110 protein-coding genes and 2 pseudogenes are annotated in these 110,284 nt (G+C 69.7%); 39 read left to right on the forward strand and 73 right to left on the reverse strand.

Annotation, left to right across the window (positions count from 1 at the left end):
• The 11 genes and pseudogenes from MKK63_RS23025 to MKK63_RS23075 form a co-directional block, all read right to left on the reverse strand.
• Positions 1-181, reverse strand: a 181-nt coding sequence (locus MKK63_RS23025; RefSeq protein ID WP_244005957.1) for a 1-deoxy-D-xylulose-5-phosphate synthase N-terminal domain-containing protein, incomplete at its 3' end; no start/stop codon positions are given.
• Positions 182-224: 43 nt separating this feature from the next.
• The gene (locus MKK63_RS23030) at positions 225-485 is read right to left on the reverse strand and encodes an exodeoxyribonuclease VII small subunit (RefSeq protein ID WP_160534058.1); all 261 of its coding nucleotides are present in this window, start codon (positions 483-485) and stop codon (positions 225-227) included.
• 132 nt (positions 486-617) lie between these two features.
• Positions 618-1,130 carry a tyrosine phosphatase family protein gene (locus MKK63_RS23035; RefSeq protein WP_244005959.1) on the reverse strand — a complete coding sequence of 171 codons (513 nt, stop codon included), beginning with the start codon at positions 1,128-1,130 and terminating at the stop codon, positions 618-620.
• A 52-nt stretch (positions 1,131-1,182) separates the two neighbouring features.
• A complete protein-coding gene (locus MKK63_RS23040; RefSeq protein ID WP_244006121.1) occupies positions 1,183-1,743 on the reverse strand; it encodes a hydrolase in 561 nt (186 codons plus the stop codon).
• Between the two features lie 36 nt (positions 1,744-1,779).
• A pseudogene (locus tag MKK63_RS23045) lies at positions 1,780-2,388 on the reverse strand (DNA-3-methyladenine glycosylase I); the annotation flags it as partial.
• A 59-nt stretch (positions 2,389-2,447) separates the two neighbouring features.
• Positions 2,448-3,299 (reverse strand): YgfZ/GcvT domain-containing protein, encoded by an 852-nt coding sequence (locus MKK63_RS23050; protein ID WP_244005962.1) that lies wholly within the window; start codon positions 3,297-3,299, stop codon positions 2,448-2,450.
• Positions 3,300-3,531: 232 nt separating this feature from the next.
• The gene (locus MKK63_RS23055) at positions 3,532-3,786 is read right to left on the reverse strand and encodes a hypothetical protein (protein WP_160534062.1); all 255 of its coding nucleotides are present in this window, start codon (positions 3,784-3,786) and stop codon (positions 3,532-3,534) included.
• Between the two features lie 171 nt (positions 3,787-3,957).
• The gene (locus MKK63_RS23060; protein WP_244005964.1) at positions 3,958-4,416 is read right to left on the reverse strand and encodes a TIGR02301 family protein; all 459 of its coding nucleotides are present in this window, start codon (positions 4,414-4,416) and stop codon (positions 3,958-3,960) included.
• A complete protein-coding gene (locus MKK63_RS23065; protein WP_244005966.1) occupies positions 4,413-4,880 on the reverse strand; it encodes an NUDIX hydrolase in 468 nt (155 codons plus the stop codon). The genes MKK63_RS23060 and MKK63_RS23065 overlap by 4 nt, the downstream gene beginning before the upstream one ends.
• The gene (locus MKK63_RS23070; protein WP_244005967.1) at positions 4,877-6,004 is read right to left on the reverse strand and encodes a hypothetical protein; all 1,128 of its coding nucleotides are present in this window, start codon (positions 6,002-6,004) and stop codon (positions 4,877-4,879) included. Before MKK63_RS23070 ends, MKK63_RS23065 begins: the two co-directional genes overlap by 4 nt.
• 23 nt (positions 6,005-6,027) lie before the next feature.
• Positions 6,028-6,750 (reverse strand): SDR family NAD(P)-dependent oxidoreductase, encoded by a 723-nt coding sequence (locus tag MKK63_RS23075; RefSeq protein WP_244006123.1) that lies wholly within the window; start codon positions 6,748-6,750, stop codon positions 6,028-6,030.
• 230 nt (positions 6,751-6,980) lie between these two features.
• On the opposite strand from MKK63_RS23075, the gene MKK63_RS23080 reads away from it, so the two are divergent.
• Positions 6,981-7,559, forward strand: a complete 579-nt coding sequence (locus tag MKK63_RS23080; RefSeq protein ID WP_409564549.1) for a carboxymuconolactone decarboxylase family protein — start codon at positions 6,981-6,983, stop codon at positions 7,557-7,559.
• A 248-nt stretch (positions 7,560-7,807) separates the two neighbouring features.
• On the opposite strand, the gene MKK63_RS23085 is transcribed toward MKK63_RS23080, so the two are convergent.
• The 5 genes from MKK63_RS23085 to MKK63_RS23105 form a co-directional block, all read right to left on the reverse strand.
• Positions 7,808-8,140: an integration host factor subunit alpha gene (locus tag MKK63_RS23085; protein WP_244005969.1), complete on the reverse strand. Its 333-nt coding sequence runs from the start codon at positions 8,138-8,140 to the stop codon at positions 7,808-7,810.
• 166 nt (positions 8,141-8,306) lie between these two features.
• Positions 8,307-9,314: a beta-ketoacyl-ACP synthase III gene (locus tag MKK63_RS23090; protein ID WP_244005970.1), complete on the reverse strand. Its 1,008-nt coding sequence runs from the start codon at positions 9,312-9,314 to the stop codon at positions 8,307-8,309.
• 80 nt (positions 9,315-9,394) lie between these two features.
• Entirely contained in the window at positions 9,395-10,429 is a 1,035-nt protein-coding gene (gene plsX / locus MKK63_RS23095) for a phosphate acyltransferase PlsX (protein ID WP_244005971.1), read from the reverse strand.
• A 385-nt stretch (positions 10,430-10,814) separates the two neighbouring features.
• The gene (locus MKK63_RS23100; RefSeq protein ID WP_244005973.1) at positions 10,815-11,342 is read right to left on the reverse strand and encodes a YceD family protein; all 528 of its coding nucleotides are present in this window, start codon (positions 11,340-11,342) and stop codon (positions 10,815-10,817) included.
• Positions 11,339-11,902 (reverse strand): ubiquinol-cytochrome C chaperone family protein, encoded by a 564-nt coding sequence (locus MKK63_RS23105; RefSeq protein ID WP_244006125.1) that lies wholly within the window; start codon positions 11,900-11,902, stop codon positions 11,339-11,341. Before MKK63_RS23105 ends, MKK63_RS23100 begins: the two co-directional genes overlap by 4 nt.
• A gap of 155 nt (positions 11,903-12,057) precedes the next feature.
• Here MKK63_RS23105 and MKK63_RS23110 point away from each other — a divergent pair, with 155 nt between their 5' ends.
• Positions 12,058-12,555 (forward strand): outer membrane protein assembly factor BamE, encoded by a 498-nt coding sequence (locus tag MKK63_RS23110; RefSeq protein ID WP_243919256.1) that lies wholly within the window; start codon positions 12,058-12,060, stop codon positions 12,553-12,555.
• On the opposite strand, the gene MKK63_RS23115 is transcribed toward MKK63_RS23110, so the two are convergent.
• From MKK63_RS23115 to ribH, 9 genes are all read right to left on the reverse strand, one after another.
• Positions 12,492-13,184, reverse strand: coding sequence for an HAD hydrolase-like protein (locus tag MKK63_RS23115; protein WP_244006127.1), 693 nt, complete (start codon positions 13,182-13,184; stop codon positions 12,492-12,494). The two genes, MKK63_RS23110 and MKK63_RS23115, sit on opposite strands and share 64 nt — an antisense overlap.
• Positions 13,185-13,544: 360 nt before the next feature.
• Positions 13,545-15,458 (reverse strand): PAS domain S-box protein, encoded by a 1,914-nt coding sequence (locus MKK63_RS23120; RefSeq protein WP_244005976.1) that lies wholly within the window; start codon positions 15,456-15,458, stop codon positions 13,545-13,547.
• A 104-nt stretch (positions 15,459-15,562) separates the two neighbouring features.
• On the reverse strand, positions 15,563-16,654 hold the full coding sequence (locus tag MKK63_RS23125) for an alkene reductase (protein WP_244005978.1): 1,092 nt from the start codon (positions 16,652-16,654) through the stop codon (positions 15,563-15,565).
• Between the two features lie 147 nt (positions 16,655-16,801).
• A complete protein-coding gene (locus MKK63_RS23130) occupies positions 16,802-17,368 on the reverse strand; it encodes a DUF6036 family nucleotidyltransferase (protein ID WP_244005980.1) in 567 nt (188 codons plus the stop codon).
• On the reverse strand, positions 17,365-17,730 hold the full coding sequence (locus MKK63_RS23135; RefSeq protein WP_244005982.1) for a hypothetical protein: 366 nt from the start codon (positions 17,728-17,730) through the stop codon (positions 17,365-17,367). Before MKK63_RS23135 ends, MKK63_RS23130 begins: the two co-directional genes overlap by 4 nt.
• A gap of 128 nt (positions 17,731-17,858) precedes the next feature.
• Positions 17,859-20,003 carry a sodium-translocating pyrophosphatase gene (locus MKK63_RS23140; RefSeq protein WP_244005984.1) on the reverse strand — a complete coding sequence of 715 codons (2,145 nt, stop codon included), beginning with the start codon at positions 20,001-20,003 and terminating at the stop codon, positions 17,859-17,861.
• A 550-nt stretch (positions 20,004-20,553) separates the two neighbouring features.
• Positions 20,554-21,549 (reverse strand): thiamine-phosphate kinase, encoded by a 996-nt coding sequence (gene thiL, locus MKK63_RS23145; protein WP_244005985.1) that lies wholly within the window; start codon positions 21,547-21,549, stop codon positions 20,554-20,556.
• Positions 21,550-21,552: 3 nt separating this feature from the next.
• Positions 21,553-22,119 (reverse strand): transcription antitermination factor NusB, encoded by a 567-nt coding sequence (gene nusB, locus MKK63_RS23150; RefSeq protein ID WP_409564547.1) that lies wholly within the window; start codon positions 22,117-22,119, stop codon positions 21,553-21,555.
• Positions 22,116-22,610 (reverse strand): 6,7-dimethyl-8-ribityllumazine synthase, encoded by a 495-nt coding sequence (ribH, locus tag MKK63_RS23155; protein ID WP_244005987.1) that lies wholly within the window; start codon positions 22,608-22,610, stop codon positions 22,116-22,118. The genes nusB and ribH overlap by 4 nt, the downstream gene beginning before the upstream one ends.
• A gap of 188 nt (positions 22,611-22,798) precedes the next feature.
• Here ribH and MKK63_RS23160 point away from each other — a divergent pair, with 188 nt between their 5' ends.
• The 7 genes from MKK63_RS23160 to MKK63_RS23190 all read left to right on the forward strand — a co-directional run bounded on the left by MKK63_RS23160 (position 22,799) and on the right by MKK63_RS23190 (position 30,164).
• Positions 22,799-23,260 carry a MerR family transcriptional regulator gene (locus MKK63_RS23160; protein WP_244006129.1) on the forward strand — a complete coding sequence of 154 codons (462 nt, stop codon included), beginning with the start codon at positions 22,799-22,801 and terminating at the stop codon, positions 23,258-23,260.
• 114 nt (positions 23,261-23,374) lie between these two features.
• The gene (locus MKK63_RS23165) at positions 23,375-23,794 is read left to right on the forward strand and encodes a hypothetical protein (protein ID WP_243919239.1); all 420 of its coding nucleotides are present in this window, start codon (positions 23,375-23,377) and stop codon (positions 23,792-23,794) included.
• 136 nt (positions 23,795-23,930) lie between these two features.
• On the forward strand, positions 23,931-24,374 hold the full coding sequence (locus tag MKK63_RS23170; protein ID WP_244005988.1) for a cadherin-like domain-containing protein: 444 nt from the start codon (positions 23,931-23,933) through the stop codon (positions 24,372-24,374).
• A 219-nt stretch (positions 24,375-24,593) separates the two neighbouring features.
• Positions 24,594-26,546 carry a PrkA family serine protein kinase gene (locus MKK63_RS23175; RefSeq protein WP_244005990.1) on the forward strand — a complete coding sequence of 651 codons (1,953 nt, stop codon included), beginning with the start codon at positions 24,594-24,596 and terminating at the stop codon, positions 26,544-26,546.
• A 180-nt stretch (positions 26,547-26,726) separates the two neighbouring features.
• Positions 26,727-28,028 carry a YeaH/YhbH family protein gene (locus tag MKK63_RS23180; RefSeq protein ID WP_244005991.1) on the forward strand — a complete coding sequence of 434 codons (1,302 nt, stop codon included), beginning with the start codon at positions 26,727-26,729 and terminating at the stop codon, positions 28,026-28,028.
• 34 nt (positions 28,029-28,062) lie between these two features.
• Complete coding sequence (locus tag MKK63_RS23185) at positions 28,063-29,634, forward strand: SpoVR family protein (RefSeq protein WP_244005992.1); 1,572 nt, start codon at positions 28,063-28,065, stop codon at positions 29,632-29,634.
• A 101-nt stretch (positions 29,635-29,735) separates the two neighbouring features.
• Positions 29,736-30,164 carry a PaaI family thioesterase gene (locus MKK63_RS23190; protein ID WP_244005993.1) on the forward strand — a complete coding sequence of 143 codons (429 nt, stop codon included), beginning with the start codon at positions 29,736-29,738 and terminating at the stop codon, positions 30,162-30,164.
• A gap of 102 nt (positions 30,165-30,266) precedes the next feature.
• On the opposite strand, the gene MKK63_RS23195 is transcribed toward MKK63_RS23190, so the two are convergent.
• From MKK63_RS23195 to MKK63_RS23235, 9 genes are all read right to left on the reverse strand, one after another.
• Positions 30,267-30,887: a riboflavin synthase gene (locus MKK63_RS23195; protein ID WP_244005994.1), complete on the reverse strand. Its 621-nt coding sequence runs from the start codon at positions 30,885-30,887 to the stop codon at positions 30,267-30,269.
• 3 nt (positions 30,888-30,890) lie between these two features.
• Positions 30,891-32,000: a bifunctional diaminohydroxyphosphoribosylaminopyrimidine deaminase/5-amino-6-(5-phosphoribosylamino)uracil reductase RibD gene (gene ribD, locus MKK63_RS23200; RefSeq protein ID WP_244005996.1), complete on the reverse strand. Its 1,110-nt coding sequence runs from the start codon at positions 31,998-32,000 to the stop codon at positions 30,891-30,893.
• Positions 31,997-32,530, reverse strand: coding sequence for a transcriptional regulator NrdR (gene nrdR / locus MKK63_RS23205; RefSeq protein WP_244005997.1), 534 nt, complete (start codon positions 32,528-32,530; stop codon positions 31,997-31,999). The genes ribD and nrdR overlap by 4 nt, the downstream gene beginning before the upstream one ends.
• 103 nt (positions 32,531-32,633) lie before the next feature.
• On the reverse strand, positions 32,634-33,938 hold the full coding sequence (glyA, locus tag MKK63_RS23210; RefSeq protein WP_244005998.1) for a serine hydroxymethyltransferase: 1,305 nt from the start codon (positions 33,936-33,938) through the stop codon (positions 32,634-32,636).
• 151 nt (positions 33,939-34,089) lie between these two features.
• Entirely contained in the window at positions 34,090-34,404 is a 315-nt protein-coding gene (locus MKK63_RS23215) for a cupin domain-containing protein (RefSeq protein WP_244005999.1), read from the reverse strand.
• A gap of 97 nt (positions 34,405-34,501) precedes the next feature.
• A complete protein-coding gene (locus tag MKK63_RS23220; RefSeq protein ID WP_244006000.1) occupies positions 34,502-35,254 on the reverse strand; it encodes a DUF937 domain-containing protein in 753 nt (250 codons plus the stop codon).
• Between the two features lie 117 nt (positions 35,255-35,371).
• Positions 35,372-36,808 carry an MATE family efflux transporter gene (locus MKK63_RS23225; RefSeq protein WP_244006002.1) on the reverse strand — a complete coding sequence of 479 codons (1,437 nt, stop codon included), beginning with the start codon at positions 36,806-36,808 and terminating at the stop codon, positions 35,372-35,374.
• 242 nt (positions 36,809-37,050) lie between these two features.
• On the reverse strand, positions 37,051-39,021 hold the full coding sequence (locus MKK63_RS23230) for a monovalent cation:proton antiporter-2 (CPA2) family protein (RefSeq protein WP_244006004.1): 1,971 nt from the start codon (positions 39,019-39,021) through the stop codon (positions 37,051-37,053).
• 122 nt (positions 39,022-39,143) lie between these two features.
• Entirely contained in the window at positions 39,144-40,763 is a 1,620-nt protein-coding gene (locus MKK63_RS23235) for a formyl transferase (protein ID WP_244006006.1), read from the reverse strand.
• Positions 40,764-41,102: 339 nt separating this feature from the next.
• Here MKK63_RS23235 and MKK63_RS23240 point away from each other — a divergent pair, with 339 nt between their 5' ends.
• Positions 41,103-41,390, forward strand: a complete 288-nt coding sequence (locus tag MKK63_RS23240) for a hypothetical protein (protein ID WP_243919205.1) — start codon at positions 41,103-41,105, stop codon at positions 41,388-41,390.
• Here the strand turns inward: MKK63_RS23240 and MKK63_RS23245 are convergent.
• A complete protein-coding gene (locus tag MKK63_RS23245; protein WP_244006007.1) occupies positions 41,384-41,920 on the reverse strand; it encodes an RT0821/Lpp0805 family surface protein in 537 nt (178 codons plus the stop codon). The two genes, MKK63_RS23240 and MKK63_RS23245, sit on opposite strands and share 7 nt — an antisense overlap.
• A 93-nt stretch (positions 41,921-42,013) precedes the next feature.
• Between MKK63_RS23245 and pdxH the strand changes: the two genes are divergently transcribed.
• Positions 42,014-42,637, forward strand: coding sequence for a pyridoxamine 5'-phosphate oxidase (pdxH, locus tag MKK63_RS23250; protein WP_313901791.1), 624 nt, complete (start codon positions 42,014-42,016; stop codon positions 42,635-42,637).
• A 69-nt stretch (positions 42,638-42,706) separates the two neighbouring features.
• Here the strand turns inward: pdxH and MKK63_RS23255 are convergent, their stop codons facing one another.
• Positions 42,707-43,402 carry a 50S ribosomal protein L25/general stress protein Ctc gene (locus MKK63_RS23255; RefSeq protein WP_244006008.1) on the reverse strand — a complete coding sequence of 232 codons (696 nt, stop codon included), beginning with the start codon at positions 43,400-43,402 and terminating at the stop codon, positions 42,707-42,709.
• 266 nt (positions 43,403-43,668) lie between these two features.
• Between MKK63_RS23255 and MKK63_RS23260 the strand changes: the two genes are divergently transcribed.
• Positions 43,669-43,944 (forward strand): type II toxin-antitoxin system ParD family antitoxin, encoded by a 276-nt coding sequence (locus MKK63_RS23260; RefSeq protein ID WP_244006009.1) that lies wholly within the window; start codon positions 43,669-43,671, stop codon positions 43,942-43,944.
• Positions 43,934-44,239: a type II toxin-antitoxin system RelE/ParE family toxin gene (locus MKK63_RS23265; protein WP_244006010.1), complete on the forward strand. Its 306-nt coding sequence runs from the start codon at positions 43,934-43,936 to the stop codon at positions 44,237-44,239. Before MKK63_RS23260 ends, MKK63_RS23265 begins: the two co-directional genes overlap by 11 nt.
• 21 nt (positions 44,240-44,260) lie before the next feature.
• On the opposite strand, the gene MKK63_RS23270 is transcribed toward MKK63_RS23265, so the two are convergent.
• The 7 genes from MKK63_RS23270 to MKK63_RS23300 form a co-directional block, all read right to left on the reverse strand.
• On the reverse strand, positions 44,261-45,154 hold the full coding sequence (locus tag MKK63_RS23270) for an ABC transporter permease (RefSeq protein WP_244006012.1): 894 nt from the start codon (positions 45,152-45,154) through the stop codon (positions 44,261-44,263).
• Between the two features lie 2 nt (positions 45,155-45,156).
• Complete coding sequence (locus MKK63_RS23275; RefSeq protein WP_244006014.1) at positions 45,157-46,092, reverse strand: ABC transporter permease; 936 nt, start codon at positions 46,090-46,092, stop codon at positions 45,157-45,159.
• Between the two features lie 466 nt (positions 46,093-46,558).
• On the reverse strand, positions 46,559-47,821 hold the full coding sequence (locus MKK63_RS23280) for a PotD/PotF family extracellular solute-binding protein (protein ID WP_244006016.1): 1,263 nt from the start codon (positions 47,819-47,821) through the stop codon (positions 46,559-46,561).
• Positions 47,822-47,838: 17 nt separating this feature from the next.
• A complete protein-coding gene (locus MKK63_RS23285) occupies positions 47,839-48,834 on the reverse strand; it encodes an ABC transporter ATP-binding protein (RefSeq protein WP_244006017.1) in 996 nt (331 codons plus the stop codon).
• Positions 48,835-48,881: 47 nt separating this feature from the next.
• Entirely contained in the window at positions 48,882-50,309 is a 1,428-nt protein-coding gene (gene hydA / locus MKK63_RS23290; protein ID WP_244006018.1) for a dihydropyrimidinase, read from the reverse strand.
• 78 nt (positions 50,310-50,387) lie between these two features.
• Positions 50,388-51,548, reverse strand: coding sequence for a GlxA family transcriptional regulator (locus tag MKK63_RS23295; RefSeq protein WP_244006019.1), 1,161 nt, complete (start codon positions 51,546-51,548; stop codon positions 50,388-50,390).
• Entirely contained in the window at positions 51,545-52,105 is a 561-nt protein-coding gene (locus tag MKK63_RS23300) for an isochorismatase family protein (RefSeq protein ID WP_244006020.1), read from the reverse strand. The genes MKK63_RS23295 and MKK63_RS23300 overlap by 4 nt, the downstream gene beginning before the upstream one ends.
• A 123-nt stretch (positions 52,106-52,228) precedes the next feature.
• Between MKK63_RS23300 and MKK63_RS23305 the strand changes: the two genes are divergently transcribed.
• A complete protein-coding gene (locus MKK63_RS23305; protein WP_244006022.1) occupies positions 52,229-52,942 on the forward strand; it encodes an SIR2 family NAD-dependent protein deacylase in 714 nt (237 codons plus the stop codon).
• Positions 52,943-53,160: 218 nt separating this feature from the next.
• Positions 53,161-53,385, forward strand: coding sequence for a hypothetical protein (locus tag MKK63_RS23310; RefSeq protein WP_244006023.1), 225 nt, complete (start codon positions 53,161-53,163; stop codon positions 53,383-53,385).
• Positions 53,386-53,731: 346 nt separating this feature from the next.
• Here MKK63_RS23310 and MKK63_RS23315 read toward each other — a convergent pair whose 3' ends face one another.
• From MKK63_RS23315 to ispG, 8 genes are all read right to left on the reverse strand, one after another.
• Positions 53,732-54,115, reverse strand: coding sequence for a hypothetical protein (locus MKK63_RS23315; protein WP_244006024.1), 384 nt, complete (start codon positions 54,113-54,115; stop codon positions 53,732-53,734).
• Between the two features lie 75 nt (positions 54,116-54,190).
• Complete coding sequence (locus MKK63_RS23320; protein ID WP_244006025.1) at positions 54,191-56,521, reverse strand: xanthine dehydrogenase family protein molybdopterin-binding subunit; 2,331 nt, start codon at positions 56,519-56,521, stop codon at positions 54,191-54,193.
• Positions 56,518-56,997 (reverse strand): (2Fe-2S)-binding protein, encoded by a 480-nt coding sequence (locus tag MKK63_RS23325; RefSeq protein WP_244006026.1) that lies wholly within the window; start codon positions 56,995-56,997, stop codon positions 56,518-56,520. The genes MKK63_RS23320 and MKK63_RS23325 overlap by 4 nt, the downstream gene beginning before the upstream one ends.
• A 336-nt stretch (positions 56,998-57,333) precedes the next feature.
• A complete protein-coding gene (locus tag MKK63_RS23330; protein ID WP_244006027.1) occupies positions 57,334-57,738 on the reverse strand; it encodes a type II toxin-antitoxin system VapC family toxin in 405 nt (134 codons plus the stop codon).
• On the reverse strand, positions 57,738-57,983 hold the full coding sequence (locus MKK63_RS23335) for a type II toxin-antitoxin system VapB family antitoxin (RefSeq protein ID WP_244006028.1): 246 nt from the start codon (positions 57,981-57,983) through the stop codon (positions 57,738-57,740). Before MKK63_RS23335 ends, MKK63_RS23330 begins: the two co-directional genes overlap by 1 nt.
• A 79-nt stretch (positions 57,984-58,062) precedes the next feature.
• Positions 58,063-58,398: a DUF6968 family protein gene (locus tag MKK63_RS23340; RefSeq protein WP_244006029.1), complete on the reverse strand. Its 336-nt coding sequence runs from the start codon at positions 58,396-58,398 to the stop codon at positions 58,063-58,065.
• Between the two features lie 13 nt (positions 58,399-58,411).
• A complete protein-coding gene (locus MKK63_RS23345) occupies positions 58,412-60,400 on the reverse strand; it encodes a potassium transporter Kup (protein ID WP_244006030.1) in 1,989 nt (662 codons plus the stop codon).
• A 284-nt stretch (positions 60,401-60,684) separates the two neighbouring features.
• Positions 60,685-62,028 (reverse strand): flavodoxin-dependent (E)-4-hydroxy-3-methylbut-2-enyl-diphosphate synthase, encoded by a 1,344-nt coding sequence (gene ispG, locus MKK63_RS23350; protein ID WP_244006031.1) that lies wholly within the window; start codon positions 62,026-62,028, stop codon positions 60,685-60,687.
• A gap of 375 nt (positions 62,029-62,403) precedes the next feature.
• Between ispG and MKK63_RS23355 the strand changes: the two genes are divergently transcribed.
• The 5 genes from MKK63_RS23355 (at position 62,404) to MKK63_RS23375 (ending at position 67,826) form a co-directional block, all read left to right on the forward strand.
• Positions 62,404-63,531, forward strand: coding sequence for a patatin-like phospholipase family protein (locus MKK63_RS23355; RefSeq protein ID WP_244006033.1), 1,128 nt, complete (start codon positions 62,404-62,406; stop codon positions 63,529-63,531).
• Between the two features lie 239 nt (positions 63,532-63,770).
• Positions 63,771-65,462: a methyl-accepting chemotaxis protein gene (locus MKK63_RS23360; RefSeq protein WP_409564548.1), complete on the forward strand. Its 1,692-nt coding sequence runs from the start codon at positions 63,771-63,773 to the stop codon at positions 65,460-65,462.
• 148 nt (positions 65,463-65,610) lie between these two features.
• Positions 65,611-66,159 (forward strand): glutathione peroxidase, encoded by a 549-nt coding sequence (locus tag MKK63_RS23365; protein ID WP_244006037.1) that lies wholly within the window; start codon positions 65,611-65,613, stop codon positions 66,157-66,159.
• 61 nt (positions 66,160-66,220) lie between these two features.
• Positions 66,221-66,868, forward strand: coding sequence for a sigma-70 family RNA polymerase sigma factor (locus MKK63_RS23370; RefSeq protein ID WP_244006040.1), 648 nt, complete (start codon positions 66,221-66,223; stop codon positions 66,866-66,868).
• 193 nt (positions 66,869-67,061) lie between these two features.
• On the forward strand, positions 67,062-67,826 hold the full coding sequence (locus MKK63_RS23375) for an anti-sigma factor family protein (RefSeq protein ID WP_244006043.1): 765 nt from the start codon (positions 67,062-67,064) through the stop codon (positions 67,824-67,826).
• Positions 67,827-67,836: 10 nt separating this feature from the next.
• Here the strand turns inward: MKK63_RS23375 and MKK63_RS32280 are convergent, their stop codons facing one another.
• Both MKK63_RS32280 and MKK63_RS23385 read right to left on the reverse strand, forming a co-directional pair.
• A complete protein-coding gene (locus tag MKK63_RS32280; protein WP_409564550.1) occupies positions 67,837-68,151 on the reverse strand; it encodes a type II toxin-antitoxin system YoeB family toxin in 315 nt (104 codons plus the stop codon).
• A complete protein-coding gene (locus MKK63_RS23385) occupies positions 68,111-68,593 on the reverse strand; it encodes a type II toxin-antitoxin system Phd/YefM family antitoxin (RefSeq protein WP_244006045.1) in 483 nt (160 codons plus the stop codon). Before MKK63_RS23385 ends, MKK63_RS32280 begins: the two co-directional genes overlap by 41 nt.
• Between MKK63_RS23385 and MKK63_RS23390 the strand changes: the two genes are divergently transcribed.
• From MKK63_RS23390 to MKK63_RS23415, 6 genes are all read left to right on the forward strand, one after another.
• On the forward strand, positions 68,510-68,938 hold the full coding sequence (locus MKK63_RS23390) for a cytidine deaminase (protein WP_244006046.1): 429 nt from the start codon (positions 68,510-68,512) through the stop codon (positions 68,936-68,938). The two genes, MKK63_RS23385 and MKK63_RS23390, sit on opposite strands and share 84 nt — an antisense overlap.
• Positions 68,931-69,749: a purine-nucleoside phosphorylase gene (locus MKK63_RS23395; RefSeq protein ID WP_244006047.1), complete on the forward strand. Its 819-nt coding sequence runs from the start codon at positions 68,931-68,933 to the stop codon at positions 69,747-69,749. The genes MKK63_RS23390 and MKK63_RS23395 overlap by 8 nt, the downstream gene beginning before the upstream one ends.
• Positions 69,746-70,477: a deoxyribose-phosphate aldolase gene (gene deoC / locus MKK63_RS23400; RefSeq protein WP_244006048.1), complete on the forward strand. Its 732-nt coding sequence runs from the start codon at positions 69,746-69,748 to the stop codon at positions 70,475-70,477. The genes MKK63_RS23395 and deoC overlap by 4 nt, the downstream gene beginning before the upstream one ends.
• Position 70,478: 1 nt before the next feature.
• Complete coding sequence (deoA, locus tag MKK63_RS23405; protein WP_244006050.1) at positions 70,479-71,792, forward strand: thymidine phosphorylase; 1,314 nt, start codon at positions 70,479-70,481, stop codon at positions 71,790-71,792.
• A 244-nt stretch (positions 71,793-72,036) separates the two neighbouring features.
• Positions 72,037-72,312, forward strand: coding sequence for a hypothetical protein (locus tag MKK63_RS23410; protein WP_244006053.1), 276 nt, complete (start codon positions 72,037-72,039; stop codon positions 72,310-72,312).
• Positions 72,309-72,998, forward strand: a complete 690-nt coding sequence (locus tag MKK63_RS23415; protein ID WP_244006055.1) for a phytanoyl-CoA dioxygenase family protein — start codon at positions 72,309-72,311, stop codon at positions 72,996-72,998. The genes MKK63_RS23410 and MKK63_RS23415 overlap by 4 nt, the downstream gene beginning before the upstream one ends.
• A gap of 145 nt (positions 72,999-73,143) precedes the next feature.
• On the opposite strand, the gene MKK63_RS23420 is transcribed toward MKK63_RS23415, so the two are convergent.
• From MKK63_RS23420 to dnaK, 4 genes are all read right to left on the reverse strand, one after another.
• Positions 73,144-73,464 (reverse strand): hypothetical protein, encoded by a 321-nt coding sequence (locus MKK63_RS23420; protein WP_244006057.1) that lies wholly within the window; start codon positions 73,462-73,464, stop codon positions 73,144-73,146.
• Between the two features lie 109 nt (positions 73,465-73,573).
• On the reverse strand, positions 73,574-74,212 hold the full coding sequence (locus tag MKK63_RS23425; RefSeq protein ID WP_244006058.1) for a class I SAM-dependent methyltransferase: 639 nt from the start codon (positions 74,210-74,212) through the stop codon (positions 73,574-73,576).
• Between the two features lie 139 nt (positions 74,213-74,351).
• Positions 74,352-75,506 (reverse strand): molecular chaperone DnaJ, encoded by a 1,155-nt coding sequence (dnaJ, locus tag MKK63_RS23430; protein WP_244006059.1) that lies wholly within the window; start codon positions 75,504-75,506, stop codon positions 74,352-74,354.
• A 250-nt stretch (positions 75,507-75,756) separates the two neighbouring features.
• Positions 75,757-77,676, reverse strand: a complete 1,920-nt coding sequence (gene dnaK, locus MKK63_RS23435; protein ID WP_244006060.1) for a molecular chaperone DnaK — start codon at positions 77,674-77,676, stop codon at positions 75,757-75,759.
• Between the two features lie 393 nt (positions 77,677-78,069).
• Here dnaK and MKK63_RS23440 point away from each other — a divergent pair, with 393 nt between their 5' ends.
• Positions 78,070-79,062: a hypothetical protein gene (locus tag MKK63_RS23440; protein WP_244006061.1), complete on the forward strand. Its 993-nt coding sequence runs from the start codon at positions 78,070-78,072 to the stop codon at positions 79,060-79,062.
• 17 nt (positions 79,063-79,079) lie between these two features.
• Here the strand turns inward: MKK63_RS23440 and MKK63_RS23445 are convergent, their stop codons facing one another.
• On the reverse strand, positions 79,080-79,775 hold the full coding sequence (locus MKK63_RS23445; RefSeq protein WP_279574816.1) for a YqgE/AlgH family protein: 696 nt from the start codon (positions 79,773-79,775) through the stop codon (positions 79,080-79,082).
• Between the two features lie 272 nt (positions 79,776-80,047).
• Between MKK63_RS23445 and MKK63_RS23450 the strand changes: the two genes are divergently transcribed.
• The gene (locus MKK63_RS23450; protein WP_244006063.1) at positions 80,048-80,527 is read left to right on the forward strand and encodes a peroxiredoxin; all 480 of its coding nucleotides are present in this window, start codon (positions 80,048-80,050) and stop codon (positions 80,525-80,527) included.
• Between the two features lie 95 nt (positions 80,528-80,622).
• Here MKK63_RS23450 and MKK63_RS23455 read toward each other — a convergent pair whose 3' ends face one another.
• Together MKK63_RS23455 and MKK63_RS23460 are read right to left on the reverse strand one after the other, a co-directional pair.
• Positions 80,623-81,372 carry a restriction endonuclease gene (locus MKK63_RS23455; protein ID WP_244006065.1) on the reverse strand — a complete coding sequence of 250 codons (750 nt, stop codon included), beginning with the start codon at positions 81,370-81,372 and terminating at the stop codon, positions 80,623-80,625.
• A 97-nt stretch (positions 81,373-81,469) separates the two neighbouring features.
• Positions 81,470-81,883 carry a MucR family transcriptional regulator gene (locus MKK63_RS23460; protein ID WP_244006067.1) on the reverse strand — a complete coding sequence of 138 codons (414 nt, stop codon included), beginning with the start codon at positions 81,881-81,883 and terminating at the stop codon, positions 81,470-81,472.
• A 409-nt stretch (positions 81,884-82,292) separates the two neighbouring features.
• On the opposite strand from MKK63_RS23460, the gene MKK63_RS23465 reads away from it, so the two are divergent.
• Positions 82,293-84,983, forward strand: coding sequence for a bifunctional acetate--CoA ligase family protein/GNAT family N-acetyltransferase (locus tag MKK63_RS23465; protein ID WP_244006069.1), 2,691 nt, complete (start codon positions 82,293-82,295; stop codon positions 84,981-84,983).
• On the opposite strand, the gene MKK63_RS23470 is transcribed toward MKK63_RS23465, so the two are convergent.
• Positions 84,966-85,439: a hypothetical protein gene (locus MKK63_RS23470; protein WP_244006071.1), complete on the reverse strand. Its 474-nt coding sequence runs from the start codon at positions 85,437-85,439 to the stop codon at positions 84,966-84,968. The genes MKK63_RS23465 and MKK63_RS23470 overlap by 18 nt on opposite strands.
• Before the next feature lies 1 nt (position 85,440).
• Positions 85,441-86,283 carry an SDR family NAD(P)-dependent oxidoreductase gene (locus tag MKK63_RS23475; protein ID WP_244006073.1) on the reverse strand — a complete coding sequence of 281 codons (843 nt, stop codon included), beginning with the start codon at positions 86,281-86,283 and terminating at the stop codon, positions 85,441-85,443.
• A 163-nt stretch (positions 86,284-86,446) separates the two neighbouring features.
• Here MKK63_RS23475 and MKK63_RS23480 point away from each other — a divergent pair, with 163 nt between their 5' ends.
• Positions 86,447-87,625, forward strand: coding sequence for an endo-1,4-beta-xylanase (locus tag MKK63_RS23480; RefSeq protein ID WP_244006075.1), 1,179 nt, complete (start codon positions 86,447-86,449; stop codon positions 87,623-87,625).
• Here the strand turns inward: MKK63_RS23480 and MKK63_RS23485 are convergent.
• A complete protein-coding gene (locus MKK63_RS23485; protein ID WP_244006076.1) occupies positions 87,612-88,730 on the reverse strand; it encodes an acyltransferase family protein in 1,119 nt (372 codons plus the stop codon). The two genes, MKK63_RS23480 and MKK63_RS23485, sit on opposite strands and share 14 nt — an antisense overlap.
• A gap of 223 nt (positions 88,731-88,953) precedes the next feature.
• Between MKK63_RS23485 and MKK63_RS23490 the strand changes: the two genes are divergently transcribed.
• Positions 88,954-90,639 carry a L,D-transpeptidase family protein gene (locus MKK63_RS23490; protein ID WP_244006077.1) on the forward strand — a complete coding sequence of 562 codons (1,686 nt, stop codon included), beginning with the start codon at positions 88,954-88,956 and terminating at the stop codon, positions 90,637-90,639.
• A 104-nt stretch (positions 90,640-90,743) separates the two neighbouring features.
• Positions 90,744-91,070 carry a cupin domain-containing protein gene (locus MKK63_RS23495; protein ID WP_244006078.1) on the forward strand — a complete coding sequence of 109 codons (327 nt, stop codon included), beginning with the start codon at positions 90,744-90,746 and terminating at the stop codon, positions 91,068-91,070.
• 52 nt (positions 91,071-91,122) lie between these two features.
• Here the strand turns inward: MKK63_RS23495 and MKK63_RS23500 are convergent, their stop codons facing one another.
• Both MKK63_RS23500 and mdoH read right to left on the reverse strand, forming a co-directional pair.
• Complete coding sequence (locus MKK63_RS23500) at positions 91,123-91,788, reverse strand: L,D-transpeptidase (protein ID WP_243919124.1); 666 nt, start codon at positions 91,786-91,788, stop codon at positions 91,123-91,125.
• A 212-nt stretch (positions 91,789-92,000) separates the two neighbouring features.
• Entirely contained in the window at positions 92,001-94,001 is a 2,001-nt protein-coding gene (gene mdoH, locus MKK63_RS23505) for a glucans biosynthesis glucosyltransferase MdoH (protein ID WP_244006079.1), read from the reverse strand.
• A gap of 295 nt (positions 94,002-94,296) precedes the next feature.
• Here mdoH and MKK63_RS23510 point away from each other — a divergent pair, with 295 nt between their 5' ends.
• Positions 94,297-95,796, forward strand: coding sequence for a glucan biosynthesis protein (locus MKK63_RS23510; RefSeq protein ID WP_244006132.1), 1,500 nt, complete (start codon positions 94,297-94,299; stop codon positions 95,794-95,796).
• A 153-nt stretch (positions 95,797-95,949) separates the two neighbouring features.
• Here the strand turns inward: MKK63_RS23510 and MKK63_RS23515 are convergent, their stop codons facing one another.
• The 3 genes from MKK63_RS23515 to moaA form a co-directional block, all read right to left on the reverse strand.
• On the reverse strand, positions 95,950-96,150 hold the full coding sequence (locus MKK63_RS23515; protein WP_243919120.1) for a hypothetical protein: 201 nt from the start codon (positions 96,148-96,150) through the stop codon (positions 95,950-95,952).
• A gap of 123 nt (positions 96,151-96,273) precedes the next feature.
• Positions 96,274-97,746, reverse strand: a complete 1,473-nt coding sequence (zwf, locus tag MKK63_RS23520) for a glucose-6-phosphate dehydrogenase (RefSeq protein ID WP_244006081.1) — start codon at positions 97,744-97,746, stop codon at positions 96,274-96,276.
• Between the two features lie 130 nt (positions 97,747-97,876).
• The gene (gene moaA, locus MKK63_RS23525; protein WP_243919115.1) at positions 97,877-98,929 is read right to left on the reverse strand and encodes a GTP 3',8-cyclase MoaA; all 1,053 of its coding nucleotides are present in this window, start codon (positions 98,927-98,929) and stop codon (positions 97,877-97,879) included.
• 81 nt (positions 98,930-99,010) lie between these two features.
• On the opposite strand from moaA, the gene MKK63_RS23530 reads away from it, so the two are divergent.
• The gene (locus MKK63_RS23530) at positions 99,011-99,433 is read left to right on the forward strand and encodes a gamma-butyrobetaine hydroxylase-like domain-containing protein (RefSeq protein WP_244006083.1); all 423 of its coding nucleotides are present in this window, start codon (positions 99,011-99,013) and stop codon (positions 99,431-99,433) included.
• Positions 99,434-99,460: 27 nt separating this feature from the next.
• Here the strand turns inward: MKK63_RS23530 and radA are convergent, their stop codons facing one another.
• On the reverse strand, positions 99,461-100,897 hold the full coding sequence (radA, locus tag MKK63_RS23535) for a DNA repair protein RadA (protein WP_244006085.1): 1,437 nt from the start codon (positions 100,895-100,897) through the stop codon (positions 99,461-99,463).
• A 46-nt stretch (positions 100,898-100,943) separates the two neighbouring features.
• Positions 100,944-102,038 carry an alanine racemase gene (alr, locus tag MKK63_RS23540; RefSeq protein ID WP_244006087.1) on the reverse strand — a complete coding sequence of 365 codons (1,095 nt, stop codon included), beginning with the start codon at positions 102,036-102,038 and terminating at the stop codon, positions 100,944-100,946.
• A 278-nt stretch (positions 102,039-102,316) separates the two neighbouring features.
• On the opposite strand from alr, the gene MKK63_RS23545 reads away from it, so the two are divergent.
• The 5 genes and pseudogenes from MKK63_RS23545 (at position 102,317) to MKK63_RS23565 (ending at position 107,084) form a co-directional block, all read left to right on the forward strand.
• The gene (locus MKK63_RS23545) at positions 102,317-102,925 is read left to right on the forward strand and encodes a CvpA family protein (RefSeq protein WP_243919107.1); all 609 of its coding nucleotides are present in this window, start codon (positions 102,317-102,319) and stop codon (positions 102,923-102,925) included.
• 131 nt (positions 102,926-103,056) lie between these two features.
• On the forward strand, positions 103,057-104,541 hold the full coding sequence (gene purF / locus MKK63_RS23550) for an amidophosphoribosyltransferase (protein WP_244006090.1): 1,485 nt from the start codon (positions 103,057-103,059) through the stop codon (positions 104,539-104,541).
• A gap of 143 nt (positions 104,542-104,684) precedes the next feature.
• Positions 104,685-105,434, forward strand: a complete 750-nt coding sequence (locus MKK63_RS23555; protein ID WP_244006092.1) for an SDR family NAD(P)-dependent oxidoreductase — start codon at positions 104,685-104,687, stop codon at positions 105,432-105,434.
• 63 nt (positions 105,435-105,497) lie between these two features.
• Positions 105,498-105,899 (forward strand): annotated as a pseudogene (locus MKK63_RS23560) (dihydrofolate reductase); the annotation flags it as partial.
• A 66-nt stretch (positions 105,900-105,965) separates the two neighbouring features.
• Complete coding sequence (locus tag MKK63_RS23565; RefSeq protein WP_244006134.1) at positions 105,966-107,084, forward strand: carboxylate-amine ligase; 1,119 nt, start codon at positions 105,966-105,968, stop codon at positions 107,082-107,084.
• A 36-nt stretch (positions 107,085-107,120) separates the two neighbouring features.
• On the opposite strand, the gene der is transcribed toward MKK63_RS23565, so the two are convergent.
• The 3 genes from der to MKK63_RS23580 form a co-directional block, all read right to left on the reverse strand.
• Positions 107,121-108,467, reverse strand: a complete 1,347-nt coding sequence (der, locus tag MKK63_RS23570) for a ribosome biogenesis GTPase Der (RefSeq protein WP_244006093.1) — start codon at positions 108,465-108,467, stop codon at positions 107,121-107,123.
• Between the two features lie 26 nt (positions 108,468-108,493).
• On the reverse strand, positions 108,494-109,204 hold the full coding sequence (locus tag MKK63_RS23575; protein ID WP_244006094.1) for a tetratricopeptide repeat protein: 711 nt from the start codon (positions 109,202-109,204) through the stop codon (positions 108,494-108,496).
• 248 nt (positions 109,205-109,452) lie between these two features.
• Complete coding sequence (locus MKK63_RS23580; protein WP_244006095.1) at positions 109,453-110,061, reverse strand: NnrU family protein; 609 nt, start codon at positions 110,059-110,061, stop codon at positions 109,453-109,455.
• Positions 110,062-110,284: the final 223 nt, after the last annotated feature.

Raw genomic sequence — 110,284 nt, forward strand, 5'->3', positions numbered from 1 at the left:
CGGTCAGCTCGACCACGCCCAGCCCCGAGCCGAGATGGCCGCCGGTGATCGAGACGGCGTCGATCATCTCGGCGCGCACCGCATCCGCCACCGTCTGCAGCTCCGATTCCGGAAGACGCCGCAACGCTGCCGGGTTCGGGATACGGTCGAGAAGCGCGCTCAGCTCGGGGGTAATCGCCACGGCATCAACCTCTATCGGACGGGATCGGTTCTACGCCCGAGCCTCAGGACATATCGAGTGGGGCCACGCCCTCGGGCCGCCCATCGGAGCCGAGGGTGATCCGCTGGATCCGGGCCTCGGCGCGCTTGAGAAGCGCTTCGCAGTGCTTCTTCAGCACCTCGCCGCGCTCGTAGATCGCCACCGACTCGTCGAGCGGCACGTCACCCCGTTCGAGCCGCCGCACGATTTCCTCGAGCTGCTCCAAGGCCTTCTCGAAGGGCAGGTCGCCGGCGGCCTGGGCCACCTCGGGTCTGCTCGCACTCATCCCAGATACTTCCTCTGAACCGAATTCTACGGCGCCAGCCCCCAGGGCCACAACCCAGGGGACCAGTACACCGGGCTGCCCCGGACCGTTTTGGAGCGGGGCGGCGGCCTTTACGCCACACCCGGACGTCATTCATGTCAGCGCCAGGCAGAACGGCACACCCTCGAAGGCGTCGGCACCGCGGCCGATCCGCGCGACGGCCGCCACCATGCGGCCGTTCCTGCCCAGCATCCGGTCGGCGATGGCCACGAACAGGGGATTGGGCGTCGCGGACGGAGAGGCCGCCCGCAGGGCATCGGCGATCGCGCCCTCGTCGCGCTCCGGCGCCAGGGCGCACGTCGCGATATAGGCCGCCGCCGTCGAGCGGCTGATTCCGGCATAGCAATGGATCACCAGCGGCTTCTCCCGGGGCCAGGCCCGGGCGAAGGCCAGAATGCCGGCGACATGCTCCTCAGCCGGCAAAACGTGTCCGTCCCGCGGCTCCGCAATGTCGCTGACCCCGATGACGGCGTGGTTGTCGGCGGCGATCAAAGCGGGCCGCTCGAGCGGCGTCCCGACATTGATCAGCGTGAGCACATGGCTCGCGCCGGTGGCGGCGACGGTCTCGGACAGGCGCGAGAGCGGACAGACGTAGATCTTCGGCATCGGGGACGCGCAGTGCTTCGCGATCGTGACGGATCGAAGGCGGGCTCGTCCGTCACTGCGGGCGCAGCGCCAGGAACCGCGCCAGGAACCGCGTCTCGGCGTCGGCGGTGGGCCAGGGCACGGCAAGGGCGACCACGCCTCCGGGCAGATCCGCCGGTCCGCCGAAATAAAGCTCGGCTTCCTCCGGCGCGAATCCGGCCAGCCGCACGGCCTCCAGATGGGCGGCGGCCCGGTCGGCCCGCTTCACGAGGCGGGTGAGGGCAGGGGAAGGGGCGGGCAGGTCGAAGCGGCGGCGCATGGCGTCGAGCAGGCGCAGCTCGACGCCGCGATAGGCATCGCCGATCACGGCCTTCAGGGGCGAGATGATGTCGCCGACGACGTATTCCGGCGCATCGTGGAGCAGCAGCTCCAGACACTCGGTCTCGGTGCAGCCAGGGGCGAGGTGGCGGCCGGCGGCCTCAACCAGCAGGCTGTGCTGGGCCACCGAGAAGACGTGCGGTCCCCGGGTCTGGCCGTTCCAGCGGGCGACCCGGGCGAGCCCATGGGCGATGTCGGCGATCTCGATGTCCCGGGGTGCCGGATCGAGGAGGTCGAGGCGGCGGCCGGAGAGCATCCGCTGCCACGCGCGAGGGGCCGGAGCGGTCAAGGCGCCCCCCCCCGGTTCGGCGCAGGGCCCGTGCCGGTGGCAGCCGACGAGGTGGTCGTTGACCATGCCCACCGCCTGCATGAAGGCATGCACGATGGTCGGCCCGCAGAACGAGAAACCCTCTGCCTTGAGGGCTTTTCCGATCGCCCGGGAGACCGGCGTCTCGGTCTGGATCTCTGCGCGGCTCCGGGCGCTGCCCTGGATCGGTTGCCCGTCCACGAAGTCCCAGAGGAAGCGCGAGAAGCCCGGACCGCATTCCTCGATCCGAAGCCAGGCCCGGGCGCCCGCGATGGTCCCGACGATCTTGGCACGGTTGCGGATGATGCGCGTGTCCTGCATCAGCCGCGCCACGTCGTCCTCCGTGAAGCGGGCGATCCGCTCCGGGTCGAAACCCGCGAAGGCGTCGCGAAACCCGTCGCGGCGGCGCAGGATCGTGATCCACGAGAGCCCGGCCTGGAAGCCGTCGAGGATCAGCTTCTCGTAGAGCGCCCGGCCGTCATGCTCGGGCACGCCCCATTCGGTGTCGTGATAGGCGACGTAGAGCGGGTCGAGGCCCGCCCACCAGCAGCGGGCGCAGCCATCGGGATGGTCGATCAGGCCGGTCTCGGACATCGGACCGGTTTAACGAGAACAGGAGCAGAACGCCACCGGCTGAATCGGGCCGCCTCAGCTTATCCGGCCTGGCTCGCCGCCGCCTCGGGCATCGCGAAGGTCGCGTAACCCGGCCGTTCCAGCCGCACCGGCTGCGCGTCGGCCCGCGGCGTCTCCCCGGCGGCCAGCGCATCGCCGAGACGGTCGAGCCGCACCAGGGCGAGGCCGCGCTGATCCGCGACGCTGCCCGTGGTGCCCAGTACCTTGCCGGCTGCCGTGATCGCGGTGCCCGGCGCGGGAGCGCCGTCCGGGTAGGTGGCCGCCAGGATACGGGTCCGGGCCGTGCCCCGGTGCTGCATCCGCGACACCACCTCCTGGCCGACGTAGCAGCCCTTCCGGAAGTCGACGCCGCCGAGCTGGTCCATCAGCGCCTCGTGCGGGAAGGCGTCGCCGAATGCATAGTCGCGCCCGCCCTCGGGGATGCCCAGCGCGATCCGGTGCGCATGGTAATCGGCTTCCGCGGCGTCGGCCGAAAAGGCGCCCTCGGCGGCGTACAGCCGGGCGCCGAGATCGGCGTGGCGGGAATCGGCCACCGCCTCGGCGGCGGCCGGGACGGCGCCATCCCAGACGGCCGCGACCGCCACGGTCGGGTCGGCGGCGATCGTCGCCTGCGCGCGCAGGCGATACAGCGTCAGGCGCTTGGCCAGATCCGCGGCACGGTCCACCTGCACGTCGAACCGGAAGCCGTCCGGCACGCGTGACACCAGAAAGTCGAACAGGATCTTGCCCTGCGGCGCCAGCAGGGCCCCGAGGCGCGCTTCTGAATCCTGGAGCGTCTCGACATTGCAGGTCAGCACGCCCTGGAGCAGCGCGGCGGCGTCCGGCCCGGTGACGGTGACGAGGGCGCGGTCCGGTAGCAGGGCGACGGGCATGGCAGGCAATTCCTTCCGCGACGGCGCGGCTCCGGCGAGTTCTGGACCGCGCAGCCGGGAGGTAGTCGCTGCCTGTCCGCGCCTCAACCGTCCGGGAACGCGGCCCGGGATCCAGTCCAGGGATCATCGCCCGGAGCCGCGCCCGATCGCGTTGCAATCGTTCACGGCTTCAGGCCTCTGACCGTAGGCGCTCTCCTGCGCCGAACCGACGTTCCGTCCGCGGGTTGACGCTCTAGTGCTGCAGGGTCGTGGTGAAGGCACCGCCGCGGATGCGCTCGGGGAAGCCCTCCGCGTAGCGGGCCGTGGCTTCCTCGCCGTAGGTCATCACCAGTTCCTGAAAGGCCGCGAACAGGGCGGCCTGGGCCATGCAGTCTCCGTCGAGCCCGTCCAGACAGCCTTCCGCGAAGGCCTCCGAGACATAACTCAGCGCGACGCGCTTCTCCTCGACATCGACCTCGAGAGGAGCGGTGTGAGAGATGTGCTGCATGACCCGATACTTCCGTTGCGCCGGGTGCGGGACCCGGTAGACCAACGGATGATAGGCGGGTCCCGGCGGCTCGGCCAGCCGGGAATTTCGGATCGGTTAACGCGAGGACTCAAATCCGATGCTTCGCCGGCATCACGGTGGGGTGTGTCGCGCATACATCACCCCTCTGTGTCAGCCCCCGAAACGCCCGGCCAGGGCATGCGACAGCCTGTCGCCCTCGGCGACGTAGCGGGCGGCTGCTTCGTGGGCGGCCGGGGTGCAGACCCGGTAGGTCAGCGCATAGCCGCGGTAGCCCCGATTGTAGGCGCCGGCCAGCCGGTCGCGGCGGGCGGGCGTCACACCCTCGGACTCGATCAGCGCCTTCATGCGGGCCGGCCAGTCCGCGGCGTCCGGCGCCGCGCACAGGCCGCGCAGGAAGGCGAGCGCCCCGATGATCTCGGACATGCGCATCAGGTCGCGGTCGTAAGGGGCGGGACTGTCGGCGGGGGCGTTTGAGTCCTTGGGCGCCTCCTTCGCGGCTTCCTTTGCCGGCGCCGTCGTCCGCCCGGAGCGCTGCTGAGCCCGCACCGGTGTGATGGCCGTCCCCGCGAGCAGTGCGAGCAGGCACAGGAGCGTGACCGGTCGCCTCACGCCGTCGCCTCCCCGTTCCGGGCCGCGACGCGCGCGAAGGCCTCGCGCAGGGTGTCGATCAGGCCCGGCGTGGTCTCCAGGGTGGCGACCTCCCCGAGCGTCGCCCAGCGGGTGCCGAGCGCCTCGGGGCCCGCCACGGGTTCGCCGCCGTGCCAGAGGGCGGCGTGCGGATGGACGACGTAATGATGCCGGGCACGACCGGCCTCGTCCCGCACGATGATCTCGGTGGGCGAGAGCACGCCGACCACCTCCGCACCCAAGCCGACCTCCTCGGACAGCTCGCGCAACGCCGCCTCGGCCAGGGATTCGCCGGCCTCCACAAGGCCGCCCGGCAGCGTCCAGACGCCCCGCATCGGCTCGTTGGCCCGCGCTGCCAGCAGGACCCGGTCGTCCCGGATCACCGCGATCGAGGCGCCCACGAAGGGTCGCGCGGGAAACAAGCGGCTCTCGGGGTCTGCGCTCACGGTGTCCCCCCGTCGGGTGCGATGACCGCCACCCGCCCATCGGCGAGGCCGACCAGCAGCCGCGCCGCCGGGCCTTCGCCGAGGATCACGATCCCGTTCGTGGCGGGCGCGGGCAGCGTCACGCGCAGGCGCTCGTGCAGGGCGCCCTTCGCGGATACGAGGGCGATCTCGGGACGCCCCGCCACCGGCAGCACCAGCTCGGGTGAGGCGCCTCCGGCCGGTGCGGTGACCGCGAGATCGGAATCGCCGTCACCGGCCGCGTAGCCCGTGGCCTCGGCGCCGGCCTCGATCCGGTCGGGTTGCAGCGTCCAGAGCTGAAGCCGGCCGCTCGCGCTGACCGTCGCGGCCTGAAGCATCCCGGATCCGGCGAACTCGGCGATGCCGGCGATCTTCAGCGGCGGCCCCGGCTGCGGCGGCGTGCGCGCAGCGACGGTCCAGCTCGCCTCCGCAGTCGGATGCGTGATCAGCGCGAGGCCGCTGGAACCGGCACCCGATAGGGTCGCGGCCAGGAATGCCGGGCGGCCGGCGAGGCGCAGCAGGCGCGGACGGAGCGGTGCGAACACCGCATCGCCCCCCGCCGGTACCGTGCTGGTGGCGACCGGGACGGGCTTCGGATCGGTGCTCACCGCCATCGGCTGGCGTTCGCGGATCGTCAGGACGGCGGCGGCCTCGCTGCCGTCGGGGGCGCGGGTACGCCCGGTGAGATAGGCGCTCAAGGGCCCTGAGAGGGCCCGCCGCGTCCCCGGCCGGGCGCCGCGCGGCGTCTCGGCGGCGCTCAAGCCATCCACGGCCTCGCGCCCGATCGGCTTGACCGTGACTGTGCCGTTCGCGAGCGTGAGCACGGCGCCGCCCTCGTCGCCCCAGACCACGGCGACCGGTGCGCTCTCCTCGTCGCCCGCGTCATGGCCGACCTTCGCGCCGGCGATCGGCAGCAGCCCCGAGGTCGCGACCGAAACCGCAATCTCGCTGCGGGGCCCGCGCAGCACCCGCACCGTAAAGGGCAGGTCGAGGACCCGAATGACCGGCTCCGCCCGCGCCTCGGCGATGGAGCCCGCGCACAGGATCAGGGCCAGGAGGAGCGACCGGCTCTGCCGTCCCGGTCGCGCGGCGTGACCCGCGGCCACGCTCCAGGGGACACAGGCTCCGGTCAAACGTGCTGGCCGCCGTTGATGTGGAGTTCGGCCCCGTTCACGTAGGAGGAGGCCTCGGTGCACAGGAAGTAGATCGCCTTGGCGACCTCGTCGGGCGTGCCGAGCCGACGCTGCGGGATCTGCTCGACCAGCTTCTCGGTCCCGGGCGACAGGATCGAGGTGTCGATCTCGCCCGGCGAAATGGCGTTCACCCGCACCCCCAGCGGCCCGAAATCGGCGGCCATCTCGCGGGTGAGGCCGGCGAGCGCGGCCTTGGAGGTGCCGTAGGCCGCCCCCGCGAAGGGATGGACCCGCGAGCCGGCGATCGACGTCACGTTGACGACCGAGCCCCTGGCCCGGGCGAGCTCGTCGCGCAGGCCACGGGCCAGCAGGATCGTGGCGAACAGGTTGACCTGAAAGACCCGCTGCCACGTGTCGAAATCGCTGGCCAGCGCGCCGAGGCGCGCGCCGTCGGGACCCTTCGGCGAGATGCCGGCATTGTTGACGAGCGCGTGCAGCACACCGCCCTCGGCGCCGAGCCGGCCCCGGACCTCCTCGACGGCACGCATCGTGTCCTGCGCGCTCGCGAGGTCCACCTGGAGATGATCCTCGGGGCCCATCTCCCAGGGGCAGTTCTCCGGGAAGGGGTGGCGCGAGCAGGTGATCACCCGCCAGCCCGCGGCAGAGAAGCGCTTGACGGTGGCGTGACCGATGCCCCGGCTTGCGCCCGTGAGCAGCATGATGCGCCGGCGATCGTTGACGGGGAGGGCCAAAGCCGTAAGCCTCGCTGGCTATGAGTCTTTGTGTTTGACGCGCTCACTTGCGCCGAACCGGCATCCACTTCGGCAGAGAGCGCTCTGGGGAGCGCAATCCGGTCCGGGCGCAGGTCGTGCCGGCGAGCCTGAATGGTCTAGGCGCAGTGGGGCCGGAAATCCAGAGCATGCTGCGGCGCGGGACGTGGGGGACGGTCATGGCCGGGGAGCAGGACAGCGCGGATCGCATGCCGGCGATCCCGACCGACGGGCTGACGCCGGCGCAGGCCGAGGCCGCGGCAGCCTTCGAGGCCGAGCGCGGCGTACCGGTCTTCGGTCCGTTCGTGCCGCTCCTGCGCAGCCCCGAACTGATGCTGTGCGCGAGCCGGATGGGGCTGTACCTGCGCTACGGCAGCGCCCTGCCGCTGCGCATCAGCGAGTTCACGATCCTGATCGTCGCCCGGGCCTGGAGCCAGCCGGTCGAGTGGGCGATCCATCGGCCGATCGCCCTGAAGGCCGGGGTCGCCCCCGAGACCACGCAGGCGCTCGCCGAAGGACGCCGTCCCGACACGATGAGCGCCGACGAGGCGCTGGCCTATGATTTCTCGACCGAGCTCACGCACAACCGTGCGGTGAGCGATGCCAGCTACGCGGGTGCGCTGGCGCGCTTCGGCGAGCAGGGCGTGATCGATCTCACCGGCATCAACGGCTACTACGCGCTGCTGGCCATGACGATGAACGTCGCCCGCACCGCGGTGCCGGACGGGGCATCCGCGCTGCCGCCGCTGGTCGGGTAGTCCTCGACGGCGTTGCGCTTGTCCGCGCTCACCGGACCTCTCCTCCGACGGCTTGAATGGTCAAATATTTCAGGCCTGAGCGAAGGTTCCCCCTCACCCCCGGCTGCCGCCTCGCCGCGCTCCCCGACAAGGGGAAGGCGCGGCCCTCTCCCCGCAAGCGGGGCGAGGGGTTCACAGTCCCCGCGCCGGCGCTTGAGCTGCCCGGCGTTGTGTGGATCTGCAAGCCTCCAACGGAGCGTGCAAAAAACTCAATCGTCGTCGTCGTCGTCGTCGTGACCGTTCGCGCCGTTCAGGCCGTTGATCTTGGCCTTGAGCACGTTCGAGGGCTTGAACACCATCACCTGACGCGGCTCGATCGCCACTTCGACCCCGGTCTTGGGGTTGCGGCCGACGCGCTTGCCCTTGCTGCGCACCACGAAGGAGCCGAACGAGGACAGCTTCACCGTCTCGCCGCCAGCCAGGCAGCTGCAGATCTCCGAGAGGACGGTCTCGACGAGGGCGGCCGACTCGGTCCGCGACAGGCCCACCTGATGGTAGACGGCCTCGCTCAAGTCGGCGCGCGTCACCGTCTTGCCTGCCATGCCGTGTCCCCTCGCCCGCGTCTTTCGTCCCACGGCGTCGGGCGCAGCAAACTGAGCCGCACTCGACGCTGAAGACGTATCCCTATGATCCGGCACGCTAATCGGCGCTCCGCCCCCGGTCAACCGCGCGGGCGCATCGAATTGTTTCGGGCTGACACCGAAAGCGTCACCAGCGGATCAGCCCCGCCCCCCAGCTGAAGCCGCCGCCGATCGCCTCGATCATCACCAGATCGCCCGTCTGGATGCGCCCGTCGCGCCGGGCCACGTCGAGGGCGAGTGGGATCGAGGCCGCCGAGGTGTTGCCGTGCCGATCCACCGTCAGCACGATCTTCTCACGGGCGATCCCGAGCTTGTCGGCCGAGGCCTCGATAATCCGCCGGTTGGCCTGATGGGGCACGAACCACGTGAGGTCGTCGGCCGTGAGGCCGGCCTGCGCGAACGCCGCGACGATCACGTCGGTGACTTGGCCCACGGCGAAGCGGAACACGTCGCGCCCCTCCATGCGCAAGTGGCCGACGGTGCCGGTGGAGCCCGGTCCGCCGTTGACGTAGAGCTTTTCGCGGTGCCGCCCGTCCGAGCGCAGACTCGTGCTGAGCACGCCGCGGCCCTCCGCGTCCGCGCGGGCCTCCAGCACGATCGCGCCGGCCCCGTCGCCGAACAGCACACAGGTGGTGCGGTCCTCCCAATCGAGGATCCGCGAGAACGTCTCCGCGCCGATCACCAGCGCCCGGCGGGCCGCCCCGGTGGTCAGGAACTTGTCGGCGGTGGAGACCCCGAACACGAAGCCGGCGCAGACCGCCTGGAGATCGAAGGCCGCGCCCTGGTGGATGCCCAGCGCCGCCTGGATCTGCGTGGCGGTCGCGGGGAACGTATGGTCCGGCGTCGAGGTCGCGCAGATCACGAGGTCGATGTCGTCGCCCGTCAGCCCGGCATCGTCGAGCGCGGCCTGGGCGGCCCGGGTCCCGAGCACCGAGGTGGTCTCGCCGGGCCCGGCGATGTGGCGCTGGCGGATCCCGGTGCGCTGGACGATCCATTCGTCGGAGGTGTCGACCCGCTCGGCGAGGGCGGCGTTCGTCACCACCGTCTCGGGCAGACACGAGCCGGTCCCGACCACCACCGAGCGCAGCGGGGGCGTGCGCCGGCTCTGTTCGGGGTCAGTGCGGAGGGTTGCCATCTCTGTCCTTCCCGGACGGCTCCGACATCACGACCGTTGCGTGTGATGCCGGAGCAATCCGTTTTCCATCCTGCACGGCGTTACGCCGGCGCCAGGGCCGCCGTCTGGTCGAGCATCTCGCGGATCGTGCGGATCATGTCGTGGCGGGCCATGTCGTGCGCCAGATCGACGGCGGCGGCGAACCCTTGCGCATTTTCCGAACCGTGGCTCTTGATGACGATGCCTTCGAGTCCGAGGAACACGCCGCCATTGGCCCGGCTCGGGTTCATCTTGTCCTTCAGCGCCCGGAACGCCTGCCGGGCGAACAGCGCACCGATCTTGGCGGCGAGCGTCCGGGTCATGGCGGCGCGGAGATACGTGCCGATCTGCTTGGCGGTGCCCTCGGCGGTCTTGAGGGCGATGTTTCCCGTGAAACCTTCGGTCACCACCACGTCGACCGTGCCGCGGCCGAGATCCGTGCCTTCCACGAAGCCGTGGTAGGTCAGCCCCGGATTCTCTAACTCGCGCAGGATCCGTGCGGCCTCCTTGACCGCCTCGTTGCCCTTCATCTCCTCGGTGCCGACGTTGAGCAGGCCGACGGTGGGCCGTTCGAGGTCGAACACGATCCGCGCCATGGCCGAGCCCATCACGGCCATCTCGACGAGGTGCTCGGCATCCGTCCCGATGGTGGCGCCGACATCGAGCACGACGCTCTCGCCGCGCACGGTCGGCCACAGGCAGGCGATGGCCGGACGCTCGATGCCCGACATGGTCTTCAGGCAGATCTTCGACATCGCCATCAGGGCGCCGGTGTTGCCGGCCGACACGCAAGCCTGGGCCTGACCGTCGCGCACCGCCTGGATCGCCTGCCACATGGAGGACTTGCCCCGGCCCTGGCGCACCGCCTGGCTTGGCTTGTCGTCCATCGCGACCGCCACGCTGGTGTGGCGGATCTCGACGCAGTCCCTGAGCCGGGGTTCCTTGGCGACGAGCGGGGCGATCACCGCCTCGTCGCCGAACATCAGGAAGGTGGTCTCGGGATGGCGCTCACGGGCCAGCGCCGCACCGGGCACGACCGTGGAGGGCCCGTGGTCGCCGCCCATGGCGTCGAGCGAGATGCACACGCGTTGGGACATGTCGGTAGCGGGTCGCAGGTCTCGGCGGGGGATCCGGCGGGAGGGGTCCCACCGGGCGCGGCGGACCATAGCGATACCGGCCCGGCGGGCAAATGAAATCGGGCGCCGGACGGTTCCGTTCTTCGCCGGAGGGGGCGAAGGCAGCGTTTTCGGGGTGTTCGCCTGCGGGCGTCACGCCCGCTCGCCGCCCGAGTCCCTCAAGCACACCTTTTTTCCCGGACGGGTGGAGCGTCAGCGGAACCTGATCCGGCACACGGAGCGTCGCGCAAGCGGCACAGCGTGTTGCATAAGAGCGCTTCGCGTCCTTGCGCGCGGGGGATCCCGGGCCGCTTCCGCTGGCGCTGCATGCGCCCGGGGGAGGGCCGGCGCGGCGCGGCGCGAAAAGTCAGCCCTCGCCGTCCCGCAGCTTGCCCAGGGCGGCGAGCGGCCCCGCATCGTCGCCGGCCACCACCGGCTCGAAGGCGGTGCCGGGCTTGCGCGGATAGGGGTCGAGCCCCAGCGCCAGGAACTCGGCGGTGAGCGCACCGAAATCGAGGCGTCCGCCCACCAGGGGATCGGGGATGTCGACATCCTCGGCATCGGTGCCGGCGAGTTGGTCGGTGTCGGTGAACACGACCTCCACCAGCTCGTGGACCGGCCCCTCGAACGGTTCGAGGCTGACGGTGCAGACCTGCGTTACCAGAGCGTCCACGGTGCCGGTCACGATGAGGCGGCTGGTGGCGCCCGAAATCGCGAACCGCCCGACCAGATCGCGGAGTCCCGGAATCTTGAAGTCCGCTGCGAGCGCCGCGCACTCGGCCGGGCTCGCCTCGACCGTGACGGCGCCCCGTCCCTGGGGCAGGCGCTCGACATTGACCCAGCGCACGAGCGGGCCGCTCTCGTGCGGATTCTCCCGGCGGCTGTCCCGGCTCATGCGATGGCTCCTCTTGCTTCGTCAGCCTGCGCGAAGCCCTCCGGTTCCGGGAAGGGCGGCCCGGACCCGAGCAGGGTGTCGAGATCGGCGCCGGCGAGGGCTTCGTCGGCCGCCTGCACATAGGTGGCAAGCCCAGCCCCGTCGCCCTCGCCGCCCAGTACGTTGCGGATGAGGACCGCGCGCAGGGCCGCCGTGTCGCCCGCGTCCAGGGCGGTGTCGTAGCCGGTGGCCCGGCCGTAGAAGGCCGCGCCGAGCTTCTTCATCCGCTTGCCCACGCCCATGTCGCCGACACCCAGCTCGCGCAAGGAGGCGTCGAGCTGGGTGAAGACGGAATTCACGAGATCCTGCGCCACCTCGGCAGACGGGGCCGGCAGCCGGTTCAGCTGGCGCAGGACCAGGATGGCGTGCAGGCACAGGGCCTCGAACCGGCCCTCCACGGTGTCGGGCACGCCGAGGCGGAGGTAGAGACCCGGGTGGCGGGCCGCCATGCTGAGCGCCACGTGCAGGCCTTCGACGGCCTGCCGCCGCGCATTCGCCCGTCGGAACAGCCGCGCGATCATCGATGCCACACCCCGGTGTTCTGTGGCCAAGCTTGCCTTGTCAAAGCCATAACCCCGCGGTACGGCAACCCACGCCCAGGGCGCAAGCGTCGTCGGAATTCCGTGTCCGCGGCATCGTTTGCATCCTGTCCGTCCACACGTTTTCTGGGGGCCCGATGCGGCGCCGTCTCGTCCAGTCCTTCGCGCGTCTCGCCCTGGTCGGGCTCGCGGGAGCCGGCCTGTCCGGCTGCATCGGCGAGGAGCTGCGCCACGGCTATCAGGTCGACCAGGCGGCGCTCGCCACGGTCAAGCCCGGCATGAGCCCCGAGCAGGTGCTGCAGATCCTCGGAACGCCCTCGACCGTGTCCACGGTGGGCAACAAGTCCTGGTACTACATCTCCCAGAACACCCGCCGCACGATCATGTTCATGGGCGAGCAGGTCGAGGATCAGAAGGTCACGGCCGTCTATTTCAGCCCCGCCTTCAAGGTCGAGCGCGTGGCGCTCTACGGCCTGCAGGACGGGCGGGTGTTCGACTTCATCGAGCGCACCACGCCGACGAGCGGCGCCGACCGGGCCTTCATCAGCCAGCTGTTCCGCGGCCTGACCCGCTACGAGCCGTTCGGCAGCGGCAACGGCGCCAGCGTCGTTCCGGGCGCCAACCGCGGCCAGTGAGCCGGAGCGCCCGCCAGCAGGCGGGCGATCTCCCCGGGATTCGAGAACAGGTATTCGGGCCCCTGCGCCGCCAGCGCCTGGGGGTCCGTGTAACCCCACGCCACAGCACCGAACGGGCAGCCAAGGGCGCGCGCCGCCTCCAGGTCGCGGATCTCGTCGCCGATGCACAGCGCCTGCGCCGGCACCACGCCCCGGCGCGCGAGGAGCCGCCGCAGGCGCCGCGCCTTTCCGAACAGTGAAGCCCCGCAGGCATAGGCGTCGATCTGCGCGGCGTTGTCCGGTCCGAGCACCCGCCGCACCGTGTCGGCCCGGTTCGACGACAGGATCGCCATCGGCACGCCGGCCTGCGCGAGTCCCGCCAGCATCTCCGGCACGCCCGGGAACAACGCGATCTGCGCCGCGTCCCGGGCCGCGAGCGCGTGCATGTGGCGGGCGATGAGCGGCAGCTTCCAGCGCGGGATGCCGAGATGCGCCACGATCGCGCGGGCCCCCTGAAGGCGCAGGCCCTCGACCTCGTGCGCCTCGACCTGGCGGAAGCGGTAGCGCTCGGCGACGCCGTTCATGACCGAGCAGAACCAGTCGAAGCTGTCGGCCAGGGTCCCGTCGAAGTCGAGCACGACGAGGCGCAGCGAAGCGGCGAAGGTTCTGGCGAGCGCGCCAGGCTCCCTCTCCCGTGCGGGAGAGGGTTGGGGTGAGGGACGAGACGTCTCAGGATCGAGCACGCCAGTGCCGCCCGTGCCGGTTGCGCCCCTTTCGGAAGCCGCAAATCCCTCACCCGGCTTTCTGCGAAAGCAGACCTCTCCCGCACGGGAGAGGGGACCCGCGCCTCGCTCGGCGAAGACGGCATCGCTGTCGTGTCCGGTGCGCGTTGCCATCGGGAAAAAGCTTAACTCCTACGCCTTGTGATGACGCACTCTCGCGGGCCGAGAAGGCGGCCCCGACCGACCAGGGCGCCCACTGCGATGCACCGATAGGACGGAATCACAGTCTCAGGCCCGGAGGTTCTCGATCGGCACGCTGAGCCGCATCAACAGGCCCCCGGGCGCCCAATCGTGTTCCAGCACGCCGTCGAGCTGGCCGACGACGCTGCGCTCGGCCAGCACCGTGCCGAATCCCTTCCGGGACGGGGTTCCGGTGACCGGCGGGCCGCCGGCCTCCTGCCATGTCAGGGTATAGCGCCCCGCCTCCCGCAGCCCGCTCAAGGAGACGCCGCCCTCCTTGGTGGAGAGGCCGCCATACTTCATGGCGTTGGTGGCCTGCTCGTGCATGATCAGCGCCAGCGCGGTCGCGGTGCGCTCGCCGATCTCCACATCGTCCCCCGCGATGGCGACGCGCGCCTGCCCGCCCTCCTCGTAGGCGGCCATGATCAGGCGCATCAGGCCCAGCACCGTCTGCCCCGCCACCGCGGGCGCGCTGTCGGGGGAGTGCGGCCGGACATATTCGTGCGCCCGCGCCAGGGCACCGAGGCGCTCGCGGAACGCCTTGGCGAAGGGCTGGGCCGCGGGATCGCTGCGGGCGGTGAGCGCGGCCAAACCGCCGACCACCGCGAAGATGTTCTTGATCCGGTGCGACAGCTCGCGGATCAGCAGGTCGCGGGCCTCCTCGGCGCGCTTGGCCTCGCGCAGGTCTCGGGTCACGGTGGCGTAGCCGATCTCGGCCCCGGTCGGGTCCTGCACCGGGAAGATGTTGTAGAGCACCGCCACCGGCTCGCCCGTGACGAAGTGCCGGAACGCCAGTTCGCCCTCCCAGAACCCGTTCCGGCGCACCGCCGGCATCGCGGTCTCCTCCAGGATGCGGCGGCTGTCCGCGGTGAAGAAATCGGGGATCCGGTGCTGGCGGGCGGTGGCGAGATCGGGCAGGCCGATCAGCGCCAGGGCGGCCTCGTTGAGATGGGTGACCGCGCCGTCCAGGGTGCAGAGACCGATGAAGTCCTTGGAGGTCTCGACGATGGCGGCGAGCTTGCGCGCCTCGGCCTCGGCCCGCTTGAGGTCGTCGATGTCGGTGCAGGTGCCGAACCAGCGCTCGATCCGCCCGTCGGCATCGCGGATCGGCATGGCGCGGCCCAGCGTCCAGCGATAGGCGCCGTCGCGATGGCGCAGGCGGTACTCGATCTCGTAGGGATCGCCGGTGGCCAGCGAGTGGCGCCAGCGCGCCCAGGCCCGCTCCTGGTCGGCGGGGTGGAACACATCGTTCCAGCCCTCGCCATCGGTGGAGCCGGAGGGCACGCCGGTGAACTCGTACCAGCGGTCGTTGTAGTAATCGTGGAACCCGTCGGGCCGGGTGGTCCAGACCATCTGGGGCATCGCCGCGGTCATCACCCGGAAGCGGCGCTCGCTCGCGGCGATCTCGGCCTCGCGGCTCGCCACCTGCGCCAGGGTCCGCCGGTGCTCGAGCAGGCTGGAGATCTGACGGGCGAGCGCGGTGAGCGTGGCCGTCTGTTCCGTGTCGAGCCCATCCGGCCGCGGCGCCCGGTCGAGCACGCAGAGCGCGCCGAGCGGGATGCCCTGGGCACCCCGGATCGTGGCGCCGGCATAGAAGCGGAACCCCTCCGGGCCAGTTACCAGAGGATTCTCGATGGTCCTCGGATCGGCTGTCAGATCGGGGATGACGAGCAGGCCGTCGGACTCGATCGTGTAGGCGCAGACCGAGCAATTGATCGGCAGCTCCCGTTCACCGAGCCCGACCTCCGACTTGAACCATTGCCTCTCGGCATCGACCAGACTGACCAGGGCGACCGGCGCGCGACAGACATAGGCGGCGACCCGCACGAGATCGTCGTAAAGCGGCTCGGGCTCCGTATCGAGGATCGCGAGGTCGCGTAGCTCCGCGAGCCGTTCCGCGGTGCGCCAGGCGCCGCCGGCCGGTGGGGAAGCTGGGAGCGCGTGAGGTGCCGGCACATCCATGGTTCGGCCGTCACATAGGCCTGTTGAGCTTCCCTGCCTAGGTGGCTGCGTAGACGATCGCCGCGCCCGCAACGGGCGCGGCGGCCGATCGGGCCCGTGATGCCTTAGGCGGCGCGGGCCGCACCCAGGGTTGGGTAGTCGATGTACCCTTGCGGACCCTGGCTGTACCACGTGGCAGCCTCGTCCTTGTTGAGCGGCGCACCCTTGGCGATCCGCTCGACGAGATCGGGATTGGCGATGAAGGTCCGCCCGAACGCGATCGCGTCCGCCTCTCCGGCATCCAGCACCTTCTGGCCGCTGACGCCGTCATAATCGGCGTTGAGGATCATCGGGTTGCGGAACACCCGGCGCATCGCAGGGGCGATCGGCGGATGGTCGGCCTTGCCGAAGGTCCCATCCGGGCCGGGCTCGCGCATCTCCAGGAAGGCGACATCGAGATCGGCGAGCGCCTGGGCGGCGGCCACGAACAGCGGCTCGGGGTTCGAATCGTTGCAGCCCTGGATCGCGCCGTTCGGCGAGAGGCGCACGCCGGTACGCTCGGGTCCCGCGACCTTGGCCACCGCCGCGGTGACCTCGCGCAGCAGCCGCACGCGGTTCTCGATCGCGCCGCCGTACTGGTCGGTGCGGTGATTGGTGCCGTCGCGCAGGAACTCGTCGATCAGGTAGCCATTCGCCGCGTGGATCTGCACGCCGTCGAACCCGGCCGCCAGCGCGTTGGCGGTGGCGCGCTCGTAGTCACCGAGCAGGCGCGGGATTTCGGCGATCTCCAGGGGGCGGGCCTCGGCGTAGGGCTTCTTGCCCTCATAGGTGTGGGCCTGATCCGGCGCCGTCGTGGCCGAGGCCGCGACCGGCTGGGCGCCGCCGAGGAAGTCCGGGTGGACCAGCTGGCCCATATGCCAGATCTGGCAGACGATCTTGCCACCCTTGTCGTGGACCGCCTTCACGATCGGCCGCCACGCATCGACCTGGGCGTCGGACCAGATACCCGGCGCGAACGGCCAGCCCAGCCCCTCCTGAGAGATGCCGGTGGCCTCGCTGATGATGAGGCCGGCGCCGGCGCGCTGGGCGTAGTATTCGGCCATGATCGGGGTCGGCACGTGCGCGCGGGTGCCGCGGCCGCGGGTGAGCGGGGCCATGAAGATCCGGTTCTTCGCTTCGATGGCGCCAATGCGGATCGGGTCGAGCAGGGACGGCATGGGGTACCTCGTGCTGCTGCGGTCGCGCCGCAGCCGGTTTAAAGCCGTGGTCGAGGTGGCGCTGCGGCGCGGCGATGCCAAGGTGCAGCGCAGCGGGGCGTGCGGCGGCGTGCGGGGGCGCACATGGCGCGGCGGGTGCGCCTTCGGTCACGGAGGGGGAACGAAGACCAGCTCGCATTCGGATGCCAGCCAGACGAGGTGGCGTTTCATCTCTCCACCGGACGGTGCCGCAGCCGGCATGCCGGGAAGCCGTCCGGCCATCGCGTCGATCGAGAGGAGCCGGGATCGCAGGCCCGACGTGAGCCAATCCTTGTCCTTCTCCCGCCACGCGACGGCTTTGGCCAAAGCCACATCGTCGGGGTCCGGAACGATGACCGTGATGCCGGGACAGCCGGCACTCGCATACAGCGTGGTGCGCGCCGACCAGTCGCTCGGCATCAATGACGTTTCAGGCGATACGCCGTCGCAATAATAGCCGTACTGCAGATGGAAGCTCGACCCCTGGCCGATATTGGCATCGATCGCGTCGGACAGATCGTCGGAATTCGGCATGTCCGGAACGTAGAGGTCCGCCTCCGGAGTCAGCAGCATGTCGCCGGGAATGTTGCGGCACCGGATCAGGACGACGGCGGAGCCGACCAGGACGAAGCGCCGATGTCCCGTCACCTCCCCGGCTGCCCCGAAGAGATGATCGAGCTTGTCCTTCCGCATCATCCGGTGAGGTCCGGAACTCGCCGGCCCAGGCTCTCGGCGGAGCGTTCCCGGGACGGGATCACGACGAAGACGGGCTGCGTGTCGCGCAGAAGTTCGCCCTGCGGGCTGTCCTCCAGCAACTGCCGGACGATCTGCCGGACATTCTGGCCCAGAAGATCCGCCCACAGCGCGTAATATCGGGCCTGCGCGAAATCCGGGCGCACGCACCGTTCCAGGTAGGCCTGGCCGTTGGCGAGGAGACCTGGATCGTCGATGAGATGCACGGCGACACGCCGCGTCAGGTCATACGAGCGCCGCTTGCTGCGATCGTGAAAATCGGTCTTCACGGGCAGACTGCCGACGAAGCGTTCCCCCTCAGTCATCAGACGCATCCAGACGCATCGGCTCGGCGGTGCCGGAGCATACCGCGATTCCGCACGCACTCGAAGTCCGCAGGACAAATCGCGTCGCCCCGGGAATCCGCTCCGGGGCGACGCGGGGACGGGATCCCTCAGCTATGCGCCAGCACCGCCAGCAGCAGCAGGGCGATGATGTTGGTGATCTTGATCGCCGGGTTCACGGCGGGGCCGGCGGTGTCCTTGTAGGGGTCGCCCACCGTGTCGCCGGTCACCGCCGCCTTGTGGGCGTCCGAGCCCTTGCCGCCGTGGTGGCCGTCCTCGATGTACTTCTTCGCGTTGTCCCAGGCGCCGCCGCCCGAGGTCATCGAGATCGCCACGTAGAGGCCGGTCAGGATCACGCCGAGCAGGCTCGCGCCCACCGTGGCGAAGGCCTGGCTCTTGCCGGCGATCAGCTGGATCACGAAGAACAGCACGATCGGCGACAGCACCGGCAGCAGCGAGGGGACGATCATCTCCTTGATCGCCGCCCGGGTCAGCATGTCGACCGCTCGGCCGTAATCCGGCCGGTCGGTGCCCTGCATGATTCCGGGCTTCTCCCGGAATTGGCGCCGAACCTCCTCGACCACCGCGCTGGCGGCCCGCCCCACCGCCGTCATGGCGATGCCGGCGAACAGGAACGGGATCAGGCCGCCGAGCAGCAGCCCGACCACCACGTAGGGGTTCGACAGAGAGAAATCGACGCTGACGCCCTGGAAGAAGCGGTACTGGGTCGGGCTGGCATTGGCGATGAAGTAGTTCAGGTCCGACGTGTAGGCGGCAAACAGAACCAGCGCGCCGAGGCCGGCCGAGCCGATCGCGTAGCCCTTGGTCACCGCCTTGGTGGTGTTGCCGACCGCGTCGAGGGCATCGGTCGACTTGCGCACGTCCGGGGGCAGGCCCGCCATCTCGGCGATGCCGCCGGCATTGTCGGTGACCGGCCCGAAGGCGTCGAGCGCCACGATGAAGCCCGCCAGCGCCAGCATGGCGGTGACCGCGATGGCGATGCCGAACAGGCCGGCCAGCGCGTAGGTGCTGATGATGCCGGCCACGATCACGATGGCGGGCAGAGCGGTCGATTCCAGCGAGATCGCCAGCCCCTGGATCACGTTGGTGCCGTGGCCGGTCACCGAGGCGTCCGCGATCGACTTCACCGGGCGGAAGTTGGTGCCGGTGTAGTACTCGGTGATCACCACGATCAGCGCCGTGATGGCGAGCCCGATCACCGCGCAGCCGAACAGGCCGGCCGACGTGAAGGTGACGCCGGTCGACGTGGTGAAGGTGGTCGAGAAGCCGCCGAGCAGGGTCATGTTGACGGCCGCGATCGCCACCACCGAGAGCACCCCCGCGGTGATCAGGCCCTTATAGAGGGCGCCCATGATCGACTGGTTGGCCCCGAGCCGCACCGCGTAGGTGCCGGCGATCGAGGTGAGGATGCAGGCCGAGCCGATGGCCAGCGGGTAGAGCATCATCGGCTCCAGCACGTCGCGGCCGCTGCCGGTGGGGCCGGAGAAGAAGATCGCGGCCAGCACCATCGTGGCCACCACGGTGACCGCGTAGGTCTCGAACAGGTCGGCCGCCATGCCGGCGCAATCGCCGACATTGTCGCCGACGTTGTCGGCGATGGTCGCGGGATTGCGTGGATCGTCCTCCGGGATCCCGGCCTCGACCTTGCCGACGAGGTCGCCGCCGACATCGGCGCCCTTGGTGAAGATGCCGCCGCCGAGGCGCGCGAAGATCGAGATCAGCGAGGCGCCGAAGCCGAGCGCCACCAGCGCGTCGATCACCTCGCGGCTCGACGGATCGAGATGGGCTCCGCGGGTCAGGAACAGGTAGTAGAAGGCGACCCCGAGGAGGGCGAGGCCCGCCACCAGCATGCCGGTCACCGCCCCGGACTTGAAAGCGACATCGAGGCCGCCGCCCAGCGAGGTCGAGGCGGCCTGCGCGGTGCGCACATTGGCCCGCACCGAGACGTTCATGCCGATGAAGCCGGCCGCGCCGGAGAGCATGGCGCCGATCAGGAAGCCGACCGCGACCTTGATCCCGAGGAACACGGCCAGCAGCACGAACAGCACCACGCCGACGAGACCGATCGTGAGGTATTGGCGCTTCAGATAGGCTTGCGCGCCTTCCGCGATGGCGGAGGCGATCTCCTGCATGCGCTGCGTGCCGGCATCGCGCCGCATCACGTCGAGGATCGTGACGATGCCGTAGGCGATGGCGCAGAGCCCGCCCACGATGATCAGAATCAAGGGAATCATGCGACCGTCCTTGTCATTATCGTGCCTGGCTGGGGCTTATGCTTGTCGAGCTTGACCGCCGGAGGACGGCCATGGGACGCGGTGCTCGGATCCGGGGCTTTCCTTCCCAGAACAAGGCCTTGATTGCCAAACTTCGCCGGGGAGCGCAAACGCTGTGTTTGACGGCCTCGCAGCTCAGCGCGCGAACGCTGCATCGCACAACGAGATCGAGCTAGAATTATTATACATAAAGCCGAATGGCTGCGATGGGATCTGTTTCAGACAGGTCCACCAGTAGAGACTGTCCGCGTGGTCTGCGCTTGGCACGATCGCCTATGCGGTCTCAGGCCCACCGGGTCGGTGGGTTCCGACACAACGTCGCGTCCCGAACATCAGGGCTGGGTAAGGCGCGCGTCATTCGATTCGCATCACCAGGGTGGAGGTCCCAACGGACGTCACACCGGCATGGACACCCTATGCGTCCTCGGGCACGGAAGCCGCTTCCGGACGATGCCGAGTCGCAGATCGGCCTTCACCGCGGCCGTTCCTGGGCTTCCTGGAACGAGGGGCCTCAGAAGTGGCTGAAGGCCCCGGCGGCGAAGACATGGACCCCGCCGTCTCCCGTCTCGAAGCGCGGCGGCCCCTCGCCCGCGGTGACGGTGCCGATGACAGTCAGCTTTATCCCGGCCGCCTCCACCTCGGCCTGGAGAGCCGCCAACGCCTCCGGAGCCACCGTGCAGAGGATCTCGTAATCGTCGCCGCCGGTCAGAGCCGTCGCGATCAGGCCCGGCTCCGCCGCGCAGGCATGCCGGGCCGCCTCCGAGAGCGGCACCGCGGGCAGAGCGATCCGGGCCGTGCGGCCCGCGCCCAGCATCTTGGCGAGATCCCCCGCAAGCCCGTCGGAGACGTCCATGGACGCGGTGGCGTGGCGGCGGATCGCCGGCGCGGCGGCGAGGCGTGGGCGGGGGTGCAGGTAGCGGTCGGCCAGCACCGCCCGCAGCGCCGGATCGAGGGCGGTCGCCCAGGGCGCTTCCGGCTCCAGCCGCAGCCGCAGGCCCAGCGCCGCGTCGCCGATCGTGCCGGTGACGCAGATCCGGTCGCCGATCCGCGCCGTATGGCGCCGGACGATCGTGCCGGCCGGGACCTCGCCGATGAGGCTGATGTTGATCAGCGCCGGTCCGCCGGAGCGCACCGTATCGCCGCCGAGAAGCGGGCAGCCCGCCTCCGCGGCGGCCACGCCGAGTTCCGCCGAGAAGGCAGCGAGCCAGTCCTCGGTCCAGTCGTCGGGCAGCGCCAACGTTAAAAGAAAACCCCGCGGCACCGCGCCCTTGGCGGCGATGTCGGAGAGGTTCACCCCGAGGGCCTTGCGGGCAATGGAGGCCGGCGGATCGTCGGGGAAGTAGTGGATCCCCGCCACAACGGCGTCGGCGGTGAGGACGAGGTCGTGGCCGGGCGCGGGGGTCAGGGTCGCGGCATCGTCCCGGAGCCCGTCGGCACCCGGCCCGGCCAGCGGCGCGAAGTAACGCGCGATCAGCCCCTCCTCGGAGGCGCGGACCGGGCCGGCCACGGGTCAGGCCTTCCCGGGCGCCGTCTTCGTGGGCAGCGGCTTGGACGAGCCGGGCTTGTTCGAGCCCTTGGCGGGGCCGACCTCGCCGGGCCGGACCTCCCGGGCGAGCCGGTCGAGCACCGCGTTGACGAGACCCGGCTCGTCACCCGGATAGAAGCTGTGGGCCACGTCGACATATTCGGAGATCGCCGCCGCCGCCGGTACGTCGAGGCGGAACATCAACTCGTAGGCGCCGGCCCGCAGGATCGCCCGGAGCACGATCTCGATCCGCCGGAGCGGCCAGCCTTGCGCCAGCGCCTGATCGAGCTTCGGGTCGATCGCCCGTTGCTCCTCGACGGCACCGCGCAGCAGATCGCGGAAGAAGGCGGTCTCGGCCTGGGGATGTTCGATCCCGTCGATCTCCTGGCCGATCCAGAACGCCTCGAACTCGGCGAGCGCTTCGAGGACGCCCTTGCCGGACACATCCATCTCGTAGAGCGCCTGCACGACGGCGAGGCGTGCTCCGGTGCGCAGGCTGATCGTCTTGCCGCCCATCTCCGGCTTCGTGTCGGTCATCTGAGTATCCGTCATCGCGAGCGCGTAGCTTCCGCGGCGCGCTTGAGGGCGAGGACGCCGAGCGCTGCCTCGGCCGCGCCGCCACCCTTGTTCATCTCGGCCACCCGGGCGCGGGCCAGCGCCTGCGCCTCGGTCTCGACGGTGAGAATGCCGTTGCCGAGGGGAATCCGGCGGTCGACTGAGAGATCCATCAGCGCCCGGGCGCTCTCGCCGGCCACGATGTCGTAATGGCCGGTCTCGCCGCGGATCACGCAGCCCAGCGCCACCACGGCGTCGTAGGCCTCCGCGTCGAGTAGGATCGCCACGGTGGCGGGGATCTCCAGGGCGCCCGCCACCGTCACCACGGTCGCGTGCGCGCCGGCCGCTTCGATCGCCGCGCGGGCGCCGGCCAGGAGTTCGTCCGCGAGGGCATCGTAGTAGCGCGCCTCGACCACGAGGATGCGGGCCCCGGCGAGCGCCGGGTCCTGGGGCTTCGGCGCCGCGTCGGCGCGGGTATGGGCGACCATGGCTCTCGTCCAGCCGGTTTTTTGGGGGTTGGCGGGCGGCACGGGGCGCCCGCGAGGGGAGGACGGTTAGACCGAAGCGGCCGGCGCCACAAGCGGTACGATCCGCTCCGGGGCCGAACAGGCTTGAGCTTGGCCCCATGACCCGTCAAGATTGCACCGGACCGCCGCTGAACCGCCGTCGAACCGCCATGCCGCCAGCCCTCGCCGCCGAACACCTCCCCGAAGCCGGCGAGAAGAGCGCGTATGCCTTCCGCACGATCAGCGAGGTCTCCGAGGAGCTCGACGTGCCCCAGCACGTGCTGCGCTTCTGGGAGACCCGCTTCGGCCAGATCCGCCCCGTCAAGCGCGCGGGTGGGCGGCGCTACTACCGGCCCCACGATGTCGAACTCGTCGCCGGCATCCGCCAGCTCCTGCATGTTCAGCGCTACACCATCGCGGGCGCGCAGCGAGTGCTCAAGGAGAACGGCGTCCGCTTCGTCCAGGCGGTGGGCCGTGGCGAGGCCGTTGCGGCCGAGCCGCTGGTCCAGGATGCCGAGGCGGAAACCGGCGCCTTCGCGGATCCGGACCGCGCGGCCCTCGCGGCAGCCCTCGACGAGCTGCGCGCCTGCCGCGCCCTGCTGGACGGCCTGCGCACGCCCCCGGACGCCTGACGACCCGGTCCCGGGGCGCGCGGCCAAGCCACGGCCAAGCTCACGGCAAAGCTCACGGCAAAGCTCTTGCAGGGGCTGGGCGAACTTTCGCCAGGACCCCGCGTTGTCGCCCGCATGGCCTCGCCCCGATCCAAGCTGTCGCCCAGCCAGGAACTGATGGCCCGTATTATGCGGATCGTCCGCACCTGCCCGGAGGCGGCCGGGGAGATGCTGGAACTGATGTTCCTCGTCAGCCAGATCGAAGCTGCCACCAGCGTCGACCGGGAATACCGTGATGCGAAGCGCGTGATCAGCCGTCTGCGCAACCCGCTCTGGGAGATGGGCCCGGCCGACCGGGAGAAGCTGCTCTCGGCCGCGGAGGCGATCCGCCGCGTCTGCCGCCTCGCCGAGGACGAGATACCCTCCATGCCGATCGCCGACGCCGGCGAGCGCGCCCGCGTCGAGGCACGCCTCAACGCCGCCCTGGCAGGCGAGCTTGACGCCGCGCAGATCGCCCGCGTCACCGGGATCGTGGCGGCAGTGCTTCAAAATTAAGCAGCATCCCGATGAACCGGTGCTGGGCGCACTCGACGCCCGTGCCGGCCGTCCCCACATGCTCGTCACCGATGGAAGGGGCGCCCGGAGCGGCCTCCGGAGAGCGCGCCCGCATCGGCACCGGAGAGACGCTTTCATGATCGCCCTTCGTCCGCTCGCCGTGCTGCTCGCAGGGAGTCTGGCGCTAGCCGGGCCGGCCCTGGCCCAATCCCCGACGAGCCGATCGAAGACCGTCGCCCCCGGCAAGACGGTGCGGCTCGAGATCGCCCCCAATCTCAAGAAGGACTGCTCGACCGGCCCGATGCCGGAGTTCAAGGTCTCCGGCCCGCCGAAGAACGGCTCGGTGATCACCAAGGTCGGCAAGCTGAAGACCCCGGCGAGCTACCGCTGCCCCAACAAGGAGGCCGCGGTCCAAGCGTTGTTCTATCAGCCCAATGCCGGCTTCACGGGTGCCGACGAAGTCACCTTCGAGGTGAGAGCCTCCGACGGGCAAGTCCAGACGCAGACCGTGAAAATCACGGTCGGTGGAAGCGGTGCCAAATCCGGAGACGATGCCAAGAAAGAGGGCACCGATTTGTGAGCTGCGGCGAACAACTGCGGCACCTGCGCAGTTTTTCAGCTCTCGACACATGCTCAAAGGCGGCACAGACTCTCGTTTGCGCCGCCTTCACGGCCGGAGAGTGTTGCATGCAATCGACATGCCCGGCGACATGCTCGCCGCACTGCGACAAAAGCGGGCCTGTCGGTTGCATCCGAGCCGAGACAGGATGAAGCTGTCACGGTCTGAGAGGGTTATCGAATGCCGATGCATGCGACGAACGACCTTTTCCAGAGCTTCGCCCGAGGCTACGAGGCCCGCCGCGACACGGAGATGACGCTCTCCGAGTATCTCGAAGCCTGTCGCGACGAGCCCCTGATGTACGCCTCGGCCGCCGAGCGGATCCTGGCGGCGATCGGCGAGCCCGAATTCGTTGATACCTCGAAGGATTCGCGCCTCGGCCGGATCTTCATGAACCGGACAATCCGGACGTATCCGGCTTTCCGGGAGTTCTACGGGATGGAGGAGACGATCGAGCGGATCGTCTCGTTCTTCCGCCACGCTGCGCAGGGTTTGGAGGAGCGCAAGCAGATCCTGTACCTGCTCGGCCCCGTGGGCGGCGGCAAGTCGTCGCTCGCCGAACGGCTGAAGCTGTTGATGGAGGTCCACCCCGTCTACGTGCTCAAGGCCGGGGACGAGGTCTCGCCGGTCTTCGAGAGCCCGCTGGGCCTGTTCGACCCCGACACGATGGGCGAGGAGATCCAGAAGCGCTACGGCATCCCGCGCCGGCGGCTCACCGGCCTGATGAGCCCCTGGGCACTCAAGCGCCTCGACGAGTTCAACGGCGACATCTCCCGCTTCAAGGTGATCAAGGTCCGGCCGTCGCGCCTGCGCCAGATCGCCATCGCCAAGACCGAGCCGGGCGACGAGAACAACCAGGACATCTCCTCGCTGGTCGGCAAGGTCGACATCCGCCGGCTGGAGACCCTGTCGCAGGCGGATCCCGACGCCTACTCGTATTCGGGCGGCCTGAACCGCGCGAACCAGGGCGTTCTCGAATTCGTCGAGATGTTCAAGGCGCCGATCAAGATGCTGCACCCGCTGCTCACGGCGACGCAGGAGGGCAACTATGTCGGCACCGAGAATATCGGCGCGATCCCGTTCACCGGCGTGATCCTGGCCCACTCGAACGAGTCCGAGTGGCAGACCTTCAAGACCAATAAGAACAACGAGGCGTTCATCGACCGGATCTACGTGATCAAGGTCCCGTACTGCCTGCGCGTCACCGAAGAGCAGCACATCTACGAAAAGCTGATCTCCGGCTCGGAACTGTCGGATGCGGCCTGCGCACCCGGCACGCTGGAGATGCTGGCGCGGTTCTCGGTCCTGTCGCGCCTGCGCGAGCACGCCAATTCCAACGCCTTCTCGAAGATGCGGGTCTATGACGGCGAGTCCCTGCGGGAGGTCGATCCCCGCGCCCGCTCGATGCAGGAATACAAGGACACGGCGGGCGTCGACGAGGGCATGGACGGGATCTCGACCCGCTTCGCTTTCAAGGTTCTGGCCGCGACCTTCAACCACGACACCACCGAGGTCTCGGCCGACCCGGTGCACCTGATGTACGTGCTGGAGCAGGCGCTCAAGCGCGAGCAGCTCCCGCCCGAGACCGAGAAGAAGTATCTGGAATTCATCAAGACCGAATTGGCCCCGCGCTACGCGGAGTTCATCGGCCACGAGATCCAGAAGGCCTATCTCGAATCGTACCACGATTACGGCCAGAACCTGTTCGACCGCTACATCGACTACGCCGACGCCTGGATCGAGGACCAGGATTTCAAGGATGCCGAGACCGGCCAGCTCATGAATCGCGAGCTGCTGAACCAGGAGCTCACCAAGATCGAGAAGCCTGCGGGCATCGCCAACCCGAAGGATTTCCGCAACGAGGTGGTGAAGTTCGCCCTGCGCTCCCGGGCGCAGCATGGCGGCCGCAACCCGAGCTGGACCTCCTACGAAAAGCTGCGCGAGGTGATCGAGCGGCGGATGTTCTCCCAGGTGGAGGAATTGCTGCCGGTGATCTCCTTCGGCTCCAAAAAGGACGGCGACACCGAGAAGAAGCACGGCGAGTTCGTCGAGCGGATGGTGTCGCGCGGCTACACCGAGCGGCAGGTCCGCCGTCTGGTGGAATGGTACATGCGGGTCAAGCAGGCCGGCTGAGGGACGACGGGGCCCAGTCAGTCGGGCCCCGTTCCGACCCTCCGCCGCCACAGTTTCGGACGACCGGCCGGTGACGATGTCGGCCCTGCTGCGAACCCGGGATCCTTTCCTTCGGCCGCAGCATGGTACGACAAGGGTCGGAACCCGGCCGGCACACGCGGACGAGGGTTTTCGCAGCGGATGCACATCGTCGACCGACGTTTGAACCCGGGCGGCAAGAGCCTCCCCAACCGCCAGCGCTTCCTGCGCCGCGTCAAGGACGTGGCCCAGCGCGCCGTGCGCGAATCCGCCCGCGAGAAGGACATCAAGGAGCTGGGCAAGGACGGCCGGGTCTCGGTGCCGGCCGATGGCGTGCGCGAGCCGCGCTTCTCCCGCCAGCCCGGCACCGGGCTTCAGGACCACATCCTGCCGGGCAACAAGACCTACGTGGAGGGCGATACGATCGAGCGGCCGCCGGGCGGCGGTGGCGGGCGCGGCTCCGGCGAGGGCGGGGATGGCGGCGAGAACAGCGAGGATGCGTTCCGCTTCGTGCTCACCCGCGAGGAGTTTCTGGAGCTGTTCCTCGAGGACCTGGAACTGCCGGACCTCGCCAAGCGGCGGCTGGCAGTGGTCGAGACCGAGGGCCTGCGCCGGGCCGGCTACACCGTGACGGGCTCGCCCGCCAACCTCGCGCTGACCCGCACCCTTCGCAATTCGATGTCCCGGCGGATCGCCCTCAAGCGACCGAAGCCCGAGGAGGTCGCGGCCCTGCAGGCGAAACTCGACGCGCTGTCGGAGGGTGACCCCGAGCGCGCGGAACTGGAGCAGGCGCTGCTGAAGCTGCGTGAGCGGGCCAAGCGCATCCCGTATGTCGACCCGCTCGACCTGCGCTTCCGCCGGTTCGAGCCCTATCCGCGGCCGATCGCGCAGGCGGTGATGTTCTGCCTGATGGACGTGTCCGGCTCGATGACCGAGCACATGAAGGACCTCGCCAAGCGGTTCTACATCCTGCTCCACATCTTCCTGACGCGCCGCTACCGGCACGTGGAGATCGTGTTCATCCGCCACACCGACCGGGCGACCGAGGTGGACGAGGAGACCTTCTTCGGCTCCCGGGAGACCGGCGGCACGCTGGTCTCGTCGGCGCTGGTCGAGATGAAGCGCATCATCGCCGAGCGCTACGACCCCAACGACTGGAACATCTACGCCGCGCAGGCCTCGGACGGCGATAACGTCTCCTCGGATGGGCCGACTTCCACGGAGCTCTTGCGAGCGCACATCCTGCCGGCCTGCCAGCACTTCGCCTACTTGGAGGTGGGCGACGAGAACGGTCCGCGCGCCGGCTTCGTGGAGCACCGCACCACCCTCTGGCGGACCTACGAGGCGATCGCCAAGGCGGGCGGCCCGATCGCCATGCGCAAGGTCAACCACCGGCGCGAGATCTACCCGGTCTTCCGCGAGCTGTTCGGCCGCCAGGATGCGCGGGCGGAGGCGGAGGCCTGATGGCGGCGCGCGCATCAATCGATCGGGAGGCCGCATGACGCTCGTGAAGGCACGCACGCCCCAGATCATCTCCGGCAACCAGAAACCCCTGTTCATCGGCAACGACTGGGATTTCGACACGATCCGACGCATCCACGACGCCTGCGAGGCCATCGCCGGGCCGCAGCTCGGCCTGTCGTGGTATCCGAACCAGATCGAGATCATCACGGCCGAGCAGATGCTTGACGCCTACGCGTCGATCGGCATGCCGCTGTTCTACAAGCACTGGTCGTTCGGCAAGCACTTCGCCCAGCACGAGGCCGGCTATCGCCGCGGCCTGATGGGGCTCGCCTACGAGATCGTCATCAACTCCGACCCGTGCATCTCCTACGTGATGGAGGAGAACACGGCGACGATGCAGACGCTGGTCATCGCGCACGCCGCCTTCGGTCATAACTACTTCTTCAAGAACAATTATCTGTTTCGGCAGTGGACCGACGCCGAAGGTATTCTGGACTATCTGGATTTCGCCAAGGGCTTCATCACCCGCTGCGAGGAGCGCTACGGTCATCAGGCGGTGGAGCAGGTGCTCGACGCTGCGCATGCGCTGATGAGCCAGGGCGTCCACCGCTACCCACGCAAGAAGCGGCCCGACCTCGCCTCCGAGCAACGGCGCGAGCGCGAGCGGATCGAGCACGGCGAGCAGATCTACAACGATCTTTGGCGCACCCTGCCGCAGAAGATCGGCACCGTGCGGCCGGACGTGGCGGCGGAACGGCGCAAGGCGCTCCTCGAATTACCGCAGGAGAACATACTTTACTTCCTGGAGAAGGTCGCGCCGCGCCTGCGGCCATGGCAGCGCGAGATCCTGCGCATCGTCCGCTTGGTCGCCCAGTATTTCTATCCGCAGCGCCAGACCAAGGTGATGAACGAGGGCTGCGCCACCTACAGCCACTACCGGATCATGAACGCCCTGTCGGAATCGGGACAGATCACCGAGGCGGCCTACCTCGAATTCCTGCAATCCCACACCAACGTCATCCGGCAGCCGAACTACGACGACCGCTCCTACGGCGGTCACAACCCTTACGCGATCGGCTTCGCGATGATGCAGGACATCGCCCGCATCGTGGAGCAGCCGAGCGACGAGGACCGGGCTTGGTTCCCGGAGATCGCCGGCACCGGCGACGCCATGGCGGTGTTGCGCGATTGCTGGGAGAATTACCGGGACGAGAGCTTCATCCAGCAATTCCTGTCGCCCAAGCTGATGCGCGACCTGCGCCTGTTCCACGTGGTCGACGACCCCGACGAGCCGGAATTGCGCGTGGAGGCGATCCACGACGAGCGCGGCTACCGCAAGATGCGACGCTCCTTCGCGCGTCAGTACGACGTGGCGTGGCTCGATCCGGATATCGAGGTGGTGGATGTGGATCTCGAAGGGGACCGCCGCCTGATCCTGCACCACAAGGCGATCAACAAGATCACCCTGCAGAAGGACGACGCCAAGCGGGTGCTGCAGCACCTCGCCGACCTCTGGGGCTACGACGTGGTGCTCAAGGAGGTCGAACCGGCCACCGGCACGGTGCTGGGCGAGATCACAGCCAGCGCGCGGCCGATTTTTTTCTGACTTGGATGACGACAACCTGGCGTTTCCCTCCCCCCTCGACGGGGGAGGGTGCGTGCGGGAGGCGGCGTGTTCTGAACAACTAACCCGTACTGCATGACACAATGGCCGCCACGACCCTCACCCTCGAAGAGACCAGCGATTTCCTCGACCGTGAATTCCCGCAGATGCAGGCGGGCGGCCGGGCCTATCACCTTGAGGCTGTGGGATCGCTCTCGGCCCGGATGCGGCTGGAGGCGCACGAGCGGTTCCTGCGCCCCGGCGCGACCGTCTCGGGGCCGGCCATGATGGCGCTGGCCGATTACGCCCTCTACGCGGCGATCCTCGCCAATATCGGCCCTGTCGCTCTCGCGGTGACCACGAGCCTGAACTTCAACTTCCTGCGCAAGCCCGCCTCGGGGGATCTCCTGGCCGAATGCCGGCTGCTCAAGCTCGGCCGGCGGCTCGCGGTGGGCGAGGTTCTGATCACCGCGGACGGCAACCCCGACCTCGTCTGCCACGCCACCGGGACCTACTCGATCCCACCGCGCTGAGCGCGCGCGGCGTTCCGCATTTCAAGTCATGGTTTCGAAAGGTCGAGACCTTTCGCGGGTCCAGGGCGGAGCCTTGGAGACCATCTCGGGGCGAACAAGCTGTCAGCCCCGTGCCTCGGCGAGCCGGGCTGCGTAGCGGGCGATCAGATCGACCTCCAGGTTCAGCCTGTCCCCGGCGCGCCGCTCGCCCCAGGTGGTGACCTGCAGCGTGTGCGGGATCAGCAGCACCGAGAATTGGTCGTCCTGGACCGAATTCACGGTGAGCGAGGTGCCGTCGAGGCAGACCGAGCCCTTCTCGGCGATGAAGTGTTTCACGGCGGCCGGCGCCCGCAAAGTGAAGCGTTCGCTGGCCCCCCAGGCATCCGCTGTGACGCTTGTGCGCTCCACGATCTCGGCGAGGCCATCGACATGGCCCGTGACCAGGTGGCCGCCGAGTTCGTCGCCAACCTTGAGCGAGCGTTCGAGGTTGATCCGCGTGCCCGGCGCCCAGGAGCCGACCGTGGTGCGCATCAAGGTCTCGGCGGCGGCGTCCACCGCGAAGACACAGCCGCCCTCGGCCGGCTCCACCGAGACCGCCGTGAGGCACGGGCCCGCGCAGGCGATCGAGGCGCCGAGCGTGATCGTGGTGGGGTCGTAGGAGGCCTGGATCACAATCCGGCGCAGGTCGCCTTCGCCCGAGACCGAGACCACCGTGCCGACGGCGCTGACCAACCCGGTGAACATCGCTTACGTCCTGTTGCGTTCGTAGGTCACGGCCGCGTCGGGTCCGAGCTGGAGCCGCTCGGCCTCGCGGAACCGGTCACTTGCCAGAGCTTTCGCCAGGGCGGGTCCCAGCGCCGGAAGGCCCCCGGCCGGCCCCAGCTCCACCGGCCCGGTGACCAGCGTGCAGGTATCGATCAGATCGGCGCGCGCCAGCGCCTCTGCAAGGCGGGGCCCGCCCTCGCTGCACAGGCGGGTCAGGCCGCGCTCGCCCAGATGCGCCAGGGCGGCCGGAAGGTCGATCCCGCCGGCCGCGTCCGCCGGCACGGTGGCGACCTCGACGCCCAGCGCCTCCAGGGCGCGCTTGGCATGGGCCGGGGCGGAGCGGGTGGTCAGCACCAGCGTCGGCGTGTCGCGGGCGGTCCGGGCGAGCACGCTCGCCGGCGAGAGCCGCAGATGCGTGTCGAGCACGATCCGCAGAGGCGAGCGCCCGGTGAGTCCCGGCAGCCGTACGGTGAGCGACGGATCGTCGGCCCGGGCGGTGCCGATGCCGATCAGGATCGCGTCGGCATGGCCCCGCCAGAGATGGACCGCCCCATCGGCCACCGGCCCGGTGATCCGCAGGCGCTCGGGACCGGCCGACGCGCAGAAGCCGTCGCGGGTGCGGGCGAGCTTGAGGTGCAGGGCCGGCCGGCCCCGCGTCACCCGGGTGATGTGGCCGAGATGGTCGCGGGCCGCCTCTGCCCGCATCAACCCGGTCTCGACCGTTACCCCCGCCTGCCGCAGGAGATCGTGGCCGCGCCCCGCCACCCGCGGGTCGGGATCCTCCAGAGCGCTGACCACCCGGGCGATCCCGGCGGCCAGGATCGCGTTCGTGCAGGGCGGCGTGCGGCCGTGATGCGAGCAGGGTTCCAGGGTGACGTAGAGGGTCGCGCCCCGGGCGGCATCCCCCGCGGCGGCGAGCGCCAGGGGCTCCCCGTGCGGGCGGCCGCCCGGCGCCGTGGCCGCCGTCCCGAGGATGCGGCCTGTGGCGGGCTCGACCACGACGGCACCGACCGACGGGTTCGGCCAGGTGCTGCCGAGGCCCCGCCGGCCCAGGGCGAGGGCGAGGCGCATGAAGGTCGAATCGTCGCTCATGTGCGACCGGAGCGGCGGCGTCCCGGGGCCTCGGGCTCCGGCTCCACCTCCAAGGCGGTCTCGGACCCCGGCAGCGGCGTGCCGTCGCCGAGTGTGCCGAGCAGATCCTCGAAATCCTTGGCCTCGCGGAAGTTCTTGTAGACCGAGGCGAAGCGCACGTAGGCCACGTCGTCGAGACCCTTGAGCCCCGCCATCACCAGCTCGCCGATCGCCTCGGAGGTCACCTCGGGCTCGCCGGCGCTCTCGAGCTGCCGGGTGATGCCGCTGACCAGCCGCTCGATCCGCTCCGGCTCGACGCTGCGCTTGCGCAGGGCCACGTCGATGGAGCGCTGGAGCTTGTCCCGGTCGAAGGGCACGCGCTTGCCCGAGCGCTTGAGGACCACGACCTCGCGCAGCTGCACCCGCTCGAAGGTGGTGAAGCGGCCCGCGCAATCCGGGCAGACCCGGCGGCGGCGGATCGCGGCGCCGTCCTCGGAGGGTCGCGAATCCTTCACCTGGGTCTCGGAGCCGCCGCAATAGGGACACCGCATGGATTTCGATACTCAGGCATGGAAACGGCCGCGGATCGGTGGGATCCGCGGCCGTTTCCTAATCCACCGAAGGCCAGCCTGAAAGACCGGCCCCGTTCACGCCTCAGCCGTAGATCGGGAACCGGTCCGTCAGCGCATGGACGCGGGTCTTGACGTCGGCCTCGACCGCGCTGTCACCCGCCTCGCCCTTTGCGACGAGACCGTCCAGCACCTCGACGATGAAGCCGCCGATCTGCTTGAACTCGGCAACGCCGAAGCCGCGCGAGGTACCGGCCGGGGTGCCGAGCCGGATGCCCGAGGTGATGGTCGGCTTCTGCGTGTCGAAGGGCACGCCGTTCTTGTTGCAGGTGATGTCCGCCCGCGACAGCGCGGCTTCCGCGGCCTTGCCGGTCAGGCCCTTCCGCTGCAGATCGACCAGCATCAGGTGGTTGTCGGTACCGCCCGAGGTGATGTCGTAGCCGCCGGACATCAGCGTGTCGGCGAGCGCCTTGGCGTTCTCCACCACCTGACGGGCGTAGATCTTGAACTCGGGCTTCAGCGCCTCGCCGAAGGCCACCGCCTTGCCGGCGATGACGTGCATCAGCGGGCCGCCCTGAATGCCGGGGAAGATCGCCGAATTGAACTTCTTGGCGAGGGCCTCGTCGTTCGTCAGGATCATGCCGCCGCGCGGGCCGCGTAGCGTCTTATGGGTCGTCGTGGTGGCGACGTGGGCGTGCGGGAACGGCGACGGATGGACGCCGGCCGCCACGAGGCCCGCGAAGTGGGCCATGTCGACCATGAAGTAGGCGCCGACCGAATCCGCGATCTCGCGGAACTTGGCGAAATCCCAATGGCGCGGGTAGCCCGAGCCGCCGGCGATGATCACCTTCGGCTTATGCTCCTGCGCGAGCTGGGCGACCTGCTCCATGTCGATGCGCTGGTCGTCCCGGCGCACCGTGTAGGAAACCGGCTTGAACCACTTGCCCGAGACGTTCGGCGGGGCGCCGTGGGTCAGGTGGCCGCCGGCCGCGAGGTCGAGGCCGAGGAAGGTGTCGCCGGGCTGCAGCAGCGCCAGGAACACGCCCTGGTTGGCCTGGGAGCCGGAATTCGGCTGCACGTTGGCGAAGCCGCAATCGAACAGGCGCTTGGCGCGCTCGATGGCGAGATCCTCGGCGATGTCGACGAACTGGCAGCCGCCATAGTAGCGCCGGCCCGGATAGCCCTCCGCGTACTTGTTGGTCAGCACGGAGCCCTGCGCTTCCAGCACGGCGCGGGAGACGATGTTCTCCGAGGCGATCAGCTCGATCTCATGCTGCTGACGGCCGAGTTCCTTGGCCACCGCCTCGGCAATCTCGGGATCGGCCTCGGTCAGCGGGGCGGCGAAGAAGCTGTTGGAGAAGTGCTTGTCGGCGGCGGTACCGGCGCTCATGGTCTGCCTCTGTTCTGGTAGGGGCGATGCCCGGCCTTTCGTCGGCGTGCACGGGCGGGCGTTGAAGGCCCGATTTCTACACGGGCCGAACCCTCAGGCCAAGCACAGGCCTTTTTTCGGCCAGGATGAAAGAAATTGAAGGCGGCGCTCTTCAAAGCGCCATGTTGGTCTCGATCAACACCGTCTCAGTCTCGAATGCGGCGGCATGCCACGCCCCGGCGGGAAAGTGGAACACGCTGCCGGCGGCGAACGGTTTGCGGCCCTGCTCGGTCTCCAGGATCCCGGAGCCCGAGACAACCTGTACGAACTGCTCGTGATCGTGGCTGTGGCGCGCAGCGGAGACGCCCGCCGGCACCACCACGCGCACGAGGCTCGCCCCCGCGCCCGGAATAGTGCGCTTGGCGACGCCGTTGGCCGCGATGCTTTCCGCCCGGTCGTCCCAGGCGGTCAGGTGGTCGGTTGTCACTGGGCTTCCCTGGCAGCCGGATAGGATCGAACGGGTACCGGCAGGAGATGCGGCTTGGATCCGCCGAGGCAACGGCCGCGGGGGCTGCGTCCCTGCGTCACCCGGTCCCGCCCTGGGGCGGGCGCCCACGCTTGGGCTTCGCGGCCTGCAGCTCGTGTGATCCGCCAGCCTGCGCGTCCCGGTGGCCGTCGGCCGGCGTCCCCGTCGAGGGCCAGAAGGTCTCGAACAGGTCCTGCATCGCCCGGATGTTGTTGCCCTGCACCTCGGCTCCGGTGCGCAGCATCTGCTGGAGCATGTCCGAGCCGCCCTCGCCGGGCTTCGTCCCCGGCGGCTTGGGCGCCGGCTTGGGGGCCAGGGGCTCGGCGACAGGCATGAACGCCTTGGCCATCTCGGCCCAGGCCGGTCCGAAGGGGAACGGCACCGGCGGGGGCGGCGCGCTCGCCCGTGTCTGGGCTGGCGCGGGCTGCGGCTGGTTCATCAGCACGTGGACGATGCTGGCTACCACGGCACCCGCCATCATCGGCAGCATCTGGCGCAGCACCTGCGCGCCGACGCCGCTCGTGGCCGAGGCCTGCTGCAACACCCCCTGCAGCAACTGGGCCGAACCAAACATCTGGCTGAGGGGATCGAGCCCCTGACGCCCCGCGGGGCGTGCCGCATCGGGCAAGCCGAACATCCGCGCGAGGTTGCCCGGATCCATGCCGACGCCGCGCTGGAGGCCGAGGGTCAGGGCGGGCATCAGGGCCTCGAAGGCGCGGGCCGTTTGTTCGGTCGTCAGGCCGAACTGCTGACCCAGGGCCTGGAAGCCGGCTTCGCCCTGGGCCTGGAACATCTCGAGCGGGTTGAACATGACGCCTTGATCCTGGCCCGGTCGGACCAGCCGGGATGGAGCATCGTGACCCGTCGCGCGGGGAAATACCAGTTCCCGCCCGCGGAACTTGTGCTCAGTGCGGCTCGACCGTCGTGTTCAGCTTGCCGGACCGGGATGGGCCTGGCCGACCGGCAAAAGCGCGACCCGGTGGGGCGCCTCCGAGGCGCCCGTGGGCAGCAGCAGGTTCGGCCCGGCGCCCTCCAGCCGGTCGACGGTGCGACGCGCGAGCAGAAATCCCAGCACCCCGAAGACCAGCGAGCCGAGCCCCATGCCGGCCACCACCCCCCGGGGGCCGTAGAGCGCGGCACCGAGCAGGCCAGGCGGGATCGTGCCCAGCGTCGCCCGGCCCCAGTTCAGCAGCGTGGAGCGTAAGGGAAAGCCGAGATTATTGAAGGCGGCGTTGCCCAGGAACAGGAGCCCGTTGAAGAACCAGATCGCGCCGCCGACCTGGCAGAAGAAGCCGAACAGATCGGCCGCGACCCCATGGAGGCCGAACAGGGCGGCGATCGGGCCGCGGGCGAGCGCCAGGGCGAGCCAGACCGTGCTCACGTAGGCGAGCGTCACCCCGGCGGCGGCGCGCAGGACGCCGCGCATCCGGTCGAACCGGCCCGCGCCCCAGTTCTGCGCGAGGATCGGCCCGATCGCCCCCGACAGGGCGAACAGGCCGCAGAAGGCCACCGGCGTCAGGCGGTCGATCACCGAGGCGGCCGCGACCGCCTCGGCGCCGTAGTCGGCATAAAGGCGCGCCAGGAACGCGCTCGCCGCCGACGGCGCGAGGTTGGTGAGGATGGCGGGCCCCGCGACGACCGCCAGGGCGACCGTGTCGGCCCGAAGGTCGGCGCCGCGGGGCCAACCCAGCAGGCCATGTCGGGCGACGCCGCGCAGACCCACCGCCACGAACGTCACCCGCGCCACGCAGACGGTGATCGCCGCGCCCTCCACGCCGAGGCCGGCGGCGAAGATCAGCACCGGGTCGAGGAGTGCGGTGATCACGGCGCCGGCGAGCGTCACCATCATCGCCTGCCCGGCCGCGCCGACCGCCCGGAGCAGGCCGGTGAACAACATGCCGGCGGCCAGCAGGGGGTTCGACACCAGGGTGATGTGCAGGAACAGCGTGGCCACCCGCAGGGCCTCGCCGCGTGCGCCGATCAGGGTCAGAAGCGGCTCGGCGTAGAATGCGATCAGCCCCGCGATCAAGGCGGAGACGAGGGTTCCGAGCGTCAGCGCCGAGGTCGAGAGGCGGCGTGCCGCGGCTAGATCGTGCGCACCCACGGCCTTCCCCACCAGGGCACCCGCGGCAATCATCAGGCCGATATTCACCGCGGTGGCGGAGAACTGCACGATGCCGGCGAATCCGACCGCCGCGGTGAGGTTCGGGTCGCCCAGCGTCGAGACGTAGAGCAGCGACAGCAGGTCGACGGCGAAGATCGCCAGCAGACCCACAGAGCCGGTGGCGCCCATCACCACGACGTGCCGGAGGATCGAGCCCGTGACGAAGCGGCCGGTCTCCGGTGGGCTTGCGGGGTTACGCATCTCGGTCGGGGAATACTCGCGCGAACCGTTCCGCGTCTCCCCCTTCCCCCTTTGCGGGGGAGGGTGGCCCCTGCGTGAGCAGGGGTCGGGTCGGGACGAAGTCCCGCAAGGGGGGAACCCGGCTTCCGGAAGAAGAGCGACCGGCGGGACGGGCTACGCGCAATTCTGCACCGTCGCTCCCCTCTACCGACCCCCTTCGGGGGCCTCCCTCACCCGCAAAGGGGGGAGGGAGGACGTGGCCGTCACGCATCCCGGATGCCGCCTTCCGTCTCCAGCTCCGCCTCCGGATCGGCCTCGGCGGTCTCCACCTCCTGCGGGGCGAGCGCGGGCTTGTCGAGCAGGCGCTCGGCCGCCTCGCGCAGGTCGCTGCCCACGAGGTCGCGGGTTTCGGTGCTCAGCGCCCGGGCGGGCCGGATGGGCACGGTCAGCGGCTCGGGCTTCAGGCCCGCCGCGGCCCCGCGCATCCAGCTGGAGCCGTCCGGCAGGGCGCCCGCCTGCTGCAGGACGAGGCGGGCGATGTCGCGCTTGCGCACGTCCTCGGTCCGGGCCGCCGCCGCCTCCGGCGACAGGCCGAGCGCCTCCAGCGCCGCGCGCCCGAAGGCAAGGGCGGATTCCGCGGTCTCGCGGATCTGGTAATCGACGTCCCGGTTCATCAGCTCGACCGCGTGCAGGCGGTCGTAAGCCCGCACGTAGGTGCGCACCTCCGAGAATTCCTCGTGCACGATGTCGACAATCTTGAGGGCACCCTCCCGGTCGTCGACGCAGATGCAGACCAGCTCGACCCGGCCGATGCCCGCGGCGCGCAGCACGTCGAGCCGGGTGCCGTCGCCGTAATAGATGCGGAATCCGAAGCGCGAGGCCGCGCGCAGTTGCTCCACATCCTTGTCGATGACGGTGGCGGTGATGCCCTCGGCGAGCAGGACTTGCGTCAGCAGCTGCCCGAACCGCCCGAAGCCGATCACCAGGACGCGGGCGTCGCCGCTCTCGGCGAGTTCGGTCGACGGCTCCTCGATGTCGTGCGTGGTCCGTGCATTGCGCCGCTCGATCAGCTTGTCGAGCCCCTTGGCGGCGATCGGCCCGATCAGCATGGTCAGCGCGGCGAGCGCCACCGCGAAGCGCGTCGCGGTGGCACCGGTGAGGCCGAGATCCGCGGCCTGCGGCAGCAGCACGAAGGCGAACTCGCCCGCCGGCGCCAGGACGGCGGCGCCGCGCAGCGCCCCGAGCGTATCCGAGCCGAACAGCCGGAACAGGCCGGCCACCAGGGCGACCTTCACCAGGATCGCGGCGAGCGTCGCCCCGAACAAAGCCGGCCAGACCTCGCGCACGAGGGTGCCGTCGATCGACATGCCGACGCTCATGAAGAACAGGCCGAGCAGCATGCCGCGGAACGGCTCGATATCGGCCTCCAGCTGGTGGCGGAAATTCGACTCGGCGAGCAGGATCCCGGCGAGGAACGCACCCATCGCCATCGAGAGGCCGACCTGCTCCATCAGCAAGGCGGTGCCGAGCACCACCAGCAGGGCGGCGGCCGTCATCACCTCGCGGGCGCCGCTGGCCGCGAGCAGCCGGAAGAACGGGTTCAGGCCGTAGCGGCCGACCAGCACCACCGTCAGGATCGCGGCGACCGCCTTGCCGGTGGAGAGCGCGGCATCCCCCAGCCAAGCCGGGTCGGTCGCCCCACCCGCCGAGGCCAGCAGCGGCATCAGCGCCAGGATGCCGACCACCGAGAGGTCCTGGAACAGCAGCACCGCGAAGGCGCGGGCGCCGTAGGCGCTGTTCAGGTCGCCCCGCTCCTCCAGGAGTTGCAGCGCCACCGCGGTCGCCGACAGGGCCAGCGCGAGGCCGATCACCGCGGCCGCGCCGAAATTCAGGCCCGCCAGCAGGCCGGCCCCGCCCAGCACCAGGGCGCAGACGACCAGCTGCGCGGCGCCCAGGCCGAAGATGTCGCGCCGCATCGAGACCAGCTGCGACAGGTGCAGTTCCAGCCCGACGATGAACAGGAGGAGCACCACGCCGATCTCGGCGACGCTCGCGGCGGTCTCGGGCTCGGCGATCAGCGACAGCCCGGAGGGCCCGATCAGCACGCCGGCCACGAGGTAGCCGAGCACGGCGCTCTGGCCGATCAGCCGGAAGATCGGCACGCCGATCACCGCCGCCGACAGGAAGGTCAGGACCGGCGGCAGGAAGCTCGCATGTTCGACGGGGCTCGCCATGAAGATCGTCCCGGCGGTTCTTCTACGGTTCGCGCGTGAGCCATCCGATTAGCGCGGCCGGCGCCGGGATGCGAGCCGCAAGCGCGTGCCGTTCGGCACCGGAGGGGATCGTGCGGGCCGGATCAGCGCAGCAGACGCGGCCGGGCCGGGCGCGAGCCGTCGATGAATTCGAGGCCCCCGGCCGCGCTCAGCATGTGCAGGCGCGAGCCCGGCCAGGCCGCTCCCGGCCCGAGCCGGGTCTCGACCCGCTGGGCGTAGCCCTCCTCGTCGAGGCGCAGGATCCGGGCGAGGCCGAGCGCCGCGCCGTAGCCGCCGCGGCAATCCTGCACCGGCCGGATCAGCGCGCCGCCCCGCGCCACGACCGGCCCGGCGGCCCGGGCCGAGCCGACATCGATCAGGACCGGATTGCGCCGGTGCGGCGTCCAGGGGCCGCGGAAATGCGGCGCGTGCCAAAGGTGCAGCGTATCGGAATAGCTGCCCCCGCCGGCCCGAACGGTGGCGAACAGCCACCAGCGTCCGCCGTGGTGCAGCAGGGTCGCGTCGCTGGCCACGACCCCGTCCACCAGCACCGCCTCGTGGACCCAGCCCCGCGGGAAAGCGGTGGCCCGGTAAAGGTCGATCGTCCCGGAGGCATGCGATTCCGGGATCATCCAGACTTGCCCATCCGCTTCGAAGACGAACGGGTAGGAGAGGTGTGTTTCGAGTTCGAGCACCGGCTCCGGGCGGCCCCGGGGGCCGTCCACTTCGAAATCGACTGCCGAGATCACGCCCTTGCCCCGGCGATAGTCGAACTCCTCGACGAACAGGGTCACGGCCCCGTTCCGGGCGATGGCGAAGGGGTCGGCGTAGAAGCGGCGCCCGTCGTCCGGCAGGTCGTTCCAGCCGCCCTCCGGGTGGCGGCGCAGGTCGATCAGGTCGGGACCGACGACCTGTCGCCAGCCCACCCGCCATTGCGGACCCTGGAAGCAGAGGGCGTAGAGCCGGCGGGCGATCTGCCGGGCGAGCCCCCCGGCGGCGCGCCGCCCGGCCCCGAAACCGTCGAGGTCGAAGGCCCGGCCCGGCTGCAGCGGTGCCTCTGCGCCGTCCGGCAGATTCAGCGATCCGGCCCCGTCGAGGGCGGCGGCGATCAGCGTGATCGTCCGCGCGAGGTAATCCTCGAAGGCGGCGAGCATCACGGTGTGGGATTCCGCCCCGAGGCGGCCCACCGCCACCGGGGCGCCGTCCGGACCGCGCAGGGCCGCCACCGGCGCCCGGCGGGCGAACAGGGCGGCGAGCAGGCCCGCCTCCCCGGGCAGGCCGTCGAAATCGAGCCGCCAGACCGGCGCGGTGGTCGAGGAATCGGTCGGGGCGGCGGGGGCACCCGAGAGGTCGAGAACAATGTCGTCCCCGGTCGTCACAGTCTCGTCCGGGCGGGCTTCGTAGGGCGCGAGGGCGACCGGCTCGGCCGCAGTGGCGAGGCCGGGTCGGGGCAGCCCGTGAATCGCCGCCTCCAGGCGGAACAGCAGCTCGGCATTCGCCGGCAGGCCACCGCCCTGCGTGACCCAGGCGATCCGGACGCGCCGGTCCGGACGCTGCCCGAGCTGGTCGAGGAGGCGGATATGCCAGCCGCGCAGGGACCGGCGGTCGAGACGCACGGTGACGGACCGCGCGGCGGCGCCTGAACGCAGCGGCTGGAGGTCGGGACAGGCCGGAGCCCGAAGGCCGGCCATCGGTCGGTCCGAGCCGCCGATCACACGCTCCATCAGCCGAACGGCCTTGCGCTCGGCCTATCGTATTGCGTCACGACGCGCACGGTGAAGGGCCCTGGAAAACGCCCTCATACGGCCGCCAATACGGTCGATGCGGGCTCGGAAACTGTTGCTTGGCGTTACGATCCAGCAAGACCGATCGGTTGTCCACCACAGCAGGCCGGTCATGCCGGGCGATTCCTGCCGGCGTCATGAAAAATTGATCTGTTTCGTCCGGCATCGTAAATCTCTGTTGCGCGGGCGAGATACCATGTCACGCGGTTGATCCGGGCCGCTCGGGAACTCCCCGTTCGGCTGCGCCGTTCGCCGAGTCAGAGGTTTTGGAGACAGGACATGACGCGCAAGACGCTGACGCTTACGGCAATGCTTCTCGTCGCCCTGCCGGGTACGGCCTTCGCGTTCGGTGGCGGTGGTGGCGGTGACAGCGGCAGCGGGCTCTCGCCCTATGCGGCGCTCAGCGGCAACGACCGCTCGGCGGGCGTGAACAACGGCAATTATCGCGACCCCGCGCTCGATCCCTACATTCGGACCTACGATCCGGAGGCGGCCGCCCGCTATGCCGCACCGCCGGCTGCCCAGCCGCGTCTGCGCATGCGGCCCTATTATGGCTACCCCTACTGAGCCGTGCCGCCTGCGCCGGCCTCCTTATGGGACCGGCCGTCATCAGACGCATTCGGACCCTTCGCTGTCCGGATGCGCGTGAGCGTCCAAGCGCCGCCCGACGGCTTGCAGCCGGTGCCGCGCACGAAGCGGCTGCGCTTCGGCCCGACGATGGACGCCAGGAAGTCACGGCAGATCAGATCGTCGGCCACGTAGGGTAGGCCGGTCGGATTCACGGTGCCGTGCAGGCTCGTCTCGGGGTTGTCCCACTTGACGGGGCGTCCGTTGCCCTGCGGATCCAGCGCGACCGTCAGGGCTGCCCGAGCCCGGCGCCAGTCCTCCTCGGCGAGTTCGTTCCCGAAGCTCAGAGGCCGCTTCTCGATGCTGCCGGTGACGGTGGGCTCCGCGACCACGTGCGGCGCCTCGTCTTCTCCACGGAAGACCAGCAGCGGCTGGCTGCAGCCGCCCAGGACCAGCATCATCGCCAGCGACAGTGTGGTCGCACCGAAGCGTGACCGCAGCCGTGGCCCTTTACACGCGCATCGCCGCATTACACCTGACTCACGACGGGCTTTCCGCTCGACCGAACATGCCGATGTCGGTGCCCCCTCAGGCCCCTGGACGCGGCAAGCAGGAGTCTTGGCGTGGATCAGTTAAGGACCGATGACCCGCGAGGAGCGGACTTCACCCAGAGCGACGACCCGGTCGCCTTGTTCTCCGCCTGGATGAAGGAGGCGGAGGCCGCCGAGCCCGAGGATCCGAACGCAATGGCGCTCGCCACCGCCGGCTCAGACGGGCTGCCCGATGTCCGCGTGGTGCTCCTGAAGGGCTTCGATGCCCGCGGCTTCGTGTTCTACACCAACGCCCAGTCCGCCAAGGGCGAGGAGCTGGCGCAGAATCCGCAGGCGGCCCTGGTGCTGCACTGGAAGAGCCTGCGGCGGCAGGTGCGCGCCCGGGGCCAAGTCTCACCGGTGAGCCCGGAGGACGCGGATGCGTATTTCGCGAGCCGTCACCCGGAAAGCCGCCTTGGCGCGATCGCCAGCCAGCAATCCCGCCCACTCGCCGACCGCGCCACATTGATGGGTGCGGTGGCGGAGCTTGCCGCACGCTACAGCGACGGGCCGATTCCCCGGCCCGGTCACTGGACCGGCTTCCGCATCGCGCCGACGAGCATCGAGTTCTGGCAGAACGGCGATTTCCGCCTGCACGACCGGGTCCGCTTCACCCGGACCGGCGACGGCTGGAGCCGGGCGCGGCTCTACCCCTGAGGCCGGCGTCCTGAAACGAAGAGAGCCCCGGCCAGGCCGGGGCTCTCGCGTGTGCGGTTACGACGAGGCTCAGGCCTCCTCGCCGTCCTTCTTCTCGTCCTCGGCCTCGGCCTCGGCCTCAGCTTCGGCCTTCTCCTCAGCGGCCTCGGCCGACTGCGCCTCGGCGATGGCGGCTTCTTCGGCTTCCACCTCGGCGCCGAGCACGGTCGGCGGCACGATGTTGGCGACCGGATCGGTCTGCTCGCCGGTGTAGGTGCCGGCTGGGATCTTGACGTCGGAGACGTGGATCACGTCGCCGATCTGACGACCGGTCAGGTCGACCTCGATCGCGTCGGGGATCTGGTCGGGGGCGACGTCCAGGGCGAGCGTGTGGGCCACGATGTTGAGGGTGCCGCCGAGCTTCTTGATGCCGGGGGCCTCGTCCTCGTTGATGAAGTGCACCGGCACCTCAACCGTGACGGTCTGGCCCGAGACGACGCGCAGGAAGTCAACGTGCAGCGGGACACCGCTCACCGGGTCGAGCTGGAAGTCGCGCGGGATCGCGCGGATCTTCTTGCCGCCGGCATTGATCTCGAACAGCGTGGTCTTGAAGCCGCCGGCGTAAATCAGCGTGCGGGCGCGGACGAGATCGACCGCGATGGATTGCGGCGGCTGGCCGCCCCCGTAAATGACGGCGGGAACTTGGCCCTGGCGACGAACGGCCCGGGCGGCCCCCTTGCCGACCCGGTCGCGTGCCACGGCCTCAAGCGTCTTTACTGCGCTCATGGCGTGATCCTTAGTGATGGCTGGAGCCGGAACGCGAAAAGCCGCCCGATGCGGACGGCTCAACCCCTTCCCGGCGCGCCCCTGCCTCCAAGGGTGTCTCGGGGGCGCCGGGTGCGCTTACACGGATGGGGGTGGATTGGCAATGTCGGGGTCCATCGCGGACCGGCGCCGAACCCGTGATTCTCGACAGACCGGCAGCTGGTAGACGTTCGAGGGGCGTGTATGACATTGTCATACGCGATGTGCTCGGGATGGGAGGGCTCCTCATGCGAGCTAGCAGGCCCGTCACCGTGACCCTCGGAGATTTGCAGGACCGTGTCGATGCGCGCGTCCAGTCCGGCAGCTACACCAGCGTGAGTGAAGTTGTCCGTGCTGGGCTGCGAGCCCTCGATCGCGAGGAAGCGGCCTTGGATGCCGTCCTCCGCCAGCGGGTCCAGGAAGCGCTCGACGATCCGCGCCCGGCGATCCCGGCCGATCAGGTCTTCGCCGAACTGCAGGCCCACCATGCTGCGCGTGTGACAGCGGCCAAGCGTGGTGCGTAGCGTCTTCTTTCATCCGCTGGCGCGCGCAGACCTTTTCAGCCTCTACGATTTCATCGAGCAGCAATCCGGCCCGGAGCGGGCCGGGGCCTATCTGGATCGTATCCGGCGGCTCTGCATGAGCTTGGCTGACCTGCCCGAGCGGACCGTGCCGCGCGACGATCTGGTGCCCGGGCTGCGCACGGTGGCTCTGGAGCGGCGCCTGCTGGTCGCGCTCACCGTCACCGACACCGTCGTGACGATCCTGCGGGTGCTTTACGCAGGTTGCGATCTGTCGGCGCAGGACGTGCCTCTTTAAGGCTGGCCGAACCCACCCGCATTATGGACGCAACCCCGCCAGCGCCCGCCGCGCCCGGCGCTTCTGCAACCACAGGGTCAGGCCGAGCGCCGCACCGATCACCAGGGCCGAGACCGTGGTGGTCACCGTGCCGAGCGCGTAGATCTCGGGCGTCGTTACGGTGGTGGTCAGTCCCTGCAGCTCCAACGGAAGCGTGTTGCGGCCGCCGATCGCCTGGCTGGTGCGGGCGAGCTCGTCGAACGACAGGGTGAAGCCGAACAGCGCGACGCCGACGAGCGCGGGCGCAAGAATCGGCACCACCACGTGGCGGAGCGTCTGTGGGCCGCTGGCACCGAGATCGCGGGCGGCCTCCTCGTAGGCCGGGTCGAACCGGTTGAACACCGCGAACATGATCAGCAGGCCGAAGGGCAGCGTCCAGGTGAGGTGTGCGCCGAGCGCCGAGCTGTAGAGGCCCATCAGGGTGCCGTGGTCCTGCAGGAATCCCCAGTCGGTGGCGGCGGCGAGCGCCTTGATGGCGTCGTCGAGGAGCCGGAACTCCAGCCCGATGCCCAGGGAGACCACGATGGAGGGTACGATCAGGCTCGACACCGCCAGGGCGAAGACGAGGCCAGCGCCGCGAAAGCCCTTGCGGAAGGCGAGGCCGGCGTAGAACGCGATTCCCACGGTGAGCGCCATCACCACGAGGCCGAGCGCCAGGGAGCGCCGCAGCGCCGCCCAGATGTCGACCACGCCGACGCCTGCCCACAGCTTGGCGAACCAGTGGGTCGAGACCCCGTTCATCGGGAAGGTCAGGCCGCCGGACGGGCCCTGGAAGCTCAGCGCCAGGATCGTCAGCGTCGGCCCGTAGAGGAACAGGACGTAGAGGGTGAAGAGTCCGGCAAGCCCGTAGAAGGCAAGGCCGCGGGGCTGGTCCATCGCTACAGCTCCCGCCGGAGGTCGATCATCCGGGTCAGCCCCAGGATCATCAGCAGCACCGCGGCGAGCAGCACCATGGCGTTGGCGGCGGCGGCCGGGAATTGCAGATAGGCCATCTGCACCTGGATCACCTTGCCGACGCTGGCGATCTGCTGGCCACCCATGACGCCCACGGTGACGAAGTCGCCCATCACCAGTGTCGTCACGAAGATCGTCCCGATGGCGATGCCGGGCTTGGCGAGCGGCAGGATCACGTTCCAGAGGATCTGTGCGCCGGACGCACCACCGTCGCGCGCCGCCTCGATCAGCCGCCGGTCGATGCGGGCAAGGCTGTTGAAGATCGGCACGATCATGAACACCGTGTCGAGGTGCACGAAGGCCAGCACCACCGCGAAGTCGGAGTAGAGCAGGCCCTCGATCGGCTCGCGGATCAGCCCGAGGGTGCGAAGCGTGTCGTTGATGAGGCCGTTGCGGCCGAGCAGCGGGATCCACGAGATCATGCGGATCACGTTCGAGGTCCAGAACGGGATCGTGCAAAGCAGGAACAGGCCCATCCGCACCGTGCCGGAGCGGATGTGGAAGGCGAGGAAGTACGCGATGGCGAAGCCCAGCGGCAGGGTGATGGCCAGCGTCAGCACGACGAACTTCACCGTCGAGAGGTAGGTCCGCACGGTGGTGCAAAGGTCGGCCGACAGGCAGCCGTCGAACACGTCGAGGTAGTTCTGCAGGGTCAGCGCCGGGATGATCTCGTACTCGTTGTACTCCCAGAGCGAGACGATCCCGGTGAGCACCAGCGGCACCACCAAAAAGATCAGGAAGACGAGCGTCAGCGGCGCAGCCTGGAGATAGGCGCGGGTGCGGCGGCGGGGTCGGGCTGGGGCGGCCGGTTTAACGATCCGATCGGTTGGCGCGGAGGCGGGCAGGGCGAGATCGGTCACTGGATTCGCCCCACGCGTGCGGATGCATCCGTTCCCCTCCGCGGATCACGATGCTCACACATCGACCCCTGCGCGGTACGACGCGCCTCCTTTCCCAGGCGGACTTGCGGATTCACACACCGGGTCCGGCCATACCGGCTCAGGATCGAGCGCGGGTCCCCTCTCCCGGGCGGAAGAGGGACAGGGTGAGGGATCAGGTCTGTCCGGAGGAGTCGCACCCTGTCGGCGCATCGATCACGTGCCCCGTCCTGAGAGTTCTCGCCCCTCACCCCAACCCTCTCCCGCTCGGGAGAGGGGGACCGTCCCGCTCCGTCATCGGCGCCGGTGTCCACCAGAAATCCGTGAACATCGTAGCCCGTGCGGGAGAGGGGACCCGCGTTCCATCCGGCGGCCGCGTGGTCGCGCAGGAGGGGCGTTTCCAAGTACCCGAACTGGAGGACGTGCGGGGTGACGGTGCCCAGCCCGCTCACGCCGCGATGAACTCGTTCCACTTGCGAACCATGTAGGTGTTCTCGTCCATCACGGCGTTCCAGCAGGCCACCGAACCCATCCGCTGCTCGAAGGAGCCGCCGTCGCGGGTCGCGCCGGCCTTCTCGATCAACGTGCCGTCGGGGCCGAGGATGTCCTTCTCGGCGGGCTTGCCCTCCATCCAGAAGGCCCATTCGTAGGGCTGCATGTTCGCCTGGGCGGTCTCCAGCACCGCGGAATAGTAGCCCTGCCGGTTGAGGTAGGCCCCGGCCCAGCCGGACAGGAACCAGTTGATGAAGTCGTAGGCGGCGTCGAGCTTCCGGCCGGTGAGCGTCTTCGGCACGCCGAAGCCCTGCGCCCAGGCGCGATAGCCTTCCTTGAGGGGCTGGTAGACGCACGGCACACCCTGGGCCCGCACCTTCGTGACGGCGGGCGACCACATCGACTGGATCACCGTCTCGCCCGAGGCCATCAGGTTCACGGATTCGTTGAAGTCCTGCCAGAAGGCGCGGAACTGGCCGGCGCGCTTGGCCTCGATCAGCACCTTGATGGTGCGGTCGATCTCGAACTTCGTCATGTTGCCCTTGTCGCCGTAGGTGTAGTCGCCGGTCGCCTCCACCACCATGGCGGCGTCCATGATCCCGATGGACGGGATGTTGAGGATCGACGCCTTGCCCTTGAAGTCCGGGCTGAGCAGGTCCTTCCAGCTCTCCACCGGCCGCTTGATCAGGTCGGGCCGGATGCCCAGCGTGTCGGCGTTGTAAGTGGTGGGGATCAGGGTCAGCCATTCGGTTGGGGCGGACGCGAAGGTCTTGGCATTCTGGCCTTCGAGGTAGAACACCTTCCGGGGCGCGGTGCCCTGGTCGCCGATCCGCTTCCCGTTCACCTCGCCCTTGGTGAACACGCCGGTGATCTTGTCGGCGAGCTTGATCCGCTTGGCATCCAAGCCGCTGAGGTTGCCCGAGGGGATGATCTTCTTGAGGCTGAAATACTCGGTGTCGATCAGGTCGAAGGAGTTCGGCTGGGTCACCGCCCGCTTCGTCACCTCGTCGGTCACGACGGGAATGTACTCCAGGATGATGCCGAGATCTTCCTTCACCTTCCGGGCGATGTCGGACGATTGGCTCACCGCGGTGCCGAGGTAGCGCAGGGTCACGGGCTCGGCGGCATGGACCGCCGGGAAGCCGGTCACCGGCGTGGCGGCCAGCGCGGCGGCGCCCTTCAGCAGCGTGCGCCGGCTCGGCTTCGAGGGCAGGTCCATGGTCGTCTCCGTGACTGTTACGCGTCGAGGCGGTGGGCAGTGGCGGCATCCCAGCCGACCGGGATCGTGTCGCCGGGGCGGAGCGGGCGGGCGGCGAAATCCGCATCGCTGAGGATTGCGGTCAGCGCGGCCGGGCTCTCGGGCGCGCGTTCCAGCCCGTCGGCGTCGAGGCCGACATGGACGCTGGTGCCCTGGTACTCCACCGCCACCACCCGGGCCGGCAGCGCGGCGGGGCCGGCCTCGGCGCCGAGCCGCATCCGGTCGGCGCGCACGGCGACGAGCCCGTCGGGCAGCCGGATCACGTTGTGGCCGCCGATGAACCGGGCCACGAAGGCGGTGGCGGGGCGCTCGAACACGGTGCGCGGGTCGGCGGCCTGCTCGATCCGGCCGGCATTCATCACCACCACGAGGTCGGAGAGCGCCATCGCCTCCTCCTGACTGTGGGTGACGTGGATGAAGGTGAGCCCCAGCTCGGTCTGGATCCGCTTCAGCTCGACCCGCATCCGCACCCGCAGGAACGGGTCGAGCGCCGAGAGCGGCTCGTCGAGCAGCAGCACCTTCGGGCCGGTGACGAGGGCGCGGGCCAAGGCGACACGCTGCTGCTGGCCGCCCGAGAGCTGAGCCGGCAGGCGGCTGGCGAGGTGGCCCATCTGCACGAGGTCGAGCATCGCCATCGCCTTGGCGCGGCGCTCGGTCTTGCCGATGCCCCGCATCTTCAGGCTGAAGGCGACGTTGTCGCGCGCGTCGAGATGCGGGAACAGCGCGTAGCTCTGGAACATCATGGCGGTGCCACGCTCGGCCGGGAGCGCATCGCCCACCGCCTTCGGGCCGATCACCACGTCGCCGGCGCTCGCCCGCTCGTGGCCGCCGATCATCCGTAACGTCGTGGTCTTGCCGCAGCCCGAGGGGCCGAGCAGGCAGCAATAGGCGCCGGACGGCACCTTCAGGTCGATGCCATCGACCGCAATCGCCGCGCCGTAGCGCTTGGTCAGGCCGATCAGCTCGACGTTCATACGGTGCTCCCCCCGGAGATCACGCAAGCGACGGGCCAGCGCGGCCGTCAGGCGTCCCGCCGCTCGGCCGGATCGACCGCCCGGTCGAGCACCCGCCCGCGACCCGGCGCGGACAGGACCCTCCCGTCCTCAGCGATCACCTCACCGCCCGCGATCGTCATGACCGGCCAGCCGGTGACCTCGAACCCCTCCCAGGGCGTGTAGTCCGAGCCATGGTGCAGGTTCGCCTGGCGGATGGTCTCGCGTCGGTTCGGATCCCACAGGGTGAGGTCTGCGTCGAAGCCCGGGGCGATCGAGCCCTTGCGCGGATAGAGACCGTACAGCTTGGCGTGGTTCGTGGCGGTCAGCGCCGCGAACTGGTTGAGGCTGATCCGCCCCTTGGAGACCCCCTCCGAGAACAATACCGGCAGCCGCGTCTCGATGCCGGGGATGCCGTTCGGGATCCAGCGGAAGGAGGTTTTTCCGCGCGGGTTCAGTTTGCCCTGCGGGTCGTCGTAGCGGAACGGGCAATGGTCGGAGGAGACCACGTCGAAGATCCCGCGCCGGATCCCCGACCACACTGCCTCCTGGCTCTCGACGTCTCGCGTCGGCGGCGAGCAGACGTATTTCGACCCCGCCATGGGATCGTCCTGGCCGAGCCCCTTCATGTCCTCGGCCGTCAGCGTCAGGTATTGCGGGCAGGTCTCGGCGCGGATCTTCAGGCCCCGCGCTTGCGCCCAGGCAATCTGCTCGGTGGCCTCGCGGCCCGAGACGTGGACGATCACGATCGGCAGGTCGATCAGCTCGGCATGGCTGATCGCCCGGTGGGCCGCCTCCCGCTCGACCACCTCGGGGCGGGACAGGGCGTGGCCGTAGGGCTTGGTCTCGCCCGCGCGCTCCAGTCGCTCGCTGAGGTAGCGGATCGCGTCGTAGCCCTCGGCGTGGACCATCACCCGGGCGCCCTGCCGCCGCGCGACGTGGAACACATCCAGCAGCTGGCGGTCGTTCAGGACGAGATCGTCGTAGGTCATGAAGACCTTGAACGAGGTGTAGCCGTCGGCCACCAGTGCCGGCAACTCCTGGCCGAGCACGGCCTCGCTCGGGTCCGAGATGATCATGTGGATCGCCACGTCGACGTGGCACTGGCCCTCGGCCTTGGCTCGGTAGGCGTCGACCGCGCCGCGCAGCGAGGCGCCCCGGGGCTGGAGCGCGAAGGGCATCACGCAGGTATTGCCGCCGGCCGCCGCGGCCCGGGTGGCACTCGCGAAGTCGTCGGCCATGACGATGCCGGGACCGGAATCCTGGGCGATGTGGACGTGGCTGTCGATGCCGCCGGGCAGGACCAGCAGGCCGGCGGCGTCGATCACCCGGGCGGCGTCGGCGATGGCCTCCGCCACCGCGACGATCCGGCCGCCGCGCACGCCGATATCCGCCCGCACCGTATCGCTCGCCGTGACGACGGTGCCGCCGCGGATCGCCAGATCGAATTCGGGCATGCCGCTCACTCCTCTGCGCCGAGGGGCCGATGCATGGTCCGCGCCGATTCGGGCGACCGTCATCGCGGCGGCAGGAGGTCACAGCCCGCCGTCGGGGTCCAGCGGCTCCCCGTCATGGGTTTCCAAAGGGCTCAGCCCTTTGGCGGGGGATCGGGCAGAGACCCAAGTACTTTGGCCCCGATGTCGGGCTTTGCCCGAACCCATCAGGGCTCCGCCCTGAACCCGCGAAAGGTCCCGACCTTTCGAAACCGGGCTCTTGGAGCGGAGCGTGGAGGGCGCCGTCGCGTGGAACTGCCCCCATACCCGCCGCATGTGCCGGGCCGAGGCGAAGCCCGCCCGTTCGGCCACCTGTTCGAGGCCGAGATCGGTCTGCGCGATCAGGTCCCCGGCCCGCGCGATCCGGACGCGGTTGACCGCCTCCGTCACGGTCATCCCGGCATGGAGCCGGAACAGCCGCGCGAGGTTGCGCGGGCTCGCCCCCGCCAGCTTGCCGAGCGTGGCGGGCGACCAGTCCCGCACCGGGTCGGCGCCGATCGCGTCCTGCGCCCGGTGGACCACCAGATGCAGGTGGCTGCGGCCCTCCAGCCAGGGCGAGAGCTGCGGATCGTCCGGCCCGCGCCGCATGTACACGACCAGGGTGCGGGCCACCGCGACGGCCGTCGCTGGGCCGGCCCATTCGGCCACGAGGTGCAGCATCAGGTCGATGCCGGCGGTGACGCCGGCGCTGCTGAACCGGTCGCGATCCTGCACGAACAGCCTGTTCTCCAGCACGTTCGCGTGGGGCGCCGCCGCCCGGAGGCGGGCGCAGCTGCCGTGATGGGTGGTGCAGGCGTAGCCGTCGAGCAGGCCGGCCCGGGCTGCCAGCAGCGCGCCCTCGCAGACCGTCACGACCGTGTGGCCCGGCCGGATCGACGCGCGTAGCCAGGCAACGATCTCGGCCTCCGCGGCGGCCTCTGCGGCCGGGTCCCGCTTGGGGCCGAGCGGGTGCTCGGTCGCGCCGGGCAGAAGCACCACCGTCCCGGGCGCGATCTCCAGCGGCAGCGGGCCGGCCCCGCCGAGATCGAGCCCGATCGAGCTGCGGATCGATCCTTGCGGCGCCGCGTAGCGCAGGTCGAAGGTGATCCGGTCCTGCACCGCCCCGGCGATCCGCAGCACTTCCACCGGGCCGGCCAGATCGAGCAGCAGCGCGCGGGGCGGTAGCAGCACCAAGACCGGAATGCGGCGCCCCGGCTCGGTCATGCGGCGGCGGGCAGCGCCCGGCCGGCCAGCGCCTCCTCCACCGTGGCGATGCGGGCGAAGCGCTCGGTGAGCACCAGCTCGGTGCGGGCCTTGATGTCGTCGGCCTCGAAGCGGCGGCCGTCCGGATGGATCATGGCGAAGGTCAGGGTCGCCTCCGTGACGAAATCCACCTGCCAGCCGCTGTCGGAGGCGTGGCGGGTGGTGGTCTCGCAGCACTGCTCGGTCCGGATCCCCGATACGATCAGGCGGCGGATGCCGTGCTGCGTCAGCCAGCCCGCCAAGCCGGTATCGACCAGGGCGCTGTGCCGGCGCTTGTGAAAGATAGCCGACGGCGCGATCGCGATGGGATCGAGGGTGCGGATATGGCCCGAATCCAGGGAAAACGGGCCGGTCTCGGCGACGTGGAACACCTGCAGCACCGGGATGCCGTGCGCTACGGCGCCATCGATGAGCGCCTGCAGGCGCTCGGTAAAGCGCCGGACATCGGCGTCATTCCAGAACGGCCGATGCCGGAAGGAATCCTGGACATCGATAACCAGCAGCGCAACATCGGACATTTCGTGCCTCCCGAGGGGTGAATGCCGTGTGAGCATCCGTCTCGCGGGTTCGGCGCGAAAGCAACCGTGCCGCCAACGAGCGGACATTTCCGGCCATCCCACGCAGCCGCCCGGAGCACGCGCATGACCGGACACCCCAAAAGACTCTTCGTGCTGACCGGGGCCGGCGTCTCGGCCGAGAGCGGGCTCGGCACATTCCGGGACCGCGGCGGGATCTGGGCCCGGTTCGATCCCATGAAGCTTGCCACCCCGGAGGCCTATGCGGCCGATCCCGACACGGTGCTCGACTTCTACGACCATCGCCGCCGGGGCGTGATCGCGGCCGAGCCGAACGCCGCGCACGTCGCCCTGGCGCAGGCGGAAGCCCGGCTCACGGCGCGGGGCGGGCGGCTGTTCCTCTGCACGCAGAACGTCGACGACCTGCACGAGCGGGCGGGCTCCCGGGCGGTCACCCACATGCATGGCGAATTGCTCAAGGCGCGCTGCTGCGCCTGCGGGACGGTCGCGCCCTGGCGTGCCGACCTCACGCGTGCGGATGCCTGCCCGGCCTGCCGCGTCGCGGGCCGGATGCGGCCCGACGTGGTCTGGTTCGGCGAGATGCCGATGCACCTCGACGCGATCGAGGCGGCACTGGCAGAGGCCGATCTGTTCGTGGCGGTGGGCACGTCGGGGGCGGTCTACCCGGCGGCCGGCTACGTGCGGCAGGCCCGGGCGCTCGGAATTCCGACCTGCGAGATCAACCTCGAACCCTCCGACAACGCCGATGCGTTCGACGCAGCCCGGTATGGGCCGGCCAGCGAGGCGCTGCCGCGCTACTTGGCCGATCTGGGCCTGTGACCGAATCTGAGCTGGCAAAGCCCTGTAAAGGCTGTGCATTTCGGCCTAAAGGGCCTTGCCATCGCCGAGGATCGATATCCTAAATCACTCGAATCACGTCGTTGCGCGCTGTCAAGAACTGTTCGGATAGTTGCCTAGCGGTTACAACGGTCAAGCTTGGGCTCGGCGTCGCGGCCCTCCCGAGCGTTCGTTGAAGCCACAAGGGGAAGCCACGACCCATGCAGCACTTCACCGTAACCGACCGCGAGCGTGACACCGTTCTGGCGGCATTGCGCTATTATCAATTCTACCGGATGCAGGGACATCCCTTCGACCCACGTCAGGACCACCTGATCGACACGATCGCAGTCCATTCCGGCGAGGCCCTGAACCTGACGGAGATCGACGATCTCTGCGCCGGCCTCAGCGGCCACCGCCACGCCCTGGCGGCCAAAGCGGCCTGAGGCTGCTGGGAGCGGTGCGGCCGCTCCCGTATCCCGCACGCGGGATACACACGGGACGATCCCTCCGAGATGAGCGGGCGCGCCGCCGGAGCTGGATCCGTCCCGATCCCGGGAGTACCGGTACCCCACGTTTCTCAAAGACCGGATTCAAACTCCGGAAAAACATGCCCTGACGATTCCACGGGACCGTCCGGTCCCGTGAGGGCCGGCGGCACGGGGTTTCCGAAGGGCTAGCCCTTTGGCGGGTTGCCGAGGCAGAACCCCGGCGTATCGGGCGAAGCTCCATCGCAGGACTCTGCTCTGCACCCGCAAAAGGTCCCGGGCCTTTTGAAACCCTGATTTTGGGTCAGGGCGCCTTCTTGAGCTGCTGCTCGGCCCGCGAAACGGCCGCATCGCAGCCCGCCGCGTCGCCCTTCGAATCCGCCGTGCGGGCCTCCTCGAGGGCAACCTTCGCCTGCTGGGCGGCATCTGCCCCCTGGCCGGCCTGGGCCGACTTCTCCGGCGGGGCCTCGGGGGATTCGTTCGCCCGCTGACCCTCCGTGCCGGTCACGCCCTCGCCGCCGCGCTTGGCGGCGTTGCCCTGGCCGCTGGTCGAGGCGGAGATCGACTGGGTCAGCTCGGCCTGCACCCGCTTGGAGACGCCCTCGATCCGGTCGCCGCAGGGCGAGGCCAGGGCTGGGGCCGTGAGGAACAGGGTCAGGCAGGCCGTAATGGCGGCGGGACGCATCATCGAGTCGGGTGCTTTCCAAAAAAGAAGGGGCCGCGGGTTCCCCCACGGCCCCAACGTCTCGCGACCTGCGAGGGTTCAGGCGCTCAGCTGATCGCGGATCGGCAATTGCCGGACCCGCCGGCCGGTGGCCGCGAAGATCGCATTGGCGATGGCCGGTGCGACCGGCGGCACGCCGGGCTCGCCGACACCGCCGAGCGGACCGTCATAGGCGCCGGTCGACACGAGGTGCACGCGGATCACCTTCGGTGCGGCGTCGATCCGGGTGATCTCGTAGCCGTCGAAGTTGTTCTGCACCGCCCGGCCCTGCTTGAAGGTGATCTCGGAGGTGAGGGCGAGCCCCATCCCCATGACCACCGCGCCCTCCATCTGCGAACGGATGCGCTCCGGGTTGACCTGCGGCCCGCAATCGACCGCGATGTCGATCGCGTGCACCTTCAACTGGCCCTTGTCGTCGACCTCCACCTCGGCCGCCACCGCCGTGTAGGTGACGAAGCTGTAATGGCCGGCGATGCCGAGGCCACGGCCCTTGGGCATCTCACGCCCCCAGCCCGCACCCTTGGCGGCCGCCTCGATCACGCCGCGCAGGCGGCCGGTGTCGATCGGGTAGCGCTTCGGGTCCTCGCCGTAGTTCCAGACATCGCCGATCTCGGTCGGGTCGATCTTCCGATCGGGGCCGAGGAGTTCGAGCAGGTACGCCTTCGGCTCGCGGCCGGCGGCATGCGCCAGCTCCGACACGAAGGACTGGATCGCGAAGGCGTGCGGGATGTTCGACACCGAGCGGAACCAGCCGACCCGGACATGGGCGGCGGCCTCGGGGTTCTCCAGCCGCATGTTCGGGATGTTCAGCGGGGTGTTGACCAGCCCCATCCCGAGTTCGAACGGCAGTTCGTGCTTCGGATCGGGCGCGAAGATCGAGCCGATCGTCGGCGCCACCGAGCGGTGCAGCCACGCCACCGGCATGCCCTTGTCGTCGAGGCCGGCCTCCAGATGCTCCACCGAGATCGTGTGGTAGAAGCCGTGGTGGAGGTCGTCCTCGCGGGTCCAGGCGAGCTTCACCGGCGCGCCGCCGACCGCCTGCGAGCAGAGCGCCGCCTCGACCACGTAGTCGGGCTTGGACTTGCGCCCGAACCCGCCGCCGAGCAGCGTGACGTTCACCTTGACCTTGTCGTCGGGCAGCTTAAGCGCCTTCATCAGGCGGTCGTTGGCCGCCTGCGGGCCCTGGACGCAGGCCCAGGCCTCGCAGAACCCGTCCTTCACCCGGGCGACCGCCGCCGGGGGCTCCATCGGCGCCTGAGCGAGATGGGGCACGAAGTACTCGGCCTGGACCTTCGTCTTGGCCTTCGCCATCGCGCCCTCGACGTCGCCCTGCGTGCGCACGACCTTGCCGGGCTTGCGCGCGGCGGCTTCCAGCTCCTTGCGGAACACGTCGGTGTCGTAGCCCGCGTTCGGGCCGTCGTCCCAGGTGATCTTGAGGGCGTCGCGCGCCTTCATGGCAGACCACGTGTTCTTGGCCACCACGGCGACGCCGCCGAGCGGCATGAACTCCGTGGGAATCGGGGTGGCGTCGATCTTGAAGATCTTCACGACGCCCGGGACCTTCTTGGCCTCGGAATCATCGAAGGACTTCACCGTCCCGCCGTAGACGGCCGGGCGCGCGACGACCGCGTACAGCATCCCGTCGAGCTTGGTGTCGAGGCCGTAGATCGCCTTGCCGGTGGTGATGTCGAAGTTGTCGATCAGCCCGACCTTGCCGGTGCCGATATAGCGGAAGTCCTTGGGGTCCTTCAGCGTCACGTCGGTCGGAACCGGAAGCTCGGCGGCTGCCTGCGCCACCGCGCCGTAGCCGAGGGTGCGACCCGACTTGGCGTGGGTCAGGGTGTGGTTGACCGCCGTCACCTCGGAGGCCGGCACGCCCCATTGCTTGGCCGCGGCCTGGATCAGCATCAGCCGCGCGGCGGCGCCGGCGTGGCGGAAATGCTGGAAGAAGTGGCGGGTCGAGCGCGAGCCGTCGGTGTCCTGGTTGCCGAAGCGGGTCTCGTCGCCCCAGGCCTGGACCACCTTCACCTTCGCCCAGTCGGCCTCCAGCTCGTCGGCGACCGTGAAGGCCACCGAGGTACGGATGCCCTGGCCCATATCGGAGCGGTGGTTGGTCACCGTGACGGTGCCGTCCGGCGCGATCGCGACGAAGACTTTCGGATCGTCGCGCCAACCATGCGGCATGCCGTCGGCGCCGAACTTTTGGGCCTTCTGCTCCTCGGTCTGGGTCTCGTCGGCCCGGGCGGGGCGCAGCGACAGGGCCAGCACGAGGGCGCCGGCGCCGCCGAGGATGCCGCGGCGACTGACGTTGTCGAGGGCCGGCTTGGTGCCGGCGGCGAGTTCGGCGCTCAGCTTCGCGTCGTGAATCACAGGCGCTCTCCCTTGGTGGCGGGCGCCGTCTGGCCGGCGGCCTGGTGGATCGCGGCGCGGATGCGCGGGTAGGTGCCGCAGCGGCAGATGTTGCCGCTCATCGTATCGTCGATGTCCTGATCGGAGGGCTTCGGCGTATCCTTCAGGAGGGCGGCGGCCTGCATGATCTGGCCGCACTGGCAGAAGCCGCACTGCGCGACGTTCAGGTCGCGCCACGCCGCCTGCACCGGGTGGTTGCCGTCCGGCGACAGTCCCTCGATGGTCACGATCTCCTGGCCCTCGGCCGCCGAGACCGGTGTGATGCAGGCGCGGGTCGCCGCGCCGCCGAGATGGATCGTGCAGGCCCCGCAGAGCGAGACGCCGCAGCCGAACTTGGTGCCGGTGAGCTGGAGCTCGTCCCGCAGGTACCACAGCAGCGGCATGTCGGGGTCGCCGTCGAAGCTGCGCGCAGCCCCGTTCACGGTGAGTTTGATCATCGTTGCGTCCTGTCTGGCGGCGCCGGAGCGGCGTTCAGTCGAGTCCGAGCCGGGCCTGGGGCCGATACCGGTTTTGCCGGCTAACGCTGACCGATGCGGGGTCGCCGCCGGGTCCGCGCTCAAGCTCAGAATAATAAATATTCTAAAGCAGGCCCTTGGTCGGGCGCAACGTAGAGGGCGGCCGCCTCATCCCCGGGGGGCTGCACTCAGGGTATGTCGCGTGCGGCGACGCACATCGTTGGATCACGCGGAGACGATCGCCACGGCGCAAGGCGGGCGTTCGGATCGCAGATCCACCCCTCTGGTGATCAACGCCGCTCTCGAAAGCTGACGTCTTTACGGGACGGTCTCCAGATCCGTCCTGCGAAATTCGTCGGCCGTGGCGAGGATCGGCACGCCAAGGAACCGCGCCGCAGCATAGTGGAGGCAATCGCCGAGATTGAGTCCGTGGCGGCCGGCCCGGTATCGGTGCGCGGCCGATAAGGCGAGCGCCGTCGTCTCGCTGGCGGGCGGGAGATCACAGATCTCGATGCCCCTGGCGTCTAGAAATTCGAGGACGATCGGTCCGACTGCCTCGACCGTCATGTCGAATTTGTCGGGCCGCGCGAGCGCCAGCACCGTTTCGAGAACCGCAACAGGCGAGGTTCTGCAATGGCTGGCCGAAGCGAGCGCTGCGGAAATCCGGTCGGCCTCCGGCTCGTCCCCCAGTAGGGCGACGATCGCGGACGCATCCACGAACATCAGCGGCTTTCCCACATGGCGTCGTAGACCTCCCGCGGCAGAGGTTTCCGGGCGGTCTCGCCGAGCGTGATCCCATGCTGCGCGCGCAACCGGGCCGCGGTCTCCCGCGGCGTCTCCGCCCGGTGCCTGCGCTCGATCGCCTCCCGCATGGCGATGACGATCGCCTCGGTGATACCGACTCCCGCAATGGCGGCGAACCGACGCGTCAGCGCGTCGGCTTCGGGATTGTTGACGTTGATTGGCATGTGGGTACGCCCTCGATGCCTGGTGTAGATAACTGCTCGCGCGGATCTACACCAGCTGCTGGCCCCACCCCCACCTGCATCAGCCCTCGAAGATCTTGTCCATGCCGATCAGCAGATCGCGGCCGTTCTTCGGGATGGGAAAGCTGTATCCGTCGCCAAACTTATCCCACATTAGAGTTCCGGCCTTGTGGGCCGCGCTGCTGTAGAGGTCGATGCCGATCTTCTGCATCGTCAGATGAAGCGCCTGCAACGCATCGACGCCGGCTCCGAAGCTGTCCCGCGGATGCTCGGGCCAAGCGATCGTGTAGCGGCGGATCCAGTGCTCATCCGCATATTCCGGCGCGCAAAGCTGGACCGGAACCGGAATATCCGCATCCGGGCTCCGGATCGTCAGGACGCGGGTGCCGATGACCATAGCGGCGCGAGCCTCACACCGTCACCTGCGTCCCAACCTCGACCACCCGCCCCGTGGGGATCTGGAAGAAGTCCGTGGCGTCGTTGGCGTTCTTGGCGAGGGTAATGAAAATCCGGTCCTGCCAGAGCGGCATGCCGGAATGCGCCGCCGGCCGGATCGAGCGGCGGGACAGGAAGAACGAGGTCGCCATGATGTCGAACTTGAAGCCCTGGCGGCGCAGCAGCACCAGCGTCTTCGGGATGTTCGGCGTCTCCATGTAGCCGAACTTCATCACGACCTTATAGAAATGCGGCCCCACCGGCTCGATCCGCACCTTGTCAGCCTGGTTGGAGCGGGGCGTGTCCACCGTCTCGACGGTGAGGATCACGTTCTTCTCGTGCAGCACCTTGTTGTGCTTGAGGTTGTGCAGGAGCGCGGCCGGGGCGATCTCGGGATCGCTGGTCAGGAACACCGCGGTGCCGCGCACGTGGTGGGGCGGGCTCTTCTCCAGCATGCCGACCAGTTCCACCAGCGGCACGTCGGTCTTTCGGGTCTTGTTGAACAGGATCGTGACCCCGCGCACCCAGGTCCACATCAGGATGACGAGGCCGCCGGCCAGCAGCAGCGGCACGTAGCCCCCCTCCACCACCTTGATCAGGTTGGAGAGCAGGAACAGGAATTCGAGGATGATGAAGGGCAGCATCACGGCGGCGGCCGCCACCGGCGACCAGCCCCACATCCGCCAGATCACCAGGAAGGTCATGGAGGCGGTGAGCAGCATCGTGCCGGTCACCGCGATGCCGTAAGCCGAGGCCAGCGACGAGGAGGTCTTGAACAGAACCGCCAGCAGCACGACTCCGACCATCAGCAGCCCGTTGATCTGCGGCAGGTAGATCTGGCCGGCATGCGATTCGGAGGTGTGGCGGATCTCAAGCCGCGGCAGCAGGCCGAGCTGGATCGCCTGCCGGGACAGCGAGAAGGCCCCGGTGATGACCGCTTGGCTTGCCACGACTGTGGCCAGCGTCGCCAGTACCACCATCGGCAGCAGGCCCCAGGCCGGGACGAGCTGGAAGAACGGATCGGCGGTGTCGGGTTTTTCCAGCACCAGGGCCGCCTGCCCGAGATAGTTCAGGGCGAGCGCCGGAAAGACGAGGCAGACCCAGGCCACTTGGATCGGCTTGCGACCGAAATGCCCAAGATCGGCGAACAGCGCCTCGGCGCCGGTGACCGCCAGGAACACTGCTCCGAGCGCCACCAGCGCCCCGCTGCCGTGGCCGAGCAGGTAATGCACCGCGTACCAGGGGTTGACCGCCCGGAACACCTCCGGGTGCAGGCCGATATGCGGCAGGGCCGCGAGCGCCATGGCGACGAACCACACCACGGTCATCGGTCCGAAGAAGGCCGCGACCTTGGCGGTACCGCGATTCTGCACGAGGAACAGGATGACGATGATCGTCACCGTAATCGGCAGCACGTAGTCGTTCAGGGCCGGGGTGACGAGCTTCAGCCCCTCCACGGCCGAGAGCACCGAGATCGCCGGGGTGATCACCGCGTCGCCGTAGAACAGCGAGGCGCCGAGCAGCCCCAGCATGAACACGATGCGCGAGCCGCCGAGCGCCTTGCGGGCCAGCGCCATCAGCGAGAGGATGCCGCCCTCGCCGTTGTTGTCCATGCGCAGCAGGATCGCGACGTATTTCACGGTCACGATCATGAACAGCGCCCAGAGGATCAGCGAGACGGTGCCGATCACCTCCTCGGGCAGCAGGATGCCGTCGGTCCGGGCCGGGACCAGCGCCTCGCGGAACGCGTAGAGCGGGCTGGTGCCGATATCGCCGTAGACGACGCCGACCGAGCCGACCAGCAGGGTCCAGAACCCGGCATGGCCGTGGCGAGTCTCGGCCTTCTCGGGGGAATCGAGGGAGCCGGCGGGGGCCGGTCCCTGCCCGCCATCAGGACCGCCGGATGCCGCGGTGTCCGCGGCCGCGGGCTGGGCGTCTACGCCGGGTGCGAAGGTCTGGCTCATGCGGATTGTCGGAGGCTCGGGCGTGGCCGGCGTTTCGCGATTCGGCTCAGGGGGCCCGTCGGGGCCATGCGGCGAACGCGAAGACTCCGCCGAACCGCGCGGGCCGGCCACCGGGCCGACCGCTCACGGGATCGTGGCGCGTTGCTACCACGGCCGCGTGCGGGCGGAAACCGTGTTGCGTTGCGAAGGGTGGGGGGCAGGGTCTCGGCAGGGTAAGGCCGTGATGGGCGGTTTCCCGCCCCCACAGAGGGGGGAGGGGGTGCGCGGGTCTCTGCCGACCGCTCTCACTCGGCCGCGGTGCGTGTCCCGCCGCCTTGCTGGCCGAATCGGCGCTGGATGTAGTCGATCACCACCGTCTCGAAATCCTTGGCCAGCGTCGCGCCGCGCAGAGTCATCGCCTTCTTGCCATCGATGAAGACCGGCGCGGTCGGGGTCTCGCCGGTGCCGGGGAGCGAGATGCCGATATCGGCGTGCTTCGATTCGCCCGGGCCGTTGACGATGCAGCCCATCACGGCGACGTTCAGCCCCTCGACGCCCGGATAGGTCTTCTTCCATTCCGGCATGGAGGTGATCAGCCAGTTCTGGATATCGCGGGCCAGCTCCTGGAAGGTGGTCGACGTCGTGCGGCCGCAGCCCGGGCAGGCCGCCACCATCGGCACGAAGGTGCGGAACCCCATGGTCTGCAGGAGTTCCTGGCTGGCCTTCACCTCGACGCTCCGGTCGCCGCCGGGCTCGGGCGTCAGCGAGTAGCGGATCGTGTCGCCGATCCCCTCCTGCAGGAGAACGCCGATGGCGGCCGAGGCGGCGACCAAGCCCTTCGAGCCCATGCCGGCCTCGGTCAGGCCGAGATGGATCGCGTAGTCCGAGCGGCGCGCCACCTCGCGGTAGACGGCGATCAGATCCTGCACCGCAGAAACTTTGGCCGAGAGGATGATCTTGTTCTGCGGCAGGCCGAGTTCCACGGCCCGGTCGGCCGAGCCGATTGCCGAGCGCACCATCGCTTCGCGCATCACCGCGCGGGCATCGATCGGTCGCGGCAGCTTGGCGTTCTCGTCCATCAGGTGGGTGAGCAATTCGCCGTCGAGGGAGCCCCAGTTGGCGCCGATCCGCACGGTCTTGTTGTGCTTGATCGCCTGCTCAATGATCGACGAGAACTGCGTGTCCTTCTTGTCCTTGAAGCCGACGTTGCCGGGATTGATCCGGTACTTGGCCAATGCCTCGGCGCAGGCCGGATGGTCGGCGAGCAGCTTGTGCCCAATATAGTGGAAGTCGCCGACCAGCGGCACGTGGACGCCGATCCGGTCGAGGCGCTCGCGGATCTTCGGCACCGCGGCGGCGGCCTCGTCGCGATCGACCGTGATGCGGACCAGCTCCGAGCCGACCCGGGCGAGCTGGGCGACCTGCGCCACCGTGGCGTCGATGTCGGCCGTGTCGGTGTTGGTCATCGACTGAACGACGATCGGCGCCCCGCCGCCGACCGTGACTGCCCCTTCGCCATCGCCGACCGTGACGCCGACCGTGCGGTGCCGTGGCGTGGGGCCGGCGATCTCCGGGCCGCCATAGGACAGCGGGGCCTCGGCAAGGTTCTCGGCAGGGTTCTTGGAACGGGTGGCTTCCATGACTTCCATCGCGGACCTTCGCGTGCGCGCCTCGCGGGGTGCCGGAGCCTTGATGGCTGCCGGGCCGGTCCCCGGGGACACGCCTCGCCGGAACTTCGGGGCTGCCGCGGGTTAGCTGCGGATGACCCGGTGCCGCGTCAAGCCGGCGCCGCGCAGGACAGCATCGCGCAAGACAGCATCGCCGCTGTCATGTCGTATCCGGGCGCGGATGTCGAGTTTCCTGCGCCCGCTCAAGGGCCCACCACGGCCGCAAACGCGTTTTCGTCCGGCGCTGTTGCCGATTCGCTCACGGCCGCGCGCCGGCTCCCTGCGGCGCGCAACCCTGGCGCATCGTTGATGTTGCAGCGCAGCATCCCATCTCTCATGGCACGTCAGGAGGCCGACATGAGCGAGCAACACGGCGGCGCCGAGCCGCACAACCCCGTCACCGCGGTGCCCGAGACCCCCGTCTCGGACGCGATCGACGCGCTGCCCGCTCAGAGCCCGAACCACATGCTGGCCGGGCCGAACGCCGAGAAGCCGGTGGCCCTGGCCCTCCAGGGCGGCGGCGCGCACGGGGCCTTCACCTGGGGTGTGCTCGACGCGCTGATCGAGGATGGACGTCTCGGCTTCGAGGCGGTGACCGGGGCGAGCGCGGGCGCGATGAACGCCGTCGTGCTGGTCGATGGCTGGCTCAAAGGCGGCCCGGACGGCGCCCGCGAGGGGCTGGAGCGGTTCTGGCGGGAGGTCAGCCTCGATGGTGACCTCGGCCCGGCCCAGCGCAACTTCGTCAGCGGGCTGTTCAGCCTGTGGAAGGGCAATCCGGTCGCCGAGTTCTGGGCCAAGGCGTTCTCGCCCAGCCCCTACGTGTCGAACCCACTCAACATCAACCCGCTGCGCAAGGCGCTCGCCGATCAGGTGGATTTCGAGCGCCTGCGGGAGGCCGACACGGCCGGCCTGTTCGTCTCGGCCACCAATGTCTGGACCGGCAAGCTGGCCGTGTTCGAGCGCGAGCGCCTGACCGTCGATCACCTGATGGCCTCGGCCTGCCTGCCCACCGTCTTCCAGGCAGTGGAGATCGACGGCGTGCCGTATTGGGATGGCGGCTATCTCGGAAACCCGCCGCTCTACCCGCTCCACCGCGGGGCCCAGACGCGCGATATCCTCCTCGTACAGATCAACCCCGTGGAGCGGCGCGAGACCCCGCGGACGGAGAGCGAAATCCGCGACCGGCTGAACGAGATCACCTTCAACGCCAACCTGATGCGGGAATTGCGGGCGATCGACTTCCTCGACGGGCTGATCGAGGAGGGGACCCTCGGCCAGGGGCAGTACCGCCGGGTCCTGGTGCACCGGATCGACGGCACCGACGCCCTGGAGGATTACAACGCCGCCTCCAAGCTCGACGCCCGCTGGACCGTGTTCAAGCGCCTGCGCGACAAGGGCCGCGCCGCCGCGCAGGCGTGGCTGACGGAGAATTACGAGGCGGTCGGCCGGGATTGCACGATCGATCTGCAAGAGGCGTATCAGTAGGGCGCTCCGGCGGCGCAGTTGAGGCGATGGGCCGAAATCCGGTCATGATCTTCGATGACAATCTTACCTGTAACCGAGAATTACTGCTTAAGCGGGATTGAACGACGATTGCAGGTCTAATAAAGACGTTCTGCATCACAACGAACAATAAATAATACATTCATGTACGATTCGTATGCTTCATAAGTCCGATTATTTGCCCGGACGATCATAGAGACCCGTGGCTGGGAGGCTGAGGCATGCCATTTCGTATGATAAAGGTCAGAATCAGCCTCAAGATTGCGTTCGTCATGGGAGCAATTCTTGCTGTCATGGTCGCCGTTACGACGATCTCGCTCACGAATATCGGCCGCATCGAGGAGGCCGAGCGGTGGAATGCGCACACGCACGCGCTGCTCGTCGAGGTCGAGCAAATGAATACGGCGATGGTCGATCGCGAAGCCGGCCTGCGCGGCTACGTGATTTCCGGGAACAAGCGGTTCCTCGAACCCGAGACGGCCGGACGGCAGACGTTCTTACGCGCGTGGACGGAGGTTCGGCGGCTGACCATCGACAATCCCATGCAGCAGGAGCGGGTCTCGGAGCTGAAGAGCTTGGCCGAGCGCTGGGGCCGTGAGATCGCGGACCGCGAGATCGCGCTCATGGGCGATGCCGCGACCCGGGATGAGGCCCGGCAGATTGCCAGCGCGGGGACCGGCATGGCGATCATGGACCGCATCCGCGCCAAGATCGCCGAGATCGCGCAGACCGAGCGGGCCCTGATGCAGGAACGCGAGGCCGCGTCGGGCGCGGCAATTGCCGCATCGCGCGTCGCCAGCCTTGGGGGTCTCGGGCTGGCGGCGACCATCGCGCTGATCGGACTGGTGCTCCTCCAACTCGGCATCGCGAGGCCGATCCGCGCCATCACGGTAACCATGCGCAAGCTCGCCGCGGACGATCTCGCGGTCGCGGTGCCCGGGGTGGGCCGGGGCGACGAGATCGGACCCATGGCCGAGGCCGTGCAGGTCTTCCGGGATGGCCTCGTGCGCGCCAAGACCCTGGAGGCGGAGGCGATCCAGGCGCGGGCGGCGCTGGATGCGCAGCGCAGGGCCGCGATGCACGGGATGGCCGAGAGCTTCGAGGCGGCGGTCGGCGGCGTGGTGCGCGCCGTCGCCGCCGCGGCAACCGAGCTGCAGGGCACCGCCGAGAGCATGAGCACGGCCGCGGCCGAGACGGCGGACCAGTCGAACGCGGTGACCACCGAGGCCGAGCAGGCCGCCGCGAATGTCGGCACGGTGGCGGCGGCCGCCGAGGAACTGGGCGCGACGATCGGCGAGATCGGCCGTCAGGTGCAGACATCGACGGATGTCGCCAACACAGCCGTCACCGAGGCCGGGCGATCGTCGGAGCTGATGCAGAACCTGCAGGCCAGCGCGGTGCGGATCGGCGACGTGGTCGGCCTCATCGCGGGCATCGCCGGCCAGACCAACCTGCTGGCGCTCAACGCCACGATCGAGGCGGCCCGCGCGGGCGAAGCGGGGCGCGGCTTCGCCGTGGTGGCCTCCGAGGTGAAGGAACTCGCGGCCCAGACCGCCAAGGCCACCGAGGAGGTGGCCCGGCAGATCGCGGAGATCCGGTCTTGGACCGGGGACGCCTCCGGGGCGATCACCGTCATCGTCACGCGGATCAGCGAGATCAACGGACTGGCCAGCGGTATCGCCGCCGCGATCGAGCAGCAGGGGGCGGCGACCCAGGAGATCGTCCGGAATGTCGGGCATGCGGCGACAGGCACCGGCGCGGTGACCCGCACCATCGCGCGCGTCGCCCGGGCGGCGAACAGGGCGGGGGAGGCTGCCGCGCACGTGCGCGACTCGGCTTCGGACCTCTCGGTTCAGGCGCGACAGCTCGACACGGAAGTCCGTACCTTCCTCGATACGGTCCGGGCGGCCTGACCGATCCACGCAGTCTGTCGGGATGGCCGCCGTCATGCCTGCGACGACGCTGCCGTTCCGGCGCTCGAAACGCGGACCGGAATCGCGTATCATACGTTCGCTCGGGGAGCACTGGGGAGCCCCCCCCGAGCGGAGCGAGGTTGCCGCCATGACGCTGCTGCGCCGCGAGGCCCTGATCCTGATCGGCGCCGGCTTGGCCGGCGGTGCCCGCGCCGCCGAGGCGACACGGGCCACCGACTTCGCCTTCGAGACGCCGGAGGGCGGCCCGATGCCGCTGTCGGCCTACGCGGGAAAACCGATCCTCGTGGTCAACACCGCGACGGCCTGCGGCTATGCCGGGCAGCTCGCCGGGCTTCAAACGCTATGGACGCGGTTCGGCGACCGGGGTCTCACGGTTCTCGGTGTGCCCTCGCCGGATTTCGGCAATCAGGAGCCGCTGGACGGTCCGGCCATCGCGGAGGCCGCCCGGAAGAATCACGGCGTCACCTTCCCGCTCACGGCCAAGACTCACGTGAAGATGCCGGCGGCGCATCCGTTCTACCGGTGGGCGGCCGCCGAGCGCCCGGCCGAGACGCCGCGCTGGAACTTCCACAAGTACTTGATCGCCCGGGACGGCACGCTCGCGGCGGCTTTCGCCACGCAGGTCGAACCCACCGACCCGCGGGTGATTTCGCGAATCGCGGCCACCCTCGACTAGGCCTGAACACCGCAACACAGGCCCTCGGGATTAAAGCGCCGGGCCCCCGCGTTGACGCTCCATGGCCTCAGACAAGCAGAAGCGCGCTGACCTCCTCGACCTGCTGGTGCCCCTGCGGCGCTACGCCCGGTCCCTCACCCGCGACGCGTTGCGGGCCGACGACCTCGTGCACGACACGCTGGTGCGCGCCCTGGAGATGCAGGGCGCGCTCCGGCCGAACACCAATCTGCGCACCTGGATGATGACGGTGCTGCACAACGCCTTCATCGACGAGCAGCGCCGCCGGCAGGTGGAGGCGCGCCACGCCGACACGCTGGTGCGGATGGCCGAGGACATGGCGCCCCCCGCCCAGGAGGGGCAGGTCCGTCTCGCCCAGATCCGGAAGGCGTTCCTCACGCTGCCCGAGGAGCAGCGCGCCGCCCTGCACCTCGTGACCCTGGAGGGCATGGCCTACGCCGATGCGGCGACGGTCCTCGGCATTCCGATCGGGACGCTGATGTCCCGCCTTGGCCGCGGCCGGGCTGCCCTGCGGGCCTTCGAGGAGGGCGCGCGGACGGACCGGACCTCCGGGGCGGAGGCCGAGAGCAGGGCCGCCGACCGGACACCCGACAAGGGGCGCGGGGCGCCCTCGACCCTCCGGCTCGTCGTGTCCGACACGCCGCCGGGCCGGTCCGCCTGGCCTTTCCGGCGTGCGGCCGGAGAGAACTAGGAACCGGGTCAGAATATCGGTCAGTCCCCGGCGCCGGCGCGGACTGACGACAGCGACCGGCGGATCGCGCTGCGGCATGGTGCGGGAACGCTTCATCCGGTTTTCCCACTCCGCCATGCGGTAACACAGGCCCGGGGCCACCGCCGTTGAACGGCGGCGCGATCCGGGGCACGCTGGCACCGAGGACTTCACGATGATTGATCCGATCACAGACGACGATCTCATCGCCTTCGTCGACGGGCAGATCGAGCCGATGCGCCGTCTGGATGTCGAGGCCCATCTGGCGGCCGATCCCGCGGCCGCCGCCCGGGTGATGGCCGAGATGCACGATCGCGATGCCCTGCGGGCTTGTTTCGAGCGAGTTTCAGGCCCCGGGCCCGACCGCACCGTCGCGCTCGCCCGCCGCTTCGACCGGAACATGCGCTGGCGCCGCGTCGCCTCCCGCCTTAAGCGGGCCGCCGCTATCGCGGTGCTGGTCGGCGCGGGTTGGCTCGCCCATGACGAGATCGGCCGCTTCGGCGTGCCCGACACCCTGGCGGCGACGCCGGATCCGGCGCTGATCGCCGATGCCCGGCAGGCCCGGGCCGTGGCGCAGCTGCGCAAGAGCGTCAGCGGTCAGGCTGATGGGCCGGTCTACGACCGGGCGCGCCTGCGCTCGGTGACGGGCATCGACCTGCCGGCGCTGCCGGACGGCTGGCGGGTGCGCGACATCCAGATCTTCCCGGCCCGGCACGGCACCGGCATCGAGCTCGCGCTGGAGGCTGGGGACTATGGCGAGGCATCGCTGTTCGCCACTCGCGGCATTCGCGGCGGCCCCGCAACGCTCACCGGCTCCGAGGACGGCGATATCGTTTCCTGGAACGCAGGCGAGACCGCCTACGCGCTGATCGGCCCACGGGACGACGCTGCGCTCCGGCGGGTGGCGGGGCTCCTCGGCGCGGGGCCGGCGGCGCGCTGAAAAGGCCGCCTCAGCTGTCGACGGGCCAGCGACCCGGGGCGATCTCGAGGATCTGGTCGTCCCCGACGCCCGTCACGCCGTAGACGAGCCGGTGGTCCCGCGTGATCCAGCGCGACCACCACCCTTCGAGATCGCCTCTCGGAGGCTCGATCATCCCGATGCCCGCGTACGACGTGCGCATGCTGGCCTTGATCAGGTCAGTGATGCGGACGGGACGAGCGTGTCCCGGTCGGTCGCGTGCCAGTGCCGGTAGTCCTGCCAAGCGTCCGCCGACCAGACGAGCTTCACGGCTCGATGAGGTCATGCGCGGTACCGGCCTCGGCATCAAGTTGGGCGACACTGTCGCGGAGACGCTTGGCGTTCGCTGGGGTCGAAAGCAGGTGCGACGTCTCGTGGATGCTGTTCAGCTCGGCCCGCGGCCGAACCACAATGTCTGGTCGGTTCTGCCGGGTCACGACAAGCTCCGCCCGATCCTCCTCGACACGATCGAGATACGTGGCGAGGTGGGCCCGGAACTCGGTGTAACCGACCTGACTCTTCCGCCTGCCCGCGTCCGTACAGGATACTGCACGTATCGTGGATCCATGGCCCCCCACAGTCTGGGACAAGCACCCACCGCGATCCCGGATCCCCACCCGCCATGACCCTCGACATTCCGCCCCGGCCGGTGCCAAAGATCGGCCATGCAGGCTGCGGATTCGGTACGGGCAGTGGACGACGGGGCGGCCCTGCTGGCGGCCGCCCGGGCGGTCCGTGAGCGGGCGCATGCGCCCTATTCCCGCTTCCGCGTCGGGGCTGCGCTTCGGGACGAGCACGGCACCATCCATGCCGGCTGCAACGTCGAGAACGCCGCCTATCCGGTCGGCACCTGCGCGGAGGCCGGCGCGATCGCCGCCATGGTGGCCAGCGGCGGGCTGCGCATCGCGGAGATCCTCGTCTGTGGGGACGGCGCGGGGTTGGTGACGCCCTGCGGCGCCTGCCGCCAGCGCATCCGTGAATTCGCCAGGCCGGACACGCCGATCCACGCCGCCACGCCGGGCGGCATCGCCAGAACCTTCACGCTCGCCGAGCTGCTGCCGGAAGCCTTCGGACCAGAGACGCTCGGTGAGTGAGGCCGCCGCCCTCGACGCGCTGCACGCTGCCGGCTTCGTGGGGGACTACGCCTGTGCCCTCGTGACCGGCACCGGCCTCGGCGGGATTGCGGGGAGCCTGGAGGATGCCGTCTCCCTTGCCTACGCGGCGATTCCCGGCTTCCCGGGAGCGGGAGTCAGCGGCCATGCCGGGCGATTGCACCGCGGATCCCTGGCGGGGCGGCCCGTCCTGGTCTTCGAGGGACGGGCGCATGCCTACGAGCGGGGCGACCCGGCGGTGATGCGCCTGCCGCTCGCTTGCGCCCGGCAACTCGGGGCCCGGCGGCTGCTGCTCACCAACGCCTCCGGGTCGCTGCGGCCGGCGGTCGGCCCCGGCAGCCTCGTCCTGCTTGCCGACCACATCAACCTGTCCGGCCTCAACCCCCTGATCGGCGAGACGACCGACGCCCGCTTCGTGCCGATGACCGACGCCTACGATCCCGACCTGCGCGCGCGGCTTCACGCGGCGGCCAGCGCCTGCGGCGTCCCGCTGGGGGAGGGGGTCTATGCGTGGTTCTCCGGCCCGAGCTTCGAGACGCCCGCCGAGGTCCGGATGGCCGGCATCCTGGGGGCCGACCTTGTCGGCATGTCGACGGTGCCCGAGGTCATCCTGGCCCGGTTCCTCGGCCTGCCGGTGGCGGCGGTCTCCGTGGTGACCAACCTCGCCGCCGGGATCGCCGGGGGGGCACCGCACCATGCGGAGACGAAGGCGGTGGCGGCCCGGGCCGCAGAGGCGCTCGGTCGCCTGATCCGGGCCTTCGTGGCCGGCCTGCCCGTAGGAGACACGCCATGACCGATCCCGAGACCGGTGTGGTCGCCCGCCGGGCGCTGCCGCTCCTCGATCTCACCGATCTTGGTGAGACCTGCACCGAAACGAAGATCGACGTCCTATGCCGGGACGCGAAGGCCGGCCCCGTGGCGGCGATCTGCGTCTGGCCGCGCTTCGTCACGCAGGGCGCGCGGGCGCTCGCCGGCACCGGGATCCGGATCGCCACAGTGATCAACTTCCCCGAAGGCGGTGACGATTGCGCCCGGGCCACCGACGACACCGCCGAGGCCCTGCGCGACGGCGCGGACGAGATCGACCTCGTCCTGCCCTACCGCGCCCTGATGCGGGGCGATGCGGCTTTGGCCCGCGACATGGTCGAGGCGGTGCGCGATATCTGCGGCACCGCCACCCTCAAGGTGATCCTAGAGACGGGCGAACTCGGCGATCCGGAGACGATCCGGGCGGCGAGCCGGCTCGCCCTGGAGGGGGGCGCCGATTTCCTGAAGACCTCCACGGGCAAGAGCGCGGTCTCGGCCACCCCGGAGGCCGCCGAACTGATGCTGACCGAGATTCGTGCGAGCGGCCGCCCCGCCGGCTTGAAGGTGTCGGGCGGCCTGCGCAGCGTCGCCGACGCAGCGGCCTATCTCGCGCTCGTCGACCGGATCATGGGATCCGGCTGGGTGACTCCGAAAACCTTCCGGGTCGGGGCGAGCAGCTTGTACGGCACCCTGGTTCAAGCTCGGGACCTCTGACATGCGGCTTCCGCAGGAGATCATCCGGGCCAAGCGCGACGGCCTGCCGCTCGATCCGGACGCGATCGGGGCCTTCATCCAGGGCCTCACGGACGGCACCGTGGGGGAGGGGCAGGCGGCGGCTTTCGCCATGGCGGTGTTCTTCCGCGGCCTCGCGCTGCCCGAGCGGGTGGCGCTCACCCGATCCATGGCGGATTCGGGCACGGTGCTGAGCTGGGCGCTGCCGGGCCCGGTGCTCGACAAGCACTCCACCGGCGGCATCGGCGACACGGTGAGCCTGGTGCTGGCCCCGATGGTGGCGGCCTGCGGCGGCTACGTGCCGATGATCTCGGGACGCGGCCTCGGCCATACCGGCGGGACGCTCGACAAGCTCGGCAGCATCCCGAGCTACGACGCGACCCCGGGGCTCGACACGTTCCGGCAGGTCGTCCGCCGCGTCGGCTGCGCGATCATCGGCCAGACCGCGGATCTCGCCCCGGCCGACCGGCGCCTCTACGCGATCCGCGACGTCACCGGCACGGTCGAGTCGCTCGACCTCATCACCGCGTCGATCCTGTCGAAAAAACTCGCCGCCGGGCTCGATGGGCTGGTGATGGACGTCAAGCAGGGCTCTGGTGCCTTCATGGCGACGCTGCCCGAGGCCGAGGCGCTGGCCGGGAGCATCGTCACGGTGGCGGAGGGGGCGGGCCTGCGCACGGTGGCGCTCATCACCGACATGGATGCGCCGCTCGCCAGCGCCGCCGGCAACGCCGTCGAGGTCGCGTACGCGATCGACTACCTGAAGGGTCTGCGCCGGGAGCCACGCTTCCATGCGGTCACGCTGGCGCTGGCCTCCGAGATGCTGGTGGCCGGGGGCCTCGCACGGCACGCCGCCGGCGCCGCGGAGCGGCTCGAAGTCGTCCTGGCCTCAGGCCGGGCGGCCGAGATCTTTGCCGAGATGGTCACGGCGCTGGGCGGCCCGGCGGACCTGCTCGACGAGCCTGAACGACACCTGCCCGCCGCGCCGGTGCGGCGGCCGATCCACGAGGCGGGGACGGTGGCGGCTATTGCCACGCGGGATATCGGCTTGGCGGTGATCGGGCTCGGCGGCGGACGCACCCGCCCCGAGGATACCATTGACCCCCGGGTCGGCTTCACGGATCTCGCCGAACCGGGATCCTCCGAGGGGCTGCTCGGGATCGTCCACGCGGCCGACGAGGCCGCCGCCGATCGGGCGGAGGCGGCCCTTCGCGCGGCCTACCGGATGGGCGAGGCACCCACCGAACGGCCGGCGATCCTCGGATCCGTGCGGAGTACGGGGACGGCCACGCCCTGAAGCAGCAGCCTATGCGAGCGTGTGCGCTGCCGGTCTCACGATTGCCGCGAAGCTTTGCGACGTCCGGCGGCAAGTCGCACGCGTCGCGCAGAGCCCGCGCCGCGGACGCGGCGGCACTGCCCGTTGGGCGGAGGATGTGATGGCCCGACCGTTCCGCCGTGTCGCGGACCTTGCTCGCGCGCTGACGCGATCAAATCGAGATTCCGGACGGGATCCTAACGCGTCGCCCCCGCCAGCCCCCTTCGTGGTCGATGCCGACGTCCCGGTCGATATCGGGTGCATCAAGGTGTTCCGGGCCGAGAACTTTCCGGAATCCGGGCCCAGCCCGTGGCTCGACCAGCCGGACGCGCAGGAGATCATCACGCGGCGCGTCGCGCGGCGGGAGATCACCCCCCGGCAGGCCGAGATCTGCCGGTCCTGGGAGGAGCACGGCTACTACGTCCTGCGCGGCGCCATCGATGCCGAGACGATCGACGAGGCCTGGGCGCCTACGAGGCGGCGATCGCCCGGGGCGATGTGACCCTCGCCCCCGAGAAGGCCGCCGAGGACGATCCGCATCCCGGCCGCTACCTCAATCCGCACCTGAAGGTCGAAGAGATCGGCCAACTCCTGAATCATCCGGTGCTGGTCAACTTCAGCAGCATGGTGCTGGGCCGCCCCGCGATCCCGTTCCAGACCATCGCGTCCCACAAGGGCAGCCAGCAGGCCGAGCACTCGGACTCGATCCACATGACGACCTACCCGGTCGGCTATCTCGCCGCCTGCTGGATCGCCATGGAGGACATCCACGCTGAGTCGGGGCCGCTCGTCTACTATCCCGGTACCCACCGCTTGCCGTACCTGTTCAGCCACGATGTCGGCATCTCGCCGGAGGATTTTCAGCAGCGCGGCTACGGCGCCTATGTCGAGCATTACGAGCCGGCGATCCAGCGCGAGATCCGGGACCACGGGGCCAGGCCGGAATACTTCACGGCCCACAAGGGCGACGTGCTGTTCTGGCACGCGAACCTGCTGCACGGCGGCTCGGCCCGAGCCGATATCCGGCGGACGCGCAGGGCGCTCGTACACCACTACTTCGCCGAGGGCTGCGTCTGCTACCACGACCTGTCGGCGACGACCTCGGCGGTCCATGGCCCGGTCGAGAGCCTGCCGACCTGCGGAGCATCGAACCCGGACGTGGCGGTCCGGCAGCAGATCGCGCTGTAGGGCCTGCTGTCGAAGGCCGGCGGTCGAGTTTCAGGATAGGACGGCGCGTCGAGCAGCCCTTGGGTTCCTCCCTCCCCCGCAAAAGGGGAGGGAAAGTCCCCGTGCCGCGAAGGGCACGATTTTTACGAGAGGGCGCAGCGCTGACTTACCAACGGCCGTAGCCGTGGCGGTTGCCCCAGCCGCCGTGGTGATGGTGGCGCGGACCGAAGCCGCGCGGATCTCCCCAGCCGTCATGACGACCGCGGCCCCAGCCGCCGTGATGGTGATGGCGCGGACCGAAGCCGCCATGATCGCGCCAGCCATGATGACGCGACCCGTAGCCGTACTGAACGGTCACGACACCTTTGGCGCCTTCGCGCAATCCGGAATCGATCCCGAGGGGCGCGGCCATGGCGGGGGTTGCGATGGCCAGTCCCCCGACTGTCAGGGCGGCGGCCAAGCGGATGCGTGCGGTCTTGGTGAACATCAGTGTTCTCCTGCTCCACGCTGGTCGCGGTACCGCGACCGGCTATGGCTCAGGTCTGACACCCGGCAGTTGACGTGAAAGTGAGCTGCTCGCTCAGGCCGTGTTCAGCTCAGGGCCGGCGGTAGACCCAGACGCGGGCCGGCGGCAGATTCAACCAAACCCTGTTCGAACGGTCGGCCGTATAGCTGCCGGCCTCGCAGCGGGCCGGGATCGGCGGAACCACCGCGTAGGTGAACTGCACGAACGGTGCCCCGGGCTGCATCAGGTCGTGGGCCGTGTTGAGCAAGTCGAGCCGCTGCTCCAGGGGCTTGGTGAACAGCGGCAGGCTTGAGATCGTGGCCGCAGCGGGCTGCGTCAGCACGTCTCGCAGGCTCGCCCGCATGTCGTAGGCGTCGCCTCGGATCACCGTTACGCCGGGGAAGCGGCGGCTCAGGAGCTTGCAGAAATCGGGGTTGAACTCGACCAGGATCAGCCGCTCAGGAGCGATGCCCCGCCGGATCAGCGCCTCGGTTACCGGACCGGTGCCGGGGCCGAGCTCAACCACCGGACCCTCGCGACGCGGATCGACGTAGGCCGCCATGGTGCGGGCCAGCATCTTGCCGGACGGCGTCACCGCGCCGGTGACGAGCGGGCGTTCCAGCCAGGAGCGGAGGAACCGCGCCTCGTCCTCCAGGGGGTCGCGCCGCGGCCCGAAAATCGCGCTCCGGGAGACGGGAGCCTTCGCGGTAGGACGGCGGAGCGGCGGCAAGTCCTGGATTCCTTGATGCCGAATGAGAATGAAAGGCTATCGACGCCGCTGTCTTACAGTCAAGCTGTAACGGCGCCTAGGGTACGCAAGCCACGCCGGCCGGTTGCATAACAGGCCGTCGGGCCGTTCGGATCCGCCCTCACGGACGGACCGCGCCGCCGAAGAAGTCTCGAACCTTCGAGAAGAAGCCCGCGGATTCCGGATGATTCTCCGGCGAGGCCGATTGATCGAATTCCTGAAGGAGTTCGCGTTGGCGCTTGGTCAGGTTCTGCGGGGTTTCGACGAAGACCTGGATGTAGAGGTCGCCAACCTCCCGTGACCGGAGCACCGGCATGCCCCTACCCTTGATCCGGAACTGCTTGGCGGTCTGCGTGCCGGCGGGAATCCGCACCTGGGTCTGCGTGCCGTCGATCACCGGCACGGTTATCTCGCCCGCGAGTGCGGCCGTGACCATTGAGATCGGCACTCGGCAGAACAGATCGGCCCCGTCGCGCTGGAAGAACTCGTGCTGCTTGATCGACAGGAAGACGTAGAGGTCCCCAGGCGGTCCACCGCGCAACCCGCTCTCGCCCTCGCCGGAGAGCCGGATGCGCAACCCGTCATCGACACCGGCCGGCACGTTGATGGAGAGCGTGCGCTCGCGGTTGACCCGGCCCGCGCCTTGGCAAGAGGTGCAGGGATCGTCGACGATCTCGCCGCGGCCGTGGCAGTTCGGGCAGGTCCGCTCGATGGCGAAGAAGCCCTGGGCGGCCCGCACCCGGCCGTAGCCCGCACAGGTCTGGCAGGTCCGGGGCTTCGAGCCGGGCTTGGCGCCAGAGCCGTCGCAGGCCTCGCAGGTTACCGAGGTCGGGATCTTGATGGTCTCCGCCTTGCCCGCGTAGGCCTCCTCCAGCGTGATTTCCAGATTGTAGCGTAGGTCGGCTCCGCGCTCGCGGCCCGGCGCTCCGCCCCGGCCCCGGGCTGGGCCACCGCCGCCGCCGCCACGGCCGTCGCCGAAGAAATTGTCGAAGATGTCCGACATGAAGTCGCCGAACTCGTTGCCGAATCCGGGGCCGCCTGCACCGCCCTGGCTGAAGGCCGCGTGGCCGAACCGGTCGTAGGCGGCGCGCTTCTGGCCGTCGGAGAGGCACTGATAGGCCTCGTTGATTTCCTTGAACTTGATCTCGGCGTCCTTGTCGCCGGGATTGCGGTCGGGATGATAGGTCATCGCGAGCTTGCGGAAGGCGACCTTCATCTCGCTTTCCGTGGCGGTCTTGGTGACCCCCAGGATCTCGTAATAGTCCCGCTTCGACATCCCGCCCTCAGGTGCCTTCCCGTCCCGTCCCGAATCCCGGGCCGCGACGCTTTTACCATCGTCCCATCATACCGGGGCGCTGCTGCCGAACCCGGAAACCAGAAACACCGAAGCGACAGATCCAAGATCTGCCGGTGGGTCTGGATTCCGGGCTCCGTATCCCCGGTATGACGGAGCGTCTGACTAGACTGATCACGCAAAGGCGGGGCCGGATCGCTCCGGCCCCGCGCGGTCGTATCAGATCCGCGCCTCAGGCGCGCTTCTTCTGGTCCTTCTCGTCGACCTCCTGGAAGTCGGCGTCGATGACGTCGTCCTTTTTCTCGGAGGAGGCCGCCGCCTCGGCACCAGCATCCGGACCCGCAGCCTGGTTGGCCGCGTACATGGCCTCGCCGAGCTTCATCGAAGCCTGCATCAGGTCCGTGGTGCGGGCCTTGATGGCCTCCACGTCCTCACCCTCGAGCGCGGTCTTGAGCGCGGCCATCGCGGTCTCGATCGCGCCCTTGTCGGCGGCCGGAACCTTGTCGCCGTACTCGGTCACTGACTTCTCGGTGGCGTGGATCAGGCTCTCGCCCTGGTTCTTCACCTCGACCAGCTCGCGACGCTTCTTGTCGGCCTCGGCATTGGCCTCGGCGTCCTTCACCATCCGGTCGATATCCGCGTCCGAGAGGCCGCCCGAGGCCTGGATGCGAATCTGGTGCTCCTTGTTGGTCGCCTTGTCCTTGGCGGTCACATTGACGATGCCGTTGGCGTCGATGTCGAAGGTCACCTCGATCTGCGGCATGCCGCGGGGCGCCGGCGGGATGCCGACGAGATCGAACTGGCCGAGCAGCTTGTTGTCGGCCGCCATCTCGCGCTCGCCCTGGAAAACCCGGATCGTGACCGCGTTCTGGTTGTCTTCGGCAGTCGAGAAGGTCTGGGACTTCTTGGTCGGGATCGTGGTGTTGCGGTCGATCAGCCGGGTGAACACGCCGCCCAGCGTCTCGATGCCCAGCGACAGCGGGGTCACGTCGAGCAGCAGAACGTCCTTGACGTCGCCCTGGAGCACGCCCGCCTGCACGGCGGCGCCGATGGCCACGACCTCATCCGGGTTGACGCCCTTGTGGGGCTCCTTGCCGAAGAAGGACTTCACCACCTCCTGGATCTTCGGCATGCGGATCATGCCGCCGACCAGCACCACCTCGTCGATCTCGGAGGCCGAGACGCCGGCATCCTTGAGCGCCTTGCGGCAGGGCTCGATCGTCCGCTGGACCAGGTCGTCCACCAGCGACTCGAACTTGGCGCGCGAGAGCTTGAGCGCGAGGTGCTTCGGGCCGGTGTTGTCGGCCGTGATGTAGGGCAGGTTGATCTCGGTCTGGGTCGCCGAGGACAGCTCGATCTTGGCCTTCTCGGCCGCCTCCTTGAGGCGCTGAAGGGCGAGCTTGTCCTTGGTCAGGTCGATGCCCTGCTCCTTCTTGAACTCGGCCGTCAGGTACTCGACGATGCGGTTGTCGAAGTCCTCGCCGCCGAGGAAGGTGTCGCCGTTCGTGGACTTCACCTCGAACACGCCGTCACCGATCTCGAGGATCGATACGTCGAAGGTGCCGCCGCCGAGGTCGTAGACCGCGATCGTGCCGGCCTTCTTCTTGTCGAGGCCGTAGGCGAGCGCCGCCGCGGTCGGCTCGTTGATGATGCGCAGCACCTCGAGGCCCGCGATCTTGCCGGCATCCTTGGTGGCCTGACGCTGGGCGTCGTTGAAGTAGGCCGGAACCGTGATGACCGCCTGCGTGACCGGCTGGCCGAGATGCGACTCCGCGGTCTCCTTCATCTTCTGCAGCGTGAAGGCGGAGATCTGCGAGGGCGAATACTTCTTGCCATCGGCCTCGACCCAGGCATCGCCGTTGTCGCCGCGGACGATCGGGTAAGGCACGAGGCCCTTGTCCTTCTGGGTCATCGGGTCGTCGTAGGTCCGGCCGACGAGCCGCTTGATGGCGAAGAACGTGCGCTCGGGATTCGTGACCGCCTGACGCTTGGCCGGCTGGCCGACGAGCCGCTCGCCGTCATCCGTGAAAGCGACGATGGACGGCGTGGTGCGGGCGCCTTCCGAATTCTCAATGACCTTGGGCTGCGTGCCTTCCATGACGGCCACGCAGGAATTGGTGGTGCCGAGGTCGATACCGATAACTTTACCCATGGTGGGATCCCTCTTTGTGTCGCGTTCAAGCAGACCGCCGAGCCCCGAAGCAGCTCGGCCCATGGCGGTGTCCGAAGATGATGTGAGTATGGGACCCGGGCCGGATCAAGGGCCGTGAACGGCTGAAACCCAGCGCGCAATCCCGCGTCGAGGGCGATATAAGAAGCCCCGGACGGCCTCGCAAGGCGAAGCCTGTGCGACCGGGTCGGGCCCGCAGGTCCGCGATAACAGATTGTGAGGTCTTGATAATCGCGCCCGCGACCACCGTTGCTCCGGATGGCATGATTGCATTTTGTTGCTTCGCTGCCACGTCCGCGCCATCGACGGCGTGTTAACACTTCGACAAGGGGTTGCGTGTGGCCCCACCACTTCGTGTCCTCGTCGTAGAGTCCGATGCGCCCGACCCGCAGCTCCCTGCTCCCCGTCCTGGCGCTCGCCGTCGCGGCTCCCGCCCTGCTCGCCGCCCCACCGGCGCAGGCGCAGAACTTCTTCGAGCGCCTGTTCGGCATCAAGCCCGAGCGGCCGCCGGTGCCGCCCCGGGGCCTGCCCGAGGCGCCTCCGGCCCCGCTGCCGGGGGGCGGCGGCGAGCCCGGCCAAGCCCCGGCCCCCGAGACGCCCCGGGCGCCCCCGGCGCCGGCCCGTCCGGTGGTGCTCAAGGCGCCCTCGGAGGAGGGCGTGATCGGGCAGGACCTCCAGCTCAACGGAATGTCCGGATCCCTGAAGCTGGAGCGGACCGGCACCGCCGTCACGGCCCGGATCACGCTCCCGGGAACCAAGATCTCGCAGCCGGCGGAATCCTGCACGGTGCCGCTCGGCGCGGGCAGTCCCGTCACGCTGAATCCCGAAGGCAAGCCCGAAGGGGTGCCGCGCTACGAGGCGGCCGGGGCGGAGTGCCCCTTGCGCCTCGACGTCACCGAGGGCGGCATCCTCGTCTCGACGCTGGGCTCCGGCCCGGTCTGCACCTTCTCGGCCGCGGATTGCGCCACGACCCCCACGGGCCTGTGGGGGCCGGCCCCCGCGACCCTGCTCCCGCGGGCCAGCGAGTTCGACACCGCCCGGGGCGCGGCCGACAAGGCGGTGCGCGACAATTACAAGCTGATGACCCAGCGGGCCCGGCGCGAGGACGTGCGGCCGATCGTGACCGAGCAGGCGGCCTTCTCGGCGGATCGGGAGCAGTTCTGCCGTAGCTACGCCCGCGAAGGCACGCACGGTTTCTGCCATCTCCGCTTTACCGAGAACCGGGCACTCGCCCTCGCGACCCGCCTCGGCGCCAATACCGCGGTACCCACAGCGACGGCGGCCCCGCGCAGCCGGCCCCGGCCCAAGCCGGCGGTGGAGGGCCTGAACCCCGATGCAGCCGGTGGCGGCGACAACGTTCCGGAATAACCGGCACTTGGGGTCGTTCAGGCCCGACCGGCTGTCATGGACAGCATGGCGGGATCGATGCCGTTGGCGCGCAGGGCACGCTCGTACTTGGCGTCGAGATCCGTGTTGAAGATTAGCTCGGGATCGGCTGGGCAGTTGAGCCAGCCATTGGCCATGATCTCGCTCTCGAGCTGGCCCGCCTGCCAGCCGGCATAGCCCAGAGCCAGCACGGCGCTGGCCGGGCCCTCGCCGCTCGCGATGGCGCGCAGAATCTCGACGGTCGCGGTCAGGCAGATGCCGTCGTCGATGATCAGCGTCGATTGCTGGATGTGGAAGTCGTCGGTGTGCAGCACGAAGCCGCGCCGGCCTTCCACCGGCCCGCCCATCAGAACGGGCATGTGCCCGACCCGCTCGCGCAGGCGAATCGCGTCCGCCTCGGGGGCCACGTCGAGCTGGACCAGCAGATCCGGCATGCTGATGTCGGTGGCCGCCTTGTTGACGATGATGCCCATCGCCCCGTCGGCGGAATGAGCGCAGACATAGATCACCGAGCGGGCGAAGCGCTCATCGGCCATGCCGGGCATCGCCACGAGGAACTGCCCGTCGAGAAAGTCCGGACCGGAGAGCGATGTCTGCCGCGGCGCCGGGTTTGCTGCGTTCGCGGTCGCTGAGCCGGACTCCCGCTGAGGAGCCGAAGGCGAAGAATCCGGTTTGCGATGCGGAGGAGACGCCATGACCTCATGCTACGCCGCGCCCTCTCATTGTCCAGCGGGCAAAAGAGACGCAGCAAGCTTCCACCCAGCTTGTATGAAGCCTCCGGGGGAGATCGTGCGTCCCGCGACGTGAACCGAAGCGGGCGGACAGACAGGGTCCCGCAGCGGCGAGCGTGGATCGCCGATTGAACCTTGGGCATCACGCACGCCAGGAGACCCGTTGCTCGACAGGTCCCACCGACCACGCTAGGTCAGGCGCGCAAACGCATATGCGCAGCAACGAGGGACCCGCGATGATCCAGGTCGGCGACCATCTGCCCCAGGCCACGTTCCGGGTGAGCGGCCCGGAGGGCCCGATCGCCCGCACCACCGACGACGTGTTCAAAAGCCGCCGCGTGGTGGTGATCGGCGTCCCGGGCGCCTTCACCCCCAGCTGCCACCGCAATCACCTACCGGGCTTCGTCACCCACAAGGATGAGATCCTCGGCCGCGGCGTCGACGCCATTGCGGTCACGAGCGTCAACGACGTGTTCGTACTCGACGCCTGGGCGAAGGCGAGCGGCGCCGAGGGTCTGGAATTCCTGGCGGACGGCAACGCAGATTTCGCCAAGGCGATCGGCTTGGAGATGGACGGCACGGGCTTCGGCCTCGGCATCCGCTCGAAGCGCTACTCCATGCTGGTCGAGGACGGGGTCGTGAAGATCCTGAACGTCGAGGAGACGCCTTCTAAGGCCGAGGCCTCGGGGGCCGAGGCGCTGCTGAAGGTGCTCTGAGCGAGGCTTCGGGCACGCAAGAGGCGCGGCCCCTTGGGGTCTATCGGGGGGCGGTCCGCTTCTGGTCTGGCCGGCGGACCCTCATCGTATCTGCTTCACATGTGCGCGAGGTCGATGGCGTCGAGCCCGTCGTGGTGCAGCAGCAGCACCCCGGTTGCCGCCGCAAGCCGGCGGGCCGCCGGCGTGAAGCCGGCATTCGACACGACGGCGGCGCGGTCGCCCGCCCAGTAGCGTTGGGCCGCCGCCGCCTCCTGCACGGCGGCATTGCCAACGGGCTTGGCCAGGCGCTTGCACTGGATGACGAGGCGCAGGCCGTTGCGAACCGCCACGATATCGGCGCCCTGATCGCCGCTCGCCGGGGTCCGGTGCGCCCGCCATCCTGCCCGGACGAGGCGCTCGGCGCAGTAGCGCTCGTAGTCGAGCCCGTCCGCCGGTGCGTCCTCTTCCTCGGGCAGATCGATGGACGCCGCCTCGGCCTCGACGATCGCCAGCATCCGATCCCGCTCCGTCAGGGCGAGCTCGGCGTAACGCGGGCCGATCTGGGGCAGTACCGTGCGGTCGAGGAAGTAGTCGCGCTCGCGCAGCCAGCCGTCCTCGATCCAGTTGCCGTAGGCGTCGCGAAAGCTTTCCTGCCGCCTCCGCAGAGCCAGCGTCTCGCCATGGGCCCGGGCGATGCGGCGCACCTGGGCTCGGAACCGGCGCGGCCGGCCGAGATGGCGCAGCCACACGCCCAACAGCGCGAGCCCCGTGGCCGCTAGAGCGGGCGGACCGTACCAGAGCGCGAACGGGCCGCCGATCACGGCCGTCCAGAACAGGCGCGCGACGGGATTGGGCTTACCTTGCATCGGGTCTCAAGGGGCGCGGACGGGTCTTGTGACCCTCGCAAGCGCCCCTTGCCCGATGCCTAACCGCGGCTGAAAACCTGTGGACGCGGACGCGGCCTCAATTCTTCCGGCGCTGGTGGCCGAGGCCCATGCTCTTGGCGAGGCTCGACCGGGCCGCGGCATAATTCGGCGCGACCATCGGATAATCGGCCGGCAGGCCCCATTTCTGGCGGTATTCGTCCGGGGTGAGATTGTAGTGCGTGCGCAGGTGGCGCTTGAGGGATTTGAATTTCTTCCCGTCCTCCAGGCAGACGATGAAGTCGGGTTGGATCGAGCGCCGGACCGAGACGGCGGGCCGCAGATCCTCGGCAGGCGCGGAGGTGGGCTGGCTAAGCTCGTGCAGGACCGCGTGAACCTTGACGATCAGCGCCGGCAGTTCCGGTGGGGTGACCGGGTTGTTGCTTACGAAGGCCGACACGATGTCGACCGAGAGCGTGAGGAAGTCCGGCTGCCCTTCGACCGTGGAATCCATTCCTTGAAACCTCATGGCGATCCCGGGCTCTGCCCGTCACGCGGCAGGATGATCGGAATCTGTTTCCGGGCCACCCGATACAGGCAGATGTGGCGTAGTTACTATTGTGATGTGAATTTCATGGCAAGAACAAATTACAGATGGCCATAGCTGGCGTCTTGGCGAGGACAAAGGGCGCCGGATATTTGATCTGAAGGGTATCTGCAAGCCCTCCGGGCAGCGGCTGATCGCACTGTGACAGGGCCGGAACCGCAGGACGTTGCCCGCGCGGCCAACCGCGCCATGTGATAACGCGATAGGGTCGGAGCCTGGGCTTTCCGGATCGCGCCCGATCCCGACGTGAGCGAGGGACACCCCATGCACGCCGGTACGACTGGCCCGCGGGATCGGATTCCGTGACGGCGGCCCCGTGAGCACCTACCGGTTCGACAAGCTGCTGGCGCCCCACGCGATCGCCCTGGTCGGCGCCGTGGCGCGCGCGGGCTCGGTGGCGCGCAGCGTGCTGGACGCCCTGCGGGCGTCCGGCTTCCCCGGCGCGATCCTGCCGGTGCAGCCCGATCACGACTTCGTGGACGGCCTGCCCTGCGTCCCGCAGATCGCGGATCTGCCCACCGTCCCGGACCTCGTCCTGATCGCCGTGCCGCCGCCGCGAGTGCCCGAGGTCGTCGCGCAGGCAGCGGCTTCCGGCGCCGGGGCCGCCGTGATCCTGACGGCCCGGCTCGGTTCCGGCCCAGACGATCCGGGACCGACCGCGCACCGGATCGCCCGCGCGCACGGCCTGCGCCTGCTCGGACCGGACAGCGCCGGCCTCGCCGTGCCGGGCGCCAAGCTCAATGCCAGCCTGTTCGCCCACGCCCCCGCCCCGGGCGACCTCGCCCTCGTCTCGCAATCCGGCACGGTCGCGGCCGCGATCGTCGAGTGGGGCGCCCGCCACGGGACGGGCTTCTCGGCGGTGCTGTCGCTCGGCAGCGTGCTCGACATCGGCGTGGCCGATTGTCTCGATCATTTCGCCGCCGATTACCGCACCCGCGCGATCCTGCTCTGCCTCGACCGGGTCGCGGATGCCCGCCGGTTCATGTCGGCCGCCCGCGCGGCCGCCCGCGCCAAGCCCGTCGTGGTCCTGCGCGCCGGGCGGCACAGGCCCGACACCCGCGCACCCGAGACCCATACCGGAGCGCTGGCCCGGCCGGACGCCGTCTACACCGCGGCCTTCCGGCGGGCCGGTCTGTTGGCGGTACAGGACCTCGACGAGATGTTCTCGGCCGTCGAGACCCTGGGGCGCCAGCGCCCGTTCCCCGGCGACCGGCTCGCCATCCTGTCGAATGGCCGCGGCATCGGCTTGCTGGCCGCCGACAGGCTGATCGAGCGCGCGGGCACCATGGCCGAAGCCGCGGAGGCGGAGGGGCGTCCGGCTGGCAATCCCCTCGACCTCGGCATCGACGCGGCGGGTCTGGCCTTCGCGGCCGCCCTGGAGCCGATCCTCACGGATCGCGTCAGCGACGCCGTGCTGGCGATCCACGTCCCCACCGTGCGCTCGGACGCGGGCGCGGTGGCCAACGCGATCGCCGACACGGTCAAACGCGTCCGCGCCGGCCAGACGCGCAAGAAGCCGCTCTTCGCTGTCTCCCTGGGCGATGCGGAGGCGGCGCGAGAGGCGTTTGCGCGCGCTGGGCTCCCGCATTTCTCGACGGATTCCGAGGCGATCGAAGGCTTCCTGCACCTCGTTCGCTACCGCGAGGCGCAGGACGACCTGATGCGCACGCCGGACTCGCTGCCGCGCGACTTCTCTCCCGATACGGCCCGGGCCCGCTCGATCATCGCGGGCGCCCTGCGCCACGGGGCGGCGTGGCTCGATCCGATCGCGGTGAACGGCCTGCTCGAAGCCTACGGGATCCCGATCGTGCCGATCACGCTCGCCCCCGACAAGGACGCGGCGGCGGCGGCGGCTTGGCCGATCATCGCGGCCGGCGGCACGGTGGCGCTCAAGGTCGTCTCCCCCGACATCGTGCACAAATCCGACATCGGCGGGGTCCACCTCGATCTCACCAGCGAGGCCGATGTCCGCGAAGCGGCGCGCAGTATCCTGATAAGGGCCCGGCGCGAGCGTCCGGATGCACGCGTCACCGGCTTCGCGGTCCAGCCCATGGTGCGCCGGGGCCAGCGCCGGGAGCTGATCGCTGGCCTCGCCGAGGATCCCGTGTTCGGCCCCGTGGTGGTGTTCGGGCGCGGCGGCACGGCCGTGGAGGTGATCGACGACCGGGCGCTCGGCTTGCCGCCGCTCGACCTGATCCTCGCCCGCGACCTGATCGGCCGGACCCGGGTCGCCCGCCGCCTCGAGGCCTATCGCGACGTGCCGGCGGCCGACATCCCGGCGATCGCGCTGACCTTGGTCAAGCTGTCCCAACTCGCCGCCGACCTGCCGCAGGTCCGCGAACTCGACATCAACCCCTTGCTCGCCGACGAGACCGGCGTGCTCGCCCTCGACGCACGGGTGCGGATCGGGCGCTCGGAGCGGAGCGGGCACGGGCGGGGCCATCCACGCTTCGCGATCCGGCCCTATCCGGCGCAATGGGTGCGGACCCTCAACCTGAAGGACCGCACCATCCGCGTGCGGCCCGTGCGCCCGGAGGACGAGGGCCAGTTTCTCAGCTTCTTCCAGAGACTCGACCCGGAGGATCTGCGCCTGCGCTTCTTCGGACCCGTGCGCGCCTTCAGCCACGCCTTCCTGGCCCGCCTGACGCAGCTCGACTACGCCCGCGCCATCGCGTTCGTGGCCACCGAGGTGGACGCGCAAGGGGGCGAGCGCATGCTTGGCGCGGTCCGCCTGCATGCCGACGCCAACCACGAGAGCGGCGAATACGCCATCGCGGTGGGGCGCGATGCCCGGGGCACGGGGCTCGCCTTCGCGCTGATGCGCCTGATGATCGACTGGGCGCGCTCCGAAGGGATCGGCCGGGTCGAGGGCTCGGTGCTGGCCGAGAACCGCCCGATGCTGGCGGTCTGCCGCCGACTCGGCTTCACGCAGGGGCGCGATCCGGAGGATCCGGGCTTGGTGAAGGTGCAGCTGCCGTTGGCAGCCGGGTCACCGGCCGGGGGTTAGGCCGGCGCGCCGTCTTCGCGCGTGTCGCGTCGTCGGGTCCGGTCGGAATCGCGGCTTGCCGGCCGGCCAGGCGTGGGGATCGATCCGGTCGCGCACGGTAAGAAGGAAGCGCAGGAACGCGTCCGGGTCGTCCCAGACGCTCCGCATCGTGTCGCTTTTTGTCTCCCGCCAGATCGCCTGCGCCTCGGCGAAGGTCACGGTGCCGTCGGTCAGTTCGGCGATGAACGCGGCGACGAGCCGATGCTCCGCCTTCGGCAGCCTCGCGAGGGCGGCTTCGAGGATCGCCCGGTTGCCATCCCCGACCTGCCCCATGGCCGGCCCGAGGCCGGCATCCGCAAAATAGGCCTGCCAGTGAAGGGCGTTGCCGAAGCGGATGAAGGCCGCCCGCGCCGTCGTGGCCGGCGGGCCGAAGATGGGCTCCTTGATACGCGCCGGCGGGCGCGGTCGCCGGGCCATCTCACCCCTCCGTGTGCCGCTTGAACGCCTCGGCGAAATCCGGATGCCAGCGCGAGAGTGCCGGCCGGTTCTCGATGATGTCGCCCGCCGCCCAGGCGATCCGCTTCGCGTCCTGCGCCCGGGTGGTCTCGTTGTCGGGGCAGAGGATGTAGAAATCGCCCGCCGCCAGCCGCTCCAGCAGGAACGCCACGGTCTCCTCCGGCGTCCAGGCGCCGGCCGGCTTCTCGGCGACGCCGCGAGCCTTGGTCAGCCCCGTATAGACGAAGCCCGGGATCAGCAGGTGGGCGGTGGTCCGGCAGCCCTCGCGGTTGCGCAACTCGTGGGCGAGCGCCTCGGTGACCGCCTTCACCCCCGCCTTCGACACGTTGTAGGGCGCGTTGCCGGGCGGCGTGGTGATGCCCTGCTTCGAGCCGGTCACGATGACGGCCCCGGGCTTGCCGCCCTCGATCATGCCGGGCGCGAAGGCGTGGATGCCGTTGACCACGCCCCAGAGGTTGGTGCCCAGGATCCGCGTCCAGGTGTCGGCATCGGAGAACAGCATGCCGCCGGCCTCGATCCCGGCATTCAGCATTACGAGGGCGGGCGGCCCGCCCCGCGCGACGGCGGCCGCCAAGGCCTCCACCGCCGCCCGGTCGGAGACGTCGGTCGGCACCGCGCGGACCTCGACGGCGGCGAGTTCAGCCACCGCTGCGCGGGCGGCGTCGAGCGCCGGCCCCGGCAGGTCGGCGAGCCAGACATTCATGCCCGCCCGCGCGAAGGCCTGCGCGGCGGCGAGCCCGATGCCGCTCGCGGCCCCGGTGACGACGGCGCTGCGGCCGGGGCTGATGGCAGGGTGCTGGCTCATGGGGAGTCCTCGGCTGGATGGCGCTCTTCAGATGGGGCGAGCCCGGATGAAGGCGAGTTGATGCACCGGATCGGACGGAGGCCCGCCCGCAGACTCAGCGGATCGTAACCGGATCCGCCGCATGCTCTGATGGCGGTGATCCCACCGAACCCGAGGATGCGGCATGCCGATCGTTCCGAGCCGCCGGTCCCTCATCGCCGGGATGGCCTGCGCGGGGCTCGCCCCGGCGGCACGCGGCGCTGTACCGACCGGGTTCGGGCCGCTCGGCCGCCCGTCGTGGTCGAGCGACAGCCTCCAGGCTGCCGCCGTCGCCAAGGGCCTGCTCTACGGCTGCGAGGTGCCGTTCCATCGCTTTGATTCCACGCCGGCCTACCGGCAGGCGGTGGCGCGGGAATGCGGGATCCTGGTCTGCGGCACCGAGATGAAGATGGAGGAGGTGCTGCCCGCTCCGGGCAAGACCGACTTCGCCCGGGGCGACGCGATCCTGCGCTTTGCCCGCGCGAACGGTCAGGCGATGCGCGGCCATACGCTTGTCTGGCACGCGGCGCTCCCGCCCTGGGTCGGCCCGTTGCTCGGGCGGGCCAGTGCCGCCCAGGGCGAGGATTTCATGCGGCGTTGGATCGAGACCGTGGCGGGCCGTTACCGCGGGCAGATCGTCGCCTGGGACGTGGTCAACGAGATTTTTGGCAACGAGGCCGATCCCGATCGCGGCGGGGGGCTGCGCGACTCGCCCTGGCTCGCCTCGATCGGGCCCGCTTACGTCGACCTCGCCTTCCGGATCCTGCACGAGACCGATCCGGCGGCCGCCGGCACGTGGAACGAGGACGCGGTCGAGCAGGGCGCACCCTGGATGGAGGCCAAGCGCACCAAGGTCCTGCGCCGGCTGGAGGCGATGCGCAGCCGTGGCGTGCCGATCCGGCGCTTCGGGCTGCAATCGCACCTCACCAGCACGATCCCCATCGACCAGGGTCAGCTGCGGCGCTTCCTGCGCGAGATCGGCCAGATGGGCCTCGGCATCGCGATCACCGAACTCGACATCGACGACCGGGCCTTCCCGTCCGACGTGCCCACCCGCGACCGGATGGTAGCCGACTACGCAAGGCGCTACCTCGACGTGGTTCTGGACGAGCCGGCCCTGCTCGATGTCGTCACCTGGGACATCTACGACCCAGACACGTGGTTGAACGATCATCCCTACCGCAAGCGGCCGGACGGCCTGCCCCAGCGCGCCCTGCCGCTGGATTCGCAGTTCCGGCGCAAGCCCCTCTGGTATGCGACGAAGGCCGCGTTCGCCGAGGCACCGGACCACAGCGCCACGCGGGACCGGCTCAGGCGGGCGTGACCCCGGCCTGACGTCCCCCCTCGGCAAGGATCGGCTGGGGCGGCCGGTCAGCCAGCAGCCGTCGGCGCAGGCGGGCGCAGGGGCGCTCGACCAGCGTGTACATCCCCCAGCACCAGAGCAGCGTCGGCGGGAACGCCGCGAGCATCAGCGCGACGCCGTGCAGGCCGGGCCGCAGGTGCAGCACCAGCGCGACCACGGCCATGTGGGCGAGATAGAAGCCGTACGACCACAGGCCGAGTTGCCGCATCGGCCGGCTGGCGAGCAGCCGCACCACGGGTCCTTGCCCGTGCAGCAGATAGGCGAAGGGCGCGAACAGGGCTGCGCTCTGGAGCGTATAGCGCAAGGTCTCGCGGAAGGCGGGCTCCCGCACCGCCAGCGTACCGAGGATTGCGGCGAAGCTCAGCGCCACGTGCCACGCCCTCGGCCGCCAGGCGCGATCGGCCGGGATCACCGGGTTGTTCCACAGGCCGAGGCAGCAGCCGAACAGGATCGCGTCGATGCGGGTGTGGGTCCAGGAATAGTTCAGGCTGTAATCGGAAAGCCGCCAGACGTTGAGGCATCGGATCGCCAGCACCGCGGCGCAGATCCCCAGGCAGGCGAGCGCGGCCCGGCGCGGGTTCAGCCGCCCGAGCCACAGGATGTAAGCCAGGGGGAAGACGAGGTAAAAATGCTCCTCGATGGCGAGGCTCCAGAGCGGCACGGGCAGCACCGCCTCGGTGCCGAACAGGCCGGGATAGTTCGTCAGGAACGCCGCCTGGCCCAGGATTGCTGCCGGCTCGACTGGCATCCAGTCGAGCAGCCCCAGCGCGTAGAGCCCGCCCGCGGCGAGCAGGGTCAGGTACATCGGCGGCAGGATGCGCAAGGATCGCCGCAGGTAGAAGGCCGGGAGGGAGACCGCGCCGGTCCGCGCCTGCTCGATCCGCAGCAGGGTGGTGATCAGGTAGCCGCTCAGGAAGAAGAAGACCGTGACCCCGAACCCGCCGGGGACCACGTGGCTGTAGCCGCAATGGGCCGCGAACACGATCAGGATGGCGAGCGCCCGCACCCCGTCGAGCTGTGGCAGGTAGGGCATCGCTGCGGGGATCTGCGTCCCGAATTCCGGCATGACGGGGCGGCTCTTCCTTCCCGACAGGGATAATTCTGAGCTGAGCAAGGTGCGGTATTTTCTGTCGCGCCGACATCCGTAGACGCCGCGGTGCTTGGAAAGACGTCTCAGAATGGTGAATTTGCTCTTGGAGCTGCTGTTTGGACGGGAGGGGATTGGTAACCACGCCACTCCATGATGCCGCCGGTCCGCGCCGAATTGGGCGCCGTCGGGAGTGTTGCGTATGGGCTTGGTCCGTTCCCGCCGTCATGCCCGCCCGGGGGCCGCGCTCGGAGCCGGCTTGTCGCTGCTGACGCTGCTCGGCGCTGCTGTCGATGCGCGGGCGCAGGGCATTCCGGCGGCCGCCGCACCGGCAAGCCCGATCCCGGCCCCCGTTCCGCCACCCGCCATCCCGGCCTCCACACCCACGGTCGCGCCAGAGGGCGCGGCCGCGAAGGGGCTGGAGATCAGGGCTCCGGAGACCAAGGCCGCGGAGGCGAAGGGCGCCGAGCCCAAGCCCAACGCTTCCGGATCCGGCGAATCCAAACCCGTCGAGGCTGCGGCGCCGGACACAAAGCTGGTTCCAGGCAAGCCGCAGGAGGCCGCCAAGCGGTCGCGCGAGCCGGCCCCCCTGATCTACGCCAAGGTCTCCGCCGATCCGAGCCCGACGCTGACGGCGCGCACCTTCCTCGATACGCTCCGGGCCGCCGAGCGCTACGCGGCCTTCGCGGAGGCCGGCGGCTGGGAGCGGATGCCCGAGGATCTCGTGCGTCTGAAGCCTGGCGAGCGCAGCCCGGCAATCCCGGCTTTGCGCCACCACCTGACGCTGACCGGCGACCTGCCGGCGGACGCGCCCCCGAGCGACCGCCTCGACCCGCCGCTCGTCGCGGCGATCGCGGCCTTCCAGGGCCGCCACGGGCTGCCCGACAGCGGCATCCTGGGCCGGCTCACCCTCAACGCGCTCAACGTGCCCGCGAGCGTGCGCCAGAAGCAGCTCGCGGCGTCGGCGGCCCGGCTGATGGGATCGAAATTCTCGTTCGGCGAGCGCTACGTCGTGGTCAACATCCCCTCGGCCGCCGTCGAGGCGGTGGAAAACGGCACGGTCGTGCGCCGCTACGTCGCCGTCGTCGGCTCGCCCGACAAGGCGACGCCCCCGATCGAGACCCGGATCACCGACATCAACTTCAACCCGACCTGGACGGTGCCGGCTTCGGTGGTGAAGAACGAGATCATCCCGCAGATGCGGAAGAATCCCGGCTATCTCGCCAAGAACCATATCCGCATCCTCGGGCCCGCCGGCGATGTCGACCCCACCCGGATCGACTGGGCGGGCGAGAAGGCGGTCAACTACACGCTGCGCCAGGATTCCGGCTTCGACAATTCGCTCGGCCAAGTGCGGATCGACATGCCGAACCGCTTTGCCGTCTACATGCATGATACGCCGGCGAAATCCCTGTTCGCTGCGAGCGTGCGCTTCCACAGCCATGGATGCGTCCGGGTCGGTCAGGTGAAGGAACTGGTCGGCTGGCTGCTGCAGGGCACGGACGGGCCGAACGGGCCGGGCAGCACCTGGGGGCCGATCGAGATCGAGACGGGCATCGCCGATGGTGAGCGTCGCGACATCAAGCTGCCGAAGCCGGTGCCGGTATCGTTCGTGTACCTGACGGGCTACGCCACCCCGGACGGAAAGGCGCACTTTCGCGACGACATCTACAAGCTCGACACGCCGGCTCCGGAGCCCGCCGCCACGGGGGCGATTCCGCCGGCCAATGCCGTAGCTGCACCGCCCGCGGTGAAGCCCGCGGTCGCCAGTCCCCCGGCCCGGAAAACCGCCGTGCCCGCCCTCGCGAAGGCGCCTCCTGTGGGCGAACTTCAGCCGATCAAGAAGGTGGAGCGTCGGCAGCCGGAATCTGCGGCCCGCGTGAACTGATCCCGGTTCGGCCGGCGCGGCGCTTTCACCGCGCACGGGGCGGCCGAAGGCTTGCATCGCGGCGTCGCGGGCGGCATCCGCTTGCCCGTCATCCCGGAGCCGCCATGGCCTTTGCCTGCACCATCCCTGCGACGCCCACTGTCCAGCAGGACGATCCCACCGTGCGGATCACCCGCTGGGACTTCCCGCCGGGTGCGGTGACCGGCTGGCACGAGCACGGCTGGCCGTATTTCGTGGTGATGCTGGTGGACGGGATCCTGCGCGTTCACGACGGCGCCGCGGTCAGCGAGACGGCGCTCGCAGCCGGCCAGTCCTACATGCGCCCGGCCGGCATCCGGCACGATGTCATGAACGGATCCGAGCACCCGATCGCGTTCATCGAGATCGAGGTGAAGCGCCCGGACGCCCTGGTCACGCTGCCGGCGGCCTGAACGCAGACGGGCCGACCTCGCGGCCGGCCCTCCCCAAGAAGTCTCGCAGAAATCAGCGCTGGACGACGACCTTCGTGCCGACCTTGGCGTGGGTATAGAGGTCGGTCACGTCGTCGTTGGTCATGCGGATGCAGCCCGAGGAGACGGCGGTGCCGATGGTCTCCGGCTCGTTCGAGCCGTGGATTCGGTAGATCGAGCCGCCGAGATACATGGCGCGGGCGCCCAGCGGGTTCTCGAGTCCACCCTTCATGTAGCGCGGCAGATCGGGCCGGCGCTTCAGCATGGTCGACGGCGGACGCCAATCCGGCCATTCGCGCTTCATCGTGATGGTCTGCACGCCGCCCCAGGTGAAGCCCGGACGGCCGACACCGACCCCGTAGCGCAGGGCCTGACCGCCGCCCAGCACGTAGTAGAGCCGCCGCTCGGCGGTGGAGACCACGATCGTGCCGGCGCCATACGGGCCGTTATACGCCACGGTTTCCCGTGGGATCGCAGACATCTGCGGGACCGCCGCGTCGGCGCTCAGCGGGTCGGCGGGGTTGAGGGAGGCGTTGGCCACCGGCACCGCGACGGTCTCGACGGCCTGCGGGCGGACGCGCACGGAGAGCGCGTCGTTCAGCGGCTGGCGGGTCAGCGGGTCGATCTCATAGGACAAGGCTGGGGCGGCGCAGGCGGCCGCGCCCAGAAGCCCGATCAGGGCGGGAACAATACGACGCATCAAAGCCTCTCGGGGCAGGCGCGGACTCTGGTGGGAACGCGGCGAATACCGCGGCACGATGCCGTGCCGGTCGTCGCCAAGGGGTAAACGCTCGCGCCCTAAAGCCAAGTCTGAAACCCACTCCTTAGGCTGGTTCCGATCACCCGTGACTCGATGGCAACACTGTGGCAGCTTGGCTGTCTCGCCCTGGATGACGGACGCTGCGTGCTGGTTCAGGCCTCGTCGGCGGCGAGCCAGATCGCGGGCTCCCGCGGCACCGGCCGGACCGGGGCATGGTGCGCACCGTGGATTGTCCCATGGGGCGCGGGCAGGCCTCGGATCTGGGCGAGCTCGGCGAGTTCCGGCGCCTGCGCGGTGTCGTCGGCATTGAGGAACAGACCGCGAGCCCGGGCGAGACGGCCGAGATCCGCCCGGCTGGTCCAGACACTTTGGGCCGGGCTGGTCAACAGAGCCAGGACTAGCGGCGCCAGCCACAGGGCGAGCCACGGGTTGCCGACGAAAACCAGCGCGGCGGCGATCAGCGTGCCGACCACCACGGCGTCGGCTTGGAGCCGGAACGCCTCGCCCCAGGAGACCTGCCGGTCGTCGCGATCCTGCGTATCCCAGCGCACCACCCGGCCGAAGAAGGTTGCCACCACGGCGCCCGCGGTGAACAGGGTCAGGACCGGCCAGAGGACGACCCAGGCGGCTTGTTCCAGGGCGGCGCTCACGAGCAGCGACCGGGTGCCCCCGAAAGCAGCCCGGCGCTCGGGGGACGCGAGGACGTGGCCGAGGCTCAGGAGCTTCGGCAGGGCCAGCACGGTGACGCTGAGGGCGGCGAGCGCGTGGGCGGCGGCCCCCGTCCCGGTCAGCCCGTAGGCCAGGAGGCCGAGATCGCCGGTCCGGGCCGCCTGCCAGGCAGCGAGCCCGAGGAAGGCGATCCACAGGGGCAGCATCCCGTAGGAGAGGATCCCGACCAGGAAGTGCCAGCGGCTGGCGGCGTGCAGCCCCGCCCAGGGCAGCACCCGCAGGTGCTGGAGATTGCCCTGGCACCAGCGGCGCTCGCGGCCGAGCAGATCGACGAGGTTGGTGGGCATCTCCTCCCAAGTGCCGCCCATCTCGGGCAGCAGCCGCACTTCCCAGCCGGCGCGCACCATCAGCGCACCCTCGACGATATCGTGGCACAGGATCTCGCCGCCGAGCGGCTCCCGACCGGGCAGCCGGGGAAGCTGAGCGTGCTCCGCGAAGGCCTCGATCCGCAGAATCGCGTTGTGGCCCCAGTAGCTGCCCTCCGGCCCCTGCCAAGTCTCCAGGCAGCGGAGCGCCAGCGGCGCGTAGAGGCGAACGGCGAATTGCTGAATGCGGGCGAACAGCGTGTCCCGGCCCGCCGCGTACGACACGGTCTGGATCAGGCCGGTGCGGGGGCTCTCGTGCATCAGCCGCACGAGGCGGCCCATGGCGGCGCCGGTCATGAGGCTGTCGGCGTCGAGGACGATCATGTAGGCGTACTCGCCGCCATAGGTGCGGCAGAACTCGCCGATATTGCCGGCCTTGCGGCCGACATTCTCGGTCCGGCGCCGGTAGCGGATCCGCGGCAGGGCCGGGTCGCTGGATGCCCAGGCCTGCATCCGCGCGTATTCGTGCTCCTCCACGGCGGCAATGGTGCCGTCGCGGGTGTCGGAGAGCACGAAGATGTCGATATCCGTGGTTCCCGCCTCGGCGAGCGAGCGGGCCATCACCCGCAGGCGGGCGAAGACCGCCACGGCATCCTCCGCGTGGATCGCCATCACGGCGGCCGTGCGGCCCGCCTCCGCGGGTACGGCGTCCGCCAGCTCGACGGTCCGCGTCTCGGAACTGCGTTCCATCGCCGACTTCGCCCGGTCGCCCAGCAGGGTGGCGACGAGCCCGTAGGCGTATTGACAGGCCGTGAAGGCCTGCCATCCCATCAGGAGGCTGAACAGCCCGAGCACTGCCCAGGCCAGCGGGCTGACGCCGGCCGGATAGGCGAGCGCGGCGAGCCACGCGATACCGCCCGCCGTGACCAGGGTCGGGACAGCGAGGGCGAAGCGCCGGGTGCGCAGAGCCCGAGCTGGGCGCTTGCCGCTCCAGAGCTCGCGGGGAAGAACCGATTCCGACGGATCGGGCTTGGCCGGACACGCGTTCCGATGCGTCGGCTCGGTGGAGGCGGCGACCCCCGAGGATGTGGCGCGAGGAGGGATGGCGCGTGACGACATGGCGCGAGGAACTCGACCGTGGAAGGCTGCCGGCGACCCCGCCGCCTGAGGCCGGGAGCCGATGACCGTGGACACCGATATGCGGGGCAAGGACACGGAGCCGACCGGGCTGCACGGGCAGCCGGACGCCGAACGGATCGATCCCCCCTCCCGGCGCCGCGTTCTTCGAACTGTCCTGACCGCGGCTGCCGGCACAGTTCTACCTAGCGTAGCCGAGCTGAATGGGTCCAGAACGTGGGCCGGCCCGGCGCTTCCGTCGCAGGGCGTACGCTCGGGGGGGACACAGCCGGGCCGGATGACCTTCGAGGCGCTGTCCGAGGAGGCCGCGCGCCGGGCCGCTGCGCCCTACGCGGCGCCGCGCGAAGACCTGCCGGCCGCCCTCGCCGGACTCGATTACGACGGCTACCGGGCCATCACGTTCCGGGCCGCCGAAAGCCTGCGCCTCGGCCCGCTGTTCAGCGCGCAACTCTTCCACCGCGGCTTCCTGCAGCGGAAGCGCGTGGACCTCTCCTTTCAACCCCTCGACGGGCCCGCCCGCCCGATCCCCTACGAAAGCCGGCTGTTCGATCTGGGGCGGCAACTCGCCGGCCAGAGTTTCTCGCCGGATCTCGGCTTCGCGGGTTTCCGCCTGCACCACGCCTTCCCCGATACGCCCGCCTGGCGCCCGAAGGGCTTTCAGGAGGAGTTTCTGGTGTTCCTCGGCGCCTCGTATTTCCGCCTGCGCGCCGCCAACCAAGAATACGGGCTCTCGGCGCGGGGCCTCGCCATCGGTACCGGCGCGTCGGAGGGCGAGGAATTTCCGGATTTCGTCGCCCATTGGCTCTGCGAGCCCGAACCCGGGGCCCACAGCCTGACGGTGCTCTCGCTCCTTGACAGTCCGAGCGTGGCTGGTGCCTACCGTTTCGTCATCAGCCCTGGTGATCCGGCGCGGATCGACGTCACCGCCGCGCTGCATCCGCGGGTTCCGCTCGCCAAGCTGGGTCTCGCGCCCCTCACCAGCATGTTCCTGCATGGCGAGAACGGGCCCGGTGCTCGGGGCGCCAAGCCGTTCGACGACTTCCGCCCGCAGGTGCACGATTCCGACGGGCTCTGCGTCGCCGCGGGGACCGACCGGCTGTGGCGTCCGCTGGTCAACGGGCGCCGGCAGCCACAGATCTCGGCCTTCGCGTCGAAGCCGCTCGCAGGGTTCGGGCTGCTGCAGCGCGAGCGGAACTTTGCCGCCTATCTTGACGTGGAGGCCCGTCAGGAGGCGCGGCCCGGCCTATGGGTGAATCCCGATCCCGCTGGGGGCGCTTTCGCGGCCGGCGCGGTGCAGCTCTACGAGATCCCCGCGGTCGAGGAATACATGGACAACATCGTCGCGGCGTTCGCGCCGGACGCGCCGGCGCAGCCGGGGACAGCTCTGCACCTCGCCTACGGGTTGACCACCGTGGGGGCCGAGCCGGTGCCGGCGATCCCCGAGACGGCGCTGGCCCGGGTGACGTCGACGCGATTCGGTTCGGCGGAGCGCCTGCGGCCCCTGACGCCGCCGCGCCCGGAGCGACGGCTCTGCGTGATCGATTTCGCGGGGCCGGGCCTGCCTGCCGGGCCGGACGAATCGGTGACCGCGGAGGTCTCGGCCAGTGCCGGCACGATGCACGAACCGGTCTCCAACTTCGTGCCGCAGACCGGCGGCTGGCGGATCTACGCGGAGTGGCGCCCGCCGCAGCCGATGCCGGCTGGCGATGTCGTGCTCCGGGCTCGCCTCGTCCGCGGCGGGGTGCCGCTCAGCGAGACGTGGGACGCCGCCGTCTAGGAGGATCGTACCTCAGGCTGGTCATGGTTTCGAGAGGTCGAGACTTTTCGCGGGTCCAGGGCGGAGCCCTGGTCAAGCTCGCAGGGCTCCGCCCCGAGACCCCGCCAAAAGGCTCGCCCTTTAAAAATCCCCAGGGTTTCGACCGTGGCGGTGTTACGCCGTGCGCTGCGCCTGCTCCCGGCGGCGGGCAAGACGGGTGGCGCCATAGACCTCGCTCAGGCGGCGCCGGGCTGCGGAGATCGGCGGGGCCTGCCGCTCGTCATGGGCAGCCGCGATGATGCGCAGGGTCGCGGCGACCGAGCGCTCTAGGCGGCGCTCAGCGAGGGCGGCTGCGTCCCGATAGGTGTCGAGCATGCGATGATCCCTTGTGCGTGGCGGTATCCGCCCTCTGTCGGGGCGGTGACCGGCGGCACCGGCAGAGTTCATCTCTGTCTTGACGGCATGATGGCAGCTTGGCCGTAAGCTGGGGATAGCGCGTCAGCGCAGCTCCTCGTGCCAGGTTCGGCCGTCCCGCTCGATCAGCGCGATGGCGGCGGTCGGCCCCCAGCTGCCGGCCGGATAGGGCCGGGGTGCCTCGGGCCGGTCGGCCCAGACCTTAAGCACGCCGTCCGCCCAGGCCCAGGCGGCTTCGACCTCATCGCGGCGCATGAATAGGGTGGCGTTGCCGCGGACCACGTCCATCAGCAGGCGCTCGTAGGCGTCGGGGTAGCGCTGCTTGAAGGTCTCTTCGAAGGAGATGTCGAGGTCGGTCGGGCGCAGGCGCAGGCCGCCGGGCCCGGGATCCTTGGTCATCACCTCGAGCTTCATGCCCTCCTGCGGCTGCAGGCGGATTACGAGGCGGTTCGGCTCGCGGCCGAAGGCCTCCTCGGGGAAGATCGAGAACGGCGAGGCGCGGAACTGCACCACGATCTCCGAGAGTTTCCGGGGCAGGCGTTTGCCGGTGCGCAGGTAGAACGGCACCCCGGCCCAGCGCCCCGACTGGATCTCGACCTTCATGGCCACGAAGGTCTCGGTCCGGCTCTCATGGCCGAGCTCGGTGAGGTAGCCCTCCACCGGCTTGCCGTCGACAGCGCCCGCCACGTACTGGCCGCGCACGGTCACGGTCTGGATGTCGTGGGCGGTGATCGGCTTGAGGGCGCGCAGCACCTTCAGCTTCTCGTCGCGGACTGAGTTGGCTTCGAGGTTGAGCGGGCTCTCCATGGCGGTGAGGCAGAGCAGCTGCAGGATGTGGTTCTGCAGCATGTCGCGCATGGCGCCCGAGGTGTCGTAGTACCCGGCCCGGCCCTCGACGCCGACGGTCTCGGCGACCGTGATCTGGACGTGGTCGATCACGTCCGAGGTCCAGAGCCGCTCGAAGATCGTGTTGGCGAAGCGCAGGGAGAGCAGGTTCTGAACCGTCTCCTTGCCGAGGTAATGGTCGATCCGGAAAATCTGCGATTCGGGGAAGACCTCGCCGACCGCGTCGTTGATCGCCTTGGCGGATTTCAGATCCTTGCCGATCGGTTTCTCCAGCACGACGCGGGACTTCTCGCCGACCAGCCCGTGGGCCGCGAGGTTGCGGCAGATCGAGCCGTAGAGGTCGGGGGAGGTGGCGAGGTAGTAGGGCCGCACTTGGTCGGGCCGCTCGTCGAGCTTGGCCACGAGGTCGTCCCAGCCACTGTCGCCGGCACCGTCGACCGCCACGTAGTCGACGTGGTCGAGGAAGCGCTGGAGCATCTCCTCGTTCAGATCGGAGGCCGGCACGAAGCGCTTCAGGGCGTCACGGGCGTGCTCGTGAAAGGCGTCGCGCGACAGCTCCGAGCGCGAGGCGCCGATGATCCGGCTGGTCTCCGGGATCTGGCCGTCGCGGAAGCGGTAGAACAGGGCCGGCAGAAGTTTTCGTGCGGTCAGATCGCCGGTTGCGCCGAACACGACGCAGTCGAAGGAAGCGACGGGGATGATCGTGGCCAAGTGCGGCTCCCGGTTGTCGTGCGCTGATCCCGCGCGGCGCGTGCGCCGCACACACCTAGCCTGGGAGCCAGGGCTTCGCCAGACGAGGGCCGCCCTCGCATAGTTCGGGCCGTCGGCGGGACCGGAGCGCTCAGCCCCCCGTGACGCTCATGTGCCGCGGCACGGCGGCCGGGCGCTGGCGCTCGATGACGAAGTCGTGCCCCTTGGGCTTGCGGGTGATCGCCTCGACCACGGCCGCCGCCAGAACGGCATCGTCCTGCGAGGCGCGCAGCACCGCCCGGAGGTCGGCCGAATCCTCCTGGCCCAGGCACAGGTAGAGCTGGCCGGTGCAGGTCAGGCGGACCCGGTTGCAGCTCTCGCAGAAATTATGGGTCAGCGGCGTGATGAAACCGAGACGGCCGCCCGTCTCCTCGACCCTGACGTAGCGAGCCGGCCCGCCGGTCCGATCGGGCAGGGGGGTGAGCGTATAGCGGGTCTCCAGGCGCTGCCGGGCGACCGACAGGGGCAGGAACTGGTCGGTCCGGTCCGCCTCGATCTCGCCGAGCGGCATCACCTCGATCAACGTCATGTCCATGCCGAGGCCGTGGGCCCAGGCGATCATGTCGGGGATCTCGTCGGCGTTAAGGTCGCGGAGCGCCACCGCGTTGATCTTGACCTTCATCCCGGCCGCCCGGGCCGCCGCGATGCCGTCGAGCACCACCTTGAGGTCGCCCCGGCGGGTGATGTCGCGAAACTTCTGCGGGTCGAGCGTGTCCAGCGAGACGTTGATCCGGCGCACGCCCAGGCTCGCCAGCTCGTCGGCGTAGCGGGTGAGCTGCGTGCCGTTGGTGGTAAGGGTCAGCTCCTCCAGTGCCCCCGAATCGAGGTGACGCGCGAGGCGGCGGAACAGGTGCATGATGTCCCGGCGCACCAACGGCTCGCCGCCAGTGATCCGCAGCTTGCGCACCCCGCGGGCGATGAACACGCCGCAGAGCCGATCCAACTCTTCCAGGGTCAGCAGGTCGCGCTTGGGCAGGAACTCCATGTGCTCGGACATGCAGTAGGCGCAGCGCAGGTCGCAGCGATCGGTCACCGAGATGCGCAGATAGGAGATGGCCCGCTGGAACGGGTCAATCAGGGGCGCCGGCCCAGCGGGCGCGCCGGCCGCGATCGTCTGCGGCGTCAGGGAGCTGTCATCGAGCATCGTCCGGCATATGATGCCACAAAGGGTTGCGGGCAAGCATACGGCTGGCCGCAGCCCCCGATTGCGTGAGGAGTGTGACCCGTGAGCGAGGATCTGTGGCCGACCGAGATCCGCCTGTCGGCTGACCGGCGGAGTCTCAACGTCGCTTTCGAGGACGGGGCGCGCTACGCCCTGCCGGCCGAGTACCTGAGGGTGTCGAGCCCCTCGGCCGAGGTGCAGGGGCACTCGCCGCTGGAGCGCAAGGTGATCGGCGGCAAGCGCTCCGTCGCCATCCTGGCGGTGCAGCCGATCGGCAACTACGCAGTCAAGCTCGGCTTCGACGACATGCACGACACCGGCATCTACGGCTGGGGCTACCTGCACACGCTGGGCCGCGAGTACGAGGCGCGCTGGAGCACCTACCTGACCGAACTCGCCGAGCGCGGCCTCGACCGCGACACGGCGCGCCAAGCGCCCGCCAAGGACGGCGGGGGCTGCGGTTCGGGCTCATGCGGTTGCCATTGAGCATCGACACCGACTCAGGGGACTCGCCTAGATCTCCTCGTCGGCGTAGCGCGACGGCGCCCGCCCGCGGCCGCCGGGTGCTCTGCGCGGTGCTCCCGCGCTGATCCCTGCCACCAGATCGGCGATGTGACGCAGCGTCTCGACGGACAGCGCCTTCTCGCCCTCGCCGCGGCCCTGCGGGATCAGCGCCTTGGCAAAGCCGAGTTTCTGGGCCTCCTTCAACCGGGAGCCGGCCTGGGCCACCGGCCGGATCGCCCCCGACAGGCCGATCTCGCCGAAATACACCGTCTCTGACGGCAGCACGGCCCCGGACAGCGACGAGACCAGGGCTGCCGCCACCGCGAGGTCGGCCGCCGGCTCGGTGATGCGCAGGCCGCCGGCGACATTCAGATAAACGTCGTGCGTGCCGAGCCGGATGCCGCCATGGGCCTCCAGCACGGCCAGGACCATCGACAGCCGGTTCGGGTCCCAGCCCACCACGGCGCGCCGCGGCATGCCGAGCGAGGAGGGGGCGACCAGGGCCTGGATCTCCACCAGCAGCGGCCGCGTGCCCTCCATCCCGGCAAAGACCGCGGTGCCCGCCGCCTGATGGTCGCGCCCCGCCAGGAACAGGGCCGAGGGGTTCGGCACCTCGGCGAGTCCCGCATCGGTCATCTCGAACACGCCGATCTCGTCGGTCGGTCCGAACCGGTTCTTCACCGCGCGCAGGATGCGGAAATGGTGGCCCTGGTCACCCTCGAACGAGGCGACCGCGTCGACCATATGCTCCACCACCCGGGGGCCGGCGATCTGCCCGTCCTTGGTGACGTGCCCCACGAGAATCACCGCCGTGCCGGTGGTCTTGGCGAAGCGGATCAGCGCTTGGGCGGACGAGCGCACCTGCGTGACCGTGCCGGGGGCCGATTCCACCGTCTCGGTCCACATGGTCTGGATCGAGTCGATGATCGCCAAAGCCGGCGGCCGGCCCTGGCTCAGGGTCTCGACGATGTCCTCCACATTGGTCTCGGCGGCGAGGTCCACCGGGCGGGAACTCAGCCCCAGCCGTTCGGCCCGCAGACGCACCTGCCCCACCGCCTCCTCGCCCGAGATGTAGGCGACCCGTTCACCCGTCCCCGCCATGGCCGCGGAGGCCTGCATCAGCAGGGTCGACTTGCCGATGCCGGGATCGCCGCCGAGCAGGATCACCGAGCCGCGCACGAAGCCGCCGCCGGTCACCCGATCGAGCTCGCCGATCCCCGAGGGGATGCGGGGCGCCTCCTTGGCCTCGCCGGTCAGGCCCTCCAGCGGGAACACCCGGCCGCGGTTGCGCGACGGTCGGGTCGCGGCCGGACCCGACTGGCCGGGGGCGGCGGGCGCCTCCTCGACGATCGTGTTCCAGCCGTTGCAAGCCTCGCAGCGCCCGCGCCAGCGATTGTAGACCGCCCCGCAGGACTGACACACGAAGGTCTGGTGGATCTTGGCCATGCGGGTCCGAGCGCCGGGCAACCGGCGGTCCAGGAGGTGAATCGGCTCAGTCTACATAGGTTCGAACATAACGAGAACCCAGACCGGTCAGGATCTCGTAGCCGATCGTGCCGGCGGAGCGGCCGACCGCGTCGATATCGAGGCTGTCGCCGATCAACACGGCTCCGGCGCCGCGCTTCGCGGCGGGGGCCTCGGTGACGTCGAGAATAATCAGGTCCATCGAGACCAGGCCGAGGATCGGGCAGGGAATTCCGCCGACCAGCGCCTGCCCGCGCCCGCTGATCGCCCGCGGAAACCCGTCGGCATAGCCGAGCGAGAGCGTGGCGAGCCGGCTCGGCCGGGGCGCGGTCCAGCGGCCGTTATAGCCCGCGGTTGCACCCGTCTCGACGTCGCGAACCTGCGCGATCAGCGCCTCCAGCCGCACCACCGGGCGCATCGGGTTCGCGGATCCCGGCGTCGGATTGCCGCCGAACAGGGCGTAGCCCGGCCGCAGGAGGTCATGGTGGGCACCATCGAGGAAGACCCCCGACGAATTCGCCAGGGAAGCCCGGATCCCGGGATAGGCCGCCCGGACGCGGGCGAAATCGGCGATCTGCCGGGCGTTGACCAGATCCTCCGGCTTCTCGGCGCTGACGAAGTGACTGAGAATCAGATCGATCCCGGCCGCGGCGATCCGCGTATCACCCGCGAGATCGAGCGCGTCCGGAACGGGCAGGCCCAGCCGGTTCATGCCGGTATCGACGTGGAGCGCCGCGGGCAGGCGTCCGGCCGAGAGGGCTGCCCATTCCGTCAGCTCCTCGACGCTGCCCAGCACGGGGCGCAGCCCGTGCGCCGCAAAGGCCGCGGCGGCACCCGGCGGCAGGCCGTTCAGGATGTAGATCTCCGCCTCCGGCAGGGCGGCGCGGGCCGCGATCCCTTCGGACAGGTGCGCAACGAAGAAGGTCCGGCATTCAGCCGTCCACAGGGTCGGCCCGACACGGCCGATCCCGCAGCCATAGGCGTCCGCCTTCACCACGGCGGCGCAGGCGGATCCCGGGCCGCGGGCAGCGAGCGAACGCCAGTTCGCCGCGATCGCCCCGAGGTCGATCGTCAGCCGGGCGCCGTGTGCGCCGATCTCCGTCGCTGGTCTGGCCTCGGCCACGCAGACCGTCTCCTTCAGTCGCCACCGGGTTTCCGGAAGCACAAGCCGGACCCATAGCACCGGGGCGGGTTCTGCGTGGAGCCGAGCCACCTGTGGGCAGGCTTGCATGCAGGATTGGGCAAGGCCGAAGCCCCCCGCTGATGCATGGACGGCACAGGCCCCGGATGAGACGGGTGCGCCAGGGTGACGGCCGAGGCCGGGCTTGGTATAAATCCACCGCGGTCCGGGGAAGCCGCACGGCCGACGCGGCATCCCCTCGGGTCCCTAGAAGCTTAACGATGCCGTTTACCGTCCTGGATCTCGTCGTGCTCGGCATTGTCGCGGTTTCCGCGCTGCTGGCGGCCGTGCGCGGCGTCACGCGCGAGGTGCTGGCGATCGTCGCCTGGGTGGCGGCGGCCGCGGTCGCCTGGACGCTCTATCCCATGCTGCTTCCCACCGTGAAGCAGCACGTGAGCAGCGACACGGTGGCGCTGGTCGCCTCGATCGCGGCGATCTTCCTCGGCACGCTGATCGTGGTCTCGCTCATCACGGTGAAGATTTCCGACGTGGTGCTCGACTCGCGCATCGGCGCGGTCGATCGCTCGCTCGGCTTCCTGTTCGGGGCGGCCCGCGGCTTCCTGATCTGCGTGATCGGCTGGGTGTTCCTGTCCTGGCTGGTCCAGGGCAAGGTGCCGGACTGGGCCGCGCAGGCGCGTTCGCGCCCGATGCTGGAAAAGTCGGGCGACGCCCTGGTGGCGCAGCTGCCCGAGAATCCCGAGGGCTTCCTGAAGCAGTTCAAGAAGCCCAAGGCCGTCACGCCGCAGAACGAGGCGGCCGACGCCCCCGCCGAGACCGATCCGGCGCCTCAGCGCCGCACCGAGACCGCGCCGACCCCGACGCGACGCTGATCTGCGGTATTCGCCGTAGGCCGCTCCTCGTCGAACGCCTAGATAGCGGGTCCGGTCGCATACGGATTGCATCCGCGACGACCGGCGCGCCGGCCCGTCGCCGCCGGGACCTGTGAGTGATCGACAGCAGCATGTCACACGCCGCCCATTCCCAGGCCGCCTCGCCCCAGGCCGACTTCGATCTCGATGGCGACACACTTCGCGAGGAATGCGGCGTCTTCGGCATCTTCGGGCACCCGGAGGCCTCGGCCATCGTGGCGCTCGGGCTGCATGCCCTGCAGCACCGGGGCCAGGAGGCGGCCGGCATCGTCTCCTTCGACGGCTCGGTGTTCCATTCCGAGCGGCGCCCCGGCCTTGTGGGCGATTCCTTCTCGGACGGCGAGACCATCGCCCGCTTGAAGGGCCGCGCCGCCATCGGCCACGTGCGCTACTCGACCACCGGCGGGACGATCCTGCGCAACGTGCAGCCGCTCTTCGCGGAACTCGCCAGCGGCGGCCTCGCAGTCGCCCATAACGGCAATCTGACCAACGCCCTGTCGATCCGCCGCGATCTCGTGCGCGACGGCGCGATCACGCAGTCGACCTCCGATACCGAGGTGATCCTGCACCTTGCGGCCCGCTCGCGGAAGCCGCGGATCATCGAGCGCTTCATCGACGCCCTGCAGGCGATCGAGGGCGCCTACGCGATCGTGGCACTGACCAACAAGAAGCTGATCGGCGCCCGCGACCCGATGGGCATCCGCCCACTGGTGCTGGGCGAACTCGACGGCCGTTACATGCTGGCCTCCGAGACCTGCGCGCTCGACATCATCGGCGCCCGGTTCGTGCGCGACATCGAGAACGGCGAGATCGTGGTGATCTCCGAGGAGGGGGTCGAGTCGATCCGCTTCGCCGACGCCGTGCCAATGCGGCCTTGCATCTTCGAGTACATCTACTTCGCCCGGCCGGATTCCGTGGTGAACGGCAAGAGCGTCTACGAGGTGCGCAAGGCGATTGGCCGGGAACTCGCCCGCGAGGCTTCGGTCCCCGCGGATGTCGTGGTGCCGGTTCCCGATTCCGGCGTGCCGGCGGCTCTGGGCTTCGCGCAGGAGACCGGCCTTCCCTTCGAGATGGGGATCATCCGCAACCACTATGTCGGCCGGACCTTCATCCAGCCGACCCAGTCGGTGCGCGAACTCGGCGTGCGGATGAAGCACTCGGCCAACCGCGCGGCGATCGAGGGCAAGAGCATCGTGCTGGTGGACGACAGCCTCGTGCGCGGCACCACCTCGGTGAAGATCGTCCGGATGATGCGCGAGGCCGGCGCCGCGGAGGTGCATTTCCGAATCGCTTCGCCCCCGATCACGTACCCGGATTTCTACGGGATCGACACGCCCGAGCGCGAGAAGCTCCTCGCCGCGACCCACGATCTTGAGGCCATGCGTAAGTATATCGGCGCCGATTCGCTGGCCTTCCTGTCGATCCCCGGCCTCTACCGGGCGATGGGCGAGGAGGTGCGCAACGCGGCCTGCCCGCAATACACCGACCATTGCTTCACGGGCGAGTACCCGACTGGCCTAACCGACCTCTCCATCGCCGGCCCGAAGCGCTTCGCCATGCTCGCCGAGGCGGACTGACAGTCGGGGTTTCCAAAGGGCGGAACCCCGAGATCGGGCTTCGCCCAAACCCAGCAGAGCTCTGCCCTGCACCCGCAAAAGGTCGAAGACCTTTTGAAACCGGTCCCTCGACCCTTCGGGTGGGAATGCGCTAGGTCCTGCGCATGGCTGAGTCTCAGAGACCTCTGGAAGGCCGCGTTGCGGTCGTCACCGGCGCATCCCGCGGTATCGGGCGAGCCGCCGCCCTGGCGCTCGCCGGGGCTGGCGCGCACGTCGTCGCGGTGGCCCGCACCGTCGGCGCCCTGGAGGAACTGGACGACGCGATCCGCGCGGCGGGCTCCAGCGCCACGCTGGTCCCCTTCGACCTCACTGATTACGAGGCGATCGACCGCCTCGGCGCCGCGATCAACGAGCGCTGGAAGCGGCTCGACATCCTGATCGCCAATGCCGGCATCCTCGGCGCGCTCATGCCGATCGGCCACATCACCCCGAAGATCTGGGGGCAGGTGATGGACGTGAACGTCACTGCCAATTGGCGCCTGATCCGCTCGCTAGACCCGCTGCTGCGCATGTCGGAGGCCGGGCGGGCGATCTTCGTCTCCTCGGGGGCGGCCTCCAAGTGCCGGCCCTACTGGGGGCCATACTCGGTCTCCAAGGCGGCGCTCGAAGCCCTGGTGCGCACTTACGCCGCCGAGAACGAGAGCACAGCCATCCGCGCGATGCTCGTCAATCCGGGCCCCCTGCGCACGGGGATGCGCCGCTCGGCCATGCCCGGCGAGGATCCCGAGACACTGCGGACACCCGAGGACCTCGCGCCCCATTTCGTGCGCTTCGCCAGCCCGGATTGGGCCGAGACCGGCGCACTCTACGATTTCCCCACCGACCGGGTGATGCGGTTCCGCGCACCCGCGTAGAGGGGTCCGGGGCCCGCGGCTCCGGCGAGTGGCGGGCAGAGTCCGCTGGGTTTGGGATTTGCGATGATCGACGTCCGCTGCATCTGTGCGATCGGCCTGCGCGGCCAGCTCGGCCTCAACGGCCACCTGCCCTGGGAGGGCAACACCGATCCGCTCTTCGTGGAGGACGTAATGCGCTTCTTTGCGCTGACCATGGGCCACGTGCTGATCGCCGGGCCGAAGACCGTGGCTTCGGTCCCCGAATTCGCCTTCAAGGACCGCACCATCGACGTGATCCGCAGCCACGAGGACCCCGAGCAGGTCCTCAAGCGCTATCCGGGCCGGCGGATCTTCGTGGGCGGCGGGATCGCGGTGTGGAACGTCTACGCCCAGTACATCCAGAACTGGGATATCACGCGCCTGCCCTATGACGGCGAGGCGGATCGCTGGTTCGATCCGGCCTGGCTGGTGGGCGGGGCGCTGCGGGCGGGTTGGGGGCACCTTCACGCGGGCCGGCGCGTTGGCGCACGCGTCGCGTTTGCGGAGACCCCGATGAGTGCCCACAGCTACCGGTTCGGCATCGAGGAGGAATACTTCCTCGCCGATGCCGAGACCCGCGGCACGCCGCGCGGCGACCTGGAGGCCTTCCACGCGCGGGTGAAGGCGGACCTGCCCGAGACCGGGCGCGAGTTGGTCGCCGCCCAGGTCGAACTCTGCACGCCGCCGCTCACCGACGCGGCTGCCGCCCGGGACAACCTCGGCGGTCAGCGGGGGCAACTCGCCGGGATCGCGGCGGCGAACGGCCTGCGGCTCCTCGCCTGCGGCACCCATCCCCTGGCGCATTGGTCGCGCCAGACCGCCACCGATGGGGAGCGCTACCAGGGTATCCTGTCGGATGTCGGCATCGCGGCCCGGCGGGCGCTGATCTGCGGCATGCATGTCCACGTCGAGGTGGCGGACCCGGAGGCCCGCGTCGACCTGATGAACCGGCTGCTCCCGTTCCAGCCGCTGCTGCTCGCGCTCTCGGCCTCCTCGCCATTCTGGCAGGGTGAGGCGACGGGCTTGCGGGCCTACCGGCTCAGCGTGTTCGGCGAATTGCCCCGCACCGGCCTGCCCGAACTCTTTGTCGATGCCGCCGCCCATGCGCGGTTCGTGGATATCATGACCCGCTCGGGCGCCATCGCGGATGCCAGTTTTCTCTGGTGGTCCCTGCGGCCGTCGATCAAGTTTCCGACCCTGGAGCTACGCATCGCCGATGCGTGCACGCGGCTCGACGATTCGCTGTGCATCGCCGCCCTGTTCCGCTGCCTCGTGCGCCTGTGCGTGCGCCGGCCGGACCTTCATTCCGGGCTCGATAGCGTCTCGCGGGCCTTGGCCTCGGAAAACCTCTGGCGTGCCCAGCACAGCGGCGTGCAGGCGACGCTGATCGACGAGACGCGGGGCGAGGCCGTGCCGTTCGCCGAGGCGCTGGAGGCCGTTCTCGCCCTGGTGGAGGAGGATGCCGAGGCCCTCGGCTGCGTCACCGATGTCGCCCGTGCCCGGGCGATCGTCGCGGAGGGGACGAGCGCGGACGGCCAGATCGCTGCCTACGAGGCGTCCCTCACGGCGGGACAGGATGAGCGCGCCGCGTTGGCCGCGGCGGTGGACTGGATCACCGACGCGGTTTGCTAGGGGGCTTGCGGAGCCCCGGGTCGCCTGGAAGCCCGGTTACCCCTTGTCGAACGGGTTCTGGGAAGTCCTGAGCGACAGGCGGATCGGCGTGCCCGGCAGCTCGAACGCCTCGCGCAGGCCGTTCACGAGGTAACGGGTGTAGGATTTCGGCAGCGCATTCAGCTGGTTGCCGAACAGCGCGAAATGCGGCGGCCGGCTCTTCACCTGGGTCGCGTAGCGGATCTTGATCCGCCGGCCCGAGACCGCCGGAGGCGGGTTGCGCGAGGTCGCCTCGCTCAGCCAGTCGTTGATGCGCGAGGTCGAGATCCGCTTGTCCCAGACCTCGGCGGCATCCACCACCGCCTGCATCAGCTTATCGATCCCGTCGCCGGCCAGCCCGGAGAGCGGTACCACCGAGACGCCGCGCACCTGCGGCAGCAGCCGTGTGCAATCCTCGCGCAACTGCTTGAGCAGGCCCGGCTGGTCGGCCACCAGATCCCACTTGTTGAGGCCGATCACCACGGCCCGGCCCTCGCTCTCGACGAGATCGACGATGGTGAGATCCTGCTTCTCGAACGGGATCGTGGCATCGAGCAGCACCACCACCACCTCGGCGAAGCGCACGGCACGCAACCCGTCCGAGACCGCGAGCTTTTCGAGTTTGTCGTCGATCCGGGCGCGGCGGCGCATCCCGGCCGTGTCGTGCAGCTTGATCCGCCGCCCGCGCCACTCCCAGTCCAGTGAGATGGAATCGCGGGTGATGCCGGCCTCGGGGCCCACGAGCAGCCGCTCCTCGCCGAGCATGTGGTTGATCAGCGTGGACTTGCCGGCATTGGGGCGGCCCACGATGGCGACCTTCAGGGACCGGCCGCCGGGGGCGTCCTCGTCCTCCTCGTCGTCATCGCGCTTGGGCAGGGCACCCGTGAGCGCCTCGTGCAGTTCGCCCAGCCCCTCGCCATGCTCGGCCGAGAACGGGATCGGGTCGCCGAGCCCGAGGGTGAAGGCCTCGTAGGCCCCGGCGAGACCGGTGCCGCCCTCGGCCTTGTTGGCAATCAGGATCACCGGGCAGCCGGAGCGCCGCACCAGTTCGGCGAAGGGCTGGTCGGCCGGAAGCACGCCGGCACGGGCGTCGATCACGAACAGCACCACGTCGGCGGCCAGGATCGCCGCCTCGGTCTGCATCCGCATCCGGCCCGTGAGGGTCTTCTCGTCCGCCTCCTCGAGGCCAGCGGTGTCGATCACCCGGAACTGGAGGCCGCCGAAGGTGACGTCGCCCTCACGCCGGTCGCGGGTCACACCCGGGCGGTCGTCGACCAGCGCGAGCTTCTTGCCCACGAGGCGGTTGAACAGGGTCGACTTGCCGACGTTCGGCCTCCCGACGATCGCGACGGTCGGCATATCCATGATAGGTCTCGAAAAGTTCGAAGAAATCAGCGAGTGATCGGCGGGGGCGGTGCGGCGGGCTCGGGCTTGGCCTCGGTCACCGTGACGGGGCCACCCGCCACGATCGCCGCGTAGACCTCGATCCGATCGCGCAAGTTCCGCGGGGTGTCGGGATCGGCCACGATCTGATCGAACCAGCGGCCGGCCTCCTCGTAGTCGCCCTTCTTCAAGGCGGAGAGCCCCAGCATCTCGCGGGCGGTGTGGCGGAACGGCGTGCCGGCGGCCAGACCCTGAAGGTTGGCGAGTGCCGGATCCGGGTTCGGTCCGTCGAGGCGCAGCAGGGCCGCGCGCAGGCGGGCGAGGTCACGCAGACCGTCGCCGAGGCCGGTATCGTCGGCGAGCTTGTCGAACTCGGCCGCGCCGGCAGCCGCGTCGTGCTTGCCCGTCTCGGCCGCGGCACGGAAGCGGGCCAACAGCCGGTAGCCCGCCGGAGCCTGCGCCTCCAGGGCGTCAAACGCCTTGTCGGCCTCCGTGACCTTGCCCTCCTTGGCGAGGCGGTTGGCCTCATCGAACTGGATCGAGGCCGTCTCGGCAGCGGCGCGCTGCTGGGCCTGCCAGTAGCGCCAGCCCGCCACCCCCGCCACCAGGAGCACAGCGAGCGCGATGATCACGCCGCTGTAGCGCTTCCAAATCTGGAGGATCCGGTCGCGGCGGTAATCCTCGTTGACTTCGCGAAGGAACTCGTTGTTCTCGGCCATTCTATCCCGGGCCGCCGATGCCGGCGCCCCACCTTGTACCTCGATTGGGACCCGCGCCTAACACACGGGCGGCGGGTTGGCGACAGGTCCTGTCCCGAAGCCCGTCCGCGCCGCGCACGAAGATGTCCCGGTTTCGAAAGGTCGAGACCTTTCGCGGGTCCAGGGCGGAGCCCTGGGCAACTGAGCTTCAGGGCTCTGCCCTGAAAACCTGCCCGAGGGCGAGCCCCTGGGAATCCCAAGATCCTCGATCAGGCCTGACCCGGCCAGACCGGCACGCCGATCACCGGGTAGTGCAGGTAGCGCGCGAAGACGAACCACGCCGCCGTGCCGATCACCACCGCCAGGATATCGTTGCGCCAGCCATGGGGCGCCACCGCGGGGCCGGCATGCTGAGCCACGACCGCGCCGGGGGCCAGCGCCCGGCGCTTGGCGCTGATCCGCGCAGTCACCGCCCAGGCCAGGAAACCGCCGAACAGCAACATCGAGCCGAGATCGCCGTTGGCCAGCAGATGCGCCGTCGCCCAAATCTTCACGGCGAGCAGCATCGGGTGCTTGGCCTTGGCGCGGATATGGCCCGGCAGATAGGCGGCGGCGAGGCTGATGAAGGCCAGCAAGACCAGCGTCAGCGCGAGGTGGCGTGTCCAGACCGGCGGATCCCAGACCGGGATGTAGCCGGCGAGTCGGTAGTCGTGGAAGCCGACACCGATCAGCACCAGCCCCAGCAGCGACAGGGCGGTGTAGCCGAGCTTGTACCGGCCCTCGCCGATCTGGCCGACGATCGCGGCGCGGCGGGTGCGCGCCATCGAGAAGGCATGCGTGCCGAGGAACAGCACGAGCCCGAGGATCAGGAGAACCATGGGAGACTCTTGGACGGGCCAGTCGAGTGCAAGCACTCTGTAAGGGTTCTCAAGCGAATCTCAGCCTGTTTGTCCAGGCGCGGCCGGGACGCAGCCGGATCGTTGCCATGGGCTTGCTGCCGGATCGTGTCGCCGGAGGATGGCGCGGGACTCTCCCGCCTTCCTTTGAGGACTTCAGGATCTCCGTATCGTGGGCGGCGATACGGTTGCAGAACAGAGTGCG

The organism is Methylobacterium sp. J-088 (assembly GCF_022829295.1).
Classification (GTDB): domain Bacteria; phylum Pseudomonadota; class Alphaproteobacteria; order Rhizobiales; family Beijerinckiaceae; genus Methylobacterium.

Bases quoted from the DNA above. Each gene is read 5' to 3' on its own strand.
- purF (WP_244006090.1), top strand. From the start codon at position 103,057: ATGTCACACGCCGCCCATTCCCAGGCCGCCTCGCCCCAGGCCGACTTC.
- MKK63_RS23105 (WP_244006125.1), bottom strand. From the start codon at position 11,902: ATGATCGCGCGGCTGTTCCGACGGGCGAATGCGCGGCGGCAGGCCGTC.
- MKK63_RS23220 (WP_244006000.1), bottom strand. From the start codon at position 35,254: ATGTTCAACCCGCTCGAGATGTTCCAGGCCCAGGGCGAAGCCGGCTTC.
- MKK63_RS23050 (WP_244005962.1), bottom strand. From the start codon at position 3,299: ATGCCCGTCGCCCTGCTACCGGACCGCGCCCTCGTCACCGTCACCGGG.
- der (WP_244006093.1), bottom strand. From the start codon at position 108,467: ATGGATATGCCGACCGTCGCGATCGTCGGGAGGCCGAACGTCGGCAAG.
- MKK63_RS23370 (WP_244006040.1), top strand. From the start codon at position 66,221: ATGGCCTCAGACAAGCAGAAGCGCGCTGACCTCCTCGACCTGCTGGTG.
- MKK63_RS23495 (WP_244006078.1), top strand. From the start codon at position 90,744: ATGGCCTTTGCCTGCACCATCCCTGCGACGCCCACTGTCCAGCAGGAC.
- moaA (WP_243919115.1), bottom strand. From the start codon at position 98,929: ATGCTCGATGACAGCTCCCTGACGCCGCAGACGATCGCGGCCGGCGCG.
- MKK63_RS23295 (WP_244006019.1), bottom strand. From the start codon at position 51,548: ATGACCGAGCCGGGGCGCCGCATTCCGGTCTTGGTGCTGCTACCGCCC.
- MKK63_RS23300 (WP_244006020.1), bottom strand. From the start codon at position 52,105: ATGTCCGATGTTGCGCTGCTGGTTATCGATGTCCAGGATTCCTTCCGG.
- nusB (WP_409564547.1), bottom strand. From the start codon at position 22,119: ATGACGGATACTCAGATGACCGACACGAAGCCGGAGATGGGCGGCAAG.
- nrdR (WP_244005997.1), bottom strand. From the start codon at position 32,530: ATGCGGTGTCCCTATTGCGGCGGCTCCGAGACCCAGGTGAAGGATTCG.
- MKK63_RS23325 (WP_244006026.1), bottom strand. From the start codon at position 56,997: ATGATCAAACTCACCGTGAACGGGGCTGCGCGCAGCTTCGACGGCGAC.
- MKK63_RS23480 (WP_244006075.1), top strand. From the start codon at position 86,447: ATGCCGATCGTTCCGAGCCGCCGGTCCCTCATCGCCGGGATGGCCTGC.
- MKK63_RS23035 (WP_244005959.1), bottom strand. From the start codon at position 1,130: ATGCCGAAGATCTACGTCTGTCCGCTCTCGCGCCTGTCCGAGACCGTC.
- MKK63_RS23235 (WP_244006006.1), bottom strand. From the start codon at position 40,763: ATGGAGCGTGTGATCGGCGGCTCGGACCGACCGATGGCCGGCCTTCGG.
- MKK63_RS23260 (WP_244006009.1), top strand. From the start codon at position 43,669: ATGCGAGCTAGCAGGCCCGTCACCGTGACCCTCGGAGATTTGCAGGAC.
- MKK63_RS23470 (WP_244006071.1), bottom strand. From the start codon at position 85,439: ATGGCCCGGCGACCGCGCCCGCCGGCGCGTATCAAGGAGCCCATCTTC.
- glyA (WP_244005998.1), bottom strand. From the start codon at position 33,938: ATGAGCGCCGGTACCGCCGCCGACAAGCACTTCTCCAACAGCTTCTTC.
- MKK63_RS23245 (WP_244006007.1), bottom strand. From the start codon at position 41,920: ATGCGGCGATGCGCGTGTAAAGGGCCACGGCTGCGGTCACGCTTCGGT.
- MKK63_RS23345 (WP_244006030.1), bottom strand. From the start codon at position 60,400: ATGAGCCAGACCTTCGCACCCGGCGTAGACGCCCAGCCCGCGGCCGCG.
- MKK63_RS23305 (WP_244006022.1), top strand. From the start codon at position 52,229: ATGACCGGACACCCCAAAAGACTCTTCGTGCTGACCGGGGCCGGCGTC.
- MKK63_RS23420 (WP_244006057.1), bottom strand. From the start codon at position 73,464: ATGTTCACCAAGACCGCACGCATCCGCTTGGCCGCCGCCCTGACAGTC.
- MKK63_RS23165 (WP_243919239.1), top strand. From the start codon at position 23,375: ATGGCCTCGCCCCGATCCAAGCTGTCGCCCAGCCAGGAACTGATGGCC.
- plsX (WP_244005971.1), bottom strand. From the start codon at position 10,429: ATGTCCCAACGCGTGTGCATCTCGCTCGACGCCATGGGCGGCGACCAC.
- MKK63_RS23190 (WP_244005993.1), top strand. From the start codon at position 29,736: ATGGCCGCCACGACCCTCACCCTCGAAGAGACCAGCGATTTCCTCGAC.
- MKK63_RS23280 (WP_244006016.1), bottom strand. From the start codon at position 47,821: ATGGACCTGCCCTCGAAGCCGAGCCGGCGCACGCTGCTGAAGGGCGCC.
- MKK63_RS23440 (WP_244006061.1), top strand. From the start codon at position 78,070: ATGCGCCCGACCCGCAGCTCCCTGCTCCCCGTCCTGGCGCTCGCCGTC.
- ribD (WP_244005996.1), bottom strand. From the start codon at position 32,000: ATGAGCGACGATTCGACCTTCATGCGCCTCGCCCTCGCCCTGGGCCGG.
- MKK63_RS23100 (WP_244005973.1), bottom strand. From the start codon at position 11,342: ATGAGCCGGGACAGCCGCCGGGAGAATCCGCACGAGAGCGGCCCGCTC.
- MKK63_RS23580 (WP_244006095.1), bottom strand. From the start codon at position 110,061: ATGGTTCTCCTGATCCTCGGGCTCGTGCTGTTCCTCGGCACGCATGCC.
- MKK63_RS23180 (WP_244005991.1), top strand. From the start codon at position 26,727: ATGCACATCGTCGACCGACGTTTGAACCCGGGCGGCAAGAGCCTCCCC.
- MKK63_RS23090 (WP_244005970.1), bottom strand. From the start codon at position 9,314: ATGGCAACCCTCCGCACTGACCCCGAACAGAGCCGGCGCACGCCCCCG.
- MKK63_RS23270 (WP_244006012.1), bottom strand. From the start codon at position 45,154: ATGGACCAGCCCCGCGGCCTTGCCTTCTACGGGCTTGCCGGACTCTTC.
- MKK63_RS23130 (WP_244005980.1), bottom strand. From the start codon at position 17,368: ATGATGCGGAAGGACAAGCTCGATCATCTCTTCGGGGCAGCCGGGGAG.
- MKK63_RS23515 (WP_243919120.1), bottom strand. From the start codon at position 96,150: ATGCTCGACACCTATCGGGACGCAGCCGCCCTCGCTGAGCGCCGCCTA.
- MKK63_RS23075 (WP_244006123.1), bottom strand. From the start codon at position 6,750: ATGCTGCTCACGGGCGCAAGCCGGGGCATCGGTCACGCCACCGTCAAG.
- MKK63_RS23315 (WP_244006024.1), bottom strand. From the start codon at position 54,115: ATGATGCGTCCCGCCGCCATTACGGCCTGCCTGACCCTGTTCCTCACG.
- MKK63_RS23255 (WP_244006008.1), bottom strand. From the start codon at position 43,402: ATGAGCGCAGTAAAGACGCTTGAGGCCGTGGCACGCGACCGGGTCGGC.
- MKK63_RS32280 (WP_409564550.1), bottom strand. From the start codon at position 68,151: ATGCCGAGGCCGGTACCGCGCATGACCTCATCGAGCCGTGAAGCTCGT.
- MKK63_RS23230 (WP_244006004.1), bottom strand. From the start codon at position 39,021: ATGGCGAGCCCCGTCGAACATGCGAGCTTCCTGCCGCCGGTCCTGACC.
- MKK63_RS23085 (WP_244005969.1), bottom strand. From the start codon at position 8,140: ATGGCAGGCAAGACGGTGACGCGCGCCGACTTGAGCGAGGCCGTCTAC.
- MKK63_RS23310 (WP_244006023.1), top strand. From the start codon at position 53,161: ATGCAGCACTTCACCGTAACCGACCGCGAGCGTGACACCGTTCTGGCG.
- MKK63_RS23460 (WP_244006067.1), bottom strand. From the start codon at position 81,883: ATGGATTCCACGGTCGAAGGGCAGCCGGACTTCCTCACGCTCTCGGTC.
- MKK63_RS23365 (WP_244006037.1), top strand. From the start codon at position 65,611: ATGACGCTGCTGCGCCGCGAGGCCCTGATCCTGATCGGCGCCGGCTTG.
- MKK63_RS23185 (WP_244005992.1), top strand. From the start codon at position 28,063: ATGACGCTCGTGAAGGCACGCACGCCCCAGATCATCTCCGGCAACCAG.
- MKK63_RS23040 (WP_244006121.1), bottom strand. From the start codon at position 1,743: ATGCTCTCCGGCCGCCGCCTCGACCTCCTCGATCCGGCACCCCGGGAC.
- deoA (WP_244006050.1), top strand. From the start codon at position 70,479: ATGCGGCTTCCGCAGGAGATCATCCGGGCCAAGCGCGACGGCCTGCCG.
- MKK63_RS23030 (WP_160534058.1), bottom strand. From the start codon at position 485: ATGAGTGCGAGCAGACCCGAGGTGGCCCAGGCCGCCGGCGACCTGCCC.
- MKK63_RS23510 (WP_244006132.1), top strand. From the start codon at position 94,297: ATGACCTTCGAGGCGCTGTCCGAGGAGGCCGCGCGCCGGGCCGCTGCG.
- MKK63_RS23555 (WP_244006092.1), top strand. From the start codon at position 104,685: ATGGCTGAGTCTCAGAGACCTCTGGAAGGCCGCGTTGCGGTCGTCACC.
- MKK63_RS23500 (WP_243919124.1), bottom strand. From the start codon at position 91,788: ATGCGTCGTATTGTTCCCGCCCTGATCGGGCTTCTGGGCGCGGCCGCC.
- MKK63_RS23455 (WP_244006065.1), bottom strand. From the start codon at position 81,372: ATGCAAGGTAAGCCCAATCCCGTCGCGCGCCTGTTCTGGACGGCCGTG.
- dnaJ (WP_244006059.1), bottom strand. From the start codon at position 75,506: ATGTCGAAGCGGGACTATTACGAGATCCTGGGGGTCACCAAGACCGCC.
- MKK63_RS23340 (WP_244006029.1), bottom strand. From the start codon at position 58,398: ATGGTCATCGGCACCCGCGTCCTGACGATCCGGAGCCCGGATGCGGAT.
- ispG (WP_244006031.1), bottom strand. From the start codon at position 62,028: ATGGAAGTCATGGAAGCCACCCGTTCCAAGAACCCTGCCGAGAACCTT.
- MKK63_RS23330 (WP_244006027.1), bottom strand. From the start codon at position 57,738: ATGTTCGTGGATGCGTCCGCGATCGTCGCCCTACTGGGGGACGAGCCG.
- MKK63_RS23475 (WP_244006073.1), bottom strand. From the start codon at position 86,283: ATGAGCCAGCACCCTGCCATCAGCCCCGGCCGCAGCGCCGTCGTCACC.
- MKK63_RS23120 (WP_244005976.1), bottom strand. From the start codon at position 15,458: ATGGATGTGCCGGCACCTCACGCGCTCCCAGCTTCCCCACCGGCCGGC.
- mdoH (WP_244006079.1), bottom strand. From the start codon at position 94,001: ATGTCGTCACGCGCCATCCCTCCTCGCGCCACATCCTCGGGGGTCGCC.
- MKK63_RS23335 (WP_244006028.1), bottom strand. From the start codon at position 57,983: ATGCCAATCAACGTCAACAATCCCGAAGCCGACGCGCTGACGCGTCGG.
- MKK63_RS23285 (WP_244006017.1), bottom strand. From the start codon at position 48,834: ATGAACGTCGAGCTGATCGGCCTGACCAAGCGCTACGGCGCGGCGATT.
- MKK63_RS23225 (WP_244006002.1), bottom strand. From the start codon at position 36,808: ATGCGTAACCCCGCAAGCCCACCGGAGACCGGCCGCTTCGTCACGGGC.
- MKK63_RS23175 (WP_244005990.1), top strand. From the start codon at position 24,594: ATGCCGATGCATGCGACGAACGACCTTTTCCAGAGCTTCGCCCGAGGC.
- MKK63_RS23545 (WP_243919107.1), top strand. From the start codon at position 102,317: ATGCCGTTTACCGTCCTGGATCTCGTCGTGCTCGGCATTGTCGCGGTT.
- MKK63_RS23575 (WP_244006094.1), bottom strand. From the start codon at position 109,204: ATGGCCGAGAACAACGAGTTCCTTCGCGAAGTCAACGAGGATTACCGC.
- dnaK (WP_244006060.1), bottom strand. From the start codon at position 77,676: ATGGGTAAAGTTATCGGTATCGACCTCGGCACCACCAATTCCTGCGTG.
- MKK63_RS23490 (WP_244006077.1), top strand. From the start codon at position 88,954: ATGGGCTTGGTCCGTTCCCGCCGTCATGCCCGCCCGGGGGCCGCGCTC.
- hydA (WP_244006018.1), bottom strand. From the start codon at position 50,309: ATGCCCGAATTCGATCTGGCGATCCGCGGCGGCACCGTCGTCACGGCG.
- MKK63_RS23450 (WP_244006063.1), top strand. From the start codon at position 80,048: ATGATCCAGGTCGGCGACCATCTGCCCCAGGCCACGTTCCGGGTGAGC.
- MKK63_RS23080 (WP_409564549.1), top strand. From the start codon at position 6,981: ATGGCCGGGGAGCAGGACAGCGCGGATCGCATGCCGGCGATCCCGACC.
- MKK63_RS23240 (WP_243919205.1), top strand. From the start codon at position 41,103: ATGACGCGCAAGACGCTGACGCTTACGGCAATGCTTCTCGTCGCCCTG.
- MKK63_RS23355 (WP_244006033.1), top strand. From the start codon at position 62,404: ATGAGCGAGCAACACGGCGGCGCCGAGCCGCACAACCCCGTCACCGCG.
- MKK63_RS23125 (WP_244005978.1), bottom strand. From the start codon at position 16,654: ATGCCGTCCCTGCTCGACCCGATCCGCATTGGCGCCATCGAAGCGAAG.
- MKK63_RS23565 (WP_244006134.1), top strand. From the start codon at position 105,966: ATGAGTGCCCACAGCTACCGGTTCGGCATCGAGGAGGAATACTTCCTC.
- MKK63_RS23195 (WP_244005994.1), bottom strand. From the start codon at position 30,887: ATGTTCACCGGGTTGGTCAGCGCCGTCGGCACGGTGGTCTCGGTCTCG.
- ribH (WP_244005987.1), bottom strand. From the start codon at position 22,610: ATGGTCGCCCATACCCGCGCCGACGCGGCGCCGAAGCCCCAGGACCCG.
- MKK63_RS23485 (WP_244006076.1), bottom strand. From the start codon at position 88,730: ATGCCGGAATTCGGGACGCAGATCCCCGCAGCGATGCCCTACCTGCCA.
- MKK63_RS23135 (WP_244005982.1), bottom strand. From the start codon at position 17,730: ATGACTGAGGGGGAACGCTTCGTCGGCAGTCTGCCCGTGAAGACCGAT.
- MKK63_RS23055 (WP_160534062.1), bottom strand. From the start codon at position 3,786: ATGCAGCACATCTCTCACACCGCTCCTCTCGAGGTCGATGTCGAGGAG.
- MKK63_RS23390 (WP_244006046.1), top strand. From the start codon at position 68,510: ATGCAGGCTGCGGATTCGGTACGGGCAGTGGACGACGGGGCGGCCCTG.
- radA (WP_244006085.1), bottom strand. From the start codon at position 100,897: ATGGCCAAGATCCACCAGACCTTCGTGTGTCAGTCCTGCGGGGCGGTC.
- MKK63_RS23445 (WP_279574816.1), bottom strand. From the start codon at position 79,775: ATGGCGTCTCCTCCGCATCGCAAACCGGATTCTTCGCCTTCGGCTCCT.
- MKK63_RS23110 (WP_243919256.1), top strand. From the start codon at position 12,058: ATGCGGCGCCGTCTCGTCCAGTCCTTCGCGCGTCTCGCCCTGGTCGGG.
- MKK63_RS23385 (WP_244006045.1), bottom strand. From the start codon at position 68,593: ATGCGCCCGCTCACGGACCGCCCGGGCGGCCGCCAGCAGGGCCGCCCC.
- MKK63_RS23140 (WP_244005984.1), bottom strand. From the start codon at position 20,003: ATGATTCCCTTGATTCTGATCATCGTGGGCGGGCTCTGCGCCATCGCC.
- deoC (WP_244006048.1), top strand. From the start codon at position 69,746: ATGACCGATCCCGAGACCGGTGTGGTCGCCCGCCGGGCGCTGCCGCTC.
- MKK63_RS23375 (WP_244006043.1), top strand. From the start codon at position 67,062: ATGATTGATCCGATCACAGACGACGATCTCATCGCCTTCGTCGACGGG.
- MKK63_RS23170 (WP_244005988.1), top strand. From the start codon at position 23,931: ATGATCGCCCTTCGTCCGCTCGCCGTGCTGCTCGCAGGGAGTCTGGCG.
- MKK63_RS23160 (WP_244006129.1), top strand. From the start codon at position 22,799: ATGCCGCCAGCCCTCGCCGCCGAACACCTCCCCGAAGCCGGCGAGAAG.
- MKK63_RS23360 (WP_409564548.1), top strand. From the start codon at position 63,771: ATGCCATTTCGTATGATAAAGGTCAGAATCAGCCTCAAGATTGCGTTC.